The sequence below is a fragment of the Streptomyces sp. NPDC057099 genome (assembly GCF_042671245.1).
Lineage (GTDB): Bacteria > Actinomycetota > Actinomycetes > Streptomycetales > Streptomycetaceae > Streptomyces > Streptomyces purpurascens.
The window spans coordinates 1-110944 of the sequence record NZ_JBHUTX010000023.1 but is presented as its reverse complement, the minus strand read 5'-3'; the positions used below and the strand labels follow the sequence as shown (position 1 = coordinate 110944).

The window sequence follows — 110944 nt, the reverse complement described above, 5'->3', positions numbered from 1 at the left end:
CTGGCGTTGACTTTTGGCACGCTGTTGAGTTCTCAAGGAACGGTCGCTTCCTTTGTACTCACCCTCTCGGGCTTTCCTCCGGGCGCTTCCCTTCGGTCTTGCGTTTCCGACTCTATCAGATCTTTCCGATCCGATTTCCTCGGTGCTTTCCAGGTTCTCGCTTCCGCGTTTCCCTTTCCGGCGGTTCCGACTCTATCAGATCCTTTCGGGCCTGACTCCCAGTCAGAGGGGGTTGTCTTTGCGGCTGTTGGGCCGTTCCGACGTGTCCAACCTTAGCGCGGTCTCTCGCCGTTTCCCAAATCGAGCCGATGTCGAGTCGATCAGGCCGTCGAGTCCCAATTCGAATTGAATTCGGGCACACCGAAAACAACTCCGCTGGGAGCGATCTTGCTAGTGGTTGGGTGCCGCTTGAGCGGCGAAAGTGCCGCCGCAGAACCGTTACGGCTCCGCGGCAACCCGAAGAACTTTACGGATCAGGCAGAGGGGTGTCAAGCGGCCCTTGTCAAGATCTTTTGTCGGGTCGTCAGTCCAGGTCCGAGAGGCGGCCGCCGGCGTCCGGCTGGGCGTCTTCCACTCTGCGCAACAGGCGGGTGAGGACGCCGCCGAGCGCGTTGCGCTCCACGGGGGACAGGTCCTGGAGCAGGTCCTCCTCGAAGACCGTCGCCAGGCGCATTGCCTCCAGCCACTTCTCACGCCCCTCGGATGTCAGCTCCACGATGACTCGTACCCGGTTGCTCTCGTCTCGCTCCCGGGTAACCAGCCCTTCGCCGACCATGCGGTCGATGCGGTGGGTCATGGCGGCCGGGGTGAGGCCGAGGCGCTTGGCGAGGTCGCTGGGGCCCAGACGGTAGGGAGCGCCGGAGAGGACGAGGGCCTTGAGGACCTCCCACTCCGCGTTGCTGATGCCGAGGGCCGAGGTCTGACGGCCGTAGGCGACGTTCATGCGGCGGTTGAGGCGGGAGAGGGCCGAGACGATCTGCTCCACCTGGGGGTCGAGGTCCTGGAACTCGCGCTGGTACGCGGCGATCTGTTCTTCGAGGGTCGGCTCGCTGGGGCCGGGGGTGTCGCCCATGGCGGCAGTATGGCACGGACGTTCTTTGCATTGAAGTTCTTGGGTATGTACTCTTTAGCTTCGAACTTTAGTTTCGAAGTCTTCACTCCTAACTTGTGGAAGAGGTGAACGTGACCAGGGCGATGGGCGCAGCGATGCGCCGGATTCACGTGGGTAACGCACTCAGCGCGTTCGGGCTCGGCTTCACGGTCCCGTACCTGTACGTCTATGTGGCGCAGGTGCGAGGTCTCGGAGCCATGACGGCGGGGCTCGTGCTCGCCGTCTTCGCTGTGGCCGCGCTGGTCGTGCTGCCGTTCGCCGGGCGGGCCATCGTCCGGCGTGGCCCGCTGCCGGTGCTGCTCGCCGCCCTGATCACCGCCGCCATAGGGGCCCTGAGTCTGGGGGTCGCGAGCAGTGCGGCGGCCGTGCTGGTGTCGGCTGCCCTGCTGGGAGCGGGGCAGGCCGTGATGCAGCCGGCGCTGGCCACGATGATCGTGGACTGCTCGTCGGCGGAGACGCGGTCGCGGGCGTTCGCCATGCAGTTCTTCCTGCAGAACCTCGGGCTCGGTGTCGGCGGCCTCATCGGTGGTCATCTGGTCGACACGACCAGTGCCGCCTCCTTCACCCTTCTCTTCGCGATCGAGGCGGCGATGTTCCTGCTGCTGGTCGTGGTGATGGCGACCGTGCGGACGCCGCACGCTCCGAAGATCGAGGACGCGCCCGTGGCATCGGGGCGGGGCAGCTGGAAGCAGCTGCTGGGCAATCGGGCCATGGTGCAGCTGTGTGTGCTGGGCTTCGTGTTGTTCTTCGCCTGCTACGGCCAGTTCGAGTCGGGGCTGAGCGCGTACGGGGTCGAGGCCGCCGGGATATCGACGTCGGCGCTGGGGACCGCGCTGGCGGCCAACACGCTGGTGATCGTCATCGCGCAGTTCGCGGTGCTGCGGTTCGTGGAGCGGCGTCGGCGGTCGCGGGTGATCGCGGCCGTGGGGCTGATCTGGGCCGTGGCGTGGGCCGTCGCGGGGTACGCGGGGCTCGGGCACGGGAGCCAGGAGATGGCGACGGCCGCGTTCGTCTCGACGTACGCGTTGTTCGGGCTGGGCGAGGCGATGCTGTCGCCGACCGTGGCCCCGCTGGTCGCGGATCTCGCGCCGGAGGGGATGGCCGGGCAGTACAACTCGGCGTTCGCCCTGGTCAAGCAGCTCGCGCTGGCCGTCGGACCGGCGGTGGGCGGGCCGCTGGGGGCCTCGCTGCACGCGCCGTACATCGTGGCGTTCCTGGTGTTCTCCCTCGGGATCACCGTGCTCGCCGTGCGGTTGGGGAGGCAGCTGACCGAGGCGCAGGATCAGCCGTGGCTCGCGAAGAGCAGGGTCGTGGCGCGGGGTGGGGCGCCCGTTTCCGCGGACGTCTGATCCCGCCCGGCTACGACGGCCCGGTGCGCGGCAGGGCGAATTCGCACCAGACCGCCTTGCCGCCGCCCGGGGTGCGTCTGCAACCCCAGTTCGAGGCGATCGTGGCGACGATGGCGATGCCTCGGCCCGACTCGTCGCCGGGTTCCGCGCGGCGGCGCCGGGGGAGGTGGTCGTCGCCGTCGGTGACCTCGATGATCAGGCGGCGGTCGGTGCGGCGCAGGCGCAGGCGCATCGGCGGGGTGCCGTGCTGGAGGGAGTTGGCGACGAGTTCGCTGGTGGCCAGGACGCCCAGGTCGTGCAGGTCGGCGGGGAAGCGCCAGCTGGTCAGGACGCCGGAGGCGAAGGCACGCGCGCGGGGGGCCGCTTCCACGCCGCCGAGGAGTTCCAGGGCGGCGTTGCGGAAGAGCTCGCCCTCCGCGCCGGTGCGGGCGGGGTGCTGGAGGACCAGGACGGCGACGTCGTCGTCGTGGTCGGGTGTGACGCCGGCGGAGCGGACCAGGCGGTCGCAGACGACCTGGGGTGTGCCGGTGGCGCCGGCCAAGGCGCGTTCCAGGGCGGCGATGCCCTCGTCCAGGTCGGCGTCCCGGCGCTCCACCAGGCCGTCCGTGTAGAGGACGGCCGTGGAGCCGGGGCTGAGGGGGATCGAGCCGGAGGAGTGCATCCAGCCGCCGGTGCCGAGCGGGGGGCCGGTGGGTTCCTCGGCGCGCAGGACCGTGCCGGTCTCGTCGCGGACCAGGATGGGGAGGTGGCCGGCCGAGGCGTAGACCAGCTTGCCCTCGTTCGGGTCGTGGACCGCGTACGCGCAGGTGGCGATCTGGTTGGCGTCGATCTCCGCCGCCAGGCCGTCGAGGAGCTGCAGGACCTCGTGCGGGGGCAGGTCGAGGCGGGCGTAGGCGCGGACCGCCGTGCGGAGCTGGCCCATCACCGCGGCCGCCCGGACGCCGCGGCCCATGACGTCGCCGATGACCAGGGCCGTGCGGCCGCCGCCCAGGGTGATCACGTCGTACCAGTCGCCGCCGACCGCGGCCTCCGTGCCGCCGGGGTGGTAGGTGGCGGCGATGCGCAGGTCGTCGGGTTCTTCGAGTTCCTGGGGGAGCAGGGATCTCTGCAGGGTCACGGCTGTTTCGCGCTGGCGGCGTTCGCTGGCGCGCAGGCGTTCGGCGGCTTCGGCGTGGTCGGTGACGTCGGTGGCGAAGACCAGGACACCGCGGCCTTCGCTGCCGCCCTCGCCGTCGCCCTGGGCGACCGGGGTGCAGGTGAAGGTGTAGGAGCGGCCGTCGGGGGCCTTGCGGGACTTCACCGTGCGGGGCTTGCCGCTGCGCTGGACCTGGTCCAGGAGGGGGAACAGGCCGAGCGTGTCCAGCTCCGGGAGGACCTCGCGGGCGCGTTCGCCCAGGGGACGTGCGCCGAAGGCGGTCGTATAGGCGTCGTTGACGTAGGCGATGCGGTGGTCGGGGCCGTGGACCAGGGCGACGAGGGAGGGGACGCGGTCGAGGACCTCGCGCACCCGCAACTCGTCGACGGCGGGTACGGACGGTGGCTCGTCGGTCAGCTGTTCGGCGCGGGCGGCGGGTACGGAGCCGTCCCCCCGCCGGTCCGGGGAGGCCGTCTGCTCGGTCCGCGCTGCGGCGCGGCGCTGCGTTCCGGGGAGCCGGGCGCTCCAGCGCGTGAAGTTCACGAATCCTTGCCTCGTGTAGTCGTCGGCGGCCGGCACCGGAACCGGCCGGGGCCCCGGGGGGCCCGCACCGGGGCGAGCGGTGGCACGCCCGCGGTGGTGGACCAGTCTGGCAGTGTGCGGACCGGACCGGCATCCGTCAGACGCCGGGCCGGCCGGTGGAGTTCCTGGGTCCGGTCAGGACGACCCCTTCGGGTTGTGCGGGGGGTCTTGAGAAGGCTTTCCACCGGCCGCGAGTTCGAACTCCGCCCGGGGGTGTTCGAGTGAACCCAGCGAGACGATCTCCCGTTTGAACAAGCCGGACAGCATCCACTCGGCCAGCACGCGTGCCTTGCGGTTGAAGGTGGGGACGCGGCTGAGGTGGTAGGCGCGGTGCATGAACCAGGCGGGGTAGCCCTTGAGCTTGCGTCCGTAGACGTGGGCGACGCCCTTGTGCAGGCCCAGGGAGGCGACCGAGCCGACGTACTTGTGGGTGTAGGTGGTGAGGGGTTCGCCGCGCAGGGCGTGCACGATGTTGTCGCCGAGGACCCGGGCCTGGCGGACGGCGTGCTGGGCGTTGGGGGCGCACTCGCCGCCCGGTTTCTCCGCGGTGACGTCGGGGACGGCCGCGGCGTCTCCCGCCGCCCACGCGTGCGTGGTGCCCTCGATCGTCAGCTCCGGGGTGCAGGTGAGCCGTCCGCGGTCGTTGCGGGGCAGGTCGGTGGCGGCGAGGACCGGGTGGGGTTTCACGCCGGCCGTCCAGACGACCGTGCGGGTGGGGAAGCGGGCGCCGTCGCTGAGGGCCGCCACCCGGTCCGCGCAGGAGTCCAGGCGGGTCCGCAGGCGTACGTCGATGTTGCGGCGGCGCAGTTCGGTGACGGTGTAGCGGCCCATCTCCTCGCCGACCTCGGGCAGGATGCGGTCCGAGGCCTCGACGAGGATCCACTTCATGTCCTCGGGGCGGATGTTGTGGTAGTAGCGCGCGGCGTAGCGGGCCATGTCCTCCAGTTCGCCGAGTGCCTCCACACCGGCGAAGCCGCCGCCGACGAAGACGAAGGTGAGGGCCGCGTCGCGGATGGCGGGGTCGCGGGTGGAGGAGGCGATGTCCATCTGTTCGATGACGTGGTTGCGCAGGCCGATGGCCTCCTCGACGGTCTTGAAGCCGATGCCGTGGTCGGCGAGGCCGGGGACCGGCAGGGTGCGCGAGACGGAGCCGGGGGCGAGGACGAGTTGGTCGTAGGTCAGCCGCTCGCCGCCCGTGCCCTCCTCCGCGGTGGCGAGGGTGCTGATGGTGGCGGTGCGTCGCGCGTGGTCGACGGCGGTCGCCTCGCCGATGACGACGTGGCACCGGTCGAGGACGCGGCGCAGCGGTACGACGACGTGCCGCGGGGAGATGGCGCCGGCTGCGGCCTCGGGGAGGAACGGCTGGTATGTCATGTACGGGTCGGGGGTGACGACCGTGATCTCGGCCTCGCCCCGGTCCAGTTCCCGTTTCAGTCTGCGCTGGAGGCGCAGGGCCGTGTACATCCCGACGTAGCCACCACCGACAACGAGAATGCGCGCACGTTCCTTCACCCTCCCATGACGCACCCGTCGCTTGCGTTTGTCCACAGCCTCGACCAATTGTGTGACCGGAGCGAGAGAGCGCACGGAGTTGGCCGGATTATCGAGCTGTGATGAATAAGCGCAGGTCAGGTGGGGTGGCGCAGGGGGCGCGCAGGGGCACATTCAGGACGTATGCGGCCCGTACTCCGATCGGTGGGCGCTCCGTGCGGAACGTGCCCCTTCTGAATTGACTCCCTCTCAACTATGTTCGTGTGTCGACGGGGTGTAGGGGGATGCGCTCACCGGGTCCGCGACGGGCGGGCCCGCGGACCCGGGCCTGTTCCCTCCGCCCCGGCATCGAATGGCGGGGAGTGTCTCCGGGGGGAGACGTCATTACCGGGGGAATACGTATGCATGTTCAGGATTCTCATTGGTCGTCCGCATCCGCTCTGACGGCGGGTGGCGCGACATTGAGCGCGGCGGTGGGCGGCGGACGCGGGGACGGCCCGCGCACGACACCGCTGCGCGTGGACGCACAGCGCAATCTGGAGCACGTGCTGCGTGCGGCGCGTGAGGTCTTCGGCGAGCTGGGGTACGGCGCGCCGATGGAGGACGTGGCGCGGCGCGCGCGGGTCGGTGTGGGCACGGTGTACCGGCGGTTCCCGAGCAAGGACGTCCTGGTGCGGCGGATAGCCGAGGAGGAGACCTCCCGGCTGACCGACCAGGCGCGTGCGGCGCTCGGGCAGGAGGACGAGCCGTGGTCGGCTCTGTCGCGCTTCCTGCGCACATCGGTGGCCTCCGGCGCCGGGCGGCTGCTGCCGCCGCAGGTGCTGCGGGTCTCGGTCGAGGAGGACCGTGCCGGTCAGGCGCGGGTGCCGCAGCAGCGGACGCAGCCGGGCACGACGGAGCTGCGGCTGGTTCCGGAGGAGCCGGTGGCGGTCGCCGCGGTACCGGTGGTCGCCGCGGAGGACGACGCCGGGGCGTCGGCCCTGCTCGAGGTCGTGGGTCAGCTCGTGGAGCGGGCGCGCGCTGCGGGTGAGCTGCGGCCGGACGTGTCGGTGTCGGATGTACTGCTGGTGATCGCGACGGCCGCGCCCTCACTGCCGGACGCGGCGCAGCAGGCGGCCGCTTCGGCCCGGCTGCTGGACATCCTGCTGGAGGGACTGCGCTCGCGGCCGTGAGCGGAGGGACCCGGAGTAAAAGGGGAGTCTTCCCCGAAAGGGTGATGACTAGTACTGGCGTGCGGTGAATCCCCACGGATGAGTGATCGTCCGAACTCCGGGGTCCCGACGAAGAGCCCCTGTGGCACTCTGACCCGGTGGTCTGGACGGGTTGGGCGGCTGGCGGGGGCTTTCCGCGATGAACGTTGACGGGCGGGACGAACAAGTGCCGAGCCAGGGCGGGCGCGCCAGCGTCCCGCCGGGCGGGCACCCCGCCGACGGCTCGGTCCCGGCACAGCGCGACCGGCACGAGGACAGCGTCCTGCCGCCACCCCGCGATCTTCCGCCGGCCGACACCGAGCTCATCGACCGGATGCGCTCGGGCGACGACACGGCGTACGAGGAGCTGTACCGGCGCCATGCGCAGGCCGTGCGCCGGTACGCCCGGACCTGCTGCCATGACGCGTACACCGCGGACGACCTGACCGCCGAGGTCTTCGCCCGCATGCTCCAGGCGGTGCGCGGCGGCTCCGGCCCCCAGCACGCCGTCCGCGCGTACCTGCTCACCTCCGTACGGCGCGTCGCCGCCTCCTGGACGAGGTCGGCGCGGCGGGAGCAGCTCGTCGACGACTTCGCGGTCTTCGCCGCCCAGTCCGCGCGCGGACCCGACGGGTCCGACGGCGACACGCTCGAACTGGGCGCGGACGTGCGGGCGATGCACCAGGCCGAGCGGTCCATGGCCATGCAGGCGTTCCGGTCGCTGCCCGAGCGGTGGCAGGCCGTGCTGTGGCACACCGAGGTCGAGGACGAGTCGCCCAGCGAGGTCGCCACGCTCTTCGGCCTGGACGCCAACGGCACCCGGGTGCTCGCCAGCCGGGCCCGTGAGGGCCTCAAGCAGGCCTACCTCCAGGCCCACGTCAGCGCCACGCTCAGCGGCGACGAGGAGTGCGCCCGCTACGCCGACCAGCTCGGCACCTACGCCCGCGGCCGGCTGCGCACCCGTGCCGAGCGAGGGCTGCGCAAGCACCTGGACGAGTGCGCGAAGTGCCGGCTGGCCGCGAGCCAGATCGCGGAAGTGGCCGGTGGCATCCCCGCCGCCGTACCGGTCGCCGTCCTCGGCTGGTTCGGTGCCGCCGGGTACGCCAAGGTGGCCGGGCTCATCGCCGGAGGAGCGGGAGCGGCCGGTGCCGCGGGTGCGGCCGCGACGGCGGGCGGAGGCTCGTCCGGTGCGGCGGCGGGCGCGGGTGCCGGTTCGTCCGGTGGGGCCGGAAGCGGTGGCGGTGCGGCGGCTTCCGAGGCGGTCGGCGGGCCGGTGAAGGCCGGGATCGCGGCCGGTGTGGTCGCCGTGGGTGTGGTGGCCGCGGTGGTGATGGCCCTGGCCGGCAACGAGAAGCCGAAGGAGGAAGCGAGGACGGCTCCCCCTTCCCCGGCTTCCCCGACGTCGCCGGTGGTGCGGCCCGGCGAGCCCACGCCCGCACCCTCGTCCTCCGCCTCGAACCCATCGAGCCCATCGAACCCCTCGAACCCGTCCAAGCGGGAGCCGGGGCCGCGGCCCCCGGGCATCGTGCCCGCGCACGCCGAGACGCCGACCACGCCGGGGACCGGCCCGCGTCCCACACGGTCCTCGGCGGCGACACCGGCACCGCAGCCCACCTCGCCGCCCGCGTCCCCGCGGCCGACCCCGCCCCCGGCGTCCACGCCCACACCGCCCCCGACCGAGGCGCCGCCCGCTCCGACCGTCTACCAGTGGAGCGAACTGTCGTACGACATCAGCGGCGACGGCACCGAGCCCGAGATGCGGATCGGGGCGAGCAGCTGGGTCTGGAAGCGGTACGGCATGTCGGTCGGCGACCAGCGGTTCGCGCAGGGCGTCACCGTGCACGGCCGCTCCTCCGTCACCATCGACCTCAACCGGTCCTGCTCCTCGTACGACGCGCTCGTCGGGGTGGACGACCTGACGCTGAGGCTCGGCAAGGTGCGCTTCTCCGTCTACGCCGACGGGGTCCGGCTGTGGCGGTCCGGGCTGGTCGAGGGCGGGGACCCGGCCGTCCCCGTCCATGTGGATCTCGCCGGGCGCAGCACCGTACGGCTGGTGGTGGAGCCGCGCGGCGCCCTCGACAACGTGGCTCTCGCGGACTGGGCGGAGTCGAAGTTCACCTGCGCCTAGCGTGGTCCGGCGGCGTACGTACTCCGTGCCTCCTCCAGCTCGCGCAGGACGTCGTCGGCGGTGAGCCCCGCGCCCAGGGCGCGCTCGGACGCGCACCGGACGCTGCCCAGGGCGGCGCGCGCGGTGGCCGCGGTCCGTTCCGCGTGGGCGTGTTCCGGCATGGGGCGGGGGCGGCCGGCCCGCCAGTGGTCGCCGGCGCCGAGCAGCCGTGCCGCACGCGGGTAGTCGCCGAGGTCGGCCAGCACTCCTGCCGCGCTGTCCACGACCGCCGCCCGGATCATGTCGGAGCAGCGCCGGTCCACGGCGTCGCGCAGGGCCGCGGCCAGTTTGGCCAGGGCGGGCTCCGGAGCGGTCTCGCCCGCCGTGATCAGGGCGTCGATCAGGTCCAGCATCACTATGAACTGGGGCGGCGGGGTGCCACGCGCGGCCTCCACGTGCGCCGCACCGCACAGCTCCCGCGCCCGCGCGATGTGTCCCTCCTCGAGCGCCATCTGGGCGCGCAGCAGCAGGACGAACGCCTTGGAGTCCGCCACGGCGTACCGGTCGGCGGCGGCGCTCGCCTCGTCCAGCGCCGCCAGCGCGGCCGGGCGGTCTCCCGCGCGGTAGGCGATCTCGGCGAGCCGGGCGATGAGGAACGGTGACTCGGCGTACGCGCCCACCTCGTAGGCGAGCCGCAGAGCCTCCTCGTACTCCCCCTTGGCCTCCTCGAAGCGGCCGCGCGCCATGGCGGCCTCGCCGACCGCGCTGCACACCTGGGCCCGCAGCCAGCGGTCTCCGGCGCGGCGGCTGAGGGTGCGCAGTTCGGCGAGGTCGTCGTCGACGCCTTCCAGGTCGCCGGGGGCGTCGACCACCATGTGCGTACGGAACATCAGGGCGACGGCGGTCTCCCAGTCGCCGCCGTGGGCACGGCAGTTGGCGACGGCGGAGTCCATGGCGGCCCGGACGTCGTCCAGCTCGCCGACGAAGGAGGCGATCATCGGCCAGACGAGCCCCGGGACCCGGGCCGCCTGCGGTCCGCCGGCCTCGAAGTACGCCCACACCTGGGTCACGTACCGCCGTCGCTCACCCGCGAACGCGTCGATGGGGGTGTCCTCGGCCATGAAGAACAGATGCAGCATGCGCAGTTGCATCCGCAGGGCGTGCAGCGGATGTTCCGCTTCCCCGTCCGGTGTGGTGACGAAGTCGTCGGCGGACAGGCGCAGGGTCCGGTCGAGCCACTCCATGCCTTCGTGCCGGTAGGTGCGCAGCCACCAGAACCAGCCCATGGCCAGGCCGAGGGCACCGGCCTCCGCCTCCTCCCCGGCGGTGAGGGTCCGGTCGAGGGCGGCGCGGATGTTGTCCAGCTCGGTCTCCAGGCGGGAGATCCACGGCAGTTGCCCGGCGGAGCGCAGCAGCGGGTCGGCCCGCTCGACGAGCGCGCGCACCCACGCGAGGTGTCTGCGCTCGGCCGCTGCCCGCAGCCGCGGCACCTCGGCGGCACGCTCGACCGCGTACTCGTGGATGGTCTCCAGCATGCGGTACCGCATGCCCGCCGAGCCCTCGCCCTCGCCGGGTGCGGCCACGACGAGGGACTTGTCGACGAGCGCCCCGATCAGTTCGGCGGCCGGGCCGGTGCACACCGCCTCGGCCGCCGCGAGGTCCCAGCCGCCCGCGAACACGGACACCTCGCGCAGCGTCGTCCGCTCGGCGTCGTCGAGCAGGTCCCACGACCAGTCGACGACGGCACGCAGGGTCTGCTGGCGGGGCAGGACCGTACGGCTGCCGGAGGTGAGGAGGCGGAAGCGGTCGTCGAGCCGGTCGGCGATCTGCCTTGGGGTGAGCAGCCGGAGCCGGGCCGCCGCCAGCTCGATGGCGAGTGGCAGACCGTCCAGCCGCCGGCAGATCTCCGCCACCGCCCGCTCGTCACACAGCGCGGCGTCCGTGTCGGGACGGACGGCGGCGGCGCGCTCCGCGAACAGCCGGCGGGCCTGGTCCGGGCGCAGGGGCTCGACCGGACGGACCACCTCGCCCGGCACGCCCAGGGGTTCGCGGCTGGTGGCGAGGATCGTGAGGCCGGGGCAGCGGGTCAGCAGGGTTTCGGCGAGCTGGGCGGCGGCGTCGATGACATGCTCGCAGTTGTCAAGGATCAGGACGTGGCTGCGCGGGGCGCAGTACTCCACGAGCAGGGCGACCGGGTCGTCCTGCACCGCCGTCAGCTCGCTGGTCAGCAGCACGGTCTCGCGCAGACCGAGCGCACTGACCACCGCTCCGGGCACCGCCTCCGGCCGGTCGAGCGGGGCGAGCTCGGCCAGCCATGCCTGCGGAAGCCCGGCGGCGGCCTCCTCTGCGAGACGGGTCTTGCCGGAGCCGCCCGGTCCGGTGAGGGTGACGAGCCGGGCCCTGTGCACTTCCGAACGGATGGCGCTGATCTCGGGTTCCCGGCCCACGAAAGAGGTCAGACGGGGACGGATGTTGCCGGTGCGCTCGGGGCGTACGGGAGGCGTCGACGAGGGCCTACGGTCCTGCGCGGCCTGCACGCCGAGCAGTTCGGCGTGCAGGGCGCGCAACCGCGGGCCCGGGTCGGCGCCGAGGCCTTCGGCGAGGGCGCGGCGGGCCGACTCGTACGCGGCGAGGGCGTCGGCTTGCCGGCCGCTGTCGCGCAGGGCGCGGATGAGGAGCGCGTGCAGGGGCTCGTCGTACGGGTGTACGGCGGTCAGTTCCCGCAGTTCCGGTACGACGTCCGGCGCGCGGCCGAGCCGTAGGCGGGCCTCCGCCCGGGCCCGGGCCGCCTCCAGGTGCGTGGCCTCCGGGCGGGTGGCCGCGGAGCGGTCGGTCAGGTCGGCGAGGGCGGGGCCGCGCCAGAGGGCGAGGGCGTCGTCGAGGTGCCGTTCCGCGAGGGCGGGGGCGTCGGCGGCGAGGGCGTCGGTGCCCTGCCGGACGAGCCGTTCGAAGACGAACAGGTCGATGTCGTCCCGCGTGGCCGTGAGCCGGTAGCCGCCGGACTCTGAAGTCGTCACGGCGTCCTTGCCGAGGGTGCGGCGGAGGCGGCCGATGAGGGCCTGGAGGGCGGCGGGGGCGTCCTGGGGCGGGTCGTCCGCCCAGACCTCGTCGATCAGGGTCTGGAGTGGGGTGGTGTGGGAGGGGCGTAGAGCGAGGGCGGTGAGCAGGGCGCGGAGGCGGGGGCCGCCGAGGGGGACGGCTGTGCCGTGGGTGTCCTCTGCCGTGGTGGTGCCCAGGATTCTGTACCGCACGGGGGTCATTGTCGCTGGGGTGGGGGTGAGGGCTGCGGGGTTTTCGAACGCGGAGTGTTGGTACTGCCGTGCGTCTTGAGGTGCCCGGCGTTGCCGGTGAGGCCGGGGCGTTGCGCAGCTCGGCGCGACGAGGTGCCGCTGCGCCCGCCCGTGCCGCCCCAGCGGCACGCATGCCCCCAGTGGGGGGCGCTAGCCCCGGCGGCCCCCTGCCCCCGCCCCCAACGCCCCCCGCTGCGGTGCGATCCCCGCCGGTACTGCTCGCTGGCGCGCAGGCGTGCCCGTCCAGCAGGTGCCTCGGCGGGCCAGGAGGCGGCGGAGCCAGAGTTCGAGGGAGACCAGGTCGGCGAGGCCGTCCAGGGGGAGGGGGTCGCCGGCTGCCGCGGAGCGGAGGGCCTTGCGGACGACGCGGGCCTCGACCAGGCCCGCTTCCGCCAGGAGGGGTGTGTCGAACAGCGTGACCAGGGTGTCCGCGGCCACTCTCAGGCCCGTTCGGGCCGCGGCCGCCTCGGTCGCCTGGGTCGGGACGCCCCACCCGGGCGGCAGTTCTCGTACTCCGGCCCCCTCCAGCACCGTACGCAGGATCGCCGCCCGTGCCCCGGGGCGTACCCGCAGTGCCTCGGGCAGGGCCCGGGCCGCGCGTACGACCTGGTTGTCGAGGAAGGGCGCGTGCAGGCGCTGGAAGCGGATCTCCGCGGCCTGTTCCAGTACCCGCAGGTCCGCCGCGTGCCGTGCCAGCGCCGCACGCGCGCGGAAGTCGCCCGGCCGCTGTCCCGGTCCCACCAGCTCCGATCGGTGGGTGGACGCCTGAAGGCGAACCGATACTTCAGCGAGTGCCTCACCGGTCAGCCAGCGCGCGGCCGGCCCGGGTCTGCCCCAGGTCAGCGCGGCGAGCGAGGCCTCCACCGCGCCGCCGGGCGCGTCGAGGCCGTCGTCCGACCGGTGGTCGAGCAGGCGCTCGGCCAGGGACTCTATGCCCGACCGGTACGGCATGCGGGACAGCCGTCGGGCCGCCGCGTACACGCGCGCGGGGACCAGCACCGACCCGTCCGCCTTGGCCAGCGCGGCGACCGGCCGCACGAGATGACGTCGCCGGCGTTCCATCAGCAGGTCGGCCAGCCGGGCCGGATGGGCGTCCAGGACCTGACGGGCCCCGTAGCCCGTGAAGTGGTCCGCGCTGCCGGACGCCAGCCGTGCCCGGTGCCGGGCCGCCGACACCAGGCACGGCCCGGGTTCGTCGGTCAGCGGGCCGTCCAGGTCGGCGTAGGGAAGGGTCTCCTCGCCGCCCGCCACGACCACGTGGTGCAGCCGCGGGTTCGCCGCCAGTGCGCCCGCCCGCTCCAGCTCGGCCTCCTGCCCCGCGACGGCCAGGTCGTTGAACGTGACCGCCAGCAGCCGCTCCCCCGCGCCCGTGCCGTGTCCCAGCACCGTGCCCGGCATCCCGGGCAGGCCCGAGGCGAGCAGCGCCAGCGTCCCCGAGGCCGGTCCGCCGGACAGGTCCGCCCCGATCCCCGGAACGGGCATTCCGCGCGCGGCACGCCGCTCGGCGGGTCCCATACCGGGCACGGGGCCGGGGTCTATGTCCGCCCCTGGGACGTGCCGCGGCGCGGACAGCCGGGTCCGTACGGCCTCCACGAGCGCGTCGCGCACGGCGTCGACCGCGCTGTCGGGGTCGGCCGGAGGTGCCGCGACCGCCAGCGAGGCGACGGGCTCGTACCCGGCGATCTCCCGCGCACCGGCGCGCAGGATCAGCGCATGCCCCGGCGGAATGCGCTTCACGCCGTCGTACGGTGTGGAGTCGTGCAGCGCGGCGGGCACATCGGGGGCGGCCAGCAGCGCGGCGAGGTGCCCGAAGTCGAGGTTGGCCTCGATGAGGTCGGCCAGCGGCAGCGCGGCCGTCGCGTACGCCGTACCGCCGGCCCAGGGCGTGTGGAACACCGGCCGAGCGCCCGCGAGATCGCCGCAGACGGTGAGTCTCCTGCCGACCTGCACGATCGCGGTGTAGCTCCCGGGCCAGGCGGTCAGATGCCGAAGTGCCCCGCCGCGCGCGGCGAACAGCGCGACGCGCAGCTGTTCGTCGGTGGCACCGCAGATACCGAGGACGGCGATGCGGGTCCGGTCGTCGGCCTTCACCACCCGCACCTCGTCGGGGCGCCAGTCGCCGACCGCCCAGAGCGGATCGGGGTCGCCCCACAGGAGTTGGGAACCCACCGGGTGCACGGTCTCGCCGTCCTGCCCCGTGGCGCCCGCCGAACCGGCAGCGAGTGCTCCCGCGGCGGTGCTGCTCCATCCCACCAACCACCGCATCGCCGCCTCCACAGGCTGTGGACAACCAGTGCACCGTACGAACCGGTTCACCATGCTGCCATGAAGGAAGCACTCCGGAGGGTCCCGACGCCGCTTGCGCTCCGTCGAATGCGCCCCGGCGGCGACGCCCGCACCGCCCCGAACGCCCCTGACGCAGAAAAGACGGTCAGGACGCAAGGCACGTCAGCGACACGTCTCCTTCACGGCTGCGGCGCGAATGCGCCCCCGATACGCGCCCTGACTACGCCTGATGCGCCCTCAAGTGCCGTGGTCGGAGCCCTGATACCCCAAGACCGGCGGGGTCGATTTTCGGCCAAATCGCCGTGCCACGGACAGCGTCGAACACGCTCCGTGCAGGCTCGGCGTACCACCGCCCGATCGCGCAGTCCGGGAGACGGAGCACGCCTCCCGGACCGTTCCGCCGCCCGCGGGGATGTAGGCGGCGGTGTCCCCCAGCCCACTGGATCCAGTACAGCGGGCCGACCCACGCAATGACCATGGAAGCGCTCCCGCGATGGCCGGAGAAGAGCGCACGGGCGGGCGCACGGCCACACAGTGGGAGCACGCCGCAACAGCCCGTATCTGAACCGCACTTCAGTACGGACCACAATCCCGCCAACCGGAACAATGCCCCTTAACGCTTGGGATGCGGCGAACTACGCTGGGTTTACGAATGCCGCGTGGTTATGCCAGTGCCGGCAGCCGTCTGTGTCGAGGGGTGGCTCATGTCCAGGGAGCAACGCGGGCCGAACGAAAAACTCGGCGCCGTTCTCGCCCTCGCGGGAATCAGCAACGCAGGCCTCGCGCGGCGTGTCAACGACCTCGGCGCCCAGCGCGGTCTGACGCTTCGCTACGACAAGACGTCGGTGGCGCGCTGGGTGTCGAAGGGCATGGTGCCGCAGGGTGCGGCGCCGCACCTCATCGCCGCCGCCATCGGCCAGAAGCTCGGCCGCCCGGTGCCGCTCCACGAGATCGGCCTGGCGGACGCGGATCCCGCGCCCGAAGTCGGCCTCGCCTTCCCCCGGGACGTCGGCCAGGCGGTGCGCTCCGCGACGGAGCTGTACCGCCTCGACCTCGCGGGCCGCCGGGCCGGAACCGGCGGCATCTGGCAGTCCCTGGCCGGATCGTTCGCGGTGAGCGCGTACGCGACGCCCGCCTCCCGATGGCTGATAACCCCGGCCGACAGTTCGGTCGCGCGTGACGTGGGCCCCGGCGAGGGCTCGGGCGCACCGCTCAAAGTCGGCCACAGCGATGTGCAGAAGCTGCGGGAGGCCGCCGAGGACGCGCGGCGCTGGGACTCCAAGTACGGCGGCGGCGACTGGCGTTCGTCGATGGTCCCCGAGTGCTTAAGGGTGGAGGCGGCCCCTCTCCTGCTCGGCTCCTACTCCGACGAGGTCGGCCGGGCCCTCTTCGGCGCCTCCGCGGAACTGACCCGGCTCGCGGGCTGGATGGCCTTCGACACGGGCCAGCAGGAAGCGGCCCAGCGCTACTACATCCAGGCCCTGCGCCTGGCCCGGGCGGCGGCGGACGTCCCCCTCGGGGGCTACGTCCTGGCCTCCATGTCCCTCCAGGCCACCTACCGCGGCTTCGGTGACGAGGGCGTGGACCTCGCCCAGGCCGCCCTGGAACGCAACCGCGGTCTGGCGACGGCCCGCACCATGAGCTTCTTCCGTCTCGTCGAGGCACGCGCGCATGCCCGCGCGAGTGACGCCCCGGCGGCCGGCGGCGCCCTGAAGGCGGCCGAGAGCTGGCTGGAGCGCGCCCGCCCCGGCGACAACGACCCGAGCTGGCTCGGCTTCTACTCCTACGACCGTTTCGCCGCCGACGCGGCCGAGTGCTACCGCGACCTCAAGGCACCCCGCCAGGTCCGCCGCTTCACCGAGCAGGCGCTCTCCAAGCCGACGGAGGAGTTCGTCCGCTCGCACGGTCTGCGCCTCGTCGTCTCGGCGGTGGCCGAACTGGAGTCGGGGAATCTGGACGCGGCCTGCGAGCAGGGGGTGCGGGCCGTGGAGGTCGCCGGGCGTATCTCGTCCGCCCGGACCACGGAGTACGTGAAGGATCTTCTGCACCGGCTGGAGCCCTACGGGGACGAGCCCCGGGTGGTGGAGCTCCGCGAGCGGGCGCGGCCGTTGCTGGTGGCTCCCGCGTGAGAGCCGGACCTGCCGCCGTCCCGCGCGTTTGAAGGCGATGTCAGTGGCGCAGTGCACTATCGAGGTGGGAGGTGGTGCTCGTGCGGCTCGCATACGACTGTGACGTACTGGTGATCGGCGGCGGGATCGTCGGTCTGTCGACGGCGTACGCGATCACACGCGCCGCACCGGGCACACGTGTCACGGTGCTGGAGAAGGAACCGGGCCCGGCCCGGCATCAGACCGGCCGCAACAGCGGTGTCATCCACAGCGGCATCTATTACCGCCCCGGCTCGCTCAAGGCGCGCTACGCGGTGCGGGGCGCAGCCGAGATGGTCAAGTTCTGCGCCGAGTACGGCATCGCGCATTCCGTGACCGGCAAGCTGATCGTCGCGACCGACCGCTCCGAGCTGCCCCGCCTGCACGCCCTCGTGCAGCGCGGCCGGGAGAACGGCATCCCGGTGCGGGAGCTGTGCGCGTCCCAGATCATGGAGTACGAGCCGGAGGTGCGGGGCCTCGCCGCCATACACGTCGGCACGACCGGCATCTGCGACTTCGTCGCGGTCGCCCGCCAGCTGGCCCACGGCTCGGGCGCGGAGATCCGCTACGGCACCCGGGTCGTGCGCATCGACCGCCGCCCCGAGCTGGGCGTCGCCGCGCTCACCTCGGCCGGGGACGTGGTGCGCGGCCGGGTCCTGGTGAACTGCGCGGGCCTGTACAGCGACGAGATCGCCCGGCTGACCGGGGACGACCCGGACGTCCAGATCGTGCCGTTCCGGGGCGAGTACTACGAACTCGCCCGGCCGGAGCTCGTCCGGGGCCTGGTCTACCCCGTCCCCGACCCGGCGTTCCCGTTCCTCGGGGTGCATCTCACCCGCGGCATCGACGGCGGTGTCCATGTCGGGCCCAACGCGGTGCCGGCGCTGGCCCGCGAGGGCTACGGCTGGGGCACGGTCCGCTGGCGCGAGCTGGGGTCGACGCTGGCCTGGCCGGGATCCTGGCGGATCGCGCGCCGGCACTGGCGGTACGGGGCGGGCGAGCTGCGGCGGTCGCTGTCCAAGGCGGCGTTCACGGACGCGGTGGGGAGGCTGCTGCCCGGGGTGACCGAAGGGGACCTGGTGCCGACGGCTGCGGGCGTGCGGGCCCAGGCCGTGCTGCGGGACGGCACGCTGGTGGACGACTTCCTGATCCGCGAGGGCGCTCGCACGGTGCATGTGCTGAACGCGCCCTCACCTGCGGCTACGGCGTCCTTGCCGATCGGGCGGGAGGTGGCGCGGAGGGCGTTGAGCGGGCTGTGACGCCGGGTCCGGGCGGGTCCGCCGCGTGGGTCCGCGACCCGGCGGAGCGGACCGCCGTGGCCTCACCCCACCGCAGCCCCTTACCCGACGGCCGTAAAATCGGCCTCACTGTGTCTGACGTGAATACCCCCGAAAGCATCCAGCCGCCCACCACCCCCGACGGCGAGCACCCCGACCACGCCCCCGGTGTGTCCATCCGGCACACGCGGGCCAAGGGTGAGCCGCGTTTTCCCGACGGGCCGAAGGCCGATCCCGCCGGGTCGCACTTCGAGCGGCGGATCCGGAGTTTTCAGCCGCGGCGGAGCCGGGTGACCGCGGGGCAGGCGGACGCGCTGCAGCGGTTGTGGCCCAAGTGGGGCCTGGACATCGACGGGCACCAGGGGCTCGACCTCGCCGACCTGTTCGGCAACGACAATCCGGTCATCCTGGAGATCGGCTTCGGCATGGGCGAGGCGACCGCCCGGATGGCCGCCGCCGACCCCGGCACCAACATCCTCGCCGTCGACGTCCACACCCCCGGCCAGGGCAATCTGCTCAATCTCGCCGACCAGGACGGCATGTCCAACATCCGGGTGGCCAACGGCGACGCGATCATCCTGCTCCGCGAGATGCTCGCCCCGGACTCCCTTGACGGCCTCCGCGTCTACTTCCCCGACCCCTGGCCCAAGAAGCGGCACCACAAGCGCAGGCTCATCCAGCCCGAGTTCCTGACCCTCGCCGCGACCCGTATCAAGCCCGGCGGGACCGTGCACTGCGCCACCGACTGGGAACCGTACGCCGAGCAGATGCTCGAGGTCCTCACCGCGCACCCCGACTTCGAGAACACGCAGGCGGACGGCGGTTTCGCGCCCCGTCCCGACTTCCGTCCCCTGACCCGTTTCGAGGGCCAGGGACTGGACAAGGGTCATGTCGTGAACGACCTCCTCTTCCGTCGCGTACAGCACGTGGAGCACCCCCCCGCCGGCGCCTGACCGCCCCCGGATCTCTCCCGCCTGCGGACAGCGCCCATCCGTCGTTAGGGTCAATGCCGTGGCCACCTGCCCCCCACATCCGTCGTACCCCAGCGGTCCGCCCGACGGCGCGCCCTTCGCCGGCGCGTCCGTCGGCCCTCTGCGGCACGCCCACTGGTGGCAGCGCGCCTGGGTGCGCTACGGCGCGCTGTCCACGCTCCTCGTGATCTCCGGGCTCGTCATCCTCGCCCTGGTCCGCGAGGAGACCGGCACGGAGGGGTTCCTGGTGGGGCTCGGGCTGGCCGTCCTCCCGGTCCCCCTCCTCATAGCCGCCTTCCGCTGGCTGGACCGGGTCGCACCGGGCCCCTGGCGGAACCTGCTCTTCGCCTTCGCCTGGGGCGCCTGCGCGGCGGCGTTGATAGCGATCGTCGCCAACAGCTTCGCGACCCAGTGGATAGCGACGGCGACCGCGGACCCGACGAGAGCGGACACGCTCGGCGCGACCGTCATCGCGCCGGTGGTCGAGGAGTCGGCCAAGGCGGCGGCCGTTTTACTGGTCTTCCTCTTCCGGCGGCGTGACTTCACCGGCATCGTCGACGGAGTCGTCATAGCCGGCGTCACGGCCACCGGCTTCGCGTTCACGGAGAACATCCTCTATCTGGGCATCGCCTTCGGCACCGACCAGCTCGCCGGGCACAGCGGCATCGCCTCCGTCACAGCGGCGACCTTCTTCGTGCGGATCGTCATGTCGCCGTTCGCGCACCCGCTCTTCACGGTCCTCACGGGCATCGGCTTCGGCATCGCCGCGCTCGCGGCGGAAGGCCGGCGCCTCCGCCGCATCGCCTTCCCGCTCTCCGGGCTGCTGCTCGCGATGGGCATGCACGCGATGTGGAACGGCTCGTCGGCGTTCGGCGAGTACGGGTTCTTCGCCGTGTACGCGGCGTTCATGGTGCCCATCTTCGGGCTGCTGACGTGGCTGGTGATCTGGACCCGGCAGCGGGAGCTGAAGACCGTACGGGCGGAGCTGCCCCCGTACGCCGTCGCCGGCTGGCTGACCCCCGCCGAGCCGTACGCGCTCGGCTCGATGCGGGCCCGGCGCATCGCCCGCCAGTACGCCCGCCGCCACGCGGGGAAGCCCGCGGCTCGGGCGGTGGCCCAGTACGAGGCCTACGCGACCTCCCTGGCGTTCCTGCGGCACCGGGGCCGCCTCGGCCGCGCCGGGCCCGACTTCGTCGTACGAGAACGGGAGCTCCTGGAGGAACTGTGGCGCCGCCGCGATGCGGCCCGCCCCGCCCTGGACCACGCGGCCCGGATCACGGCCCCTCCCGTACCGGTGGCGGCACCGCCCTGGCCGGTCCACGGGGCATACGGCTACGGCCACCCGACAGGGTCGTACGGCTATGGCTACGGCTACCCGACGACGCCCTACCCTGCCTCGACGACGCCGTACCCGGCGTACAACCCGTACCGCTCGTAGCCGAGGCGCCGCCGACAGCCGCGGGCAAGGAGGCCGGTCGTGGACCGGTCCGGTGCGGTCGCCCTCCGGCCCGGTACGGTCGCCCTCTGCTCTGGTCCGGTACCGGGCGCCGAGGCCGTGGCGCCGCCGCACGGACCGGTCTCGGCGGCGCGTGCCCGGCGATCGGCCCGCAGCCGCGGGCAACGAAGGCCGGGTCGTCGGCCACCAGTCCGGTGTGTTCGTCAGCCGGTCAGCCGCCGGTCCGGGGCCGGGCGCCACCCACCGGCGGCGCGTGCGACGGCAGTCAAGCCGCAGCCGCAGGCAAACAACAGCCGGGCCGACCACCAGCCCCAGGCCAAGCACCCCAGCCGAAGCCCCACCGCACAGGCCCGGGCCCGTCCCGGCAGCGCGTGCCGAGGCGCTGCCCCCCTGGTCGTCCTGCTCGGCGAGCGTGCTCAGCGAGCAGGACGAAACCCCGCCTCACCCGCCGCAGCGGCCGCTCAGGCCGAAGCCTCCGTCAGGCGGTCGATCTCCGTCTCGGTCAGGGTGAGGTCCCCGACTCCGACCAGTGCCGGCAGTTGCTCCACCGTGCGGGCGGAGGCGATCGGCGCTGCCACCGTCGGCTGCGCGGCGAGCCAGGACAGGGCGACCGTGGCGACGGGGACGTCGTGGGCCGTGGCGATCTCGTCGAGGGCGGCGAGGACGCGGAGGCCACGGTCGGTCTCCAGGTGCTTGGCGGCGCCGCCGGCCCGCGCGCTGTCGACGGTCGTACCGGGCCGGTACTTGCCGGTGAGGAAGCCGGACGCGAGCGCGTAGTACGGGACGGCCGCCAGGCCGGAGCGCTCGGCGAGGTCCAGGAGCTCACCCTCGTAGGTGTCGCGGGAGACCAGGTTGTAGTGGGGCTGGAGGGCGACATACCGGGCGAGGCCCTCGCGGTCGGAGAACTCCAGGGAGGCCCGCAGCCGCTCCGCCGAGATGTTGGAGGCGGCTATGTGCCGCACCTTCCCGGCCTTCACCAGCTCGTCGAGCGCCCCGATGATCTCCTCCACCGGCACATCGGGCTGGTCGAAGTGGGTGTAGTAGAGGTCGATGTAGTCGGTGCGCAGCCGGCGCAGCGAGGCGTCGGCGGCGGCCTTGATGTTGGCGGCGGACAGGCCCTGGAACTCGGGGTGCTGGCTGACCTTGGTGGCGACGACGACATCGGCTCGATTGCCGCGCACCTCGAGCCACTTGCCGAGGACGGTCTCGGACTCGCCGCCCTGGTTGCCGTCGACCCACGCCGAGTACACGTCGGCGGTGTCGACGAAGTTGCCGCCGGCGGCGGTGTACGCGTCGAGCACGGCGAACGACTGCGCCTCGTCGGCGGTCCAGCCGAAGACGTTGCCACCGAGGGCGAGCGGGAAGATTTCGAGGTCGGAGGAGCCGAGCTTGCGAAGAGAAGTCATGCTCCTCGTCAACGGCCATGCCGGAGCGGCTCATTCCAGGACAGACGCAAAGGTCCTGTAAACGCCCCCGCACACACCGAAAACCGGCGGCCCTGACGTCGGGGGGTCGTCGTCAGGGCCGCCGGTGCTTCGACTGGCTTGCGCCGCTTACGGGTTCAGTCCCTTGCCCCGCAGCCACGCCATCGGGTCGATCCCGCTGCTGGAGCCACCGGAGTGCACCTCGAGGTGCAGGTGGGCGCCGGTGACGTTGCCGGTGGCGCCGACACGGCCGATGACATCGCCCGTGCTGACCTTCTGGCCGACGCTGACGCCGATGGAGGACTGGTGCGCGTACCAGATCTCCGTGCCGTCATCGAGGGTGAGGACCGTCTTGTAGCCGTACGAGCCGTTCCAGCCCGCCTCGGTGATGGTGCCGCTGTGCACCGCCTTGATCGGCGTGCCCGTGGGGGCGGCGAAGTCGAGACCCGTGTGGTAGCCGGAGGACCAGTAGGCGCCGGCCTGACCGAAGGTCGAGGTGAGGGTGTACGCGGAGGTCGGCAGCGTGAACTGCTTGGCGAGGGCGGCGAGACGCTCGGCCTCGGCCTTCTTCTTGGCCTCCTCCTCCGCCTTCCGCTTGGCCTCGGCGGCCTTGTCCTTGGCTTCCTTCTCCGCCTTGGCCACGGCTTCCGCGGCCGCCTTCTCGGCGGCGTCGGCGGCGTCCTGCGCGGCCTTGGTGTCGATCTGGTCCTGCTGGTACTCGACCTGGGCCATGATCCGGGCGCGCAGCGCCTCGCCGGCGCCGGAGGAGTTCTCCTCGGTGTCCGCCGTGGCCTTGCCGAGACCGCTGAGCGGAGTCGAGGAGCCCGCGGGGGTGTCGTCGTCCGAGATGAGGGAACCCACCGAGGGCAGGTCCGGCACGGAGATGGAGACCGGCGGCTTGCCGGTCTGGGCGCTGGCCATGCCGCCCGCGCCCACGGCGGCTATGACGCCGACGCCCAGGACGGTGGAGCTGCGGGCGAGACCTCCGCCGCGCTGCTTGGTGACGCGATGCCGGCCACGGACGGGACGGATGGATTCCTCGGTGGGGTTCCACTCCTGGAACGGGCCCTCGTCGGTGCGCTGACCGCCGTAGCCGAAAGTCTCGGTGTCGCGCTGGTTCCGCGCGAACGGGGCCGCGGGGGCAGGCCGGTTGGACGCCACGTGGGCGTACTCCTTTCCTTCCTTCTCGCCTACCGGGTTAGCTGACGGGTTCGGAGCAGGAAGGTCTCCTACGCGCGTATACCGGCCGTGCTTCCACGGTGGTTTACGCCCGATTCACCCCAAGTGGTGGTTCCCCGGTTCCCTTTCGGGATTCGGCGCGTGCGCACGGAGCCGCCTTCTGTGACGGCTGGGACGACCGCGCTGCGTTATCGAACGTTAATAGACCCGGGGAGTGGATTCCAGCGATTCCACTTGATCATTAACCTTTTTCGTGCGGACTTACCTGCCATGACCGGCGTAAATCGGGCGAGTTACCCGCTCCGTAAGTGACGACCGGGTATTGACGGCATGTCAGTTGCTATGCGGAGCGGCGCGCTTCACTCACTGGCAGTAACGGCGGCACGGAAACCGGAAAACACCGAGGGCCGGAACCCTTTCGGATTCCGGCCCTCGGCCTTCAGTAGCGGGGACAGGATTTGAACCTGCGACCTCTGGGTTATGAGCCCAGCGAGCTACCGAGCTGCTCCACCCCGCGTCGTTGTGATTCCAGTGTACGCCATCCGCGGGACCACTCTTGACCACCTCATGCTCAGCAGCGGAATCCGTCCCCTAGAGCAGGTGACGGTTCGGGGCTTTGGCCCGCTGCTCGTGTTCCGGGAGGGCGACGACCATCGCCCCGCCGGCCGCCAGGACTCCGCTGCCGTCGGCGTCCTGGACGAAGGTGTCCGGCTCGTGCCAGGCGGTGACCACTCGGCGGACGCCCGCGTCGAGGAGCAGCCGGGCGCAGGGTGCGGGGCGGGAGGCGCGGCGGGCGCAGGGCTCCAGGCTGCTGTAGACCGTGGCGGTGGCGAGTCGCGGGTCGGACGGGTCGAGCTTCGCCAGGGCCGCCTCCTCGGCGTGCGCGAGAGGGTCGCCGCCCTCGCGGGAGTGGCCGCGGGCCAGTTCCGTGCCGTCGGCCGCGACCACCACCGCGCCCACGCTGAACGCCGTGTCCGACGGCGGGCAGAGGTCCGCCAGTTCGCAGGCGAGGGCCAGCCAGTGGTGGTCGGCGGCGGTGGCGAGGGGGCCGCTGCCCGGGGCGGTGGGTTCGTAGCGCATGAGGACGACGTCCTCGATCCGCCGCGTCTCCAGCAGCCGGAGCCGGCCGCCCTGGTAGCCGCCGGGCCCGAAGAGGCGGGGGGCCTTCGGGTCGCCCACGAAGAGCGGGGCGAGGACCAGTTGGAGTTCGTCGGCCAGGCCCTGGGTGAGGAGCTGGGTGTGGATCAGGCCGCCGCCCTCGACCATGAGCCGTCGCACACCCCGTACGTCGTGCAGGTGGGTGAGGAGCCGACGCCAGTCGAGGTCGGTGCCGAGGGGGACCACGTCGGTGGCGAGACCGAGGGTCCGGGCACGCTCGGCGCCCTGGTCGGTCGTGTAGAGGACCTTCTCGCCGCCCGTGTGCCAGAACCGCGCCTCGGGGTCGAGGTCGCCGGTGCCGCTGACGGTGACCTTGAGGGGGTATTCGGGCCGGCCGGCAGCTGTGCGGGCGGCCCGCCGCTCTTCCGAGTTGACCAGCAGGCGCGGGTTGTCGGCGCGGATGGTGCCGGCGCCGACCAGGATCGCGTCGACGGACGCCCGGACCTCGTCGACCCGGTCGAAGTCGGCCGGGCCGGACAGCAGCAGGCGTTCGGGCCCGGTGTCGTCCAGGTAGCCGTCGAGGGAGACGGCGGCGGACAGCAGGACGTACGGGTGAGGCATCGACGCTCCCCGGTCGGGTGGGACGGCGGACCGGCGGGGCCTAGGGCCTGCCGGGTCTTGGTTCAAGTTTGAAACAAACCTACACTGGCGGCATGACGACTCGCTGGCTCACCCCCGAGGAGCAACGCGCCTGGCGCGCCTACATCGCCTCCTCGCTGCTCCTGGAGGACGCGATCGACCGGCAGCTCCAGCAGGACGCCGGCATGCCGCACCTTTACTACTCCATCCTGTCCGTCCTGTCGGAGTCCCCCGAACAGCGCCTGCGCATGACCGATCTCGCCGAGCGGCTGAAGATCACGCGCAGCCGCCTGACGTACGCGGTGACACGGCTGGAGAAGGACGGCATGCTGCGGCGCGAGGCCTGCCGGTACGACAAGCGGGGCAGCATCGCCGCACTGACCGAGGCGGGGTTCGCCGTACTGGAGCGCGCGGCGCCCGGGCATGTCGAGACCGTGCGGAGCTTCGTGTTCGACCGGCTCAGCGAGGAGCAGGTGGCGCAGCTGGAGGAGATCTCCGCGGCGATCGCGCAGGGGCTCCAGGAGGACGGGACACGGCCGACGTCGGACGACGTGCCGTGGCGGCGGAGGTCCTCCACGGCCTGCTCATGAGGTCCTCCGCGGCCTGTTCGTGGGTCCTCCACGACCCGTTCGTGAGGCCACCCGCGGCCCTCTGAGGCGCTTCAGTGAGGCACGTCACAAGAAACCGAACCTCGTTGCTTCAAATTTAAAGCAAGGGTAGTGTTCCGAACCGTGGATCTGCTTCAAATCTGAAGCAGACGGCTGTGCAGCCGAACAGGAACGGAACCCGGAGGCCCCGCATGCCCGACACCCCCGCCGCCCTCGCCACCCCGCGCTCCCGCGTCCGGGTACCGCTTCGCTTCCACGACGGCTACCAGGTCGACGCCGAGCTCGTCACCTTCCACGGACTGGCCGACCAGCAGGAACACGTGGCCGTCGTCCTGGGCGAGCCGGGCCCGGTCCCGCTGGTGCGGCTGCACTCCGAGTGCCTGACCGGGGACGTGTTCGGCTCGGCCCGCTGCGACTGCGGTCCGCAGCTGCGCGAGGCGGTCGAGCGCATAGCCGACCGCGGCGGCGTGCTCCTCTACCTCCGCCAGGAGGGCCGGGGCATCGGCCTCTACAACAAGCTCGACGCGTACGCCCTCCAGGACGAGGGCCTCGACACGTACGAGGCGAACGCGGCGCTCGGGCTGCCGGAGGACGCCCGCGACTACACGGCGGCGGCCCAGATGCTCCGGGCCCTGGGCATCGAGGAGCTGGACCTGCTCTCCAACAACCCCGACAAGGCGGACCAGTTGCGCACCCTGGGCGTCGACGTGCGCGACCGTGTCCCCACGGGCGTGTTCACCACCGCGCACAACGTCCGCTACCTGCGCGCCAAGGTCCTCCAGACCCAGCACACGCTGCCGCTGGCCGCGCTGACGGAACTCAGCGCCGGCTGAACGGGGTCCGGCCGGGCCGGGCTGAACCGGGGCTGCTTGCCCCTCGGCTCATCGGGTACAGCCTTTGAAAGAGGGTGATCTCCGCAGTACCCGAAGCTTATGGAAAGTGACGTTTCGTGACCGATCTCGGCGCCCCCGGCGCCCCCCGGGCGAGGGGACCGGGCGACGGCCCGGAAGCCGTCGCGTCACAGGTCGCCGATGCCGTGGACAGTCTGACGGCCCTGTGGTCGGTCGCCGCCCAGGAGGCGTCCCTGCGCCTGTCCCCGCACCAGCTGCGGGCGCTGCGCACCGTGGAGGCGGCGGCCGGCCTGAACGTCACGGCCCTGGCGGACGAGCTGGACATCGGCCTGCCCACGGCCAGCCGGCTCTGCGACCGGCTCGCGGCGGCCGGCCTGCTGGAACGGGCCCCGCACCCGGGCACCCGCCGAGAGGTACAGCTGTGGCTCACCGCGCACGGCCGGCACGTCCTGAAGGATGTCGCAGAACGCCGGACCGAGGCCCTGGCCACCGCGCTGGCGGCGATGGAACCGGCGGAACGGGTGGCGCTGAGCCGGGGGTTGCTGGGATTCCTGGCGGCACGGGACGCGGTCGTGCCGCACCCTGACGGCCCTGACGGAACGGAGTGAGTCAGGCCCCCGAGCCGTGCGAGCCGTGCCGGCCACCGGTATCAGCACCGGCACCGGCACCCAGTACGGCCACACACGTGTCGTCCCGCACCGGCAGGGCCGCGCTCCCGGCGTCCCGCAGCACCGCCACGGCCACCACCGCCGGGTCGCAGCCGAGGAGCACACCGTCGTCGGGCGGCGTCCAGCGACCGGGCAGACCGTCGCTGTGCAGGACGAGCAGGCTGTCCTCCTGCCACGGAACGCGCTGCACGGGCACGGACGCCGGGGCCTGCGCACCCACGATGCCGGGGTGGGACAGCAGCGGCTTCCAGGTACCGTCGGTGCGCAGCCGGCCCCCGACGTTGCCGACTCCGGCGAAGCTCAACTGCCCGGATGAGAGGTCGAGTTGGGCCACGGCGACGGCCGCGCCCCGGGTGGGCCGCAGGGTCCTGCCCAGGTTCCGCAGGATCTCGGCGGGCGGCAGGTGGGCCAGCCCGCGCAGTTCGGCCACGGCGGCGCCGGACGCCTCGGCGGCCTTGGGCCCGTGGCCGAGCCCGTCGGCGAGCAGGAGGGTCACGCGGTCGCCGTCGTAGACCCGGCTCCACGCGTCGCCGGAGTGCTCGGCCCGGCCGAGGGGGACGTTGACCCCGCCCACGCGCGGGCCGGGCAGGGGCTGCGACCTCTGCGATCCCTTGGCAGCCCGCTCGTGGCCGATGCGGGCCATGGCCACCGTGCCCCGCCCGGGGGCGCTGTGCAGGTCGAAGTCGTTCGCTATGCGCCGGCACGTGCCGAGGCCGGCGCCGAGGGAGGACGCGGTGGTGTAGCCGTCGCGCATCGCCGCCGCGATGTCCGGGATGCCGGGGCCGTGGTCGAGCGAGACGAGCTGAACGGACGTCTCCTGGGCGCCGTCCCGGCCGCGCTCGACGAGGTTGATGACGACGCGCCCGCCGTCGGCGTGCCGCAGCAGGTTGGTCGCCAGCTCCGTCGCCACCAGCGCGGCGGTCGCGGTGCGGGGCGCGGGAAGCCCGGCGCGGGCGCTGGCCTCCTCGGCCGCCACCCGGACGTCCCGCACCCGCGTCGAGTCGTCCACCGGCACGTCCCACACCCTGCTCATCAGGGCCCCGGCCGGGACGGGGGTACGGCGGTGGCCCAGGCGGTGACGGTGACGGTGGTCCCCTCGCCGGGCCGGCTGTCCACCTCGAACTCGTGGACCAGCCGCTTGGCCCCGCTCATGCCGAGACCGAGCCCGCCGCCGCTGGTGTAGCCGTCGGTCATCGCCTGGTCGAGGTCTCGGATGCCGGGCCCGGTGTCGACGAAGGCCAGCCGCAGCCCGCTCGACGCCGCGAGGCCCAGCGGAGTGATCTCCACATGGCCGCCCCCGCCGTGGACGAGGGTGTTGCGGGCCAGTTCGCTGGCCGCCGTGACGAGCTTGGTCTGCTGCACCAGCCCGAAACCGAGCTCGGCGGCGGCCTGCCGTACCTGCTGCCGCACCCAGGCCAGATCGGCATCCGAGCCGATCGGCAGGCTCGTCGGCGCGGCATGGCGGGAGGCCTGCATCAGGGACTCCCCTCACTGTGAGGCTCACCGGCGGCGAGCAGCTCCATCGCGCGTTCGACGTCCAGGGCCGTACGCAGCCCCGGCAGGGTGAGCCCCAGTTCGACCAGGGTGATCGCCACCGCCGGGCGCATCCCGGCCAGCACCGTACGGGCGGCCAGCAGTCCGGCTCCGGCGGCGATCTCGGCGAGGACCCGCCCCAGGAACGAGTCGACCATGTCGACGCCCGAGATGTCGATGACCACCCCGGTCACCCGCGAGTGCGCGATCCGGCCCGTGATGTCCTGCTGGAGCTGCTCGGCCATCCCGTCGTGCAGCTCTCCCTGGAGGGTGACCAGCAGGGTGTCGCCCAGCTGGAGGACCGGCACCGTGAAGGCGTGTCCCCCCGCGGGTCCGGGCACCGCCGGCCCGAACCCGCTCACCGCACGCCCGTGTCTGCCGCCGGGCCGGCCGACCGCAGCGGCGCGATCTCGACGCCCTGCCGGCTGAGCGCGTAGGCCAGCGCGTCCTCCAGGCTCGAGCGCGTGAGCACCGTGCCGAGGTCGATGCCCAGGTGGACGATGGTCTGCGCGATCGCGGGCCGGATCCCGGAGACGATGCACTCGGCGCCCATCAGCCGGGCCGCCGCCACCGTCTTCATCAGATGCTGGGCGACCAGCGAGTCGACCGTGGGCACGCCGGTGATGTCGAGGATGGCGAACCGGGCGCGCTCGGCGACGATCGCGTCCAGCAGACTCTCCATGACCACCTGGCTGCGCGCGCTGTCCAGCGTGCCGATCAGGGGCACGGCGACGGTGCTCTCCCAGAGTTTGATCACCGGGGTGGCCACTTCGAGCAGCTGCTCGCGCTGCCGTGCGATCAGTTCCTCGCCCGCGCTGACCATCGTCTCCATCACGACCAGGCGCAGCGTGCCCATGATCACGGTCAGGGCCAGCACGGCGTCCTGGGCCTCGGGGGCGTACGGGTCCGGGAACTCGGCGCGCAGCAGCTCGGTCACCGGCTCGCGCAGGGCGGCCACCTCGTCGGCGACCCCGTCCGGGTCGATGCCCGTGCGGGCGCGGGAGGCCGCCATCCGGCCCAACTGGTCGCGCACCGGCTCGAATCCGGGCGCCCGGATGTCCTCCATCCGCCCGGAGGCCGCCACCGCCGCCAGCGCGGCGGCCACGGACCTGCCCGCCTCCACGGCCTCGTCCCGTGAGACGGTGAAAACCGTGCGGAACAGGGCGGCGTCCGCCCATCGTTGGGCGACCTGCTCCCGGCGCCGTTCGAGGAAGGCACTCACCTGGTAATGGGCCGGCTCCTGTTCCGCGTTCCGTTCCGACTCCGACACTTGCATCGCTCCCTTGCACGGGCCGGACCGAGGCCCAGCCACGGCGCCTCAGCCGTTACTTGCCGTATGACAAACATTAGTGCCGACGCGGGGCAACACCAAACAACCGCCCACCGTCGCCCCCCGACCTGCACCTTCCCCGTGCCTCAGCGCCCACGCCAGTCCAGACACACCACCAGGGCGTCGTCGTCGGCGACGGGCCTGCCGCGATGACCCTTCAGTTCGCGCAGGACGGCCCGGGGCACATCGGGGGCCGGGAGCAGCCGGGTCGACTGGATCGCCCGCGCCAGGGCGGCGTCGCCGTACGCCTCTCCGCCCGGGGATGCGACGTCGTACACCCCGTCGCTGACGAAGACGAGCCGGTCGCCTGGCTCGGCCCGGAACTCCTGGGCCACGTAGTCGGTCTCCTCGAACATGCCGAGCGGCAACTGGGCGTCGAAGTCCACCCGCTCCACCGCGCCCCGGCGCAGCCGCAGCAGTCGCGGGGACCCGGCGTCCACCGCCCGGACCCGCCCGGTGGCCAGGTCGAAGTCGAGCATGAGCACGGACAGGTAGCAGCGGCCCCGGTAGTGCGCGTACACCGCCTGGTCGGCCAGGGCGGCCTGGTCGGCGAGGGGGAGACCGGCCCGGCGCGCGTTGCGCAGGGCGTTGATCGCCAGGTTCGTCAGCAGGGAGGCCTCGATGCCCTCGCCCATGCCGTTGGTGACGTAGAGGCTGAGCCGGTCGGCCGTGGCGGACCAGTCGAAGTTGTCGCCGAAGATCGCGTACGCCGGTTCCAGCTGCGCGCCGAGCTCGTACTCGGGGCGGGAGCAGGAGCGGCCGGGCAGCAGCTGCCACTGCATCTCGGCGGCCAGGGTGAGGCGGTCCCGGCGGCGTGCCTGGAGGTACAGGTCGGTGTCCCGCTCGGCCACGACGACCTCGTGCCCCAGCACCTCGGCGATCTCGGCCAGTTCGGCCAGGCAGCCGTCGGCGTGCTCGCCGCCCGGCAGGACGACGGTCAGCACACCGAGCCGGTCGCCGCGCACGGTGACGGGCAGATGCGCACGCACCCTCTCCGCCGGGTCACCCGGGAGTGCCTCCACGCAGGGCTCCTGCGCCCCGAAGGCCCGGCCCGCCGGGCTGTTGTGCACGGACACCGGCTGCAGGGTGTGCGGCAGCACGGACACCGGCTGAAGCACCGTCAGTCCGTAGTCGGCCAGGAAAAGCTCGACGGAGTCCGCCGCGTACTGATCGGTCAGTACGCGACGGACCGCGTCCAGCAGCTGATGGGGTGCCGCCGTGCGCAGGGCGCGCTCGGCGGCCACGAATCTGTTCACGATCGTCGTCACGAGGGTCGACACACCAATCCTTGGTCTGAATACGGTCCCGCAGGCGCGGCGGGCGGCTCTGCCCCCGACCGGGGTCACCGTCGGCTCCCCGCGCGCCTAGTACGCTGACGGCCATCCCGGTGCCTGCGAGAGTGTGACTGTGACTTCCCTCCGACCCCGCCCTGAGCCAGCAGAGGTCGCACGTGTGACCTCCACGGCCGCGGAGTTGCTGGAAGTCCTCTGGGGCCGGGCCTCGACGGCACCCGCCTCCGCCTCCCAGTTGCGCGTGCTGCTCATCCTCGAACACCACGAGGGCATCAACCTGCGCACGCTCGCCGACTCCCTGGCCTCCACCCCGCCGTCGACGAGCCGGCTGTGCGACCGGCTCCAGGCGACCGGGTTCGTGGAGCGCGTGGTGAGTCCGGTGGACCGGCGCGAGGTACGCCTGCGGCTCAGCAGCCGGGGCCGTACGTTCCTCGCCGATCTGCGGGTACGACGGGAGCAGGCGCTGCGCACGGTGCTCGACCAGATGCCCGCGGCCAAGCGGGTCGCGCTGCTGCAGGGTCTCGAGGCGTTCTGCGACGTGGCGGCGGCCCGGATACACGATGCCTCCGACAACGCCGACGCATCCGACGACTCCCACGCGCCCGGCACCCGGACTGCCTGAACTCCTCCCCGCCACGCCGCCCCACCCTCCTGTCCCGTGCCGTCACAGACTTGTGCGGGTACCCCGACACCGCCCCGACCTGCGCCGACTGTGGGCTACATCTCGATGGGGCATATGCGGGGCATGAGCCGGGCGACTGCGGGTAGCGGCGCTAGAGGTGGCCTGTCGGGGATGGGAGCGGGCCGGGACTACGAGGGAGGGACCGTGACGGCGACCACGCGCATCGGCACGACGACGGATTCCGGCATCGAGACCAGTGAGGTGCTGCCCCGGATCGCCGAGCCGCAGAAGCTCGCCCCGCAGGACGCGCGCGGGCTGACCGGACAGTTCCTGGAGCGGCTCGCCGTACTGGAGGAGGGCACGCCCGAATACCAGTACGCGCGCAACACGCTCATCGAGATGAACACGTCGCTCGTGCGGTTCGCGGCCCGCCGGTTCCGCGGCAGCGGCCAGGCGATGGAGGACGTCGTCCAGGTCGGCATCATCGGGCTGATCAAGGCGATCGACCGCTTCGAGGTCTCCCGCGAGGTGCAGTTCACCAGCTTCGCGGTGCCCTACATCGTGGGCGAGATCAAGCGGTTCTTCCGCGACACGTCCTGGGCCGTGCACGTGCCGCGCCGGCTGCAGGAGGCCCGTACGGAACTCGCCAAGGCCACCGAGGAACTGGCCTCCCGCCTCGGCCGCGCGCCCCGCGTCGCCGAACTCGCGGCCCTGATGAACATCACCGAGGAGCAGGTCGTCGAGGCCCAAGTCGCTTCGAACGGCTACCTTTCCTCGTCCCTCGACGCGACGGTCGGCGGCGACGCGGACGAAAGCGACGCGACGCTCTCGGAGTTCATCGGCGAGGAGGACCCGGCCCTCGAACTGGTCGAGGACTTCCACGCCCTCGCTCCCCTGCTCGCCGAACTCGACGAACGCCAGCGCCTCATCCTCCACCTGCGCTTCGTCGAAGAACTCACCCAGGCCGACATCGGCGCCCGCCTCGGCATCTCCCAGATGCACGTCTCCCGCCTCATCTCCCGGACGGTGGCACGGTTGCGGGCGGGGATGCTGACCACGGGCTGAGCTGCCCCGGAATCCACCTGAGCCCCGGTCCGGATGCTGTCCGGACCGGGGCTCTTCGGCGCTCCTGCCCCGAACCGCCGCATACGCCAACGCCCCGCTCCTGGGAGGCCCCTCGGGGCTGCCCTGCGTCGAGATGCGGCCTGGGATGCACCAGCGCACGCTGGAGACACGGGCACCTTGGAGGTGGTTGAGGATGCGACGAGCGCACGCGATCGCTGCGGCTGTTCTTCTTTCCGCAGGTCTTGCCGGAGGTCCCGCTGCCGCAGCGCCGCAGATCGTCCCGGAACGCTCGGACCGCCCCGAACGCGTCGTAGCCCAGGGACCGGACGACATCTGCGACTACACGAATCGCCGGCCCACCCTCCAACAGGGCTCATCCGGAGCGGTTGTCCAGCAAGCCCAGTGCTATCTCAATGAGGCTGTAGGCGCCGAGCTGGACGTGGACGGAGACTTCGGCGGGCAGACGCGAAGCGCGGTGACGTCCTTCCAGCAATGCGCCGAGATCGTCGTCGACGGACGTGTCGGAGCGCAGACCTGGTCCTTCCTCTCCTTCTGGGCCAACAACCCGGGCCGCCCCTTCTGCTGACGCCCTACGTGGTGGTCGGCCCAGCCTCACCCGGTGTGGACAGACGCATGCCACGGGACTCGGCGGCAGGCAAGGCATCGGTCAGACACTCGGCAAGCCGGAGACCGGCGTAGCGGACCTCGGTGTACGGCGACATCGGATCGTCCAGCACGGTGCGGGCGAGACCGAGGACATCGACACCGGTGGCGAGCTGGGCCGCCTCCAGGTCGTCGGCAAGACGGGACAGACGGCTGCCGCCATCGTCGGTCACCAGGTAGCAGGGCTTGCCCTCGGGGGACGTCCAGGGGAGAAGCCGGGGTGTGACGTGCTCCATCAGGCGGCCACCTCCTGCGTGCCGATCAGGTGCCGGTCGAGGCGGCGGCACTGCCGGAGGTCGACTTGCCGGTCGCGGGCGGCGAGATACCCGGGGGTACGGCGGGGTGCCGTACGACGACGAAGCGCAGACACAGGCAGGTGCGGTGGCGGGGACGGCGCCGTTTGCCCGTGCCCGGGCAGAAGAGAAGGCGCAGCCATTCGAGATGCGGCGGATAAGGTCGTGCATGTCGACGCTCCTAGTTCAGCGTTGGCCGTCGAGCAGGGCACTACCGCTCTACGTTGGGCGTATGAGCGATACAAAAGAGCCGCCGGAAGAATCGAAGGCCACCCTGGATCCGATGAGCGCGAGACCGCTCTACGTGCAGCTGGCCGACGTCATCGCCGGGAAGATCGCGTCCGGCGAACTGGCGCCGGACAGGCCCAGCCCCTCGGAGAACCACCTCGCCGACAAGTACGGCGTGGCCCGGCTCACCGCACGTCGCGCCGCCCAGGAACTGCGCGAGCGCGGGCTCATCGTCACCGTGCGCGGCAAGGGATCCTTCGTCGCCGAACAGCCACCCGGCCACTCACGCGAGCCGGGTGAACCGAACACCTGAAGGGCCGGTGGACCCGTACTGGGCATCCCGGGCCGACTGGCTCGACGTCCCTCGGCGGTCGTCGCCCAAGGCCGCGACGACGCCGAGGCTCTGCGCCTCACTCAGCCGAGTCCTGACCGCTGCGCCCAGGGCGTTCACTCCGGGCGCGCCCTCAGCCTGATTGCGCACAATCAGGCAGCAGGCAGACGTGTCCGCAATCCGCTGCAATGCTTGAGCGTCAGCGCGCCCTGGCGCGCATGCTGAACTCCCCACCAGCGGACACGGAGGGCGAGATGACGCTCAGGTTCCTCGGCACGACCAGCGACGACGGCGACTGCCCCACCCTGTACGAGATCCCGGAGACGGACGAGATCCTCGTGCAAGGAGACCGAGAGACTGACCCGCAGCATCTCGTACGGCTACGGGACGTCACACCGTCCGAGACGTTCGTCCGCGTCCCCCGCAGCCTCCTGACCCGATACACGCCCCGCAGCACTGCGCCCGAGCTCCAGCCGTTCGCCTCGATCTCACACATGTTCCGCGAGTTCCGGCACACCGCGTTCCGGCTGGAGACCCGCCGTGGCTACGCCTCCGACCGCCAGTCCCCGCTCTGGCCGAAGTGGCTCGCAGGTGAAGACGTCGCCGCCGAGCCGGCCAACGCCTGGCGGCAGAACGTTCGCGCCCAGGTCAGTCAGGGCAAGCGGTTCGAGCGGGTCCGTCTGGTCGACAAGCCCCTCACTCAGGGGCAGCAGTTTCTACTGGCCCGAGCCCCGAGCAACATCGAAGCCGGCGAGGACATCCGCCACCTCCCGCGCAGCGAAGCCCACACCCTGCGGCTCCCGGACCACGACTTCTGGCTGTTCGACTCCAAGATCGTGGCCCGGTTCGCATTCGACGATGACGACACCACTCTCGGTGTGTACGTCACCGAGGACCCCGCCGAGGTGCTGGCCGCCTGCCAGTCCCGGGACGCCGCCTGGCATCACGCGGTACCTGCGGCCGAGTTCGCGAAACGGGTAGCTTCGACTGCGTGACCACCGACTTCCAGACCGCGCGCGAGGCCCTCGGCGCGCGGCTGCGGGAGCTGCGCACCGAGGCCGGTCTGGAAGGCAAGGACATCGCCGGCAAGGCGGGCTGGCAGACATCGAAGGTCTCCCGGCTGCAGAACGGCAAGCAGACCCCGACCCGTGCCGATCTGACCGCCTGGGCGCACGCGGTCGGCCGCTTGGACGCCGAGCCCGAACTGCACGGCCTGCTCGCCGGTCTGGACATGAAGCAGCGGCACCGTTCGTGGCGCCGGCAACTCGCGGGCGGGCACCGCGGCCGACAGGAAATCGCCGTCCGGCAGACCGAGAACACGACGCTGATCCGGGGCCTTGAGGTCTCCCGCATCCCTGGCCTGTTCCAGACACCCGAGTACGCGCGGGTCATCTTCGACAGCAACGCAGAGTTCCGCGGCATCCCGCCCACCACCGAGGCGGCCGTCGAGACGCGCATGCGCCGTCAGGAAGCGCTGTACGACCCCGAGAAGACGTTCCGCTTCCTCGTCTGCGAAGCGGCCCTCTACCACCGATCGTGCCCTGCCGACGTGATGGCCGAGCAACTCGACCGGTTGTACAACCTCGTCGGCCAACGCCGCATCGAGCCCGGCATCCTGCCCTTCGGCACCCAGCTGCGCCGCACCGCACCGCACGCGTTCTGGATCTACGACCGGAGACTCGTCATCGTCGAGACCATCAGCGAGGAACTGTGGCTGACCGGTGACGACGACGTACAGCTGTACGAACGCGCCTGGGACTGGCTTGCCGAGGCCGCCGAGTACGGGGCGCCGGCTCGACGCCTGATCGGCCGCGCGAGGGCCTCTCTCGACCTCACCTGAGCAACCAGGCACAAGCCTCCTGCCTGTGTGCGCAACCGCGCGCAATCGCCACCCGGAGGCGCAATCGACCCACGTAGCGTCCCCGCCATGGCCCTACCGAAGTACACCGAGCGGTACCTGGCGGGGGACTCGTGGCTTGCCGGCTGCTCCCAGCACCCCGCCCTCGTGCGTGAGGCCTGGAGCCTTGAGGCGCTGGCGCCGATCCGGTCCGGAAGTGCGTGGCTGGCGGCCGAGGCCCCGCTCGTCGCGAGTATGCAGGCGCACCGTCTCATCCGCGAGGAGCTCCGCGGACCGATCCTCGCCGATCCGGACTTGGACACGGCCTGGTGGCTCGTGCCGCTCGACGCCGTAGAGGAGTTGGCCGACCTGCGGGCCGTAGCCGTACAACCGATCGGCCGGCCGCTGCACTGCCCGCCAACGGGCTGGCCGGCCTGCGGCCGCTTGTGGCTCACCCGCCCGGACGGGTCGGGCCAACTCACTGCCCCTGCGGTACTCGCCGCCGCATTCGGTCCTGGCGGGTTCCGACGCCCCGCGGAGGCAACGGCATGACGATCACCGAGTCCGAGTCCCTGATGCCGGACGCCGTCGACGCCGAGTTCCCGCGGCTCGGCCGGCAGTTGGTGCGCACGGCGAAGTCACCCCTCGCCCGGGCCGCCGTCCGGGCGCTCGTCCCTCCGAGCGATCCTGCGGCTCGCGGACAACGACACCATCGCCGTCGGAACCCGGCTGTGAAGTTCCGGCGCGTCCTTACGCTGCACGGTCGTTGAGACACCAGCAGCACCCAGCGATCGGAGACCTATGGCAGGCATTGAGTTCGAAGCGAAGGCCCTCGACATCGACCCCGCGAAGATCGCACGGCTCATCGCAGACGTGGGCGGTACTTGCACGGCTGGGGCCCGCCTCATGCGGCGGTACGTGTACGACACCATCCCGGCCGTTCCCGGCCGATGGGTGCGGCTGCGCGACACGGGGACCGAAGTCACCCTGTGCGTGAAGCACATCACCACGGACGCCGTCGACGGGACCCACGAGTCCGAGGTGACCGTCGACAGCTTCGAGGAAGCCGCCGCGCTGCTGCGGCTCACCGGCCTGACACCACGCGGCTACCAAGAGAACCGACGCACCTCGTACGCCCTCGGCGCCGCACGCCTGGAGGTCGACGAGTGGCCGCGTATCCCGCCGTACCTGGAGATCGAGGCCGACGACGAAGCACACGTGTGGACGGCTGCCGCCGAGCTCGGCATCGCCCAAGACCGGCTCACGTCGATCAACACCACGAAGGTCTACCGCCTCTACGGCATCGACCTGGACCTCATCGCCGACCTGCGCTTCGAGTAGGCCGGCGCCTGCTACTCCGGCCGGGGCACGGCGCCCCGGCCCGCCCGCAGAGGGGGCACCATGCACGACCTGAGCGACGTGCCGGTGGAAGTGAAACCGGACCGCACCCTGCGCGTGAAGATCATCGACGCGTGCGGCCTCGCCTGCTCGTTCTGCCACAACGAGGGAACACCCGTCGCCGCACCCGGCAACACCGGGCGGGTCTCCATCTACCTCCGCACCAACGGCGCCGACTTCCTGCCCGGCCGGATCGCCGCCGATGCCGACTTCGCCCTGGCCCTCGCCGCCGTCCGCGGCAGCCTGCCGACGAACGAAGTGCATTTCACGGGCGGTGAGCCGACCCTGCACCCCGACCTGCCCGGCCTGATCACCATCGCCCGGCGCCTCGGACTCACGGTCGGACTCACCTCGAACGGCGAGAACGGCGCCGCGGTCCTGCCCGCCGCCGCGGCAGCCGGCCTCGACCGCATCAACCTGTCCGTGTTCGGCACCACCCCGGCCGAGCTCGCCGCCGTACAGGCCCCGCGTCTCGCCTCGTCGAAGCTCGCCGAACGCAAGCTGGCCGCCCTCGACGCGACGATCGAGACCGCCGCCGCGCACGGCATCAAGGTCTCGGCCAACATCGTGATCCCCGACCGTGGCCACGTCGACCGCGTGCTACGCATCATCGAGCGACACGGCCGCTCCGTCGTGGTCCGGATGCTCGTGTCGCTGGAAGACGGGGGTGCCTCACTGGCCGCCATGCAGGATGTCGTCGGCCACCTGGGCGCCGTGCCGGTCCGCCGCATCATCACGGCAGGGGCGTCCGACCAGCGGGTGCGGTACCGCCTGCCGGACGGGCGCACGCTGTACGCGAAGAGCATCCGGCCCGTACGCCTGCCCGAGACGTGCGCCGACTGCCGGTTCAACAACCCGGACGACTGCCAGGAGGGGTATTACGGGGTCCGGTTGTACCGCGCTGCGGACGGCCCGTTCATGGTCGGTGTGTGCATCCAGCGCATGGACCTGTGCCTGTCGCTCGGCGAGTTCGTGATGAGCCGGCGCTGCCACGAGGTAGCGGCCTTCCGCGACGACGAGGCGGCACGGCTGACCCGACTGCACGCCACGACGGCTGCACAGTCAAACGGACAGGACCCCAGCCCAGTTGATGCCTGAGCTGGGGTCCTTCAGGTAGGCCCTGTGGGACTCGAACCCACAACCAATGGATTAAAAGTCCACTGCTCTGCCAATTGAGCTAAGGGCCCGGGTGATGTTGCCCCCACGAGCATAGCCGGACGACGGCGAGTCTCCGATCGGGTATCGGATCGTGCCGGTCACCCACCACCGTACGGGACGGACAGCAGAGCGCCGTGGTCCGCCCGTCGGGGCGGGGACCACGGCGCTCCACACGGCTAGGCGTCAGCCGTTGCGCTTCCAGCGCGGCTTGTCCTCGCGGCGGCCGAAGGAGCCGCCGCCGCGGTGGTCGTCACGACGGCCGTTCGGGCGGTCGTGGCCGCCGGCGCGGTAGCCCGGACGGTCGTCCCGGCGGTCACGGTTGAAGGGACGGTCGCTGCCGCGGTGCCCACCGCGCTCGTCGCGGCGGAAGCCGCCACGGTCCCGGTCGCGGTCGCGGTTGAAGCCGCCGCCACGCTCGTCACGCCGCTCGAACGAACGACCGCCACGGTCGCCACCGCGGTCACGGTCGAAGGAACGCCCGCCGCGGTCGTCACGCCGGAAGCCACCACGCTCGCCCCGGTCGGCACGGTCGTCCCGACGGAAGCCACGGTCACGGTCGAAGGAACGGCCGCCACGGTCGCCACCGCGGTCACCACCGCGGTCACGGTCGCGGTCACGGTTGAAACCGCCGCCACGCTCGTCACGCCGCTCGAAGGAACGGCCGCCACGGTCGCCGCCACGGTCACGGTCGAAGGAACGCCCGCCACGGTCGCCACCGCGGTCGCCGCCACGGTCACGGTCGGCGTACCGGTCCCGCCCGTAGCCGCCGCCACGCTCCTCGCGCCGCTCCCGACGCTCGTACGACGGGGTGGACGCGGACGACTCGGCGCGCTCCTCGCGCTCGACGTCCTTCGCGGTCGGCTGCTCCGGCACCGACACCTCGGCGACGGCGGCGACATCCCCGGACTCGCCGGCCACCACCGCGGCAGGCTCCTCGCCACGCTCACGCGCGACCCGCGCGAGCAGCCGGTCGGACTCCTCACGCAGCTCGTTCGCACGCCGCTGCGCCCGCTCCAGCTCCTTGGTGAGCTGGGCGACCTCACGCTCGGCCTGCTGCGCGGAGTTGCCCACGGACTCGGCCTGGACCTCGGTCATCGACCGGGCGCCGGTGATCTCGGCGACCTCCGGGTCGAAGGCCGCGCCGCCCTGGATGATGTGACGCCCGGCGTCGACGCCGGCGTCCTCCATCAGGCGGAAGATCTGACGCCGCTGGTGCGGCAGCGAGAGGGAGACGACGGTGCCGGTGCGGCCGGCACGCGCCGTACGGCCCGCGCGGTGCAGGTAGTCCTTGTGGTCCCCGGCCGGGTCCACGTTCAGCACCAGGTCGATGCCGTCGACGTGGATGCCACGCGCGGCGACGTCGGTGGCGACGAGGACGTTGACGTAGCCGTCCTTGAAGTCGGCCAGCGTCCGCGTCCGCGCGCCCTGGGTCATGCCGCCGTGCAGCGCGTCGGCCTTCGCACCGGCGTCGCGCAGCTGCTCGGCGACGCGGTCGGCGCCCAGCTGGGTGCGGACGAAGATGATCGTGCGGCCCTTGCGGGAGGCGATGGCCGCGGTGACCGGCGCCTTGTCCTTGGGCTTCACGATGAGGATGTGGTGCGACATCGTCGTGACGGCGCCCTGGGCGGCGTCGACCTCGTGGCTGACCGGGTTGTTCAGGTACCGGTCGACGAGGGTCTTGATCTCGTTCTCCATGGTCGCGGAGAACAGCATCCGCTGGCCGCCCGCCGGGACCTGGTCCAGCAGCTCGGTGACCTCGGGCATGAAGCCCAGGTCGGACATCTGGTCGGCCTCGTCGAGAACGGCGATCTGCACGTTCTCCAGCGAGCAGGCGCCGCGGTTGATGATGTCGCGCAGCCGGCCCGGGGTGGCGACCAGGATGTCGACGCCCCGCTCCAGGGCGTAGATCTGGTTGCCCATGGACGTACCGCCGCAGACGACCTTCATCTTCAGGCCCATGACGTCGCCGTAGGGCTGGAGCGCGTCGGCGACCTGCATGGCGAGCTCACGCGTCGGCGTGAGGATGACGGCACGCGGCTTGTGCTTCTCGGTGCGGCCGCCGGCGAGCGTCGCCAGGGTCGGCAGACCGAAGGAGAGGGTCTTGCCGGAGCCGGTGCGGCCACGGCCGAGGATGTCCTTGCCGGCCAGGGCGTCCGGAATGGTCGCGGCCTGGATGGGGAAGGGGGTGGTCACGCCGTTCTGTGCGAGCTTGCGCACGACGCCCTCGGGCAGGCCGAGGTCGGCGAAGGTCACTTCGGGGGTGGTGTCGGCTGCCTCGTTCTCGGGCACGACGACGTGATCAGTACTGGCGATGGACATGCGAATGCGAAACCTTCCGGAGTCTCGATCGGCACGCGCCCGTCAACTCCGTGATTCGCGATTCGCAATACGACCGCCTCAATGCGGTCCACCACGGCAAGGGAGAGTACGCGCCACACGGCGCGCTCTGCAGTGGCGCCGGGCAAGAATGGGATCAAACGATCTGCCACCATACGCACTCCGGGCCCCGCAAGGCAAACCGGACTCCGCAGGAGACAGCAGGGACGCTCTCTGAAGGCCAGCGGCCCGGAGAACCTCCCGTCGGCTTTCAACCGACCACCCCCAGAGTATGTTCCCACCGCGACGAGGCTCACAGCGGGGGGCTACGCCGGTGCCCCCGCCTCCGGAGCCGGCTCCCGCTGCGCCAGTTGCGGCCCCGGCGGCTCGTGCGCCGACGACGACGGCTCGGGCGTCGGCTCCGGTGACGCCGGCGGCTCGGGCGGTGTCGGCGTGGGCTCCGGTTCGGCCGTCCGGGTGGGAGTGGGCGGGGCCGGCGGCTTCGGCGTCGGCTTGGCCGGCTGCCCGGGGTTGCCGCCTCCCGGCACGGGCGCGCTCACCGCGGCGGACGGCGAGGCCTGGGGAGACGCCGACTTCCCGGGCTTGCCGCGCTCGCCCTTCGCGCCCTTCTTCCCCTTGCCGTGCCCGTGCTTGCCGTCGGCCGCGGCCGCACCGACGCCGGAGCCGCCGCCCGGCCCCGCCGGCCCGCCCTCGGGCGCCTCTCCCGCGCGCTGCCCCGCGGAGTGCGACGGCTTGGCACTCCCGCCCGCGCCGTCCTCGCCGACGCTCATGCAGCCGGCGGCAGCGGCGACGGCCACGACCGTGGCGGCCAGGCGGACGGGTACGTACAAGGGGCGCACGGGGCCACCTCCGGGAAGGGTGATGGAGTCAACACCTCCAACTCCCGCCGCCCGCAAGAGGACACGCGCCCCGCGTTCACATCACGCTCAGCCGTAGCCCAGGGCGTGAAGGCGCTCGTCGTCGATGCCGAAGTGGTGCGCGATCTCGTGCACCACGGTGACCTCCGTCTCCGCGACGACGTCCTCCCGCGACTCGCACATCCGCAGGGTCGGGTTCCGGTAGATCGTGATCCGGTCGGGCAGCACACCGGCGTACCACTCCCCCCGGTCGGTCAGCGGAGTCCCCTCGTAGAGCCCGAGCAGCTCGGGATCGTCCGCCGGCGGTTCGTCCTCGACGAACACCGCGACGTTGTCCATCAGTCGCGTCAGCTCCGGCGGGATCCGGTCGAGCGCCTCGGCGACCAGTTCCTCGAACTCCTCGCGCGTCATCTCCAGCACAGGCCCATTGTCGGCCACGACCCGGCCGTACGAGAGCCATCCGGCGTCGCATATCCGCCCCGGGACTTGGGCATACGGGATCAATGGCCCGCGTCCCCGCCGCAGTCCGGAGTGTCCTGAACCCGATCCGCAAGCCTCCGCGCGCCCTGGCCCGCCGCTATCGCTCCCGCCAGGCGCCCACCACGATCGAGCTCGTACGGCAGCCGCACCCATGGGCCCGCACAGTCGGACTCGTCGCCGTCGTCCTCCTCGGCGCCTGGCTGGGGCTGCTGGTGGTGGGCAACGTCCGGGTCCCGGTCGGCCCGATGAACACCACCATGACCCTGCGCCCCTCCTTCACCGGCGGCACCAAGATCAACGTCTCACCGCTGGGCGCCCTGGCGCTGGACAGCCACAACGCCCCCGTCCGCCTGGACGTGAACGTCGACCAGCTCGACCCGGATCGCTCCCAGGCCCTGGTCGACCACCCCGAACGGCTCTCCGGCCTCCAGGACGAGGTCACCGAAGACGTCGGCCGCGGCACCCTCGACCTGGCCGTCCGCTCCGGCGTGGCCGTCGTCGCCGGCGCCACCGCCCTCGGCCTCGCGGTCTACCGCCGCCCCCGCCGCGCCCTGGCCGCCGGCGGCCTCGCCCTCACCCTCCTCGCCGCCTCGGGCGGCACGGCCTACGCCACCTGGCGCCCCGACTCCGTCCTGGAACCCAAGTTCTCCGGCCTGCTCACCTCGGCGCCCTCCCTGGTCGGCAACGCGCGCAGCATCGTCACCGAATTCGACGTCTACCAGAAGGAATTGGCCCGCCTGGTCACCAACGTGACCAAGCTCTACGACGCCACCTCGACGCTCCCGGCCTACGCGCCCGACCCCTCCACCCTCCGGGTCCTGCACGTCTCCGACATCCATCTCAACCCGGCGAGCTGGAAGATCATCGCCTCGCTCGTGGAGCAGTACAAGGTGGACGTGATCGTCGACTCGGGCGACACGATGGACCACGGCACGGCAGCCGAGAACGGCTTCCTGGACCCCATCGAGGACCTCGGGGCCCCCTACGTCTGGGTCCGCGGCAACCACGACTCGATGCTCACCCAGGAGTATCTGGAGGACATGAAGAACGTCCATGTCCTGGACGACGGCCGGGCGAAGACGATCAAGGGCCTGCGTTTCGCGGGCATCGGCGATCCTCAGTACACGCCGGACCGCTCGAAGCAGATCGGCGCCGCCCAGTCCCAGGAACTGGCGGGCGCCCGGCTGGCCACGGCCCTGCGCGATCAGCGCGCGGCCGGCACCCCGGTGGACGTCGCCGTCGCCCACGAACCGGCGGCGGTCCGCGAGGTCGACGGCGAGGTCCCCTTGGCGCTGGCCGGCCATCTCCACCACGACGAGACGGAGGTCATGAAGTACGGCACCCGGCTCCGTATCGAGGGCTCCACCGGCGGCAGCGGTCTGCGCGCCATCGAGGGGAAGCACCCGGACCCCATCGAGGCGTCGATCCTGTACTTCGACCGGGACACCCGCCATCTCCAGGCCTGGGACGAGATCGAGCTGGGCGGCCTCGGCCTCACGACGGCCGAGGTCAGCCGCCACCTGCCGGAGGAGAACCAGCCCGGTGCGGAACCGTCCCCGAGTACCCCTACGGAGGGCACCCCGTCGGCCTCCCCCTAAACCGTTTTGGCGATAGGTCCCGGCATCCCATATGCTTCTCACGTCCCCGACGCGCTGAGAAGCGCGCAGGCGGGCCGATAGCCCTCATCGTCTAGCGGCCTAGGACGCCGCCCTTTCAAGGCGGTAGCACGGGTTCGAATCCCGTTGGGGGCACGCACCACCCTGTGCGACACTGTCGTACGACGCTTGGTCCTGTGGAGCAGTTTGGAGTGCTCGCCACCCTGTCAAGGTGGAGGCCGCGGGTTCAAATCCCGTCAGGACCGCTGAGGTTTCACGTGAAACCTCGTGGCTGGGTAGCTCAGTTGGTACGAGCGTCCGCCTGAAAAGCGGAAGGTCGCCGGTTCGACCCCGGCCCCAGCCACCGCAGCCCGTTCAGGGCATGAGCCCCTCTCCAGCATCGCCGGAGAGGGGCTCAGTCGTGTCGTGGCTCATGTCTTGGTTCACGTCGATGCCACGTCCTGCCGAGGGCCGACCCATGTGGTCAGGGCAGTCAGCAGCGCGGCGTGGTCGTGGTCGTCCGCGGCCCAGGCGATGTAGCCGTCCGGGCGGACCAGCAGCACCGCCGGGGCCTTCGCGCCGACGGCCGGGGTGACGGTGATCGTCCGGTCCTCCCAGCCCGTCACCTCGGGGAACCGGCTGACGAGCACGAAGCGGCAGGCGCGCAGGGCCTCGTACAGCCGCTTCGGGGAGCTGGTGCCGGGGCTCGGGGCGAGTTCGAGGTCGGGAGCGCGGCGGCCGGCGCTGGGGTGGGTGCCGGAGGGGGCCGGGTAGGAGATGGCGATACCCGTCGCCTTGGCCGCCAGGCGGTCGGCCACCGGGGGAATGGCGGCGGCAGCGCGTGAGAGCAGGTTCATGGCGGTGCTCAGTACGGGCGAGTGGATCAGCGCCAGCCGCATCATCCTGCCGCTGTCCCGGATCACTTCCCGCCCGATCGGGTGCCGCTCGGCCTGGTACCCGTCGAGCAGCCCCTCCGGCGCCCACCCGCGCACCACCGTCGCCAGCCGCCAGGCGAGATTGGCGGCGTCCTGCAGGCCGGTGTTCATGCCCTGACCGCCCGCCGGGGAGTGCACATGCGCGGCGTCGCCCGCGAGCAGCACCCGCCCGAGCCGGTACCGCGGCACCTGGCGCTCGTCCGTCTGGAAGCGGGACAGCCAGCGTGGGTCGTGCATGCCGAAGTCGGTCCCGAGGGCCTGGCGGGTGATCGTCCGCACCTCCTCCAGACCGAGAGGCGCCTCGACCGGCAACTGCTTGTCGCGGTCCCAGGCGACCACCCGGTGCCAGCCGTCGCCCAGCGGGGAGACGAAGGCGATCCCCTCCCGTACCGCGTTCGCCACCGGCATGGACTGCGGCACGGTCAGCCGGACATCGGCGAGCATCACCGAGCGCAGCGCGGCCCGGCCGGGGAAGGGGAACCCCAGCGCCCGGCGCACCACGCTGTTCATGCCGTCCGCGCCGACCAGGTAGGCAGCACGCCGTGTCCCCGATGTGCCGTCGGACCGGCGCACGGTCACGCTCACCCCCTCGGAGTCCTGCTCGACCCCGGTGACGTCCGCGCCGGCCACCACCTCGGCGCCGAGCGTCTCGGCACGTTTCGCCAGGACCGCCTCGGTCGCGTACTGAGGGGTCAGCAGCATGTAGGGGAAGCGGCTCGGCAGCCGCTTCAGATCGAGCTGAGCGTCCCCGATCATCTGGAGCTTGCCGATCCGGACACCGCCGGCGACGAGTTCGTCGGCGATGCCCCGGGCGTCCAGCAGTTCGAGCGTCCGGGCATGGACCGCGAAGGCGCGGGTCAGCTGCGACCTCTCGGTGCGGCGCTCGAGCACGGTGACGGAGACGCCCGCCGCGGCGAGGTCTCCGGCGAGCATCAGACCGGTGGGACCGGCACCCACGATCAGGACTTCGGTGGCTTCGGACATGGGACGGGAGGCCCTCCAATCGCGAGCGGCTGCCGTACGGCCTCACCGCCATGCAAGCGCCGCCCGAACGAGAAACGGTCAAACCTCACTCCGCACCCCTGGCGGTGGGACAAAACCGTTCGCCACGGATTTCCCGGGGATGAGATCCTGGGACCCGTATGTCTACGCACTCCGCCCCCGCCCTCGGCGCCCTCGCCCCCCGCCTGACCGAGCTGTCCCTGCGCGACGCGCACCGGCTCGGCCGCAGGCTCGAAGGTGCGCGCAAGATCCGTAAGCCGGAGGCCCAGGCCGCCGTGCTCGCCGAGATCGAGGCGGAGGTCGCCAAGGCCGAGGAGCGGATGGCCGGGCGGCGCGCCCGCGTGCCCGAGGTCACGTACCCCGAGCAGCTGCCGGTCAGCCAGAAGAAGGACACGATCGCCGACGCCATCCATGACCACCAGGTCGTGATCGTCGCCGGTGAGACCGGTTCCGGGAAGACCACGCAGATCCCGAAGATCTGCATGGAGCTCGGGCGGGGCGTCCGCGGCATGATCGGGCACACCCAGCCCCGTCGTATCGCCGCCCGCACCGTCGCCGAGCGGGTGGCGGAGGAGCTGAACACCCCGCTCGGCGAGACCGTCGGCTGGAAGGTCCGCTTCACCGACCAGGTCGACCCGGAGGCCACCTTCGTCAAGCTGATGACGGACGGCATCCTGCTCGCCGAGATCCAGACCGACCGCGAGCTGCGCGCCTACGACACGATCATCATCGACGAGGCCCACGAGCGGTCCCTCAACATCGACTTCCTGCTGGGCTACCTCGCCCAGCTGCTGCCGAAGCGGCCCGACCTCAAGGTCGTCATCACCTCGGCCACCATCGACCCCGAGCGCTTCTCCCGGCACTTCGGCGACGCCCCGATCATCGAGGTCAGCGGCCGTACGTACCCCGTGGAGGTGCGCTACCGGCCGCTCCTCGAAGAGGACTCCGACGACGCCGACCGCGACCAGATCACCGCGATCACCGACGCCGTGGAGGAACTCCAGAAGGAGGGCAAGGGCGACATCCTCGTCTTCCTCTCCGGCGAGCGGGAGATCCGGGACACGGCCGACGCGCTCACGAAGAAGCAGTACAGATTCACCGAGATCCTGCCCCTCTACGCCCGGCTGTCGCACGCCGAGCAGCACCGCGTCTTCCAGCCGCACACCGGACGCAGGATCGTTCTGGCCACCAACGTCGCCGAGACCTCCCTCACCGTCCCGGGCATCAAGTACGTCATCGACCCGGGCTTCGCGCGGATCTCCCGCTACAGCCACCGCACCAAGGTCCAGCGCCTGCCGATCGAGCCGGTCTCCCAGGCCAGCGCCAACCAGCGCAAGGGCCGCTGCGGCCGTACGTCCGACGGCATCTGCATCCGCCTCTACGCCGAGGACGACTTCGACGCCCGCCCGGAGTTCACGGACGCGGAGATCCTCCGTACGAACCTCGCCTCCGTCATCCTGCAGATGACCGCGGCCGGCCTCGGCGACATCGAGAAGTTCCCCTTCATCGACCCGCCGGACCACCGCAACATCCGCGACGGCGTGCAGCTCCTCCAGGAGCTGGGCGCCTTCGACCCGGCCCAGAAGGACATCCGCAAGCGGCTCACGCAGACCGGCCGCAAGCTCGCCCAGCTGCCGGTCGACCCGCGGCTGGCCCGCATGGTGCTGGAGGCCGACCGGAACGGCTGTGTCCGCGAGGTCATGGTCATAGCCGCCGCGCTGTCCATCCAGGATCCGCGCGAGCGGCCCGCCGACAAACAGGCGCAGGCCGACCAGCAGCACGCCCGCTTCAAGGACGAGACCAGCGACTTCCTGGCCTTCCTCAACCTCTGGCGCTATGTCCGCGAGCAGCAGAAGGAGCGGGGCTCGTCCTCCTTCCGCCGGATGTGCAAGCAGGAGTACCTCAACTTCCTTCGCATCCGCGAATGGCAGGACATCTACTCGCAGTTGCGCACGGTCGCCAAGCAGATGGGCATCCACCTCAACGAGGACGACGCCCCGGACGACCGCATCCACGTCTCCCTCCTCGCGGGCCTGCTCTCCCACGTCGGCATGAAGGACGTGAAGGAGACCGGAGGGGAGGGCGGGCGAAGCACGGGGAAGAACGAGTACCTGGGCGCCCGCAACGCCAAGTTCGCGGTCTTCCCGGGCTCGGCCCTCTTCAAGAAGCCCCCGCGCTTCGTGATGTCCGCCGAACTCGTCGAGACGTCCCGCCTCTGGGCCCGCGTCAACGCCAAGATCGAGCCCGAGTGGGTCGAACCCCTCGCCGCCCACCTCCTCAAGCGCACCTACAGCGAGCCGCACTGGGAGAAGGACCAGGCCGCGGTGATGGCGTACGAGAAGGTCACGCTGTACGGCGTGCCGATCGTGGCGCAGCGGAAGGTCAACTACGGCCGGATCGACCCGGAGGTCAGCCGCGAGCTGTTCATCCGGAACGCGCTCGTCGAGGGCGACTGGCGCACGCACCACAAGTTCTTCTCGGACAACCGCCGCCTCCTCACCGAGGTGGAGGAGCTGGAGCACCGGGCCCGGCGCCGGGACATCCTCGTCGACGACGAGACGCTGTTCGACTTCTACGACCAGAAGATCCCCGAACACGTCGTCTCCGGCGCCCACTTCGACTCCTGGTGGAAGCACAAGCGCCACGAGCAGCCCGACTTCCTCGACTTCGAGCGCGAGATGCTCATCAATGAGAAGGCGAGCGAGGTCAGCAAGGCCGACTACCCGGACTCCTGGCGCCAGGGGAACCTCAAGTTCCGTGTGACCTACCAGTTCGAGCCGGGCGCGGACGCCGACGGCGTGACCGTCCACATCCCGCTCCAGGTCCTCAACCAGGTCACGGACGAGGGCTTCGACTGGCAGATCCCGGGCCTGCGGGAGGAGGTGGTCACGGAGCTGATCCGGTCCCTGCCGAAGCCGATCCGCCGCCACTACGTCCCCGCGCCGAACCACGCGCAGGCGTTCCTGGACAGCGCGGTGCCGCTCCAGGAGCCCCTCACGACGACGATGGCCCGCGAGCTGCGGCGCAAGGTCGGCGTGCCCTTCGAGGCGGACGACTTCGACTGGTCCAAGGTCCCCGATCACCTCAAGATCACGTTCCGGATCGTCGACGAGCGGCGTCGCAAGCTCGCGGAGGACAAGGACCTGGAGGCGCTGCAGCTGCAGCTGCGGCCGAAGGCCCGCAAGGCCCTCTCCCAGGCCGCGGCGGCCACCGCGGAGCGCCAGGGCGGCGAGTCCCTGGAGCGCAAGGGCCTCACCGACTGGACGATCGGCACGCTCACCCGCGTCTTCGAGACCCGGCGGGCCGGCCAGCCGGTGAAGGCGTACCCGGCGCTGGTCGACGACGGCGACACGGTCTCCGTACGCCTCTTCGACACGGAGGCCGAGCAGGCGCAGGCCATGTGGAAGGGCACGCGCCGCCTGATCCTCCGCAACATTCCGGTGAACCCGGCGAAGTTCGCCTCCGAGAAGCTGACGAACGCGCAGAAGCTGGCGCTGTCCGCGAACCCGCACGGCTCCATCCAGGGCCTGTTCGACGACTGCGCGATGGCGGCCGCCGACAAGCTGATCGGGGACTTCGGCGGGCCGGCGTGGGACGAGGAGTCGTACCGGAAGCTGTACGACAAGGTCCGCGCGGAGATCGTCGACACCACGGTTCGTACGGTGGGCCAGGTGCAGCAGGTCCTGGCCGCCTGGCAGGCCTGTGAGCGCCGTCTGAAGGGCGTACGCAGCCCCGCACTGCTGCCGAACCTCCAGGACGTGCGCAAGCAGCTGGACGCCCTCGTGAAGCCGGGCTTCGTGACGGAGTCGGGGCTGCGGCGCCAGGCGGACCTGATGCGCTATCTGGTGGCGGCGGACCGGCGTCTGCAGCAGATGCCGGCGAACGTCCAGCGGGACACGACGCGGATGCAGAAGGTCCACGAGATGCAGGACGAGTACGCCTGGCTGCTGGAGCAGATGCCGCAGGGCCGGCCCGTCCCGTCGTCGGTCCTGGACATCCGCTGGATGATCGAGGAGCTCCGGGTCAGCTACTTCGCCCATGCGCTGGGCACGGCGTACCCCGTCTCCGACAAGCGGATCGTCAAGGCGATCGACGCCGCTGTCCCGTAATCGCCCGTGCACGTGGGGTGAGTTCGCGCGGGGCCCCACCCCTCCTGTACAGTCTCTTCTCGCAGCGCAACGCACGAATCGCGCCGCGAAACCTGGTCCTGTGGAGCAGTTTGGAGTGCTCGCCACCCTGTCAAGGTGGAGGCCGCGGGTTCAAATCCCGTCAGGACCGCAATACAAGAGCCCGGATCTTCGGATCCGGGCTCTTTTGCGTGCCCTGACTCCCCCACGCCGTCTTGACGGCCCCTCGTTCGCTCGGTACCCAGAAACCAGGGACGTTCCCCGTGCGGCCCTCTGGAGGTGGCGTATGGCGGCATCGGTCAGGCACGAGACGCGGGCGCTGCTCCGCGCGCATCTGTCGGCCGCGTCGTCGTACCGGCACCTCACGCGTCACTGCCCGATCTGCCACCGGCTGCTGCGGCTGGCGATGGAGTCCGCTCCGGGCCGGCCCCAACACCCGTCCGAGCGTGGGGTGCTGGAGCCGACGGCTCCACTACCGCACCGGCGTCAGGGCTAACAAGCCGATTGGTATGTGACGGGTGTCACCGCATGAGTTTTAGAAAGTGCGGTACTTACACCCCACCTACAACAGGTCAATTTAATATGTGCAATTGCACCCTGCCCGGGGCCCCGCGCACGGCAGATCCGACACCCCTCCTCAGACTCCGACAAGGCCGCTCACAGCAGGCCCGACAGACCGACGGTGGGCGCACAAAAAAGATCGCGCTGGACCCGGCGGAGTCCAACGCGATCTACGACGCACCCTGTTACATGCCTGCGAAGCTCTGACTGGCTTGGGCGTGGGGCCTGTTGGGGCAGGACCCGCGTCGCTTGGAGCTAGGGTTCCGGACGCCGCGGCCAGTGGGGGACCAGCCGGTTTGTCCGGTATTCAATTGTTCAGGCCTCGCTGCGCTGCTGCGGAATGCCCGCGAGCAGAGCGCGGACCTCAGCCTCGCGGTAGCGCCGATGCCCGCCGAGCGTGCGGATCGACGTGAGCTTGCCGGCCTTCGCCCACCGCGTGACCGTCTTCGGGTCCACACGGAACATGGTGGCGACCTCAGCCGGGGTCAGCAGCGGCTCGGCATCAGGGGTGCGAGCGGTCATGAGCGGCCTCCTCGGGAGAACCGAACCTTCTCGGTTCTTTCCTCTAAATTCTGCACCTTGACCCGCGTTGCCCGAAATGGCGGACGCGAGTCGAGTCGGTTATAGGACGAACGGCTTGTCCTCGGCACTACAACTACACCATCCGTCCAGCCTCGTCGGCCAAACCGATGGAATTGCCCCTCCAGGTGTTCATCAGCGACGGAAGCCGATGGACCATGCCATAGCGGACAGTCACGCCGCTGTGACGATCAGTCACAGCGGCGATCAGGAGTCACGAGACCCCCCAAAGCGTGTAATGCTGAGATTCCGCCCATAGTGCAGCACTACGGGACGGAAGGAGCCCCCCGGACTCCTTGTCCTATTTTGGCATGAGGAGGGGCAAGGGGCGCAAGAGCCACGTACGTGTAGTCCGTCACGCTTGGCCTACTTGAGAGGTACGCCCGGATCGGGCCCTACGTCCCTTGGTGACGAAGCCTCAGGTAACGCACAGTCCGCTTCAGGAACTCGATGCGAGAGGACAAAACCTCAAATCGGGCGGTTCGTCAAACGTCAGTTCGTGATCGACCGCAAGCCGTCCGTAGGGATCTCAAGGTCAGAGGTCAGTTGGCCGACCGCAGATCACGTACGGAACGCCACCGCTCCACCAGCCGCCCGTACGCCACCCCCGCGGCCGTCCCGTCGCCCCGGCGCAGCGCGGCGATGCCCTCGGCCACGTCCGCCGCCGAGTGGTCGTCCTCCAGCGCCCCGGCCGGCACGGCGTGCACCAGCCCGCCGTAGTCCAGCTCCACGAGCGAGCGCGGGTGGAACTCCTCTAGCCAGCGTCCGACGTCCACCAGGCCGTCGATCAGCGGCCCCTCGTCCATGGCCTCCTTCAGGGCCCGCAGGCCCCGGGCCACGCGCCGCCGGGCCTGGACCATCGGCGTGCGGTAGCGCAGCACCGGCGGACTGTCGACCGAGGCCCCCTTGTCGTACTCGCGCTCCTCGTCGGAGACCAGCACGAACCAGTTGATCGGCACCTGCCAGGTCGCCGTACGGATCCACGGCCGGGCGTCCGGGTTGATCGCGAGCCAGCGCTCGTAGTCCTGGGTGGCCTGGTCCCGCAGGAAGGGCGGCAGGACCACGTCCAGGACGGGCTGCGGGAGCTCCTCGGAGAGCTCGTCCAGGGCCTGCCAGCCTCGCAGCCGGGTGCGCCAGGGGCAGACGCAGACGACGCCGTCGACATCGAGCACGAAGGCGTCCTCGCTCTCGTGCACCGGCACCGGGACGGGCGGGGTGGGCGCCAAGTCGGCCAGGGCGCGTCGGAGTTCGTCCTGGTACGAGGGACGGTCCGTACGACATGCGTAGCGGGCCCAGTGGCTGCGCTCCGGCTCGGCGAAGGCGGCCAGCGGTTCGTACACGCGCAGGTAGGTCGCGTAGGGGACGATCACCGAGGACACCTTGGGCACGCCTGCTCCCTCCCCCGCGCTCCGTCGCGAAAACCTGCCGAACCCACTCACGAACGCACGGGAAGACTATGCAAATCGTCGCACGGCTGTACTCCGCACGGAGGGGATCCTGTGCACGGTGCCTCCGACGGGCGCACCAGGCTCTAATCTCATGCTCAACAGCTCCCGCCACCCACACGGGAGCCCAGCCCCACCCGCCGCAACTTACTCAGGAGTCACCACAGTGACCGACGTAGCCGGCGCGCCTGCTGATGTACTGCACACCCTGTTCCACTCGGACCAGGGGGGTCATGAGCAAGTCGTGCTCTGCCAGGACCGCGCGAGCGGCCTCAAGGCCGTCATCGCCCTCCACTCCACCGCCCTGGGCCCCGCGCTCGGCGGTACGCGCTTCTACCCGTACGCGACCGAGGCGGAGGCCGTCGCCGACGCGCTCAACCTCGCGCGCGGGATGTCGTACAAGAACGCCATGGCCGGTCTCGACCACGGCGGCGGCAAGGCCGTGATCATCGGCGACCCGGAGCGGATCAAGAGCGAGGAGCTGCTCCTCGCCTACGGCCGCTTCGTGGCCTCCCTCGGCGGCCGCTACGTCACCGCCTGCGACGTCGGTACGTATGTCGCCGACATGGACGTCGTGGCCCGCGAGTGCCGCTGGACCACCGGCCGCTCCCCCGAGAACGGCGGCGCGGGGGACTCCTCCGTCCTCACCGCCTACGGCGTCTACCAGGGCATGCGCGCCTCCGCCCAGCACCTGTGGGGCGACCCGACGCTGCGCGCGAAGCGGGTCGGCATCGCCGGTGTCGGCAAGGTCGGCCACCACCTGGTGGAGCACCTGGTGAAGGAGGGCGCCGAGGTGTTCGTCACGGACGTGCGCGAGGACGCCGTGCGGCGGATCACCGAGCGGCACCGGGACGTGATCGCCGTCAAGGACACCGACGAGCTGATCCGGGTCGACGGGCTGGGCATCTACGCCCCCTGCGCGCTGGGCGGCGCCCTGAACGACGACACCGTGCCCGTGCTCACCGCCGAGGTGGTCTGCGGCGCCGCCAACAACCAGCTCGCCCACCCGGGTGTGGAGAAGGACCTCGCCGACCGCGGAATCCTCTACGCGCCGGACTACGTGGTGAACGCCGGCGGTGTCATCCAGGTGGCCGACGAGCTGCACGGCTTCGACTTCGAGCGGTGCAAGGCGCAGGCGGCGAAGATCTACGACACGACGCTGGCCATATTCGCACGTGCGAAGGAGGACGGCATTCCGCCGGCCGCCGCGGCCGACCGGATCGCCGAGCAGCGGATGCACGACGCGGCCATGGCGCGCCGGGCGCGCTGAACCGGAGCGGATACGGGACTGACCCGGAGGCGTCTCGTACGTTTGACCGGTACCCGTCGGTGGGCAGTTAGAGAGAACTCTCACTTCTACCGGCGGGTCGACCGCCGATAAGTGGTTAAAATCGCGGTTGACCAGCGAGGACGGGGCGCCTCGAGGGTCCTGGGCGCGGGCACGTCATGCGGGCGACGTACCGTATGGGCGCGGGCTCAGGTACCGTGGAAGCCCTACGGACACGGTCTCTCTGCGGAGAGTCCGTGCCGGACCATGAACGCGTGTCAAGACTCTGGGGCCGTCGAGCCCCGTCGTTGAGGGGGTCGAGCCATGGGGCGCGGCCGGGCCAAGGCCAAGCAGACGAAGGTCGCCCGCCAGCTGAAGTACAACAGCGGTGGGACTGACCTCTCACGCCTGGCCGAGGAGCTGGGTGCATCGCCTTCACATCCGCAGCCGCCTAACGGCGAGCCGGTGGTCGAAGACGATGATCAGGATGAGGACCTGTACGCACGGTACGCCGACCTCTATGAGGACGACGACGAGGACGAGGACGACCAGTCCTCACAACACCGTCGCGGCGCTTGACCCTGCACTGAGCACTCACCCGGTCGGTGACTCCGGTCACCGACCGGGTTCTGTGCTGCCCGCAGGGTCATGACCCCCGTGCCTCAGCTCGCGTAGTCACCGATCAGGGCGGCGCCGGTGGTGTGCTCGCCCCGGTCCGTGATCTCCCCTGCCACCCAGGCGTCCACGCCGCGGTCGGCCAGGGTCGTCAGGGCCACGTCCGTGGACTCCTGCGGCACGATCGCGATCATGCCCACGCCCATGTTCAGGGTCTTCTCCAGCTCCAGGCGCTCGACCTGACCCGTCCGGCCGACGAGGTCGAAGATCGGGGCCGGGGCCCAGGTGGAGCGGTCCACGATCGCGTGCAGGCCGTCCGGGATCACCCGAGCGAGGTTGGCCGCGAGTCCGCCGCCGGTGATGTGGCTGAAGGCGTGCACCTCGGTGGTGCGCATCAGGGCCAGACAGTCCAGCGAGTAGATCTTCGTCGGCTCCAGCAGCTCCTCTCCGAGGGTGCGGCCGAGCTCGTCGATGTGGGCGTCCAGCGCGAGGCCCGCCTGGTTCAGCAGGACGTGGCGGACGAGGGAGTACCCGTTCGAGTGAAGACCGGAGGACGCCATGGCGATCACCGCGTCACCCGTACGGATACGATCCGCGCCGAGCAGCCGGTCGGCCTCCACGACACCCGTACCGGCGCCGGCGACGTCGAAGTCGTCCTCGCCGAGCAGGCCCGGGTGCTCGGCGGTCTCGCCGCCGACCAGGGCGCAGCCGGCGAGCACACAGCCCTCGGCGATGCCCTTGACGATGGCGGCGACGCGCTCGGGGTGGACCTTGCCGACGCAGATGTAGTCGGTCATGAACAGCGGCTCGGCGCCGCAGACCACGATGTCGTCCATGACCATGGCGACCAGGTCGTGGCCGATGCTGTCGTAGACGCCCAGCTGGCGGGCGATGTCGACCTTGGTGCCGACGCCGTCCGTGGCGGAGGCCAGCAGGGGACGCTCGTAGTTCTTCAGGGCGGAGGCGTCGAAGAGGCCGGCGAAGCCGCCGAGGCCGCCGAGGACCTCGGGGCGCTGCGCCTTCTTCACCCACTCCTTCATGAGGTCTACGGCGCGGTCGCCGGCTTCGATGTCGACACCTGCTGTTTTGTAAGAAGCAGATGCAGGGCTGGCGCCGCCCTCGGCACTGTGGGTCTCAGACATGGCTGTGAGAGCTTTCGTGTCGTACGGCAGGTGATACGGGCTGACTACGGGCGGCGGATCGCGTCGGCGGCGGCCGTGGCGGCCGGGCCGGCGGCCAGCTCGGTCTCGAGGAGCTGCTTGCCGAGCAGTTCGGGGTCCGGGAGCTCCATCGGGTACTCGCCGTCGAAGCAGGCGCGGCACAGGTTCGGCTTGGCGATGGTGGTCGCCTCGATCATGCCGTCGATGGAGATGTACGCCAGGGAGTCGGCGCCCATCGAGGTGCCGATCTCGTCGACGGTCATGCCGTTGGCGATGAGCTCGGCGCGGGTGGCGAAGTCGATGCCGAAGAAGCAGGGCCACTTCACGGGCGGCGAGGAGATCCGGATGTGGACCTCGGCGGCGCCCGCCTCGCGGAGCATGCGGACCAGGGCCCGCTGCGTGTTGCCGCGCACGATCGAGTCGTCGACGACGACCAGGCGCTTGCCCTTGATGACTTCCTTCAGCGGGTTCAGCTTCAGGCGGATGCCCAGCTGGCGGATGGTCTGCGAGGGCTGGATGAACGTACGCCCGACGTAGGCGTTCTTCACCAGGCCGGCGCCGAAGGGGATGCCGGACGCCTCCGCGTAGCCGATGGCGGCGGGGGTGCCGGACTCCGGGGTCGCTATGACGAGGTCGGCCTCGGCCGGGGCTTCCTCGGCGAGCTTGCGGCCCATCTCCACCCGGGAGAGGTAGACGTTCCGCCCGGCGATGTCGGTGTCCGGGCGGGCCAGGTACACATACTCGAAGACGCAGCCCTTGGGCTTCGCATCCGCGAATCGGGAGGACCGCAGGCCGTTCTCGTCGATGGCGACGAACTCGCCCGGCTCGATCTCGCGGACATAGCTGGCGCCGCAGATGTCGAGGGCCGCGGACTCGGAGGCCACGACCCAGCCGCGCTCCAGGCGGCCGAGGACCAGCGGGCGGATGCCCTGCGGGTCGCGGCCCGCGTACAGCGTGTGCTCGTCCATGAAGACGAGGGAGAAGGCGCCCTTGACCTGCGGGAGGACACGATGGGCCGCGTCCTCGATGGTCAGCGGCTTGCCGTCCTCGTCGACCTGGGCCGCGAGGAGCGCGGTGAGCAGGTCGGTGTCGTTGGTCGCCGCGACGCGCGGGGTGCGGCCGCCCTCCTGCTTGGGCAGGTCGGCGACCATCTCGGCGAGCTGGGCGGTGTTGACCAGGTTGCCGTTGTGGCCGAGCGCGATGGAGCCGTGCCCGGTGGCACGGAACGTCGGCTGGGCGTTCTCCCACACGGAGGCACCGGTGGTCGAGTAGCGGGCGTGTCCGACCGCGATGTGTCCCTGGAGCGAGCCGAGGGAGGTTTCGTCGAAGACCTGGGAGACCAGGCCCATGTCCTTGAAGACAAGGATCTGAGAGCCGTTGCTGACCGCGATTCCCGCGGATTCCTGGCCTCGATGCTGGAGGGCGTAGAGCCCGAAGTACGTGAGCTTGGCGACCTCTTCGCCCGGAGCCCAGACACCGAAGACGCCACAAGCGTCCTGGGGGCCCTTCTCACCGGGGAGCAGGTCGTGGTTGAGTCGTCCGTCACCACGTGGCACGCCACCGAGTGTAGGCGAGGTCGACCACTGGTCCGAATTGGGGATTCCGGACTTTTTGGTGGATCACCGTTCGGCGACGGCTCGCACACTCGTACCGTTTTCGCTGGTCAGCGTAAGAGTCTGGTGATCGACTCCGTACTTCAGCTTCCCGTCGAAAAGACGGAGCAGGGTCTTCTCGCCGGTCATGAGTGAGTCTTCGCACATCATTCGGGTCGTGGCCGGAGGGCCCAGGGTGATATGGCCGTCGCGCACGGTGGCCTTGGCGTTCACCTTGTTGCAGCCGAGGCTTCCGGAGACGGTGCCCTTCTTCTGGTCGAAGGTGAGATGGGCGCGGCCGTCGGCCGACTCCGGGGTGGTGACGGTCCACTTGGTGCCGCTCAGCTCGGCGTCCTCGGCCTTGGTGAGACGGACGGTGTCGCCCTTGTCGGTGGTGAGGGTGAGGCGGTCGCCGTCCACCTTCGCCTCGAACTCCTGGTCGGAGAGGGTGCGGGCGAGGGTCTCCTCGAAGGCCATGGGCTTGTTCTCGCAGGCCATCTCCGTGGCCATGGTCTTGCTGAGCCGGACGCGGTCGCCGTCGACGGTGGCGTCGGCGCCGAAGTTGTTGCAGCCGAAGCTGCCCTCGGCCCGGCCCTTGTCGATGGTCACGTGGGCGCCGGTGGGTGCCTTCTGGGTCTTGCCGTCGGCGGTGACGCTGTCCACGCTCCACCGCATGCCGGTCATCGCCGGCTTGTCGGCACCGACCGAACCGCTGCCGCTGTCCGCCTTCTCACTGCCGCAGGCCGCCATGAGCGGGACGAGCATGGCGGCGGCCGTCAGGGTCATGCGCTGCTTCTGCCTGTCCATGCCACTTCGACGGGGCAACCGGGGGGATCGGTTCCCCTCAGCTCATCACGGGCAGGTACGCGTCGAGGTCGGCCCGCTCGCCGCTCGCGCTGACGTGGGCGTCCTGGAGCGCCTGCTTCCAGGTCAGCCGCCCGGTCGCCAGCCGGATCCAGGTCAGCGGATCCGTCTCGACGACGTTGGGCGGGGTGCCCCGGGTGTGCCTGGGCCCCTCCACGCACTGCACGACCGCGTACGGCGGCACCCGCACCTCGGTCGAGCCGCCGGGCGCCTTCGCGGCGAGCGCGTCGGCGAGCAGCCGGGTGCAGGCGGCCAGGGCCTGACGGTCGTAGGGGATGTCCAGGCCGGGGACGGCGGCGTTGAGGTCGTCGGTGTGGACGACGAGTTCGACGGTGCGCGTGACGACGTAGTCGGCGAGGGGCAGGGCGCCCGCGCTGGTGGGGAGGAGCCGGCCGGCGGGGTGGGCGTCGAGGTTCGCCGTGAAGCGGTGCTCGGCGTCGGCGAGGTGGGTGTCGAGGTCCGGGTGCTCCTCGGCGACGCGGCGGGCGGTGTCGGCGATGGCGGGGGCGTCCTCGGCTATGGCGAACGGCCAGTCGAGCAGCCGCCCGTCCTGCCGCGCGGGCTCGGGCTCCGCGAGCAGCCGGTCCACGGCGTCAAGGGCCATGGCGCAGTGCGCGGCCAGTTCGCGCACGGTCCAGTCGCCGAGGCGCGTGGGCAGACCGAGCTGTTCGGGGCCGAGGGTACCCACGGCCCGGCGTATGTTCCCGAACTGGGCGAGCACGGCGGCTCGGGTCTTGGCGGGGTCGTACGCGCGGGGGCGCTTCTTGGCCGGGGGCATGGGGGTCAGACTAAGCGGGGGCTGTGACAGTCGGGGGTGCCTCGAAGGTCTGACCGTTGCCGGGCACGCCGAGGCCGGTCCAGGTGAAGGGGACGCCCCGGGCCGCGTCCGGGTCGGGGCCGTCCATCAGCTGGAAGTGCAGGTGCGGCTCGGAGGAGTTGCCGGAGTTGCCGCAGCGGGCGAGGGGTTGTCCGGCCTGGACGCGGTCGCCCTCGCGGACGGCGAGGGAGCCGCGCTGGAGGTGGGCGTAGGCGGCGTAGGTGCCGTTGCCGAGGTCGAGGACGATGTGGTTGCCGAGGATGCGGCGGACTCCGGACATCTCTCGTACCGAGCCTTCGATGAGCATCAGGTACACCAGCCCGAGCAGTGAGTTGCGGCTCAGGTGGTCGCGCTGCCCGTCGGCGGCCCGTACGACCGTGGCGTCGGCGACCGCGAGGATCTCGGCGCCGAAGGCCGGGAAGTCCTGCGGGCGGCGGGCGAGCGGCCACAGCCAGCGGAAGGCGGGGCGGGAGCCCGGCTCGGGCTCGGCGAGGATGTCGATGGCGTACGTCTGCCCGTGGGCGTGGATCCCGTGGCTCGGGGTGCGGTCGGCCGGGCTGTTCAGCGCGGACCAGCGGCCGGTCACGGGCGGGGCGACGTCGAGGGGCTCCCGGGCCCGGCGCGTGCTGTCCGGGGCGCCGCCCCACCGGTGGGCGACGTTGACGACGGCGTACGCGAGGAGCAGCAGCAGGCAGTTCCAGAGGATGGGATAGTCCCATCCGAAGCAGATGTGGGCGATCACCAGGCCGATGAAGGCCAACTGGAGGCCCTGGAAGGCCACCATGCCGAGCTTGTGTACGGACATCTCGTCCCCCGTTTCGTCTTCTTCGCCGCTATGGCCTGGCCGTCGCCACCGCCACCAGCAGCGGTACGACGCGCTGGGCCGGCACCTCGTAGCGGCCCCGGCCGGTGGTGTGCAGCCAGCCGGTGGCGGTGAGCTGGCGCAGGTGGTGGTAGATCTGGCCGGTCGTGCCGACCTCGTCCAGCTCGGCGAGTTCGGCCGCGGTGCGCGTGCCGCCGAGGATCTCGCGGAGCAGCCGGAGCCGGACCGGGTGGCCCAGCGCCGCGAACGACTCGGCGGCCGCCGTCCAGTCCCCTTCCAGCAGCCCCTCCGTCAGGGCCCCCATCTGCCACGCGTACGGCTCACCCGTCGGCAGGCGCACGGAGCCGGTGTAGAGAACACCTCCGTCATCCGCCCCCAGCTCGGCCAGCTGGTCCTTCAGTCCGTTCAGGGCCCAGAAGTCACTCTCGTCGAGTCGGGGTCCGGCGCGGTGGGCACCTTCCAGGGCCGCCAGGCGGCGCTCCAGGTCGGCTACGCGTGCTTCTAGTTCCACTCCCCAGATATTACGGAACTACGTAATTACGCGCAAGCATCTTTGAGACAACGCCGAAGCCCCCGCCCGGCGGACCGGGCGGGGGCTTCGTGACATCCAGCCGGCTTACGCCAGCAGCGCCGGAATCGTCGCCTCGTGTGTCTCGCGCAGTTCGGTCAGGGTGAGCGCGAACTCGCCCTGGACGTCCACCGTGTCGCCGTCGACGACACCGATGCGGGTGGCCGGGAGGCCCCGGGCCCCGCACATGTCGTTGAAGCGGAGCTCCTCCGAGCGGGGCACGGCCACGACCGCGCGGCCCGCCGACTCGGAGAAGAGGAAGGTGAAGGCGTCCAGACCGTCCGGGACGATCAGGCGGGCGCCCTTGCCGCCCAGTAGCGCGGACTCGACGATCGCCTGGATCAGACCGCCGTCGGACAGGTCGTGCGCCGAGTCGATCATGCCGTCGCGGGAGGCGGCGATCAGGATCTCGGCCAGAAGGCGCTCGCGCTCCAGGTCGACCTTCGGGGGCAGACCGCCGAGGTGGTCGTGGACGACCTGGGACCAGGCCGAGCCGCCGAACTCCTCACGCGTGTCGCCGAGGAGGTAGAGCAGCTGCCCCTCCTCCTGGAAGGCGACCGGCGTGCGGCGGGACACGTCGTCGATCACGCCGAGGACCGCGACCACCGGGGTCGGGTGGATGGCGGCCTCGCCCGTCTGGTTGTAGAGGGAGACGTTGCCACCGGTCACCGGGGTGCCGAGCTGCTGACAGGCGTCGGCCAGACCGCGCACGGCCTCCGCGAACTGCCACATCACCGCCGGGTCCTCGGGCGAACCGAAGTTCAGGCAGTCCGAGACGGCGAGCGGCTTCGCGCCGGTCGTGGCGACGTTGCGGTACGCCTCCGCCAGGGCCAGCTGGGCGCCGTGGTACGGGTCCAGCTTGGCGTAGCGGCCGTTGCCGTCGGTCGCGAGGGCCACGCCGAGGCCGGACTCCTCGTCGATCCGGATCATGCCGGAGTCCTCGGGCTGGGCGAGAACCGTGTTGCCCTGCACGAAGTGGTCGTACTGCGAGGTGATCCAGGACTTGGAGGCCTGGTTCGGGGAACCGACCAGCTTCAGGACCTGGTCCTTCAGTTCCTCCGAGGTCCCCGGGCGGGCCAGCTTGTTCGCGTCGTCCGCCTGGAGCGTGTCCTGCCAGGACGGGCGGGCGTAGGGGCGCTCGTAGACCGGGCCCTCGTGCGCGACCGTGCGCGGGTCGACGTCGACGATCTTGCCGCCGTGCCAGTAGATCTCCAGGCGGTCGCCGTCGGTCACCTCACCGATGACGGTGGCGATGACGTCCCACTTCTCGCAGATCTCCAGGAAGCGGTCGACCTTCTCGGGCTCGACGACCGCGCACATACGCTCCTGCGACTCGCTCATGAGGATTTCCTCGGGAGAGAGCGTGGAGTCGCGGAGCGGTACGTCGTCGAGGGTGACGCGCATGCCGCCCGAGCCGTTCGAGGCCAGCTCGCTCGTCGCGCAGGACAGGCCCGCCGCGCCGAGGTCCTGGATGCCGACGACCAGCTTCTCCTGGAAGGCCTCCAGGGTGCACTCGATGAGGAGCTTCTCCTGGAAGGGGTCGCCGACCTGGACGGCCGGGCGCTTGCTCGGCTTGGCGTCGTCGAAGGTCTCGGAGGCCAGGATCGAGGCGCCGCCGATGCCGTCACCGCCGGTCCGGGCCCCGTACAGGATGACCTTGTTGCCCGCGCCGGACGCCTTCGCGAGGTGGATGTCCTCGTGCCGCATGACACCGATGGCACCGGCGTTGACCAGCGGGTTTCCCTGGTAGCAGGAGTCGAAGACGACCTCGCCGCCGATGTTGGGCAGGCCCAGGCAGTTGCCGTAGCCGCCGATGCCAGCGACGACACCGGGGAGGACGCGCTTGGTGTCGGGGTGGTCGGCCGCGCCGAAGCGCAGCGGGTCGACGACCGCGACCGGGCGGGCGCCCATCGCGATGATGTCGCGCACGATGCCGCCGACACCCGTGGCCGCGCCCTGGTAGGGCTCGACGTAGGAGGGGTGGTTGTGCGACTCGACCTTGAAGGTGACCGCGTAGCCCTGGCCGACGTCCACGACGCCCGCGTTCTCGCCGATGCCGACGAGGAGGGCGTCCGACTGGGGCGCCTTCTCGCCGAACTGGCGCAGGTGCACCTTCGACGACTTGTACGAGCAGTGCTCGGACCACATGACGGAGTACATGGCGAGCTCGGCCCCGGTGGGCCGGCGGCCGAGGATCTCCACGACCCGCTCGTACTCGTCCTTCTTCAGACCGAGTTCGGCCCAGGGCAGCTCGACGTCGGGGGTCTCGGCCGCGTGCTCGACCGTGTCCAGAGGCGTCCGGCTCATGCGTTGACCAGCTTCTTGAGGATCGAGGTGAAGAACGGCAGACCGTCGGTACGACCGGTACCGATCAGCTGCTCGACGGCGTGCTCGGGGTGCGGCATGAGGCCGACCACGTTTCCGGCCGCGTTGGTGACGCCGGCGATGTCCCGCTGGGAGCCGTTGGGGTTGAAGTCCAGGTAGCGGAAGGCGACGCGGCCCTCGGCCTCGAGCTGGTCGAGCGTGTACGCGTCGGCGACGTACTGCCCGTCGTTGTTCTTCAGCGGGATGTGGATCTCCTGGCCGGCCGTGTAGTCGGTGGTCCAGGAGGTCTCGGCGTTCTCCACGCGCAGCTTCTGGTCACGGCAGATGAAGTGCAGGTGGTCGTTGCGCAGCATCGTGCCCGGCAGCAGATGGGCCTCGGTGAGGATCTGGAAGCCGTTGCAGATGCCGAGCACCGGCAGACCGGCCTTCGCCTGCTCCAGCAGGGGCTCCATCACCGGCGAGAAACGGGCGATGGCCCCGGCGCGCAGATAGTCGCCGTAGGAGAAACCACCGCACAACACCACGGCGTCGACCTGCTTGAGGTCCTTGTCCTTGTGCCAGAGGGCGACCGGCTCGGCGCCCGCGACCCGGATCGCGCGCTGCGTGTCCCGGTCGTCCAGACTGCCGGGAAAAGTGACCACGCCAATACGAGCGGTCACTTCACGGCCTCCGCGACTTCCTCGACCCGGACGGTGAAGTCCTCGATCACGGTGTTCGCGAGGAAGGACTCCGCAAGATCGTGAATGCGGGCGAGGGCGGCCTCGTCGACCGGCCCGTCAACTTCCAGTTCGAAACGCTTTCCCTGGCGGACGTCCGAGATCCCCTCGAAACCCAGCCGCGGCAGTGCGCGCTGCACCGCCTGGCCCTGGGGGTCGAGGATCTCCGGCTTGAGCATGACGTCGACTACGACGCGTGCCACTGGCACTCCCGGTGTGTGGTGCTGAGCAGGTCCCTTCAGACTACCCGCACAAAATTTCTACGCGCGTCGACTTGTAGGAAACTACGTGACGGTCATCACGATCCCGCATCGTCGGGTCCACACACGAAAATTTCCGGGAAAGATTCCGGGTCGTCACCCGAAACCTATTGCGTTCGGACACGCGGAAGGATTTAGTCGGGCTTCACAATGCATTGCACGGCACTGTACAAATAAATTAGGCAAGTGCCGCAGGAAGGGACCGATATTCGTGGCGCAGAAGGTCGTGGTCACTCTCTTTGACGACATCGACGGCTCGGAAGCGGCGGAAACGATCGCTTTCGGACTGGACGGCAAGTCGTACGAGATCGACCTGAACGAAGGCAATGCCGACGAACTGCGGAAGGCGCTCGCGCCTTACGTGGAAGCCGGCCGCAAGCGGTCCCGCTCGGGCAAGGCGTACCGGCAGACGGAGGTCGCCCCCGACCCGTCGGCCGTACGGGCCTGGGCCCAGGCCAACAAGATGGAGGTCCCCGCGCGCGGGCGCATCCCCAAGAAGGTCTACGAGGCGTTCACCGCCGCGCAGTGACGGCCCGGTGAGCCCCGCCCGACGGCCGGCCATTCGCCCCTCGCGCCAACCGACTTGCGCAGCACCCGGGCTGATCAGTTAGAGTCTGGAGCACGCCGAGGGGCGAGGCCGAAAGGCCCAGCTCACGGAAACATGCGGGTGTAGTTCAGTAGTAGAACATCCCCCTTCCAGGGGGAAGGCGCAGTGTGCGATTCCTGTCACCCGCTCTGCATCGCCGTACCGACCACTCCTGTGGATCAGGTAGGCTGGTGCCCGCACCGATCGGTGAGAGCCGATCGGGGGCAATTGCGGACGTAGCTCAGCTGGTAGAGCGCAACCTTGCCAAGGTTGAGGTCGCGAGTTCGAACCTCGTCGTCCGCTCGGGAATGAGACCCCGGTCCTGATGGACCGGGGTCTTTTCGTGCGCCCCGGCGGGCCCGTCTGACATTTGTCATGCCGAGTGATGACAGCGCGCACTGCTGAAGAGCCGCCCCGGGCGGAACGCTGAAGGCATGGAAAACAACGGACACGAACACGTGATTGAGGTCACTGACCTGCGGCGTGTGTACGGGGGCGGGTTCGAGGCGGTACGCGGAATCAGCTTTTCCGTACGACGCGGGGAGATCTTCGCGCTGCTGGGCACCAATGGCGCGGGCAAGACGTCGACCGTCGAACTGCTGGAGGGACTCGCGGCGCCGGCGGACGGCCGGGTGCGGGTCCTCGGGCACGATCCGTACACCGACCGGGCCCTCGTCCGGCCCCGCACCGGCGTGATGCTCCAGGAAGGCGGCTTCCCGTCCGAGCTGACCGTCGCGGAGACCGCGCGGATGTGGGCGGGGTGTGTGAGCGGGGCCCGCCCGCCGGCGGAGGCCCTGGCGCTGGTCGGACTGGAGTCGAAGGCCGGCGTCCGGGTCAAGCAGTTGTCCGGCGGACAGCGGCGCCGCCTGGATCTGGCGCTCGCCCTGCTCGGCCACCCCGAGGTGCTCTTCCTGGACGAGCCGACCACCGGACTGGACGTCGAAGGCCGCCGGGAAACGTGGGAGTTGGTGAGCGCGCTGCGCGACGGCGGCACGACGGTGCTGCTGACCACGCACTACCTGGAAGAGGCCGAGAACCTCGCCGACCGGCTGGCGATCATGCACGAGGGCCGCATCGCCACCACCGGCACCCCGGCCGAGGTGACCGCCGCCGAGCCGTCGCGGATCTCCTTCGAACTGCCCGACGGCTACTTCGTGGGCGATCTGCCGCCGCTCGGGGAACTGGGCGTGACCGGGCACGAGACCGACGGCCGGATCGTCCGGCTCCGCACCCATGAACTGCAGCGCGCGGCCACCGCACTGCTGCTGTGGGCCGAGCGGGCCCGGGTGGAACTGCGCCGCCTGGACGTGCGGTCGGCCTCCCTGGAGGAGGCGTTCCTCGGCATCGCCAAGGAGGCCTCCGCGGGGCGGGCCCCGGCAACGACGACGAAGGAGTACGCGGCATGAGCGCCACCCACACGACGCCCCGCCCGGCGCCCGGCACGAAATCCTCGGGCACCACGCCGATGAGCCGCATGACGGCACTCGCCCGCGCCGAGCTGACCCTGCTCGGGCGGAGCAGGGGCGCACTCGTCGCCGCGCTGTTCGTGCCGATCGTGATGCCGGTCAGCGTGCGGTCGGCGGCCCAGGAGATGGACCTCGCGGAGGCGGGGCTGGACGCCGGGACCCTGGTGCTGCCCGCCGCGGTCGGCTTCTCCCTGCTGTTCGCCGTCTACTCGGTGCTCGTCGGCGTCTTCGTCGTCCGGCGTGAGGAACTCGTCCTCAAGCGACTGCGCACCGGTGAGCTGCGGGACACCGAGATCCTGGCCGGCTCCGCCCTGCCCGCCGCCCTCACCGGACTCGTGCAGTGCCTGCTGCTGGCGGCGGGCTGCACCGTGCTGCTGGACATGTCCGCGCCGTCCGCGCCCCATCTGGCCGTCGTGGGCCTGCTGTTGGGGCTCGTACTGTGCGCCGCCCTCGCCGCCGTCACCGCCGGTTTCACCCGGACCGGCGAGAGCGCCCAGGTCACGCCCATGCCGCTGCTGGTCGTCTCGATGATGGGCTCGGGCATGTTCGTTCCGCTGGAGCTGCTGCCGGACCGGCTGGCCTCCCTGTGCGAACTGCTGCCGCTGACGCCCGTCGTCACCCTGGTGCGCGGCGGCTGGACCGGCGACCTGTCGGCGTACGAGGCGCTGGGCGCCTTGGCGACGGCGGTGGCCTGGATCCTCGTGTCGGTGCTTGCTGTACGGCGGTGGTTCCGCTGGGAACCGCGACGCTGACCGGAGGGGGAGGGACGGGCTGATGCGCGGGCCGGGTGGGTGGTGGCGGCGGAAGACCACGCCGGAGAAGGTCGAGACGTACACACGGTGGTCGTTCCACTTCTTCGCGATGGTCGAGTTGGTCACGGTCGGGCTCACGGTCGCACCGGTGGGCGCGCGGCTCGGCGGCCTGCTGCTGACGCTGGTCGCCGCGCACGCCGCGGTCTGCCTCGTCACCGTGTCGCGGGCGCTGGACTGGACGCGTGGCAGGCGGCCCCAGCCCGTCCGGCTGCTGTGGACGCTGGCCGCCGTCACCGTCGCGGTCACCGCCACCGCGATCGGCATCGCCGAGCACGGACCGGACGGCGAGAGCATCGACAGCGCCGCGGGCGGGACCGTCGGGGTCGTTCTGATCGTCGGCGTCGGCATCATCGCGCTCGGCGTCCGGCAGCGGCGGCGTGTGTTCGGGGTCGTCGGGGGCTTCGCGGCGGGCTGCTGGCTCGTGTCGGTCGCCTGGGGCGTCCCTGTGGACGCCGCGTTCTTCGCGGCGGCGCTGGTCTGGGTGGGCGGCGGGTTCATCGCCTTCACGGCCGTCATCTCCGTCTGGCTGCTCAACATCGTCTACGAACTCGACGAGGCCCGAGAGACCCGCGCCCGGCTCGCCGTCGCCGAGGAGCGGCTCAGGTTCGGGCGTGATCTGCACGACGTCATGGGGCGGAACCTCGCCGTGATCGCGCTCAAGAGCGAACTGGCCGTACAGCTGGCCCAGCGGGGGCGGCCGGAGGCGGTGGCTCAGATGGTCGAGGTGCAGCGGCTCGCGCACGAGTCGCAGCGGGAGGTGCGGGAGGTCGTCCGCGGCTACCGCGAGGCCGACCTCGCGGTGGAACTCGCCGGGGCGCAAGGGGTGCTGGCCGCGGCCGGCATCGACTGCACGGTGAGCGGGGCGACGGCGGCCGGGCTGCCGGTCGCGGTGCAGTCCGCCCTGGGGTGGGTGGTGCGGGAGGCCGCGACGAATGTCCTGCGGCACGGGGACGCGCGGCGGTGTGCGGTGCGGTTGCGGGTGCGGGAGGGGCGCGTGGTGTTGTCGGTGGAGAACGACGGGGTGGAGAGCGAGGCGGGGGCCGGGGCCGGGGCGGCCGGTTCTGTCGGCTCTTCTGGCTCTCTTGGCTCTTCCGGCTCTTCCGGTTCGGGGATTGCCGGGTTGCGGGAGCGGCTGGCGGAGATCGACGGGACGTTGGAGGCCGGGCCCGCGGGGCGAGGGCTGTTCCGGCTGACGGCGGAGATTCCGCTGCCGTCGACGGCCGGCCCTTCCGGCCCTGCCGCCCCCTCCGGCCCCGCGTCCGTCGCCACCGTGCGATCCGTGAGTGAGGTCACCCCATGACGGCCGTAAAGCCCGTACGGCTGCTGCTCGCCGACGACGAGCACCTCATCCGTGGGGCGCTCGCCGCGCTGCTGTCGTTGGAGGACGACCTCATGGTCGTCGCGGAGGCCGCCACCGGGCCGGAGGCGCTGGCGATGGCCCGGGCACATGAGCCCGATGTCGCGGTGCTGGATCTCCAGATGCCCGGCGCCGACGGTGTGAAGGTCGCCACATCCCTGCGCTCCGAACTGCCCGGCTGCAGGGTACTCATCGTCACCAGTCACGGGCGGCCCGGGCATCTGAAGCGGGCGCTGGAGGCCGGGGTGCGGGGGTTCGTGCCGAAGACCGTGAGTGCGCAGCGGCTCGCGGAGCTCATTCGTACCGTGCACGCCGGTAACCGTTACGTCGACCCGGAGTTGGCCGCCGACGCGATCGCCGCCGGGAATTCGCCGCTGACCGCGCGGGAGGCGGAGGTGCTGGAACTCGCGGCCGACGGAGCGCCCGTGGCGGAGATCGCCGAGCGGGCCGCGCTGTCGCAGGGGACCGTACGGAACTATCTGTCCTCGGCGGTGTCGAAGCTCGGGGCGGAGAACCGGCATGCGGCGGTGCGTCTCGCACGGGAGCGAGGTTGGGTATAGTGGTTCCCGCGCCACGGCGCATGCGAACGTAGCTCAGTTGGTAGAGCGCAACCTTGCCAAGGTTGAGGTCGCGAGTTCGAACCTCGTCGTTCGCTCCAGCGAGAAGCCCCCCGGTTCCGGCCGGGGGGCTTCTGTGTGTTCAGGACCAGGTCAGACCCGTCAGGCGCTCGTACGCCTCCACGTACTTGGCGCGGGTGGCGTCGACGACCTGCTGCGGCAGCGCCGGCGGGGGCTGCTCGCTCTTCCTGTCCCAGCCGGACTCCGCCGAGGTCAGCCAGTCGCGGACGAACTGCTTGTCGTACGACGGCTGCGCGCGGCCCGGCTCCCACTGGTCGGCCGGCCAGAAGCGGGAGGAGTCCGCGGTGAGGACCTCGTCCGCGAGGACCAGGTCGTCGCCGTCGAAGCCGAACTCGAACTTCGTGTCCGCGAGGATGATGCCCCGCTCCCGGGCGATGTCCCGGCCCCGGGCGTAGACGGCCAGGGTCGCCTGGCGCAGTCGGGCCGCGGTGTCCGCGCCGACCTGGCGGGCGACCTCCTCGTAGGAGACGTTCTCGTCGTGCTCGCCGACGGCGGCCTTGGTGGCCGGGGTGAAGATCGGCGCGGGCAGTTCACTGCCGTCGACCAGGCCCTCGGGGAGGGCGAGGCCGCAGACCGTGCGGGACTCCTTGTACTCGACCAGGCCCGAGCCGGTGAGGTACCCGCGGGCCACGCACTCCACGGGCACCATCTGCAGGGACTTGCAGACCAGCGTGCGGCCCGCCCAGTCGGCGGGGGCGCCGGCGGGCAGTTCGGTGCTCAGGACGTGGTTCGGGGCCAGGTCGGCGAGCTGGTCGAACCACCACAGGGAGAGCTGGGTGAGGACGCGGCCCTTGTCGGGGATCTCGGTCGGCAGCACCCAGTCGTAGGCGGAGATGCGGTCGCTGGCGACCATCACGAGGTCGCCCGCCTCGTTCTGGTACAGCTCGCGCACCTTGCCGGTGTGCAGATGCACCAGACCCGGAACCTGGATCGGCTCGGGCTTTTCTACGAATCCGGACACGGTTCCTCCCCGTGGTTCTGTCCTATGACTTGATTCTCCCGTATGCGCGGGTGATCACGGACAGTGGGTCAGTCGCGTTTGCAGATGCGGTCCAGAAGATTTGCGGTGGCGCGCTGGACGCGCGGGTCGACATGGTCCGGGCGGTCCAGGGCCGGGGTCCAGGCGAACGTTCCGGATGCGAAGACCAAGGCGCCGGAGGGAGCGCGGTAGAGGGACGTCTCCTGGTGGCGCCGGGCGCCTTCCTTGTCGGTGTACGGGGAGTGCGCGAGCAGGATCCGCTCCTCGTGCTCGGGCAGCGGGGTGCGCGGGAAGTAGCGGTCGGCCTCGCCCGCCACCAGGTCGGCGATCTCGTCGCCCTCGTGCGCGCCGGACGCCTCCCACAGCCAGTGATCGGCGTTGCGCACGATCAGGGGCCCCGGCTCGGGGACGTGCCCCGCGTACTGGATGCCGATGAGCTGCTGCTCGGCCCGGTCGATCTCCCGCCACAGCACCGGTTTTCCCGGGCCCCTGCGTTTGCGGCAGGTCAGCAGGCGGTCGGGGACGCCGGACGGGGAGGGTCCCAGTTCCACCTGCCAGTACATGGAGTTGGCGGAGAGGAAGACGAGCGAGGTGCCGGCGTCGCGGGCGAGTTCCACACTGCCGCGCATGGCGGCCGACCAGTACTCGTCGTGGCCCGGGAAGACCAGGCCGCGGTAGTTGGGGTCGACGCGGCCCGCGTGCAGGTCGCTCGCCGTGGCGTAGGCGATGTCGTAGCCGTAGCGCTCGGCCCAGCGGATGAAGTCGTAGGCGTGACCGACGTGGAGGGGGAGGCCCGCGCCCGCGTACGGGCGGTCGAAGGAGACCGTCGTGGCCGCCTCCGACTCCCCCAGCAGCCGGCCCCCCTCGTCCCAGGCGTGGTAGAGGCTGGCGCCGGTGCGGCCGTCCTCCGGGTAGAGGTTGTACGCCTGCCAGGTGATGTCGGGCAGGACCAGGAGCAGGTCGGCGGGCTGGTCGTGGCGGACCGTGAACGGGACGTGCGAGCGGTAGCCGCCGGCGGTGGTGAGGACGGCGACGTACGCGCCGATGTTCCAGTACGACGGGACCTGGAGCCGCCAGGACAGCCACCAGTGGTGGCAGGAGACCGTACGGTCCGCGGTGAGCGGCGCGGGCTGCACGATGCCGGACAGCCGCGGGCTGGTCGTGATCTTGGCGGCGCCGTCACCGCCGTAGTGGCCGATGCGGTAGATGTCGACGCCGAACTCCTGGGGCGGGTCGACGGTGATGTGGAAGTCGATGGCGTCGCCGGGCGCGACCGCGCCGGTCGAGGTGAAGCCCTTGATCTGGCGGTGGACGTCGTCGGCCGCGCGGGGACCGTTGGAGCGGGTGGACTTCCTCGGGGCGTGGGGCGCGTCCTGGTCCACGTACCAGGGGACGACCTGGCCGGTGTCGTCGAAGTACGTCACCGTGCCGCGCAGCCACGGAACGGGGCCCTGTCCGAAGGGATCCGTCACGGCGTGCGCCAGCGCTCCCGACTCCCAGCGGCGGATCTGCTCCGAAGCCATGGCTGCTTCCCCTCCCCATCGCCCCCGTGGTGGTGCGTACTGGTGTGGTGCGTGTGGTCCGTGCGGTGAGTGCGGTGAGTACGTCCCCGTGTGGTGCCGTCGCGCTTATGTGCTTGTCGTATGTCGTCAGCCCTTGCCATGTGCGCGAACGGTCCAAGCACATCACATAACGCGCGCACTTCGTCACTGTTCGTTTCGAATTGGCCAGAAGTGGAAGCGGGTGCTCCGGCGGTCAGACGAGCCGGACCGGCTTCTCCGGGCGTATCCCCAGCTCGGCCAGCCAGGCGCGCAGGGGGGTGGGGTCGCCCTCCTCGATCAAGGTGAGGATTTTGGGCGCGAGATCGGCGGTGCGCTCGCCGTTGTGGAGGAGCGTGGGGCCGTCCAGCCAGTCCAGGCCGGGCGTCGCGCCGGCGGTGTCCATCGCGGCACAGCAGATCATCGCCGTGAGGTGGTCGGCGAGCAGTTCGCGGGCCGTGCGCGGGGGCTGGAGGGGGAAGAGGGGGAGGGCTCGGTCGTCCCAGAGGGCGAGGGGGTCCGGGGTGGCCGGGGAGCCGGCGGCCGGTGAGGCGGCGGTCGACGGGCGGGGCGTCGCGGCGGCCTCTTCGCGGCCCAGTTCGGCGCTGAGGCGGGCGGCGAGGTTCGCGCTGCGGGGGGTGGTGCCGGAGAGGTCTTCGTCGTCGTCGAGGGGAGAGGGTGGTTCCGGGCTTCTGCCGTGGAGGGGAGCTTCGCCGGAAGGGTCCGTGCCTCTGTGGGCGGGAGACGCGTCGTCGATCGGGCCCGTGCTTCTGTGGGTGAGAGACGCGTCGTCGATCGGGCCCGTGCCTCTGTGCGGCAGGGATGCCTCGCCGGTCGGGGCCGTCAGGTGGTCCAGGACGCGGGACAGGGTCGGGCTGCCGGTGGCGGGGGCCGCGGGGCCGGTGGCGGGGCGGACGCCCATCGCGTCCAGGACGCGGTGGAGCCGGGCCGCGTCGATGCGCCACTTGCGGTCCACGACCTCCTCCGGATACTCGCTCCAGTCCACCGGCGACCAGTCGGGCCCGGGCTCGGCGGGACCACCGTGGAAGAGGCGGGCGGCGAGGAGGGAGGCGGACTCGTCGACCACGCCCGGCTCCTCGAGCAGATCGCAGGCCGGCCGCTCCCCGAGACGGGACGCGAAACCCTCGGCCAGGCGGTCGCGCCGGGACAGCTCCGTGAGCGCCGCCACCACACCGGCGTCCAGCCGGGACGGCCAGCGGCCCATCCGCCAGGCGGGCAGCGCGACACGGGTCAGCAGCCGGTCCCAGCCCGCGTACGCCAGGCCCACCTGCTCCTGGGCGACGATCCGCAGCCCGTAATCCACAGCCTGTGCACGCTCCGCGGCCGCGGCCGCCACGCCCCGCTCCAGCTCGGCGGCATGGAGGCGGCAACTGCGCAGCAGCAGCCGGGCCACCCAGCCGACGCCGGCCAGTACGGCGCGCGACACCGGGTCGCGGCGGGGCGCCGAGGTCACGGCCACCGCGGCGTCGAGGCCCCGGACGAAGCGCCGGGCCGCGGCTATGTCCGGGTGGGCGGAGGGGCCCGTACCGGCGACGACCGGGGCGAGGACCGCGCGCAGCTCGCCGACCCGCATCCACCACAGGAAAGGAGAGCCGATGACGAGGACCGGCGCGACGGGGTGCCGACGGTGCGCGTGCTTCCCCGCACCCGCTATGTCGTCGTGCTCCTCGGCCGGGGGCGGTCCGTGGGCCGGGTGGGTGCGGTCCTCCAGCCAGCTGTCGCAGTCCGGCGTGAGCGCTATCGCGGAGGGGGCGGGGACCTCGAGGCGGTCGGCCAGGTCGCGCACCATCCGGTACAGGTCGGGAGCCGCCTCCTCGGCGATCGGGACGGTCGGGCTCATGGCCGGACGGGCCCGGGCGACGACCAGGGCGATCCCGGCGGCGGCGAGCAGCACGAGGACGGCGACCGGTGTCACCACCCAGCGGGCGGCGTCCCAGCCGGGACCGACGAGACGGCCGGAGAAAGCCCCCGCGAGCAGGATCACGGCGACGGCCGCGGGCAGCAGGGCGACGGCCAGCGCGCGGCTGCGGATGCGCAGCACGACGAGTGCCCGTGCCCGCGCGACCTGCGCGCCTGCCTCCACACCCATTCCGGTCACGACCGACCTCACCCCCTCCCCGTTGACCTGACGCTTTCCTTGCTCACTCCCCCACTGTGGCACCCGCCACTGACATCGCAATGCCGGTGGGCCAAGTGCCGGAACGCTTGCGCCGCACCCTAGTTGGGGCTCAGCGCCCCGTCAGCCGGATACGGCATCGGTCACTCGATGGAATGGCTCAGGGGAGAGGTGGATGACGGAAAGCGAGGGTCAGGCCCTCACCTACCGAAAACTTCAGGCCCCGGATCCTGAGACGGATCCGGGGCCTGTGAGGTTCATCGGCGGTGCTACGCGCCTGCCGCCTTCGCGGCGATGTCGGTGCGGTGCTGGGAGCCGTCCAGGCGGACGCGGCCGACGGCCGTGTAGGCGCGTTCGCGGGCCTCGGCGAGGTCCTTGCCGGTGGCCGTGACGGACAGGACGCGGCCGCCCGCGCTGACGATCGCGTCCCCGTCGCTCTTGGTCCCGGCGTGCAGGACGTACGCGTGCGGGGCGTCCTGGGCGGCGACCTCGTCGAGGCCGGTGATCGGGTCGCCGGTGCGCGGGGTGCCGGGGTAGTTGTGCGAGGCGACGACCACGGTCACGGCCGCGTCGTCGCTCCAGCGCAGCGGCTCCAGGTGGGCGAGGTTGCCGGTGGCGGCGGCCATCAGGAGACCGGCCAGCGGCGTCTTCAGCCGGGCCAGGACGACCTGGGTCTCCGGGTCGCCGAAGCGGGCGTTGAACTCGATCACGCGGACACCGCGGGAGGTGATCGCGAGACCGGCGTAGAGCAGGCCGGAGAACGGCGTGCCGCGGCGCTGCATCTCGTCCACGGTCGGCTGCAGGACCGTCTGCAGCACCTCGTCGACCAGCTTCGGGTCGGCCCACGGCAGCGGGGAGTACGCCCCCATGCCGCCCGTGTTCGGGCCCTCGTCGCCGTCCAGCGCGCGCTTGAAGTCCTGGGCGGGCTGGAGCGGCACGACCGTCTCGCCGTCGGTGACGGCGAACAGGGAGACCTCGGGGCCGTCGAGGAACTCCTCGATGACCACGCGCTCGCAGGCGGCCGCGTGGGCCCGGGCGGCTTCGAGGTCGTCGGTGACGACGACGCCCTTGCCCGCGGCGAGCCCGTCGTCCTTGACGACGTACGGAGCACCGAAGGCGTCGAGGGCCGCGTCGACCTCGTCCGCGGTGGTGCAGACGTACGAGCGTGCCGTGGGCACCTCGGCCGCCGCCATGACGTCCTTCGCGAAGGCCTTGGAGCCCTCGAGCTGCGCGGCCGGGCCGGACGGGCCGAAGACCGGGATGCCCGCCTCGCGCACGGCGTCGGCGACACCGGCGACCAGCGGCGCCTCCGGGCCGACGACCACGAGCTCCGCGCCGAGCCGGGTGGCCAGCGCGGTGACGGCGGCACCGTCGAGGGCGTCGACCTGGTGCAGCTCGGCGACCTCGGCGATGCCGGCGTTGCCGGGGGCGCAGTGCAGCGCGGTGACGTCGGGGTCGAGGGACAGCGAGTGACACAGGGCGTGTTCGCGGGCGCCGGTGCCGATGACGAGGACCTTCACGGGGGTCAGCCTAACGGGAAGCGCCGGGTTTCCTTTGTGCGGGCTTCCGAAGGGGGTGGGGGTGTGGGGTTGGAGGTTCCTCCGAAGCGGGTGTCTCCAACAGGGTGGCTAGGGCTCGTTCGTGAACTCGTCCACCACTGTTGCCCCCAGCTCCCGGACGATCAGGTCCTGCCCGGAGAGGGCGGACTCGTCGAGGTCGGGGTCGTCGTCCTCGGGGATGTCGTCCTCGACGGACACGGACCGCGGCTTGGGGGCGGAGGGCTGGGGCGCGGGGGTGGACGACGCGGGGGCAGAGCCGGAGGTGGGGGCGGGTGTGCTCGACTGCTGGGCCTGGGTGGACGGGGCCGTCGACTGGGACGGGGCGGGGCGCTGGGCGGTTGCCGTACCGCCGCTGCCGCCGCTGCCGCCTCCGGCGTTGTAGCCGCCACCGCCGGAGCTGTAGCTGCCGCCGCCGTAGCCACCGGCGCTGCCGCCGGGGCCACCGCCGTGGCCGCTGTTGCCTCCTCCGAAGCCGGACGGGCCGCCCGGGGCCGGGGGCGCGGAGCCGCCGGAGGGGTCGACGATCGCCTCGATCTTCCACTGGACGTTGAACTGCTCGCCCAGCGCCTGCCGCAGCACGTCCTCGCTGCCGCTGCTCAGGAAGTTGTCCCGCGCACCGGCGTTGACGAAGCCGAGCTGGAGGGTCGTGCCGTCGAAGCCGGCCACCTGGGCGTTCTGGCTGAGCAGGATCCAGGTGAAGCGCCGACGGTTCTTGACGGCCTCCAGGATGTTCGGCCAGAGCATGCGGGGGTCGAGACCGCCGCCTGCAGAGGCAGGGGCGGGGGCGGCCGGAGCGGGGGCGGCCGGAGCGGGGGCCGAGGGCGAGGGTGCCGACGGGGTGCTGGGGGCGGGGGCGTTCGCCGCCGGGGCGTTCCCTGCCGCCGGGCCTGGTGCGCCCGGGGCGGACGTGGGCCAGCCGCCGGGGCGACGGCCGCCGCTGCCCGCGGAGGCGGCGGTGGGCCAGGCGCCGGGGGCCGGGGCCGCCGGGGCGGATGCGGGTCCGGGTGCGGGCGCCGGGGGTGCCGGGGGTGCCTGGGACGGCTCGGGAGGCTGGGGCGGCTCGGCATGCCCGCTGGTGGCGGGGCCGGAGGCGGCCGGGGGCTGCTCGGCGGGGGCACCGGGGGAGCCCGGGGCACCGGGAGCGTCGGGGGCGTACCCGGCCGCAGCCGCCGTATCACCGCTACCGCTACCGCCAGTGCTGCCGCTGCCGCCGCTGGTCCCGTTCCCCGGTGCTCCGGAAGCCCGTACGGCCGCGCGGGCGGCGGCCGGGCCGCCACCGGGCGGAACCGGAGGAGCGGCCGCGGCCGCTGGAGCCGCGGCTCCCCCATGCCCCTCGGGCCCGGGCACGTAGCCCATGGCGGGCATGCCGGCGGGTGCCGCGGAGAAGTTCACGCCGCGTTCGATGCGGTCCAGGCGGGCCATGACGGACCGCTCGTCGCCGTAGGCGGCGGGGAGCAGGACGCGGGCGCAGATCAGTTCGAGCTGAAGACGGGGCGAGTTGGCGCCGCGCATCTCCGTCAGCCCCTCGTTGACGAGGTCGGCGGCCCGGCTCAGCTCGGCGGGGCCGAAGGTGCCGGCCTGGGCCTGCATGCGCTCGACGACATCGGCGGGGGCGTCGATGAGCCCCTTCTCCGCCGCGTCCGGGACGGCGGCGAGGATCACCAGGTCACGCAGCCGCTCCAGCAGGTCGGTGACGAACCGACGGGGGTCGTTCCCGCCCTCGATGACGCGGTCGATGACCTCGAAGGCCGCGGCTCCGTCGCCGGTGGCGAAGGACTCGACGACGGAGTCCAGGAGGGAGCCCTCGGTGTACCCGAGCAGGGCGGTGGCCATGGCATACGTCACACCGTCCGCCGCGGCGCCGGCGAGCAGCTGGTCCATGACGGACATCGAGTCACGCACGGAACCGGCACCGGCCCGCACGACGAGCGGAAGCACACCGTCGTCGACCGGGATGGTCTCCTTCTGGCACACCTCGCCGAGGTAGTCCCGCAGGGTCCCGGGCGGGACGAGCCGGAAGGGGTAGTGATGGGTCCGGGACCGGATCGTCCCGATGACCTTCTCGGGCTCGGTGGTCGCGAAGATGAACTTGAGATGCTCCGGGGGCTCCTCGACGACCTTCAGCAGCGCGTTGAAGCCGGCCGACGTGACCATGTGGGCCTCGTCGATGATGTAGATCTTGTATCGGCTGCTCGCGGGGCCGAAGAAGGCCTTCTCGCGCAGGTCACGGGCGTCGTCCACACCACCGTGCGACGCGGCGTCGATCTCGATGACGTCGATGGAACCGGGGCCGTTGCGCGCGAGGTCCTGACACGACTGGCACTCACCGCACGGGGTGGGCGTCGGCCCCTGCTCGCAGTTCAGACACCGCGCCAGGATCCGCGCGCTGGTCGTCTTGCCACAGCCGCGCGGCCCGCTGAACAGGTACGCGTGGTTGACCCGGTTGTTGCGCAGCGCCTGCTGCAACGGGTCGGTGACGTGCTGCTGCCCGATGACCTCGGCGAAGGTCTCCGGGCGATAGCGGCGGTACAGAGCGAGAGACGACACGCATACGAGGTTATAGGCGCCCACTGACATCGAGCCCCGCCCCGGGAACGCAGACGCCCCCCACGCACCCGCCAGAGCCAACCTACCCTTGCTGCCTTCCGGCCCTGGGGGAGTTCAGTCAGATAGCGCCGCGTGAGGGGCTGCGCCAAGGCTACCTGATGTCAGGGGCTGGGAACGAGTTCGCGAGCACTCCTCCCAGTCATGTAATGTCTTCGACGGAGGATTCGCCTAGAGGCCTAGGGCGCACGCTTGGAAAGCGTGTTGGGGGCAACCCCTCACGAGTTCGAATCTCGTATCCTCCGCCAGTGCCTCACCGGGCACGATGTCGAAGGGCCCCACCGCGAGGTGGGGCCCTTCGACGTGTGTGGTCAGTCGCGGCCGTAGGCGTAGGCGCGCTCCACTCTCGCGACTTCCACGCTGTACGAGGAGTACCAGCGTTCACGTCCGAGCCGCTGGGCCTGGAGATGTTCGGGCTGTGCCTCACCGAGTTCGGCCATGCGTTCGCTCATCGCTGCGTAGCCTTCGAGGTCCGCGGACGGCCGGGTGGTGATGATCACTGCGTAGTACGGCGGTTCGGGGCGGACGAACGAGGTGGTCATGCGGGAAGCCCCCCCCCCCCGTCGGTAAGGAGCGTAGTCCGCGAAGGCTAATTACATTTCCCTTTGGTGGCCACCGCCTTTCCTCCGGGATCAAGGCGTCGTGCTCGGGATCACGCAGTTCTTCGGCTGGGGCTTGCCCGTCGGCCAGCCCAGGCCGACGAACTTCAGGGTGCCCGCGCCTTTTCGGCCCGGGTCGAGTTCGACGATGGCGGCCGGTTTGTCGTAGGCGTTGCCGCCGGTGGTGAGGCAGATCAGGCCGCTGGTGGCATGGACCCGGTGGCGGGACTGGAGGAGGGACCATTGGCGGCCGACGTCCTCGAGAGTGGGCGCGGTGGTCTCGGGGGCGCCTCGTTGGGCCTGGTGGAGGGCCTTGCCGATGGTGAGGAGGCCGTCGTGGACGAGCATCGTGCGGGAGTCGTCCAGGTTCGGGGTGGAGCCCAGAGCGATGCCTTCGCGCCGGGTGGCGGTGATCTGGTTTCTGAGGGTGTCCAGGGCCGCCTGGGGTTCGGTGAGGTACTGGGGGAGGTCCTGGGCGGACGGCTTCTTGTGGTGGGTCGCCGTGTAGTTCCTCGTCCACTTCGCCAGTTCCGTGGTCCAGGCGTCGGGGTGCGCGGGGGCCGCGTACTGCACCGTCACCTTCGCCCTGCCGTCGTCGCCGCGGAGCCGGTCCCAGTCCTTCTCCGTCATGGCCTGGCGCAGCGATGCCGCGTCGGAGCCGCTGACGATCGTGTAGTGGCGGTTCTCGCAGCCCACCTGGGCGAGTTTGAGGGCGAAGATGCGCAGGTGGAGCGTGCGGCCCGCGAAGTAGACCGTGTCGGCCTCGGAGTCGCAGATGTTGTTGGCCGTCTGGGTGAACTGGTTGCCGGTCGAGCCCGGCTCGTCGATGGACGGGGACTCGAAGGACATCGCGGCGGGGCCGGCCGGGCCCTGCTCCTTGATCCTGCTGAACGCCCTGGCCAGCGACTCGTTGTAGCCGTCGGGGCGTTTGTCGTAGACCAGGACCGTCCTGAGGTTCCGGCGGCCGCGTTCGCCGTTGAAGTTGGCCAGGGCCTGGGCCGCGTCGTTGTTGGTGGGGAGGATGCGGGCCAGGCCGGGGAACTTCAGGGCGGCCATGCCGTCCGGCCGGTCCTCGTTCGCGATTCTGTCGCCGCTGATCCTGGCCGCGAGGACCGGGATCCTGTTCTCCGTCAGGCGTTTCACCGCCGCCTCCGTGGCGGCGAGGCTCAGGTTGAAGCCGGTGACCGCGCGCAGCCGGTCCTCGGGGGAGGCGGCCATCCGGAGCAGGGCGTCGACGACCTTCGCCTGATGGCCGTAGGCCTGACCGGGGTTGGCGAGGACCAGGCGGATTCTCGGGGGTTCGCCCTCGCCCTCGTTGGCCTGGCGCTGGCCCAGGTACGCGCCCTGGAGGCCGCTGCGCATCTGCCGGCGCAGGGCCTCGCGGTCCGACTGGAGCGGCAGCATCATCGCCACCGTGACATGCGGCTGGTTCGCGATCCGCTGGTTCTCGCGGGCGATGGCCCGGGCCACGTCCGCGATCTCCGGGGTGTCGAAGTCGTAGCCCTCGCCGTTGACGCCGACGCACTCGCCCTCGATCCGCTCGACGCCGTCGGCGCAGGTGTCCGGCCTGCCGAGGACGGAGGTGGTGAGGGCCACGCCTGCCACGATCGCCCCTACGAGCAACACCGAGTAGAGGATCTTCCGCCATCTGGGCATGCCCGTTATCTCCTTCGCCGGAGCTGTTCGGTGCAGGTGCAGCGCAGCAGGGGCTGTTCGTTCTCCGCCAGGCCGCTCCAGTCCGTCGCCGTCCTGCTGAGGCGGCCCGCGCCCTCGAAGTCCATGATCGAGAGCAGGTCCAGCAGCTTGGCCAGCGTGCGAGCGGTCTCCTTGCCGGTCGGCCTGGTCCGCTCCTCGCACAGCCACACCGCGTGCAGCAGCTGGTCGACCGTGCGGCGCAGGGGCGGGCCGTCCGCCCCCACCAGGCCCTGGGCGCGCTCGCGTCGGGCGTCCGCCCCGCCCGGATAGGGGGCCTGGGCGATCTCCAGAAGGTCCGCGCACCACGCGCCGGGGCGGCCGGGGAGGGTGGCGGCGAGGTGGCTGACCACGTCGTCCGCGCCACCGGACACCAGGTGGTGGTTCATCCGGTGGGCGGTGAGGGAGCGGAAGGCCCCGTCGCCCTGGGTGCCCTGCGCCTCCTCCGCCGCGCGCTGCGCGTAGTGGTCGCGCAGCAGATGGTGGTCGGCGTACCAGGCGGCGCCGCCGGGGCGCAGTCCGTAGAGCCGGTGCACCAGCAGCTGGCGGAGGCCGAAGTCGCCGATGAAGTGGCGTTCGCAGGTGGGCCATCCGGTGTCGGTGAGGAGCCGGGACACGTGATGGGCGGTCAGGTGGTGGACGTGGCCCGACTGGTGGTGGCGGAGCAGGACGTCCGCGCATTCCGTGTCGTGGGCCACCGACAGGTGGGAGAGAAGGTCGAGCCACTGGGCCCGGTGCTCGGTGGGGAGCCGTACGGGTAACTGGTCCAGGATCAGTTCGCGGAGCAGGACGTCCGCGACCGGGCGTTCGGGGGTGTCGTCGCCGGGGAGCCGCAGCGGAGCGTCCAGGATGTCGCGGTCGTTGGCGTCCTCCGGCATCCGGAAGGCGGCCGCGGCGGCGGACAGCCGGATCACCGTGTGCGGGCGGCCGCCGCTCAGCCGGGCCACGGCGGCGTCGATCCGGCGGCGGTTCGTGCCGCCCTCCGGCTCGGCGCGCTGCTGTCTTCGTACGGTTTCGCGGCGGAGCTGGTCGCCGGTGAGCAGCGGCATCCGCAGCAGGACCACGCCGTCGGCCAGGGGTGCCCGGTCCGCGGCCCCGTCCGTACGGCGGGACCAGGCGGGCGGGGCGCCGTCGGCCGGCCGGTACTCCGCCGGGGCCGCCACCTCCTCGGGCGGCAGGCCGCCGTGCAGGAAGGCGCCGCCGTCCGACCGGCGTGCCGTGCCCACGATCACCACGCGGTCGCGCTGCCCGGCCCGGCGGTCGGTGAGGACGGCGCGCAGCAGCCGCTCGCCCAGGGGCGACTCGGAGTGGTCCAGCAGCATCGCCGGGCGGCCGACCCGGCGGAGCCAGCCGGAGGGCGAGGCGTACGCCGCCTCCAGGTCCTCGCGCAGGGCCCGGAAGAGGAAGCCCTCCGCGACCTCCCGTGCCTCGCCGCCGGCGCGGAAGTCGGCGGCGAGGATGCGCAGCCCGATCCTGGGCTGGCCGGCCGCGCCGGGGTAGGCGCCGTAGAGCCGCTCCAGTTCCGCCCTGCCCCGGGGGCCCAGTCGCTGGAAGAGGGCGTCCAGCAGGGCGTTGCTCACGGCCGCCGAGTACGGGTCGAGCGCCTGCCCGTACAGGGTCATCAGCAGGTTCCGGATGGCGCCGCGCAGCACGCCCCGCCAGAAGTCGCCGGTTCCCAGGCCCCGCAGGCGCTGCTTCTGGGCCAGGCCCTCGTAGCGCTCGGCCTCCGTGGCGACCGCCTCGGGCGTGCCCTCGGTGACGCCGGTCGCGATCATGGCGAGGCCCGGGAAGAGCCGCGGGAAGGCGAACGAGCCGCCCGTGCCCTGCCAGGTGCACAGCCGCCGGGCGACCTCGACCAGGGCCTCGGTCGTGGCCGAGCGGGCGCCGGGCTCCGGGTCCGCGCGGTCCGCGTACACCGGTGAGGCGCAGTCCAGGTGGATCACCGGCGCCTTGGCGGCGAAGCGGTCCCGTACGGCGCGCAGCAGACGGCCCTTGCCCATGCCCGGGCCGCCGGTGAGCAGGACGACGGGGAGGTCGGGGCCGTACAGCAGGTCGCGGCCGGTCCCGGACGGCGTCCGTCCGAGCAGCCGCGCGAAGAAGCCCTCGTCGCCGAGGAGTTTCTCGAAACCCAGTTCTTCACACACGGACCCCCCATGGAGTGCCTGCCCGCCCGGAGGCGCGCGACCCGTGACCGATGTGCCAGAAAAGATCCAGTGGAACACGGAACCTCTGGCCGGACAACGGGGGCCGCACGGGGAGGAGTTGGGGATCGGACCGGCTGCCGGCTCACGCCGGGCCGCGCGGTCGCCCGTACGCGGTCTAGGACACGACGCGCACCTTCTTCGACACCGTCACCTGGTCGACGTCCGACACCCGCACGGTCGTCTTCATCGTCCAGGTCCCGGGGAGGGGCAGGTTGACGGAGTTGGTGCTCCAGTAGCCGCCCGCGTTCTTCAGTTCGGCGTCGATGGGGCCGACCTTCCGGGAGGGCAGGGTGAAGGTGATGCGGACCTCGGGGATGACGATCAGGCCCTTGTCGGAGCCGTAGACCACGGCCTGGATGCCGTTCTCGCCGACGCGGGCCGGGTCCAGGGTGACCTGCACCGTGCCGCGGCCGGTCACGGAGTCCGTGCCCGTGTCGTAGGGCACCGTCGTCAGGGTCGTGGGCGGCAGTGAGCCCGCCGGGGCCTGCTGCGCGGCCTCGGCCTGGGCGCGGCCCGGCAGCGTGGTGGTGAGCAGGGTCGTGATCAGCAGCACGACGGCGGCGACGGCGACCTCGATGAGGACGGAGCGGCGCAGGCCGCGTCGGATCCCGTCCCGGTCTCCCGGCTCGGGGGCCGACGGCTCCGGCTGCTCCGGCTGCTCCGGTTCCTCGACTTCCGGAGTCTCGGGCTTGGCTGTCGTCTCCGGCGGCGGGGCGCCGACCGGCTGCGCGACCCGTTCGCGTACGGCCACCGCAGGGGCGGTCGTCGGCACGGTCGCCGTCGCCGTCGCCGTCGCCGCGATACGGGCCGTCCAGCGGCGTGAGTACCCGGCCGCCAGCACCAGCACGGTCACCGCGACCAGTTTCGCGAGCAGCAGCCTGCCGTACGACGTGCCGGTCAGCGCGGAGACGGAGCCGAGGCCGCGCCAGGACTGGTACACGCCGGTGACGACCAGGACCGTCACCGAGGCGAAGGCGATACGGGAGAAGCGGGGCACGACCTCCGTCAGGTACTCGCCGGACGAGCGGCGCAGGGTCAGGAGCAGGGCCACGAGGCCGCCCAGCCAGACCCCGGTCGCCAGCAGGTGCAGTACGGACGACGTCATCGCCAGCGGCACCTGGATCCCGGCGGAGGCGTGTTCGGCCGCCGCCCAGGTCAGGGCCAGTCCGACGGCGAGGACCGTGCCCGCAGCCAGCGCCATCGGCTCCCGGCGGTCCTGGCTGTCCTGACCGTCCCGGCTGTTCAGGCGCTTGGAGAGCCACACCAGGAACACGGCGGTCAGCAGGAGAACGGCCAGCCTGGCGAGCAGGGCCAGGCCCGGGCGGCTGGTCAGGGTGCGTTCGAGGACGGTGGCGTCGAAGGCCGCCGCCGGGCCGGAGCCCGCCTCGTACGGGGCGCGCAGCAGGAGCAGGACGACCGTCGAGCCCAGCAGTGTCCACCAGGCCGTCATCAGCGGCTTGCGCAGCGGGGACCTGTTCGCGGGACGGCACAGCAGCGCGAACGCCGCGGCGCCGACGAGCAGCGCGGCGGCGAGGTAGGCGAGGTAGCGGGCGGCGTCGTAGAGGCGGCCGGTCAGCGGGTCCTCGTCCGGGCCGGTGTCGATCTGCGTGGACGTGGCGGACCGTTTGCCGACGGAGAAGGAGAAGGCGCCGGAGACCGGGTGGCTGTCGGCGGACACCACCCGCCAGGCCACCGTGTAGGTGCCCTGGTCGAGCTTCCCGGGCAGGCCGACCCGGGCCGTTTCGGAGCGGCCGTCCGCGTGCGCTGCCTCGCCGGTGGGGACGCGGCGCTGGTCGGGGCCGAAGACCCGGAAGGAGTCGTCGAGCAGGCCTACGGATTCGGTGAAGGTCAGGGTGACACTGCGGGGAGCCTGTCCGACGACGGATCCATCGTCAGGGTCGGTGCTGCGGAGGGCTGCGTGGGCCGAGGCGGGGGCTCCGCTGAGGAAGAGCAGGACCAGCACGGTGCCGAGCAGCACCAGGGCTTGGATTCGCCGAGGGTGTCCGACATTGCGCTCCTCGTTCCGCCGTGGGTCCACGTGGTTCTCCGGGGTCGGGCTGTACGGCTTCCGGATACGTACGGATGAGAAGGGTGTAGCGCTCATCGGGGTGTGTGGCTGTGTTGTGTGGCGGCTGCGAGAGCGTTGTGGCTGGTCGCGCCCACGCGGCGGAGCCGCAAATCGATACAGCCCCGCGCCCCTAAGAGACAGGCCGCGACAGCCCTGCGATCCTGTGCGCCTCTGTCGGATAGCTCGCCGTCAGCTCCGCCTCATCCCCGTGTTCGTAGCCCTCGAACGTGAAGCCGGGCGCCATCGTGCAGCCGAACAGAGTCCACTCTCCCTGAGACCTCCCGCCCATCCACGTACCTGCCGGGACCGTGAATTGCACATGCTGGCCACCCAGGACCTCCGGGCCCAGCACCACCGTCCGCGTGCTGCCGTCCGGGGCGAGCAGGAGGAGCTCCAGGGGATCGCCGAGGTAGAAGTGCCAGACCTCGTCGGTCGGGAGGCGGTGGAGGGCGGAGAAGGCGGCCGCTGTCAGGAGCGCGACGATCGCCGTGCCCTCGGGGCGGCCGTCGGGGCGTTCAGGGCCGGCCCAGGTCTGGCGGAACAGGCCGCCTTCGCGGGGGATCGGTTCCAGGCCGTAGTGCGCGATGAGGTCCTCGGGCGTCACCCGGGGAAGAGTACTTCCCGGTCGAGGAAGGCGAGCTGCGCCTTCTTCTCAGGGAGGTACACGTCGGGCAGGTCGATCTCGGGCAGGACGACCACCGGCCCCGCCGTGAAGCCCAGTTCGAGGAAGCGGGCGACGGCCTTCTCGTTGCGTACGTCCGGGTCGACCACGACCCGCCGCCGGTCCAGGCCCAGCAGGACGTACCCGGCGATGGACGCCACCAGCCGGGCCGTCCAGCCGGAGCGGGTGCCGCCCGGGCCGGCGGGGGCGAGCAGCAGGTGGACGCCGATGTCGCCGGGGCGGACGTCGTAGCACTCGCTGACGCGGTCGGCCTCGGGCTCGTAGGTCTGGAGGAGGGCGACGGGCTCGCCGTCGCGGACGACGAGGTGGGCGTGGTGGGTGGTGAGGGTGTCCAGGTGGGCGTAGGTCTCGGCCACCTGACGCTCGGTGAGGTCGTTCATGCCCCAGAAGGCGGCCCGGTCCTCGTTCACCCAGCGGTGGATCACGGCGGCGTCGGATTCCGGGTCCAGCGGCACCACCAACGGGCCTACACGCTGGTCGACCCGGACCCGGAGGCCGGCACCTTCAGCCTGGAGTTCGCGCTGCACGAGGGGTGCGCCAGCGACTGGGCCAGGGCGGCGAAGCCCGGTGACACCGTCGAGGCGACCGTCCAGGGCACGGGCTTCGAACACCCGAGCCCCGCGCCTTCGCACTTCTTCGCCGTCGGCGACCCGGCCTCGCTGCCGGCCATCAACTCCCTGCTGGACGCGCTGGGCTCCGCCCCGGCCACCGTCTGGTTCGAGGGCGGCGGCGAGGACCTGCCGTTCCGCACCGACCCGGACCGGCACGAGCTGCGCCATGTGCCCCGCCGGGACTCCGGCGCCCAGCTCGTCGACCGGGTGAAGACGGACCTGCCCGGGCTGCTCCAGGGGGCCTCCGACCCGTACGTCTGGATCGCCTGCGACACGGCGACGACCCGGACCCTGGCGGCGTACGTACGCAAGGAACTGGGCCTGCCCAAGCAGCGGGTGCACGCGCTGGGGTACTGGCGCGCGTCCTAGGACCCGGCTGCGGACGCGGGCGGGCCCCGACCGGGGGATGATCGGGGCATGGACGTCACCCTTCACCTCGCCCAGGACCCCGAGGCCGACGCGCTGCTCGGCCGCAGTCCGCTCGCCGCACTGGTCGGGATGCTGCTGGACCAGCAAGTCCCGATGGAGTGGGCGTTCAAGGGTCCGGCGACGATCGCCCAGCGGCTCGGCACGGACGACCTGGACGCGCACGAGATCGCCGCGCACGAACCCGAGGCCTTCGCCGCGCTGCTCTCGCAGAAGCCGGCCGTGCACCGCTACCCGGGCTCCATGGCCAAGCGGATCCAGCAGCTCTGCCAGTACCTCGTCGAGCACTACGACGGTGACGCCGAGGCCGTCTGGAAGGACGCCGCCACCGGCAAGGAACTGCTGAAGCGGCTGGCCGGCCTGCCGGGCTTCGGCAAGCAGAAGGCCCAGATCTTCCTCGCCCTGCTCGGCAAGCAGCTCGGCGTGCGGCCGGAGGGGTGGCGGGAGGCCGCGGGCGCGTACGGCGAGCCGCAGTCCTTCCGTTCCGTCGCCGACATCACCGGGCCCGAGTCGCTGGTCAAGGTGCGCGCCCACAAGCAGGAGATGAAGGCAGCGGCCAAGGCGGCGAAGGCCGCGGGCGAGTAACAGCCCACCGGCCCCGGCCGAGCAGACGTCAGGGTCTCGGGCTGTCCTGGGTGGCTTGCGCTTGCCTCCAGGGCCGCCCTGGCGGGTCGGCGTCAGGCTCCCGGCCGCCCGGGGTGGCGGGCGTAAGCCTCTCGGGCCGCCCTGGGTGGCGGACGCCGGCCTCCAGAGCCGCCCTGGCGGGCAGGTGTCAGGCCCCCGGCCGCCCCGGGTGGCAGGCGTCAGCCTCTCGGCACGCCGGGTGTCGGGCGTCAGGCTCCGGGCCCGCGCCAACACCCAGGCCTCAGCCCCCGGTCTGCCCTGGCAATCAGGCATCAGCCTCCCGGGCCCACCCCGGGTGGCAGGCGCCAGGCCCGCCCGTACAGGCAGGTCTCAGCCTCCCGGCCCACCCCGCGTGGCAGGCCCCAGCCTCCCGGCCCACCCCGACACCCAGGCCTCACCCCCCGACCCACCCCAACACCCAGGCGTCAGTCTCCTGGACCGTCCCGGGTGGCGGGTCGGTTCGGGTCGGGCCGAGTATGGATCATGCCTCACGGTCACGCCCCAACCGCGACGGGGAACGACCTCCCGTGACCCCCGCCGCACCGCAGCCGGTCCCTCGCGGCGCCCGCCGGAAGGCGTGGCCGCGGGTGTTCGTCCTGCTGCTCGCCCTGCTTCTGCCGGGCGCGCACGCCGAGGCGTACACGGGGCCGATGGCCACCGTCTCCGGGGAGAGCGCGGCCGTCGAGTGCGATGTCCTCGACACGGCCCTGCGCCCATCGGCCCGGGGAGCCCGGCGCGCCGCCGTCCCGCTGCGTCCCGCCCCGCTCCCGGCCCCCGGGCCCGCGTACACCGCAACGCGCCCCGCGCCCGTGCCGTGGAGCCCGATTCACGACCCTCGCCCCCTCCGCTCCGAAGTCCTGCGCTGCTGAGGGACCGGCCACCGGTCCCTCAGCCCCGCACGGAACAGGAACGACGAGGAACGACGAGGAACAGCCATGCTTCAAGACCCGTACGCGGTCCTGCGCGCCCTGCTGCGCGCGGAGGCCGCCCGCAACGCCCCCAGGCCGCCCCAGCCCAAGCCGGACACCCGGGAGCCCCAGCGGCCCCCGAAGGAACACGAACGCGACTGACCGACCCGCGCGGCGGAGGCGATGCAGAGAAGAAGCACAGAACGAAGAAGAACTAGCGCCTCCGCCGCCCCGAACGCCGGGCCGTCCCGAACAGCGAGCGGGTGATCTCCCGCCCGATCTGCGTACCGACGGACCTGGCCAGGGACTTGAACACCCCGCTGCCGACCACCTGCTCCACAGCGGAGGGCCGATCCCCTTCCACCGGAGTGGCCGCGTCCCGCATCTCGTCCGGCCCCTTCGCCCCACGGCCCCGCCGGTCACCCTGGCCGCCCCGGTCGTCCGTCAGCCGCTCGTACGCCGACTCCCGGTCCACGGCCCGGGCGTACCGCTCGTACAGCGGCGACTCCTCCACCGCCCGGTCCAAGGCCTCCTGCCCGACCGGACCCATCAGGGACTCGGGGGCGCGCAGCCGGGTCGCGGCGACCGGCGTCGGGGCACCCTTCTCGCTCAGCACCGTCACCACCGCCTCGCCCGTCCCCAGGTTGGTCAGCACCTCTTCGAGGTCGTACGGCGACTTCGGGAAGGTCTTCACCGTGGCGTTCAGGGCCTTCTGGTCGTCGGGGGTGAAGGCGCGCAACGCGTGCTGGACGCGGTTGCCGAGCTGGGCGAGGACATCGGCGGGGACGTCCTTCGGGGTCTGTGTCACGAAGAAGACGCCGACCCCTTTCGAGCGAATCAGGCGCACGGTCTGCGTGATCGACTCCAGGAACGCCTCGGAGGCGTCGTCGAAGAGCAGATGCGCCTCGTCGAGGAAGAAGACCAGCCGGGGCTTGTCCACGTCGCCGAGCTCGGGCAGGTCGTGGAAGAGGTCGGCGAGCAGCCACATCAGGAACGTCGAGAACAGCTGCGGCCGGTCCTGTACGGCGTTCAGCTCCAGTACGGAGACGGTGCCGCGTCCGTCCTCACCCGTCCGGAGCAACTCGGCGGTGTCGAATTCCGGCTCCCCGAAGAAACCGGACGCGCCCTGCGCCTCGAAGGCCGTCAGGGACCGCAGGATCACCCCGGCCGTGGCGGCCGACAGACCGCCGATCGTCTTCAGCTCCTGGCGGCCCTCGTCCGAGGTCAGGAAGGTCACGACCGCCCTGAGGTCCTTGAGGTCGATCAGCTCCAGGCCCTTGCTGTCGGCGTAGTGGAAGATCAGGGCGAGGGACTGCTCCTGGGTCCGGTTCAGCCGCAGCACCTTGGACAGCAGCACCGGGCCGAAGCCGGTGACCGTGGCCCGGACGGGGATGCCGCGGCCGATGCCGCCGAGGGCGTAGTACTCGGCCGGGAAGCCCGTCGCCGTCCACTGCTGGTGGACGTCCTTGGCCCGGCCCTCGACCCGGGCGTCCGGGCGGCCCGGCACCGCGATCCCGGAGAGGTCGCCCTTGATGTCGGCGAGGAAGACGGGCACACCCTGGGCGGACAGCTGCTCGGCGATCAGCTGGAGCGTCTTGGTCTTGCCGGTGCCGGTGGCGCCCGCGACCAGGCCGTGGCGGTTGAGCATCGCCAGCGGCACCCGGATCTGCGCGTCCGGCAGGCACGTCCCGTCCCACAGCAGGGCGCCCAGATGCAGGGCCGGGCCGGAGAAGGCGTAGCCGGAGGCGATCTTCAGGGCCTCCTGAGGGAGGGCGGCAGCGCGCTCCGACACTTCCGGAGCCGGGGCCGACGGCATGGTCTCGCGGTCCGGCATATTCACGCCCCTGTTCCCGGTTCGTACCGCCTTGTGGGTTTTTTTTCAGCGTCGCACTACGGCGCCATGGCTGCGCCCGGAACGTCTTGCCCGGTAGGCTTTCCGTGTGATCTTCAAGCGCATCGGAAACGGCCGGCCGTACCCCGACCACGGCCGGGAAAGCACCCGGCAGTGGGCGGACGTCGCGCCGCGCCCGGTCCGCCTCGATCAGCTCGTGACGACCAAGGGGCAGCTGGACCTGGAGACCCTCCTCGCCGAGGACTCGACGTTCTACGGCGACCTCTTCGCGCACGTCGTGAAGTGGCAGGGCGATCTGTACCTGGAGGACGGCCTGCACCGCGCGGTGCGGGCGGCGCTCCAGCAGCGCCAGGTGCTGCACGCGCGCGTACTCGAGCTGGACTGACCGACCCCCGCCGGTAACGGTTGGCCCTTTCGGGTCCGGCTGGTCCGTCTCGTCCGGCTGGTCCGTGCGGTCTGTCTGGTCCGTCTGGCCGATGTCGAATGATCATCTAGTAGGCATCGTCGCCCAGGCGCACTACGCTGCGTACATGAGCATGCTGACTCCCCCCGGCATGGGCGGCAAGTACCGCATCACGGGCAACAAGCACCCCCGGATGCGGGGCCCCCGGCGGCATGGGCGGCTTGTCGTCGTGGTCGTCGCCTCCGTAGCCGTGCTCGGCGTGGGCGGCTGGGGCACGCTGCAGCTCATCGACGTCTTCACCGGCGGCGGCAGAAAGGCTTCGGCAGCCGGCAACGGCACGGACTGCGCGCCCAGGACCAAGGCGAGTGCCTCGCCCGTCGCCAAGGCGCTGCCCGAGCCGCGCACGATCACGGTCAACGTCTTCAACGCCACCACCCGCAGCGGCCTGGCGAAGAAGACCGCCGACGAGCTGAAGAAGCGCGGCTTCAAGATCGGCGACGTGGGCAACGCGACCAAGCAGTACGACAAGAAGGTCAAGGGCACCGGCGTGCTGCTCGGCCCCGCCGCCGCCCTCGACACCTCGCTGCCGGTGCTCGGCACGCAGCTCCCGGGCGCCGAACGGCGTACCGAGGCGGCCCGCAAGGGTGCCGCCGTCGATCTCGTCATCGGCGACGGCTTCAAGGAACTGGCGAAGAAGCCCGCCGCCGACCAGGCCCTGGCCAAGCTGACCAGGCCCGAGCCGGCGGTTACCCCGAAGAAGGGCTGCTGAGAGGGTCGGTGCGTGGGCCCCTCGTGGGCCCGGGGGTCTCTTACTCCGCCGCGCCGTACATCCGGTCGCCCGCGTCGCCGAGGCCCGGGACGATGTAGCCGTGCTCGTTCAGGCGCTCGTCGACCGAGGCGGTCACGACCGTCACCGGGGTGCCGGCCAGCTCGCGCTCCATGATCTCGACGCCCTCGGGGGCGGCCAGCAGCACCACGGCGGTCACATCGTCGGCGCCGCGCTTGATCAGCTCCTGGATCGCCGCGACCAGCGTGCCGCCGGTGGCGAGCATCGGGTCCAGCACGTACACCTGGCGTCCCGACAGGTCCTCCGGCATGCGCGTCGCGTACGTGGAGGCCTCGAGCGTCTCCTCGTTGCGGATCATGCCGAGGAAGCCGACCTCGGCGGTCGGCAGCAGCCGGACCATGCCGTCGAGCATGCCGAGCCCGGCCCGCAGGATCGGCACCACCAGGGGGCGCGGGTGGGAGAGCTTGACGCCCGTGGTCGTGGCCACCGGGGTCCGGATGTCGACCTGCTCGGTGCGCACGTCGCGCGTGGCCTCGTAGGCGAGCAGGGTGACCAGCTCGTCGGCGAGACGGCGGAAGGTCGCGGAGTCGGTGCGCTGGTCGCGCAGCGTGGTGAGCTTGTGGGCGACCAGTGGGTGGTCGACGACGTGGAGACGCATGTCCACAACAGTAGCCGGGCCGGGTGAGCCGGGTCGCACGGCGTTGTCGGCGTCAATCGCCCGTCCGGGGGAAGGCGGGGATGGACGAACTGGGGGTGATGAGCCAGATGCCCGACCGGGATTCCCGACAAGAGCTGTCCCCGCGCGCATGGCCCGGGGCGGACCCGGCGGCCGACCGGACGAACGATCCGGACGTGTCCTCCGCCGAGCGCCGCCGACGCCGCGCCCGCTTCCTGCGCGACCTCGCCGAGGCCCGCGAACTGCGCGACCGAGTCCAGCCCCGCCGCGCCAAGACAGCCCGCCTGCGACACGCCATGCGCATGCGCACGTTCCGCTGGTAACACCGGCCCGGTCCCACCGACGGCACCAGCACGCCCGCCATCGCTAGGCCTGCACTCGTCCGACAGTGGGCCCCGGACGGGTGCGTCGGTGACACCCGCACGGCTTCGCCGGTGACACCAGGACCGCACGGGCAGGTCCGTAGGAGCCAGACGGGTCCGCCCGCGTAACGCGCACGCGTTCCACCCGTGGGACCCGCGCGCCTCGGTCGGTGGGACCCGGACGGTTTCGCTGCGAGGACCGCGCACGTCCGACCGCCGTACGGGCATGCATGGGGCCCCGCACGGGTCTGCCCCTGGGCCCAGACACCTCCCCCGCACAGGACCCCGCACACCCACCCGCAGGACCCGGACGCCTTTCACCGGTAGGGCCGGCACACGTTCCGCCGGTGGGGCCCGGGCGCGTTCGTCGCCAGGGACCCGCGCGTCCGACCGTGGGACTTCTGCCGGTAGGAAACGGGTGAGGAAACCGTTGGAGAAGATCACGAACCGCGCGGATATTGTCGCGGTGACCGTGCGTGGAGCAGGGGAAAGCCGCGTACGATCCGCAGGTGGCGGCAACGAGCGTGCGATCAAAACTGCCGGACACAGGGTGCCGAAGACGTCCCCTGAACGCCTTGTTTCTGCCACGATTCCGAGTGGGCGGGGCTCGGACGAGCACTCCCCGCCCTCAACCTCCGCCGGGGGGATCCCCAACCGGCACGCCTATGACCAGTGGGAGAGTCACGGTGTACTTCGCCGCACTGCTCGCGCGCACCGAAGACGGGTGGAAAGCGAGCGACACAGAGCTCGACGATGTGGAAACCCTGTCGGATCTGGCCGACCTGGCCCGTGAATCCTCCCCCGACGAGGACACGGTGCTCGTGCTGATCGAGCAGGAGGACGCCTGGTTCGGCGTCGTCCGCGTGGACGGCGAGGACGACCCTCGCATCTACGTCTCGGACGCCGCCGCCGCTGCCCGCAGCAGCTACGGCGAGATCCTGCTCACCGACGAACTGCTCGGCCGAGAGCCGGGCGCCGACGGCTCCGCCGACCTCGACGCCCTCGACCTCGACGGCACCGAGGACGGTGAACCCGACGAGGACGAGGCCGACGGCGGCGACGGGGCCACCGGCTCCGCGGACGCCGTGCCGCACGGCCCGGTCGGCGACCCCCAGATCCTCGACGACCTCGGCGTCAGCGAGAAGGAGCTGCGCCTGATGTCGACGGAGGCCGTCACCGAGATCGCCGAGTCCCTGGGCGCCTCGGAGACCCTGGAGACCGTCCGCTGACCGGTCCCGTCGGCCCTGGACCGCCGGATCCCGTACGTGACCCCTGGCGGCCCGCGATGCGACTCGCCCTGGACGAGGCCGCCGAGGCCGTCCGGGGCGGGGACGTCCCCGTCGGCGCCGTCGTCCTGGCCCCGGACGGCACGACCGTGCTCGCGGCCGGGCACAACGAACGCGAGTTCGGCGGCGACCCGACGGCCCACGCCGAGGTCCTCGCCCTCCGCCGGGCCGCCGCCGAACTCGGCCGGTGGCGGCTCGACGGCTGCACCCTCGTGGTGACGCTGGAGCCCTGCACGATGTGCGCGGGCGCCATCCAGCAGTCCCGCGTCGACCGTCTCGTCTACGGCGCCCGTGACGAGAAGGCCGGCGCGGCCGGCTCCCTCTGGGATCTGGTCCGCGACCGGCGGCTCAACCACCGGCCCGAAGTGATCGAGGGCGTGCTCGCCGGGGAGTGCGCCGGGCTGCTCACCGAGTTCTTCCGCGGCCGCTGAATACCGATTTCAAAGCACGCCGCACCTTGCTGTAAGGTCTCCCTCGGTAGCGTGTCCGAGCGGCCGAAGGAGCTCGCCTCGAAAGCGAGTGTGGCGCAAGTCACCGAGGGTTCAAATCCCTCCGCTACCGCTTGAGAAGGGCCCCGTCCGAGGACGGGGCCCTTCGTGCGATCTGCCCCTTCGGGTGTTCGGACCTTCGTGCGATCATGTGCGCTGCATGGGACACCAGTGACAGGGGAGGCCGCGATGGCGGTGAACGCGAAGAAGGTCGCCGTCTATGTCGTCGTGGTCTTCGGGCTCTACGTGATCATCACGGATCCGCAGAAGGCCGCCGACTTCGTCCTGATAGGTTTCCAGGGCGTATCGGACGCCGCCAGTGCCCTCGGCGACTTCGCCACCTGGGTCGCCAACGGAGGAAAGTGATGATCCGCCACCTGGTCCTCTTCAAGCTCAACGAGGGCGTCGAGCGCGACGACCCGCGCGTCGTGAAGGGCGTCGAGGCCTTCCGCGCGCTCGACGGCGCGATCCCCGAGCTCCGCTTCTGGGAGCTCGGCTGGAACATCAGCGACCGCCCCATCGCCCACGACTTCGCCATCAACTCGGCCTTCGACGACGCGGACGCGCTGCGCCGGTACGTGGAGCATCCCGACCACCAGGCGGGTGTCGCGCTGTGGCGCGAGTTCGCCACGTGGGTGATCGCGGACTACGAGTTCTGACGCCCGCGACCCGAACGACTTCGAGCCCCCCGTCGCCGCGACGGGGGGCTCTTCCGTTGTTCGAGCGCATGTACGCGGTAATTCATCCCTCAACACGTAGTTATGGGGTGCTTGCACACAGTGCGCATGTGTTGTGATGCTATGACCGCTTTTGATGGAGCGGTTGACGGACGGGTTGACGGATGACGAGGTGGAGTTGACCGTGCTGGCCAGTACTGCGCCTCAGGCACCCTCCTCGGAAGCCTCCCCTGAAGCGACCCCCCAGCGGAGCCGCGGCGCCGACACCCGCGCCCTCACGCAGGTCCTCTTCGGCCAGCTCAAGGAGCTCCAGCCGGGCACGCCGGAGCACGACCGGGTGCGCGGGGCGCTCATCGAGGCCAACCTCCCGCTCGTGCGCTACGCGGCCGCCCGCTTCCGCTCCCGCAACGAGCCGATGGAGGATGTCGTCCAGGTCGGCACCATCGGGCTCATCAACGCCATCGACCGCTTCGACCCGGACCGGGGCGTGCAGTTCCCGACGTTCGCCATGCCGACGGTCGTCGGCGAGATCAAGCGGTACTTCCGCGACAACGTCCGTACGGTCCACGTACCGCGCCGGCTGCACGAGCTGTGGGTGCAGGTCAACAGCGCGACCGAGGACCTGACCACCTCCTTCGGGCGCACGCCGACCACCTCTGAGATCGCCGAGCGGCTGCGCATCACCGAGGACGAGGTGCTGTCCTGCATCGAGGCCGGGCGGTCGTATCACGCGACCTCCCTGGAGGCCGCGCAGGAGGGCGACGGGCTCCCGGGGCTCCTGGACCGGCTCGGCTACGAGGATCCCGCGCTGGACGGCGTGGAGCACCGGGACCTCGTACGGCATCTGCTCGTACAACTGCCCGAAAGAGAGCAGCGGATTCTGCTGCTGCGGTACTACAGCAATCTCACGCAGTCTCAGATCAGCGCGGAGCTCGGCGTCTCACAAATGCATGTCTCGCGGCTACTCGCGCGTAGCTTCCAAAGGTTGCGGTCTGCGAACAGGATCGACGCGTAACCGCAAACAGGAGCGAGAGGTCACCGAAGCGAGGGAATCGCTCATCAGGGCCGTTCCGGGCAGTTGAGGGCCGAAAGACCGTCAGACCCCTTGTTTGCAGGGCTTATTCGCGTCTCAGATGTCGACATGTCACTACAGCGTGTTGCCGACATGTGACATTCTGCGTGAAGCGCGTTTGCCGGGGCTTCGGCTCCGGTATTCAGGTGAAGGCTGCGTTCCTCAGACGGGAGCGTTCGCCGCGACCGTCCCGCGACCCAAAGGGGGTGGCATGTCCGCAGAACAGGGCAGCTCGAAGGTGCTCACGCTCGCGGAGAGCGAGACAGCTCCCCATGCTCTCGACTCACTCGGCCCCATCGATGATGCTCCGGCCGTCCTGGCGGCCGAGCCCGCCCCGGTTGTTCCGACCGCGGGCGCCATCGACACCCGCACCCTGTCCCGCTCCCTGTTCCTGCGGCTGGCCGCGCTCGACGAGGACAGCCCCGAGCGTGCGTACGTCCGTGACACTCTGATCGAGCTCAACCTGCCGCTGGTGCGGTACGCCGCGGCGCGGTTCCGGTCGCGGAACGAGCCGATGGAGGACATCGTCCAGGTCGGCACGATCGGGCTGATCAAGGCGATCGACCGGTTCGACTGCGAACGCGGGGTGGAGTTCCCGACGTTCGCGATGCCGACGGTGGTCGGGGAGATCAAGCGGTTCTTCCGCGATACGTCGTGGTCGGTGCGGGTGCCTCGGCGCCTGCAGGAGCTGCGGCTCGCGCTGACCAAGGCCAGTGACGAGCTCTCGCAGAAGCTGGACCGGTCTCCCACGGTCGCCGAACTCGCGGCCGTGCTCGGGGTGTCCGAGGAGGACGTCGTCGACGGGCTGGCGGTGGGGAACGCGTACACGGCGTCCTCGCTGGACTCGCCGGCGCCGGAGGACGACGGCGGCGAGGGGTCGCTGGCGGACCGGCTGGGGTACGAGGACACCGCGCTGGAGGGCGTGGAGTACCGCGAGTCCCTGAAGCCGCTGCTGGCGAAGCTGCCGCCTCGGGAGCGGCGGATCATCATGCTGCGGTTCTTCGCGAACATGACGCAGTCGCAGATCGGCGAGGAGGTCGGCATCTCGCAGATGCACGTCTCCCGCCTGCTGACGCGGACGCTGTCACAGCTGCGGGAAGGCCTGATCTCGGACTGACGCCGCGAGGCGGCCCCACGGCTCTGGCCGTGGCGCCGCCCACGGCTCGTCGTGAGACCCGCCTACGGCTCGTCATGGGCTGCCTGCGCCTCGTCGTGGGGCACCTGCGACTTCGCCGCGACCCCGGCCGCGGGCCTTCGTCCATGAGGGCGCTGCGACTTCATCGCGAGCCCGGCTGTGGCTTCGCCGTAGGGCGCCTGCCGCTTCGTCGTGGGGCACCTGCGGGTCGTCGTGGGGCACCTGCGACTTCGCCGCGACCCCGGCCGCGGGCCTTCGTCCATGAGGGCGCTGCGACTTCATCGCGAGCCCGGCTGTGGCTTCGCCGTAGGGCGCCTGCCGCTTCGTCGTGGGGCACCTGCCACTTCGTCGCCACCCCCGGCTGCGGTCCATCGTGTGGTGCTGCGGCTTTACCTCGCCCTGGCGCTGCGGCTTCATCGCGAGCCCGCCTGCGGCTTCGCCGTAGGGCGCCTGCCGCTTCGTCCTGCGTGCGCCTGCCGCTTCGTCGTGGGTCGGGGCCGCGTCGGGGGGTGTCCGTCCTCGGAACGGCGCGATGGGGTCGGGTACCGACTCGCTGTTCGTTGACGCGCCAACCGCTGCGGGCGGACACCCCCCGACACGTCCCCTTCCGTGCGTGCGCGGGTGCGGGCACGCCTCGGCTGAGCCCGCCTGTGGTCGCGGCGAGCCGCCGTAGCCGCCTCCGGTTGTCGCCCGGCGCCGCTGCGAGCCGCCGCAGGCTGACGCAGGCCGCCGCTGCGGGCATGCGTGCCGCTAAGGGCGGCACGGGTGGGCGCAGCGGCACCCCGTTCCGCCGGGTTGCGAACCCACCCGGCAGCGGTACCGACGCCGGGTACCTCGCGACGCCGAGTTGTGCACCCACCCGGCCCTGACCCAACGCCAGGGCGGACGTCGCGCGCTACGCCAGCGCCAGCCAAGCCACCGCCGCGACGATCGCTACGGCGACGACGACGCCGAGGATGAGGCCGATGCGCGGGCCGCCGCCGGCGGATGTCGCCGCGGCCTGCCGCCCCTGCGGCGCCTCGTCGACGAACGCGCGGAACATCTGGGTGTTGCCGGCAGGGTCGTGATTGCCCTGGGGGGCCTGGTTGTTAGCCATGGCCCGAGACCCTAGCGAAAACGCCGGGGCTCCCCAAGTGGGGGTTGCCCTTCCGTTTGCCCCGGGACGACCGGTACCACCACCCTCGCCACCAGCACATTTACTGACGCAATACTTGCCTTTGCCAAGTTTTGGCGTCGCATTCACCTCCTTTATTTGCCTTCAGCAACCAACAGCTCCTATGGTTGCCCTAAGCAACGAAAGCGGGAGGTGTCATGGCCGAGAGGGCGCAGTACGAAGAGCTGGTCCGCCAGTTCAGTGCCTTCGGTGCCGTGAAGCGGGAGCTCGGACGGATCATGCCGGCCGAATGCCCCGGCGGGTCGGCGGCCGTGCTGACCCTGCTGGGCCGCCACGGAGACATGCGCATGAGCAAGCTCGCCGAGCTGCTCGCCGTGGACATGTCGGTCACCAGTCGCCATGTCGCGCACGTCGTGGACCGGGGCTGGATCGAACGCTCCCCCGACCCCGCGGACAAGCGCTCACGCATCCTGCGCCTCACCCCCGCCGGCGACGCCCAGCTCGACGAGCTGTCCCGGCGGACCACCGAGGTGCTCGAAGAGCGTCTGAGCGACTGGTCCGACGAGGACGTCCGCCGGCTCACGCAGCTGATGGCACGGCTGCGGGAGAGCTTCGACTGCCGGCCCGCGCCCCGGGCGGCACCACCCGCCGTCGCACAGACCACCCGTACACCCGCAAGCACGTAAGAAAAGGAAGCCCATGGCAACGACCACACCAGCCGGTGTGCGGGCTCATGCCAAGCACGGGGGAGGCTCGCACAGTCCCTCCGGCGACGGCGCTCCGATGACGCACCGGCAGATCATGGAGGCCCTCACCGGCCTTCTGCTCGGCATGTTCGTCGCGATCCTGTCGTCGACGATCGTCTCCAACGCCCTGCCCCGGATCATCGGCGACCTCGGTGGCGGCCAGAGCGCCTACACCTGGGTCGTGACCGCGTCCCTGCTGACGATGACCGCGTCCACCCCGCTGTGGGGCAAGCTCGCCGACCTGTTCTCCAAGAAGCTGCTGATCCAGCTCGCGCTGGTCATCTTCGTGCTGGGGTCGGCGGCGGCCGGTATGTCGCAGAACCCCGGCATGCTCATCACGTTCCGCGCGGTCCAGGGCATCGGCATGGGCGGTCTGTCCGCGCTGGCCCAGATCATCATGGCGGCGATGATCTCCCCGCGTGAGCGCGGCCGCTACAACGGCTACCTGGGCGCCGTCTTCGCGACGGCCATGGTCGGCGGTCCGCTGGTCGGCGGTGTCATCACCGACACCGACTGGCTCGGCTGGCGCTGGTGCTTCTACGTCGGCGTGCCCTTCGCGGTGATCGCCCTGATCGTGCTGCAGAAGACCCTGCACCTGCCCGTGGTGAAGCGGAAGGTCAAGGTCGACTGGGCCGGGGCGTTCTTCATCAGCGCGGCCGTCTGCCTGCTGCTGGTCTGGGTGACCTTCGCCGGTGACAAGTACGACTGGGTGTCGTGGCAGACCTATGCGATGGTCGGTGGCTCGGTCGTGCTGCTGGCGGTGTTCGTCCTCGTCGAGGCGAAGGCGAGCGAGCCGATCATTCCGCTGCGGCTGTTCCGCAACCGCACCATCACGCTGGCCTCCGTCGCCTCCCTGTTCGTCGGTGTCGCGATGTTCTCGGGGACCGTGTTCTTCAGCCAGTACTTCCAGCTGGCGCGGGACAAGTCGCCGACGATGTCCGGGGTCATGACCATTCCGATGATCGCGGGGCTGTTCGTCTCCTCGACCGTCTCCGGCCAGGTCATCACCCGCACCGGGCGCTGGAAGGCGTGGCTGGTCGCCGGTGGTGTGCTGGTGACGGCGGGCCTCGGCCTGCTGAGCACGATCCGGTACGACACCGAGTACTGGCACATCGCGATCTTCATGGCGCTGCTGGGTCTCGGCATCGGCATGATGATGCAGAACCTGGTGCTCTGCACGCAGAACCAGGTGGAGCCGAGCGACCTGGGTGCCGCCAGCTCCACGGTGACCTTCTTCCGGTCCCTGGGCGGTGCCGTGGGAGTCTCGGCGCTCGGCGCGGTCCTCGGCAACAAGATCACCGACTACGTCAAGGACGGCCTCGCCGACCTCGGCCCCAAGGGCGCGGCCCTCGGCCACGCCGGCACGGGCGGGGGCGGCATCCCCGACCTCGACGCGATGCCCGCGCCGCTGCGCACCGTCGTGGAGAGCGCCTACGGCCATGGTGTCGCGGACGTGTTCCTCTACTCGGCCCCGATGGCGCTGCTCGCGCTGCTGGTGGCGCTGTTCATCAAGGAGGTCCCGTTGAAGACGAAGGGCGCGCTGGCGCAGGCCGCCGAGCCGGAGACCCGGACGCCTGCGGAGGCTGTGGCTCCCGCCGCGGAGAAGGCCGTGCCGAGCTGGGCCGTGGCGGAGAACGAGGCCGTCGACGGGAGCGGGACCGGAACCGAGGGCACGCAGCGGCTTGGCGCCGTCGCCACGGCGGTCCGTTCGGAGGAGGCCTCCGGTGGCGCTCCCGGCGTCCCCGTTCGCGGATTCGTCCGCGGCGCCGAGTCCGCGCCCGTGCCGCAGGCCGCCGTCACGCTGATCTCGCTGGCCGGGCGTCAGCTGGGCCGGTCCGTGGCGCAGGCCGACGGCTCGTACGCGGTGGACGCCCCGGGCTCCGGTTCGTACGTCCTGATCGCCTCCGCCGACGGCTTCCAGCCGCAGGCGTCCACGGTCGTGGTGAACGGCGAGCCGGTCGCCTACGACATCCTGCTCAGCGGCACCAGCGGGCTGACCGGTCTGGTGCGGGCCGCCGAGAACGGGCAGCCGGTCAAGGACGCGATGGTCATCGTGACCGATGTGCGCGGCGACCTGCTGGCCACCGGGACCACCGGTGAGCAGGGCGACTTCACCTTCGCCGAGCTGGTGCCGGGGGCGGTGACCGTCGCGGTGAACGCCGCCGGGTTCCGGCCGCGGGCCCTGCCCGTCGAGGTGGGCGGCACGGGCGTCACCAGGGTCGAGATAGACCTGGATTCGGGCGCCCGCGTCCAGGGTGTCGTGCGGGCTCCGCACGGCCCGCTGGCCGACGCCCGGGTGACGCTGGTCGACCAGGCGGGCAATGTCGTCGGCTCGGCCACGACCGGCACGGACGGGGCGTACGCCTTCACCGACCTGGACGGCGGCGAGTACACCGTCATCGCCACGGGCTACCCGCCGGTGGCCACCGCCCTGACGGTCACGGGCACCGGCGCCGACGGCCACGACATCGAACTCGCCCACCCCGGCGAGTAACAGGGACCCCGGCCCGTGGCGGTGGGGCGCGCTCTGAGCGGAGGTGCGCCCCCTGTCGCGGGCCGGTTTCTTTCTGAGGAGTAGTTGAGATGGGACTGACCGCGAGGATCCGTACCCGGGACGGTTGGGCCGTGTCGCACGCGGTCGTCACGGTGGCGGACATGAGGGGCGCGCAGGTGCTGCGTGCCGAGGCCGACGCCGAGGGCGCCGTAAGGGACACGACGCCGATGGAGGCGGGGGCGTACACCGTCATCGTCACGGCCGTCGGGTACGCGCCCGCGGCCTCCAGTGTGATCGTGACCGCGAGCGGGCGGGCCGAGGTCGGCACGGTGACGCTGGCGCGGCAGGGCGGCACCGAACTGCCGCCGCCCGGCCCGTGGACCGTCGACCCGGTGCACTCCAGCGTGGCCGCCGTGGCACAGCACCTGGGCATCTCCAGCGTGCACGGCCGGTTCACGGAGTTCTCCGGCTCGATCGAGATCGCCCCGGACGACGTCACCAAGTCCCGTGTGGAGGCGGTGATCCGGGCCGCGTCCGTCGACACCGGCAACGGCATGCGCGACGGGCATCTGAAGTCGCCGGACTTCCTGGATGTGGAGCGGTTCCCCGAGATCACCTACCGGTCGACCGGGCTGACGGCGGCCGGTTCCGACCGGTGGACGGTCCACGGCGAGCTGGGCATGCACGGGGTCGTACGGCCGGTCGACCTCGATCTGGCCTACCTCGGCACGGGCCCGGACCCGTGGGGCGGCACCCGCGCGGCGTTCCGCGCCACGACCGAACTGCACCGCGAGGACTTCGCGATGAACTACAACCAGGTGCTCCAGGCGGGCATCGCCGCCATCGGCACGACGCTCAAGGTCGAGCTGGACATCCAGGCCGTGCAGGGCGAGTCACTTCCGGCGGTCTGAGGCCGGTCCGGACGGCCGGGACACGCGCGCCACCAACTGGTCGCACAGGTCGCGGAGTTTGACGTTCCGGTCCTGCGAGACCCGGCGCAGCCGCTCCAGCGCGATGCGCGCGTCGATCCGCTCCCGGGCCATGAGGATGCCGATCGCCTGGTCGATGACGCTGCGGGAGAGCAGCGCGGTGCGTACGTCGGCGGCGGACTGGCGCCCGCGTTCGATGCGCAGGGCCACGTCGATCGCGTCCCCGGCCCGGCCGGCGAAGGCCCGGGCCGCCTCCCGGCTCGCGCACAGTGCCCCGGGCTCCTCGCCGTAGAAGTTGAGCGCCGCGCCCGTCTCGTCCTCGATGTCGATGGGCACGGCCAGCACGCATCCGACGCCTACGGAGAGCGCGTACCGCGTGTACGGCGGCCAGCGGGACTCGGTCGTCAGATCGGGCGCGTACTGTTCGTCGCCGGTCTCGGCGGCGTCGACGCAGGGGCCCGAACCGTTCTCGTACTGGCGCAGGTCCAGGCCGCTGGGCAGGCCGTCGCTGCCGGCCAGGGTGAGCAGCCGCCCGGCCCGGCGCACCGTGATGCTGCACGCGGCGGCGCCGGGCACCTCCCGCACCGCACGGTCGGTCAGATCGTGCAGCAGGGTGTCGAGACCACTGCTGCGCACCATCGCCTGGTCCAGCGTCTCGGACGTCTCGGAACTCATGACCGTACGTGTATCCCGTCGTCCCGCGCCCACGCCCCCGACGTAGCCGGGCGCAGTCAGGTGCTGTTGTGCGTGCCGACGACGCGGCGGGCGATGTCGCGCAGTTTCACGTTCTCCCGCTGGGAGGCCCGCACCAGGCTCTCGAAGGCCGCGGCCGCGTCGATGCCCTGGCGCTCCATGAGGATGCCGGTGGCCTGGCCTATCAGGTCCCGGGTGTGCATGGCCTCGGTGAGCTGCTCGCGCACGGTCGCGGAGTCCAGGGCGATGCTGACGTGCGCGGTGAACAGCCGGCCGATGCGCGTCGCGTCCTCGTCGAAGACGCCGGGCTTGCGCGCGTAGGCCGTGAGCACGGTCAGCCGGCGGCGGTCGGCGCGCAGCCGCAGCGACAGCGCCGAGCGCAGGCCCAGGGCGGACAGCACGTCCCAGCCGTCGTCCGCTTCGCTGTCCCCTGTCCGCGCCACCGGGCTGTTCCACAACCGCTCCCAGTGCCCGTGCTGTTCGCGGCCGGTGTGCCGGGCCTCGGCGGAGCGCACGACCTCGTCGGTCCAGGCGAGCGTACGGAGCCGGCTGCCGCGCTCGAGCTCGGAGACGCCGGCGTGCTCGGCCCCGGGCATGAGGTGCACGGCCAGCTGAACGGCTGTGCGCAGGGTGTTGTGGGGAGTGAGCGTCTCGTGCAGTTGCTGAGACGCCACCGTCAGGGCTTCGGCCAGCTCGGAGCCAACCGGAAAACGGGGCAAATCAGGAAACTCGGACGCAGCCACCACGAACCTCTTCGGCATGCACGGCCATGGCCGTGCGCAGGAGAGCTCCGCAGCACATTCCCGACTGCGAGCACAGGACGGACAGCACTCTAGCTGCTCGGTTGCGTCCAGGTGACGTCCGGCCGACGGCCGCGACAGGCGCTTCCGCAGCCGCGCCCCGGCGTGGTGGAATGGGCCCAAGGGTCAGGAAGCGGCCTTACCGGAATCCGGACGAACGTCTGCCAGGTGAGTGCTGTGACTTTCATCCCGAATCCCACCGAACCTCGGGACCTGCCCGGCCGTGTCTACCTCACGATGCCCGCGGAGATCGACTTCTGCAACGCCGCGGAGCTGCTGCCGCTGATCATGTCCGCGGCCCGGGACCGGGGCGACCGGCTGGAACTGCTCGTCCTCGACCTCTCCTGCACGTCCTTCATGGACTCCCAGGGCGTCCGCCTCATCAACGACATCCGCCACCGGCTGCGCCCCGAGGCCCGGGTGCGTCTGGTGGCCCGACCCGACGGCGTCACGAGCAGCGTCCTGGAGCTGACCGGACTGCGCCGGGACGTCCCCGTGTACGACAACCTCGCCGAGGCCCTGGCGTCGTAGGCTGCCGCCCATGGCACCGAACATCGCGACGAACACCCGTGTCTCCCTCGACGAGTTGCTCGACTTCGTACGGCCCCGGCACCACGCGATCCTGCTGACCCGGCGGGCCGACGAAGGCCCCCAGGGCTCGCCTCTGACCTGCGGTGTCGACGACTCCGGCCGGATCGTGGTCTCCACGTACCCGGAGCGGGCCAAGACCCGCAACGCCAAGCGGGACCCGCGCGTGAGCCTGATCGTCCTGAGCGACGACTGGAACGGCCCGTGGGTCCAGGTCGACGGCACCGCCGAGGTCGTCGACACCCCCGACTCCATCGAGCCGCTGGTGGAGTACTACCGGAACATCGCCGGTGAGCACCCTGACTGGGACGAGTACCGCGCGGCCATGGCCAAGCAGGGCAAGTCGATCATCCGGATCACGCCGGAGCGGTGGGGGCCGGTGGCGACCGGTGGGTTCCCGGCGCGGCTGGTGGAGGGCGACTAGACGATCGCCGAGCTCGAGATGATCGTCGGCTTCGACGACGACCTGGCCGGCGAGGCCACCCGGGTCGCCAACCGCCGCTCCCTCGCGCGCTGAGCCGGACGCCGGTCAGGGCCGGGTGCCAGGTAGCGACGTCCTTGTCGATGTACTCGACCAAGCGCAGGACCTCGGCGTGAGCCTCGGACAGGGTGAGCCGACGAGCCCGGCCGCGGCGGGGACAGTACGCGTACACACCAAGCGGCCGCTGTCTCGGGAAGGACCCAGCCCGCCTACAGAGGGTGACCCTCAGGCGGTGCCCTTTATCCAGTCATCGCAGTAACGGAGCTTTCCGTGATGGCCCTTCTCGCTGCACGCGCGGAAATAGACGACCTGGCCTTCCCGGTAGTTCTCGTCGGGAGCGACAGGCCAATCCTGGCCGCTCCAATGCACGGTCTCGACCTCACCGCCCTTCTTCTTGTACTGAAGCGCGACCCCTATCCCCTCCGGAACCAAGTCCTTGAGCTGATACCAGTCGCCGTAACTGTGGAAGGTCGCCTTGGCAGTGGTCGTCGTGTTGTACGAGGTGTACACCTTGTGACCAGCCGCGCTCGCGGGCGCGGACGCGAGCGCAGCGCCCGTGGCCCCTATGGCCACCGCCGCGACGACATTTCGCAGAGCTGTACGCACGTCAGAACCTCCAATGGTTATCGATCTTGAACCCTAGAGAGGCCGAGGAACGTACGTGGCGGCCTTCACGACTCATCCCGCACACGGTCAACCCGCCTACGCAAGGTGACTCCTTGATCGAGCGGAAGCACGGTTGACGCATACAGCGCCGTTGGTCAGAGCCTGCTGACCAACGGCGCTGCTTCCGTGGTGCTGCTGCCACGAAACGGTGGCCCGAAAGTGGCGGCGAACCGCTACTGGGAGTGTGCGTGTCGTCCCTCGCACAACCCCGTCTGAACGGCGGCTTTCATGTCGTCGTCCTGCGCGTCCGTTCCACCCGGGTCGACGTTCGTCATGACAGCCGTCTGCCTGCCGTCGGCTGTGGCGCCGCCCGCGGTCTGGTAGCCGAAGACGTCGCCGCCGTGGCCCCAGTAGAGGCCGCCGCAGGGCAGCGGCCTGCTCTCCAGGCCCAGGCCGTATGCACGACCGTCGTCACTGCCGGTCGACCGGGTCTTCATCATCGCCTTGAGCTGGGCCGGGCGCAGCAGCTTGCCGCGAACGAGGGCCCCCAGGAAGCGGTTGAGGTCGGTGCCGCTGGAGATCATTTCGCCGGACGCGCCCGCGAGGGAGGGGTTGAACGCGGTGATGTCCATGAGCGGCGCGTCCTCGCCTGGGCGTACGTACCCGCGCGGATGCGGTCCGGGGATCGACGTGGCATCGCCCGGCACGGACGTATCGTGCAGCCCGAGCGGCTCGATGATGCGCCGACGGATCTCGTCGCCGTACGAGTGTCCGGTCACCTTCTCGATGAGCATGCCCGCCAGCAGGTAGTTGGTGTTGGAGTAGTGCCACTCGGAGCCGGGCTTCGCACCGGGCTTCTCAAAGGTCGGCGGGTGGGCGAGCGCGAGGTTGACCAGGTCGCGGGTGTCGTGGTGGGCCAGCGGGTCCTTGAGGATGTCCTGCGGGTTGACGTAGTCGAGGTACTCGGGCAGGCCGCTGGTCTGCTGGAGGAGCATACGGACCGTGATCATCCGGCCGTCGTTTCCGTGGCCGCGCACGACGCCGGGCAGGTAGCGCTCCACCGGGGCGTCGAGATCGACGAGGTGCTCTCCCACCAGACGGAGCACGACTGTGGCCACGAAGGGCTTGGTCATGCTGCCGATCCGGAACCTGCTGTCGCCGCGCACCGGAGCCTGGCTGTCCACGTCCGCGACGCCGCTGGTCAGCACCGCGCTGCCGCCTCTGTCCCGCGTCGCGACGAGTGCTCCGGGCGCACCGTCTGCGGTGGTCAACCGGTGCATGAGTGCGCGCAGTTGCGTGCCGTCGGCAGTGTGGGTGGAATGTGCGTTGGTGGTATTGGCCGTGGTCGCCGCGGTGGCGGTGTTGCCCGGCAGGCTGCCTCCCAGCACACTGACTGCCACGGCCAGCGTGAGTGCCCCACCCAGTGCACGCTTGTGCTTGATCACGTGTCCATCCTCCGTCGTCGTGGCAAAGCCGCTGCTGCGGAGGGCTTTTCAAACCCCGCCCTCTCCTCGCCAGCTCACGATGCCCGAGCGGTGCCGGCCGATGCGATGGGGCGATCATCCGGAACGGCAGTGGGGATAACCCCCGGTGAGGATCGATGACCGAGCCTGCAGCACACCATTCCCGAACGCCGTGACCAGCAGGCCCACCGCCAACGCCGTGGCAGTATCGGCGGCAGGCCCCTGCCTCGGTCCGGACGCCGTGCCGGCGCGGGAGGCGGTTTTGCGGGGGGCCACGCCTTCCTCCCTTCCGCCGGGCTGGAGGCGTCCGCGTCAGTCCGCGAACTGCTACGGGAGAGGGGACGAACCTCCTGGCCACAAGGTTGAAGACTCACGGATGCCCAGAGCAACCCACGGGATGTCGCACAGCCCATGCGAGCGAACCGGTGTGCTGACGGCCGCCCGGCGGATCCGTACGAGCCTCAGGACATGCTGCCCCGACACACCGTTCCCGGAGCCGGGGTACGGCCCGTGCGTAGGTAGTGGTCGACCGTCTCCGTGACGCAGCGGTTCTGCGGGTACGTGCCGTGGCCCTCCTCCTCAGCCGTCAGGAGGACGCCGACGCCGTCGCCCAGGGCGCGGGCCATGTGGCGGGCACCGGGGTAGGGGGTGGTCGGGTCGCCGGTGCCGCCGACCACTAGGACGGGAGCCGCGCTGTCGGCGTTCACCTGGAGCGTGGTGCGCTCGCCGTCGAACGGCCAGTCGTAGCAGCGGTAGACGCCGGTGGACCAGGCCGCGCCGAAGACGGGTGAGGCGGCTTTGATGCGGGCCTCGTCCCGGTCGAGGCGTTCGAAGCCGGGGCGCAGGCTGGAGTCCGCGCAGGTGATCGCGGTCTGGGCGGCGCGGCTGTTGTCGCGCGGGGTCGCCGCGCGGTCGGCGGATCCGATGTGGTCCGCGCCTTCGCTCAGCGGACGGCCGTCGTTGTGGTCGATCAGCGCGGTGAGGGCCTTGGCGAGCGGCGCCCAGCCGTCCGTGCCGAGGTCGAGATGGCCGCTGACGGCGTACGCGAGGTGGTCCGCGTCGAGGTTCCTTCCGGCGCCGGCCGGGGCGGGCTTCTTCTCCAGGCGGTCGGCCAGGCGCGCCATGCGCCGCGCGGCCTCCTCGGGCCCGTCGCCGGTCGGGCAGTGGCGGATACGGGCCGCGCAGTGCGCGGCGAACCGGTCGAACGCTGCCTGGACCGCCTTGACCTGCGACACCTGCCCCTCGTCGAGGTCCTCGGTCGGATCGACGGACGCTTCGAGGACGAGCCGTCCGACGTGCGACGGGTGCAGGTGGGCGTAGACCGCGCCGAGCGCCGTTCCGTACGAGACGCCGAAGTAGTGCAGCCGCTCGTCGCCGAGGAGGTAGCGCATCAGGTCGAGGTCGCGCGCGGTGTGCGAGGTACCGATGTACGGGAGGAGCGCCCCGGAGTGCTCGGCGCAGGCGTCGGCCCCGTCGTAGCCGGTGTCGTCCGCGGTCTTCCCGCAGCGCACGGGGATGGTCGCGCCGACGCCGCGCGGGTCGAAGGAGACCAGGTCGTAGCGGTCGAGGAGCGGCTCGTACTGGTTGAGGTGTTCGGGCAGTCCGGACACGCCGGGGCCGCCGAAGTTGAGGACGAGCGAGCCGATGCGCCGGGCGTTCGGGCCGGTGGCCTTGCGGCGGATCAGGGCGACGTCGATCGTCCTGCCGTCCGGCTTCCGGTAGTCCAGGGGGGGGCCTTCATGGTGGCGCAGTCGTAGCCCGTGCGCGCGGTGGGCGGCGAGGTGCAGCGGGACCAGTGGAGGTGCTGGCCCGTGGTGAGCGCGGTGGGCAGACCGGCGGGCGGGTTGTTCGCGGTGAACTCCGTACGCGGCTCCGCACTCCGGCCGGGAGCGTCGTGCTGGAGCCAGGCGCCGACGGCCCCGATCGCGGCGAGGACGACCCCGGCGTTGATGCACGCGCCGGCCGAGAGGCCCGGTCTGCGGCTTCGTAACGGACGTGCGTCACTCATCGAATCCCCGCGCTCCCGCCCCTGGACGCCCGCCCCGTGCGCACATGCCCGTACGCGTGATCGTCCGATCATCGAATGCGTGCAGGATACAAGCCGCCTCCGACAGCACGGCCGGGCGCCCGGCATGCGATGTCCCACGGCCGGTCAGCCGGTGGCGGACGGGGACGCGGCTCGACCACCGGTGATCCAACGGGTCCAACCGGGGCTGACGTGTAGTTACCGGATCGCCGTCGAGGCCGCCGCTGACGAGGCGCACTGGGTGGAGCAGTACCGGGCGGGCACATTCGCCTCAGGGGCGGGAAACAGGGTGGCCCCGCATACGCAGAGGCCGCCGGCCAGCTTCTGGATATGGGCCGCGGCGGACCTGGCCCTCGTCTTCAGCAGAAGGTGCTCATTGTCGATCGCGTGCCGGACGGCCATGGGTTCTGCTTCGTTGAGGTAGATGTCGTCGATCAGATTCGGCTCCCCGTAGCAGCCCTCGACCAGTTGAGCGGCGACCCGGGAGAACGCTCCCTGGGAGACAGCGGCAGCGATCAGCGCGTAGCCCTGGTTCCCCACGTGCGCGGCGGCCGGTGTGCTCTCGAACTCCTGCCGCCGGTCGTTCCCCCACGCCCAAGCCATCTCGGCGAGTTCCTTCCCGGAGCGCTCGGCGAGATGCCGGCGCCCGCAGTACGGGATCAAGGCATCGGCCACCGGGAGGTGCCCACACCCCGGGACGCGGCACAGCTCGGCGACCCAGTTGTCCTGCGACAGCAGGAGCTCGAAGCGGCGATCGCCGCACGCCACCACCACGGCGCGGAAGCTGTCGCACGACTCCACCGTCATCTCGGCGGACAGCCCCTAGGGGTTCGCTAGGAGTTCGCTTCGCGGGCGACCATCGCTTCGATGCCCGCGATCAGCAGCTCCAGCGCGTACTCGAAGTCCCGTTCCAGCATCTCGGCGACCGTGTCGCCGCCGCGGGCCGCCATCATCTCCTGGGAGTCCCGGATGAGATCGGCGGCCTGGGAGGACTCGGTCGCCATGCTCATGGCTTCCTGGAAGTACTCGTCCAGGGTCATGCCCGCGGCCGCGGCCCGGGTGGAGAGATGGCCCTCGAGCGTGCCGTACCCGTAGACGAACTGGAAGACCGCCGAGATCGTGCTCGTCAGCCGGTTCGCGGGCAGCCCGGCCCTGCGGACCACGCGCTGCACGGCACTCGAGTACGCCACGTTGTTGGGACCGAGGTTGAGGTAGGTGCCGACGAGCTGCGACACCCAGGGGTGGCGCACCAGCAGGCCGCGGTACTCGCGGGCCAGCGCCCCCACCTGGTCGCGCCAGTCCTCGTCGGCTTCCGCCTCGGGCAGCCGCATCTCGCCCATGACCTCGTCCAGGGCGAGTTCGAGGAGGTCGTCCTTGGTGTCGACGTACCAGTAGACGGACATCGCGGTGACGTTCAGCTCGCCGGCCAGCCGCCGCATCGAGAACTTCGCCAGCCCCTCGGCATCCAGCAGCCGCACGGTGACCTCGATGATGCGCGCCCGGTCCAGCCCCGAGGGCTGTCCACCACCGCGTCGCCGCTGCGCCTTGCCGTCCAGCCAGACGCTGCTCCGCCCGGCTTTGTCGGCCGCTTTCGCCATGGCGCACCTTCTCTCACTTCCAACGCCGATCATGCTAATCGGCGCCGTCTTTCACCCATCGGCCCGTGCTCCTACGCGGACTCTGCCCGCTCTGCCCGCCGCAACAACGCCGCCGCGACCAAACCACCCAGCAGAACGGCCACCGCCCCCACCAGCTGACTGCTCTCCAGTCCGGAGGCGAACGCGTCGGAGATCCGCGCCTTCTCCTCCGCCGAGTCCGCCGACGCCAGCGCCGCGGGCAACGACGCCGCGGACACGGCGACCAGGGACGCGAACCTCGAGTTGAGCACGGCACCGAGGACGGCGACACCAAGACCGTTGCCGAACTCCGCGAGCGTCCCGTTGATCCCCGCTCCCACACCGGCCTTCTCGGGCGGAATCGCACTCATGATCGCGTTGGCCATGGCCGGCATGGACAGCGCCACACCCGCGCCCATGACGATCAGACCGAGCAGCATCCCGCCGTACCCGTGCCCGCCGAACAGCGCGATCGCCGCCAGCCCCGCGGACACCAGGGTCATGCCGAGCGCGATGGCCGCCGGCGTACCGGCCTTGAGCACCAGCTTCGCCCCGACCCCGGTGAAGTTGAGCGCGACGACGGTCAGCGCCAGCGGCGCGGTCCGCAGCCCGGCGTCCAGCGGCTCGTAGCCGAGGACGAACTGGAGGTGCTGGGTGAGCAGGAACAGCGACCCCGTCATGCCGAACGCCACGAGGATCGTGCCCGCGACCGCGCCCACGAACTTCTGGTTGCGGAAGAAGTGCATGTCGAGCATGGGGTTGTCGATGCGCAGCTCCCACATGGCGAAGAGACCGAGTACGGCCAGGCCGAGCAGCGCGGAGACCAGCACCTGGCCGGACGTCCAGCCGTGCTCGGGCCCGGTGATGATCGCGTACACGCACGCCGTCATGCCGATGGTCGACAGCACCGCGCCGACCAGGTCGGGCCGGTCGCCCGTCGTCTGCTTGGACTCCGGGACGAGCGCGGCGACCGCGACCAGGCCGAGCACGGCGACCGGGATGTTGATCAGGAAGATGGCGCCCCACCAGAAGTGGTTCAGCATCACACCGCCGATCAGCGGCCCGGCCGCGAACCCGAGCGAACTGACCGTCGACCAGAGCGCGATGGCCTTCACCCGCTCCTTGTCGTCGAAGATCTGCACGACGACGGCGAGGATCGTGGTCATCAGCAAGGCGCCGCCGACGCCCATGCCCGCACGGGCCGCGATCAACTGGGCCGGGCTCTGGGAGAGGCCGGCCGCAAGCGAGCCCACGCCGAATATCGCCAGGCCCGCCATCAGCAGCAGCTTGCGGCCGTAGCGGTCGGCAGCGTTGCCCGCGGTGAGCAGCAGGCCGGACTGGACCAGCGCGTACGCGTTCATCATCCACTGGACGTCGGCGGTCGTCGCGTCCATCTCGCGGGTGAGCGAGGGGATCGCCACGTTCAGGATCGTGTTGTCGAGCAGCACGGTGAGCTGCGCGAGGCAGACGACACCGAGGATCAGCCAGCGTTGGGGGTGGCCGCCGGAAGCCGTCTGAGGTGGGGCCTGTTCCTGTGGGGACGTCGTCATGCTGTACACCGTAGAACAGTTCCCATACGGCGTACAACAGAGATACGGCGAGGGGCGGTGGCACTCGGCCACCGCC

The 110944-nt window shown here is 71.3% G+C and carries 101 protein-coding genes, 11 tRNA genes, 1 other RNA gene and 1 riboswitch; of the genes, 57 read left to right on the top strand and 56 right to left on the bottom strand.

Features of this window, described 5'->3' with window-relative positions; all coding sequences use genetic code 11:
- Window positions 1-523: 523 nt before the first annotated feature.
- Window positions 524-1072, bottom strand: coding sequence for a MarR family winged helix-turn-helix transcriptional regulator (locus ACFT4A_RS25900; RefSeq protein ID WP_382834001.1), 549 nt, complete (start codon window positions 1070-1072; stop codon window positions 524-526).
- A 122-nt stretch (window positions 1073-1194) separates the two neighbouring features.
- On the opposite strand from ACFT4A_RS25900, the gene ACFT4A_RS25895 reads away from it, so the two are divergent.
- Window positions 1195-2460, top strand: coding sequence for an MFS transporter (locus ACFT4A_RS25895; RefSeq protein ID WP_382834026.1), 1266 nt, complete (start codon window positions 1195-1197; stop codon window positions 2458-2460).
- Window positions 2461-2470: 10 nt separating this feature from the next.
- Here ACFT4A_RS25895 and ACFT4A_RS25890 read toward each other — a convergent pair whose 3' ends face one another.
- On the bottom strand, window positions 2471-4138 hold the full coding sequence (locus tag ACFT4A_RS25890; protein ID WP_382833999.1) for a SpoIIE family protein phosphatase: 1668 nt from the start codon (window positions 4136-4138) through the stop codon (window positions 2471-2473).
- Between the two features lie 174 nt (window positions 4139-4312).
- Window positions 4313-5689, bottom strand: coding sequence for an NAD(P)/FAD-dependent oxidoreductase (locus ACFT4A_RS25885; RefSeq protein ID WP_382833996.1), 1377 nt, complete (start codon window positions 5687-5689; stop codon window positions 4313-4315).
- 380 nt (window positions 5690-6069) lie between these two features.
- On the opposite strand from ACFT4A_RS25885, the gene ACFT4A_RS25880 reads away from it, so the two are divergent.
- Window positions 6070-6840, top strand: coding sequence for a TetR/AcrR family transcriptional regulator (locus tag ACFT4A_RS25880; protein ID WP_382833994.1), 771 nt, complete (start codon window positions 6070-6072; stop codon window positions 6838-6840).
- 178 nt (window positions 6841-7018) lie between these two features.
- Window positions 7019-8986, top strand: a complete 1968-nt coding sequence (locus ACFT4A_RS25875) for a sigma-70 family RNA polymerase sigma factor (RefSeq protein ID WP_382833992.1) — start codon at window positions 7019-7021, stop codon at window positions 8984-8986.
- Here the strand turns inward: ACFT4A_RS25875 and ACFT4A_RS25870 are convergent.
- The gene (locus ACFT4A_RS25870) at window positions 8983-12216 is read right to left on the bottom strand and encodes a BTAD domain-containing putative transcriptional regulator (protein WP_382833990.1); all 3234 of its coding nucleotides are present in this window, start codon (window positions 12214-12216) and stop codon (window positions 8983-8985) included. The two genes, ACFT4A_RS25875 and ACFT4A_RS25870, sit on opposite strands and share 4 nt — an antisense overlap.
- Window positions 12217-12405: 189 nt before the next feature.
- Window positions 12406-14520 carry an asparagine synthase-related protein gene (locus ACFT4A_RS25865; RefSeq protein WP_382833987.1) on the bottom strand — a complete coding sequence of 705 codons (2115 nt, stop codon included), beginning with the start codon at window positions 14518-14520 and terminating at the stop codon, window positions 12406-12408.
- A 725-nt stretch (window positions 14521-15245) separates the two neighbouring features.
- On the opposite strand from ACFT4A_RS25865, the gene ACFT4A_RS25860 reads away from it, so the two are divergent.
- The 4 genes from ACFT4A_RS25860 to ACFT4A_RS25845 all read left to right on the top strand — a co-directional run bounded on the left by ACFT4A_RS25860 (window position 15246) and on the right by ACFT4A_RS25845 (window position 20374).
- Complete coding sequence (locus ACFT4A_RS25860; protein WP_215120504.1) at window positions 15246-16670, top strand: MFS transporter; 1425 nt, start codon at window positions 15246-15248, stop codon at window positions 16668-16670.
- Window positions 16671-16741: 71 nt separating this feature from the next.
- Complete coding sequence (lhgO, locus tag ACFT4A_RS25855; RefSeq protein ID WP_382833984.1) at window positions 16742-17947, top strand: L-2-hydroxyglutarate oxidase; 1206 nt, start codon at window positions 16742-16744, stop codon at window positions 17945-17947.
- Window positions 17948-18057: 110 nt separating this feature from the next.
- Window positions 18058-18918 carry a tRNA (guanosine(46)-N7)-methyltransferase TrmB gene (gene trmB / locus ACFT4A_RS25850; RefSeq protein WP_382833981.1) on the top strand — a complete coding sequence of 287 codons (861 nt, stop codon included), beginning with the start codon at window positions 18058-18060 and terminating at the stop codon, window positions 18916-18918.
- A gap of 58 nt (window positions 18919-18976) precedes the next feature.
- Window positions 18977-20374, top strand: coding sequence for a PrsW family intramembrane metalloprotease (locus ACFT4A_RS25845; protein ID WP_382833978.1), 1398 nt, complete (start codon window positions 18977-18979; stop codon window positions 20372-20374).
- Between the two features lie 479 nt (window positions 20375-20853).
- Here the strand turns inward: ACFT4A_RS25845 and ACFT4A_RS25840 are convergent, their stop codons facing one another.
- From ACFT4A_RS25840 to ACFT4A_RS25825, 4 genes are all read right to left on the bottom strand, one after another.
- On the bottom strand, window positions 20854-21798 hold the full coding sequence (locus ACFT4A_RS25840; RefSeq protein ID WP_382833975.1) for an aldo/keto reductase: 945 nt from the start codon (window positions 21796-21798) through the stop codon (window positions 20854-20856).
- Window positions 21799-21945: 147 nt separating this feature from the next.
- Window positions 21946-22977: a M23 family metallopeptidase gene (locus ACFT4A_RS25835; RefSeq protein ID WP_382833972.1), complete on the bottom strand. Its 1032-nt coding sequence runs from the start codon at window positions 22975-22977 to the stop codon at window positions 21946-21948.
- A gap of 11 nt (window positions 22978-22988) precedes the next feature.
- Window positions 22989-23145, bottom strand: a riboswitch (cyclic di-AMP (ydaO/yuaA leader).
- Between the two features lie 293 nt (window positions 23146-23438).
- A tRNA-Met gene (locus ACFT4A_RS25830) sits at window positions 23439-23512 on the bottom strand.
- A gap of 74 nt (window positions 23513-23586) precedes the next feature.
- Window positions 23587-24714, bottom strand: coding sequence for a dihydrofolate reductase family protein (locus ACFT4A_RS25825; RefSeq protein WP_382833969.1), 1128 nt, complete (start codon window positions 24712-24714; stop codon window positions 23587-23589).
- Window positions 24715-24806: 92 nt separating this feature from the next.
- Here ACFT4A_RS25825 and ACFT4A_RS25820 point away from each other — a divergent pair, with 92 nt between their 5' ends.
- The 3 genes from ACFT4A_RS25820 to ACFT4A_RS25810 all read left to right on the top strand — a co-directional run bounded on the left by ACFT4A_RS25820 (window position 24807) and on the right by ACFT4A_RS25810 (window position 26799).
- Complete coding sequence (locus ACFT4A_RS25820) at window positions 24807-25322, top strand: MarR family transcriptional regulator (protein WP_328340579.1); 516 nt, start codon at window positions 24807-24809, stop codon at window positions 25320-25322.
- A 209-nt stretch (window positions 25323-25531) separates the two neighbouring features.
- A complete protein-coding gene (gene ribA / locus ACFT4A_RS25815) occupies window positions 25532-26173 on the top strand; it encodes a GTP cyclohydrolase II (protein WP_382833966.1) in 642 nt (213 codons plus the stop codon).
- Between the two features lie 116 nt (window positions 26174-26289).
- The gene (locus ACFT4A_RS25810; protein ID WP_382833964.1) at window positions 26290-26799 is read left to right on the top strand and encodes a MarR family winged helix-turn-helix transcriptional regulator; all 510 of its coding nucleotides are present in this window, start codon (window positions 26290-26292) and stop codon (window positions 26797-26799) included.
- A gap of 1 nt (window position 26800) precedes the next feature.
- On the opposite strand, the gene ACFT4A_RS25805 is transcribed toward ACFT4A_RS25810, so the two are convergent.
- From ACFT4A_RS25805 to ACFT4A_RS25785, 5 genes are all read right to left on the bottom strand, one after another.
- Entirely contained in the window at window positions 26801-27892 is a 1092-nt protein-coding gene (locus tag ACFT4A_RS25805) for a SpoIIE family protein phosphatase (protein WP_382833961.1), read from the bottom strand.
- On the bottom strand, window positions 27892-28335 hold the full coding sequence (locus ACFT4A_RS25800; protein WP_382833958.1) for an anti-sigma regulatory factor: 444 nt from the start codon (window positions 28333-28335) through the stop codon (window positions 27892-27894). The genes ACFT4A_RS25805 and ACFT4A_RS25800 overlap by 1 nt, the downstream gene beginning before the upstream one ends.
- Complete coding sequence (locus ACFT4A_RS25795) at window positions 28335-28733, bottom strand: STAS domain-containing protein (protein WP_382833955.1); 399 nt, start codon at window positions 28731-28733, stop codon at window positions 28335-28337. The genes ACFT4A_RS25800 and ACFT4A_RS25795 overlap by 1 nt, the downstream gene beginning before the upstream one ends.
- Window positions 28734-28750: 17 nt before the next feature.
- Complete coding sequence (locus ACFT4A_RS25790) at window positions 28751-29668, bottom strand: STAS domain-containing protein (protein ID WP_382833952.1); 918 nt, start codon at window positions 29666-29668, stop codon at window positions 28751-28753.
- Between the two features lie 140 nt (window positions 29669-29808).
- The gene (locus ACFT4A_RS25785) at window positions 29809-30978 is read right to left on the bottom strand and encodes a PP2C family protein-serine/threonine phosphatase (protein ID WP_382834023.1); all 1170 of its coding nucleotides are present in this window, start codon (window positions 30976-30978) and stop codon (window positions 29809-29811) included.
- Window positions 30979-31123: 145 nt separating this feature from the next.
- On the opposite strand from ACFT4A_RS25785, the gene ACFT4A_RS25780 reads away from it, so the two are divergent.
- From ACFT4A_RS25780 to ACFT4A_RS25770, 3 genes are all read left to right on the top strand, one after another.
- Window positions 31124-31636 (top strand): MarR family transcriptional regulator, encoded by a 513-nt coding sequence (locus ACFT4A_RS25780; RefSeq protein WP_382833950.1) that lies wholly within the window; start codon window positions 31124-31126, stop codon window positions 31634-31636.
- A 204-nt stretch (window positions 31637-31840) separates the two neighbouring features.
- On the top strand, window positions 31841-32701 hold the full coding sequence (locus tag ACFT4A_RS25775) for an RNA polymerase sigma factor SigF (RefSeq protein WP_382833947.1): 861 nt from the start codon (window positions 31841-31843) through the stop codon (window positions 32699-32701).
- A 193-nt stretch (window positions 32702-32894) separates the two neighbouring features.
- Window positions 32895-33287: a peptidoglycan-binding protein gene (locus tag ACFT4A_RS25770; RefSeq protein WP_382833944.1), complete on the top strand. Its 393-nt coding sequence runs from the start codon at window positions 32895-32897 to the stop codon at window positions 33285-33287.
- 4 nt (window positions 33288-33291) lie between these two features.
- Here the strand turns inward: ACFT4A_RS25770 and ACFT4A_RS25765 are convergent, their stop codons facing one another.
- Together ACFT4A_RS25765 and ACFT4A_RS25760 are read right to left on the bottom strand one after the other, a co-directional pair.
- Window positions 33292-33600, bottom strand: coding sequence for a hypothetical protein (locus tag ACFT4A_RS25765; RefSeq protein WP_382833941.1), 309 nt, complete (start codon window positions 33598-33600; stop codon window positions 33292-33294).
- Complete coding sequence (locus ACFT4A_RS25760) at window positions 33600-33734, bottom strand: hypothetical protein (RefSeq protein ID WP_382833938.1); 135 nt, start codon at window positions 33732-33734, stop codon at window positions 33600-33602. Before ACFT4A_RS25760 ends, ACFT4A_RS25765 begins: the two co-directional genes overlap by 1 nt.
- A gap of 206 nt (window positions 33735-33940) precedes the next feature.
- Here ACFT4A_RS25760 and ACFT4A_RS25755 point away from each other — a divergent pair, with 206 nt between their 5' ends.
- From ACFT4A_RS25755 to ACFT4A_RS25725, 7 genes are all read left to right on the top strand, one after another.
- Window positions 33941-34198: a GntR family transcriptional regulator gene (locus ACFT4A_RS25755; RefSeq protein ID WP_382833935.1), complete on the top strand. Its 258-nt coding sequence runs from the start codon at window positions 33941-33943 to the stop codon at window positions 34196-34198.
- Between the two features lie 272 nt (window positions 34199-34470).
- Entirely contained in the window at window positions 34471-35211 is a 741-nt protein-coding gene (locus ACFT4A_RS25750) for a DUF6879 family protein (protein ID WP_382834020.1), read from the top strand.
- Window positions 35208-36056 (top strand): helix-turn-helix domain-containing protein, encoded by an 849-nt coding sequence (locus ACFT4A_RS25745; protein WP_382833933.1) that lies wholly within the window; start codon window positions 35208-35210, stop codon window positions 36054-36056. Before ACFT4A_RS25750 ends, ACFT4A_RS25745 begins: the two co-directional genes overlap by 4 nt.
- Before the next feature lie 87 nt (window positions 36057-36143).
- Window positions 36144-36605: a hypothetical protein gene (locus tag ACFT4A_RS25740; protein ID WP_382833930.1), complete on the top strand. Its 462-nt coding sequence runs from the start codon at window positions 36144-36146 to the stop codon at window positions 36603-36605.
- Window positions 36602-36823, top strand: coding sequence for a hypothetical protein (locus ACFT4A_RS25735; RefSeq protein ID WP_382833927.1), 222 nt, complete (start codon window positions 36602-36604; stop codon window positions 36821-36823). Before ACFT4A_RS25740 ends, ACFT4A_RS25735 begins: the two co-directional genes overlap by 4 nt.
- 31 nt (window positions 36824-36854) lie before the next feature.
- Window positions 36855-37394 carry a CYTH domain-containing protein gene (locus ACFT4A_RS25730; RefSeq protein WP_382833924.1) on the top strand — a complete coding sequence of 180 codons (540 nt, stop codon included), beginning with the start codon at window positions 36855-36857 and terminating at the stop codon, window positions 37392-37394.
- Window positions 37395-37454: 60 nt separating this feature from the next.
- Window positions 37455-38549: a radical SAM protein gene (locus ACFT4A_RS25725; RefSeq protein WP_382833921.1), complete on the top strand. Its 1095-nt coding sequence runs from the start codon at window positions 37455-37457 to the stop codon at window positions 38547-38549.
- Window positions 38550-38565: 16 nt separating this feature from the next.
- Here ACFT4A_RS25725 and ACFT4A_RS25720 read toward each other — a convergent pair.
- From ACFT4A_RS25720 to ACFT4A_RS25705, 4 genes are all read right to left on the bottom strand, one after another.
- Window positions 38566-38638: transfer RNA gene (locus ACFT4A_RS25720), tRNA-Lys, on the bottom strand.
- A 154-nt stretch (window positions 38639-38792) separates the two neighbouring features.
- Window positions 38793-40928 carry a DEAD/DEAH box helicase gene (locus tag ACFT4A_RS25715; protein WP_382833918.1) on the bottom strand — a complete coding sequence of 712 codons (2136 nt, stop codon included), beginning with the start codon at window positions 40926-40928 and terminating at the stop codon, window positions 38793-38795.
- A gap of 323 nt (window positions 40929-41251) precedes the next feature.
- On the bottom strand, window positions 41252-41785 hold the full coding sequence (locus ACFT4A_RS25710) for a hypothetical protein (RefSeq protein ID WP_382833916.1): 534 nt from the start codon (window positions 41783-41785) through the stop codon (window positions 41252-41254).
- A gap of 87 nt (window positions 41786-41872) precedes the next feature.
- Entirely contained in the window at window positions 41873-42223 is a 351-nt protein-coding gene (locus ACFT4A_RS25705; RefSeq protein WP_184593542.1) for a metallopeptidase family protein, read from the bottom strand.
- Window positions 42224-42306: 83 nt separating this feature from the next.
- Between ACFT4A_RS25705 and ACFT4A_RS25700 the strand changes: the two genes are divergently transcribed.
- The 4 genes from ACFT4A_RS25700 to ACFT4A_RS25685 all read left to right on the top strand — a co-directional run bounded on the left by ACFT4A_RS25700 (window position 42307) and on the right by ACFT4A_RS25685 (window position 44242).
- Window positions 42307-43881, top strand: a complete 1575-nt coding sequence (locus tag ACFT4A_RS25700; protein ID WP_382833912.1) for a metallophosphoesterase — start codon at window positions 42307-42309, stop codon at window positions 43879-43881.
- An 80-nt stretch (window positions 43882-43961) separates the two neighbouring features.
- Window positions 43962-44034 (top strand) — tRNA-Glu (locus tag ACFT4A_RS25695).
- Between the two features lie 35 nt (window positions 44035-44069).
- Window positions 44070-44144 (top strand) — tRNA-Asp (locus tag ACFT4A_RS25690).
- 24 nt (window positions 44145-44168) lie between these two features.
- Window positions 44169-44242: transfer RNA gene (locus ACFT4A_RS25685), tRNA-Phe, on the top strand.
- Window positions 44243-44321: 79 nt separating this feature from the next.
- Here ACFT4A_RS25685 and ACFT4A_RS25680 read toward each other — a convergent pair.
- Entirely contained in the window at window positions 44322-45797 is a 1476-nt protein-coding gene (locus ACFT4A_RS25680) for an FAD-dependent monooxygenase (protein ID WP_382833909.1), read from the bottom strand.
- Window positions 45798-45955: 158 nt separating this feature from the next.
- On the opposite strand from ACFT4A_RS25680, the gene hrpA reads away from it, so the two are divergent.
- The 3 genes from hrpA (at window position 45956) to ACFT4A_RS25665 (ending at window position 50438) form a co-directional block, all read left to right on the top strand.
- The gene (gene hrpA / locus ACFT4A_RS25675) at window positions 45956-49924 is read left to right on the top strand and encodes an ATP-dependent RNA helicase HrpA (protein WP_382833906.1); all 3969 of its coding nucleotides are present in this window, start codon (window positions 45956-45958) and stop codon (window positions 49922-49924) included.
- 94 nt (window positions 49925-50018) lie between these two features.
- Window positions 50019-50093, top strand: a tRNA-Asp gene (locus ACFT4A_RS25670).
- A 135-nt stretch (window positions 50094-50228) separates the two neighbouring features.
- Window positions 50229-50438 (top strand): DUF6274 family protein, encoded by a 210-nt coding sequence (locus ACFT4A_RS25665; RefSeq protein ID WP_382833903.1) that lies wholly within the window; start codon window positions 50229-50231, stop codon window positions 50436-50438.
- Window positions 50439-50818: 380 nt separating this feature from the next.
- Here ACFT4A_RS25665 and bldC read toward each other — a convergent pair whose 3' ends face one another.
- Together bldC and ACFT4A_RS25655 are read right to left on the bottom strand one after the other, a co-directional pair.
- Window positions 50819-51025: a developmental transcriptional regulator BldC gene (bldC, locus tag ACFT4A_RS25660; RefSeq protein ID WP_003949541.1), complete on the bottom strand. Its 207-nt coding sequence runs from the start codon at window positions 51023-51025 to the stop codon at window positions 50819-50821.
- Window positions 51026-51624: 599 nt separating this feature from the next.
- Window positions 51625-52470, bottom strand: coding sequence for a hypothetical protein (locus ACFT4A_RS25655; protein WP_382833900.1), 846 nt, complete (start codon window positions 52468-52470; stop codon window positions 51625-51627).
- A gap of 223 nt (window positions 52471-52693) precedes the next feature.
- Here ACFT4A_RS25655 and ACFT4A_RS25650 point away from each other — a divergent pair, with 223 nt between their 5' ends.
- Window positions 52694-53797: a Leu/Phe/Val dehydrogenase gene (locus tag ACFT4A_RS25650; protein ID WP_382833897.1), complete on the top strand. Its 1104-nt coding sequence runs from the start codon at window positions 52694-52696 to the stop codon at window positions 53795-53797.
- Window positions 53798-54118: 321 nt separating this feature from the next.
- Window positions 54119-54373 (top strand): DUF3073 domain-containing protein, encoded by a 255-nt coding sequence (locus tag ACFT4A_RS25645; RefSeq protein ID WP_184593562.1) that lies wholly within the window; start codon window positions 54119-54121, stop codon window positions 54371-54373.
- Window positions 54374-54456: 83 nt separating this feature from the next.
- On the opposite strand, the gene purM is transcribed toward ACFT4A_RS25645, so the two are convergent.
- From purM to purS, 9 genes are all read right to left on the bottom strand, one after another.
- Window positions 54457-55551, bottom strand: a complete 1095-nt coding sequence (purM, locus tag ACFT4A_RS25640) for a phosphoribosylformylglycinamidine cyclo-ligase (protein WP_382833894.1) — start codon at window positions 55549-55551, stop codon at window positions 54457-54459.
- A 44-nt stretch (window positions 55552-55595) separates the two neighbouring features.
- Complete coding sequence (gene purF / locus ACFT4A_RS25635) at window positions 55596-57125, bottom strand: amidophosphoribosyltransferase (protein ID WP_382833891.1); 1530 nt, start codon at window positions 57123-57125, stop codon at window positions 55596-55598.
- Between the two features lie 63 nt (window positions 57126-57188).
- The gene (locus ACFT4A_RS25630) at window positions 57189-57968 is read right to left on the bottom strand and encodes an META domain-containing protein (RefSeq protein ID WP_382833888.1); all 780 of its coding nucleotides are present in this window, start codon (window positions 57966-57968) and stop codon (window positions 57189-57191) included.
- Window positions 57969-58005: 37 nt separating this feature from the next.
- Window positions 58006-58803, bottom strand: coding sequence for a sterol carrier family protein (locus ACFT4A_RS25625; protein WP_382833886.1), 798 nt, complete (start codon window positions 58801-58803; stop codon window positions 58006-58008).
- Window positions 58804-58813: 10 nt separating this feature from the next.
- Window positions 58814-59647: a M23 family metallopeptidase gene (locus tag ACFT4A_RS25620; RefSeq protein ID WP_382833883.1), complete on the bottom strand. Its 834-nt coding sequence runs from the start codon at window positions 59645-59647 to the stop codon at window positions 58814-58816.
- 28 nt (window positions 59648-59675) lie between these two features.
- Complete coding sequence (locus ACFT4A_RS25615) at window positions 59676-60176, bottom strand: ArsR/SmtB family transcription factor (protein WP_382833880.1); 501 nt, start codon at window positions 60174-60176, stop codon at window positions 59676-59678.
- A 105-nt stretch (window positions 60177-60281) separates the two neighbouring features.
- The gene (gene purL, locus ACFT4A_RS25610; RefSeq protein ID WP_382833878.1) at window positions 60282-62540 is read right to left on the bottom strand and encodes a phosphoribosylformylglycinamidine synthase subunit PurL; all 2259 of its coding nucleotides are present in this window, start codon (window positions 62538-62540) and stop codon (window positions 60282-60284) included.
- On the bottom strand, window positions 62537-63217 hold the full coding sequence (gene purQ, locus ACFT4A_RS25605) for a phosphoribosylformylglycinamidine synthase subunit PurQ (RefSeq protein WP_193483504.1): 681 nt from the start codon (window positions 63215-63217) through the stop codon (window positions 62537-62539). The genes purL and purQ overlap by 4 nt, the downstream gene beginning before the upstream one ends.
- On the bottom strand, window positions 63214-63477 hold the full coding sequence (gene purS, locus ACFT4A_RS25600; RefSeq protein WP_010045045.1) for a phosphoribosylformylglycinamidine synthase subunit PurS: 264 nt from the start codon (window positions 63475-63477) through the stop codon (window positions 63214-63216). Before purS ends, purQ begins: the two co-directional genes overlap by 4 nt.
- 268 nt (window positions 63478-63745) lie before the next feature.
- On the opposite strand from purS, the gene ACFT4A_RS25595 reads away from it, so the two are divergent.
- The 8 genes from ACFT4A_RS25595 (at window position 63746) to ACFT4A_RS25560 (ending at window position 68413) form a co-directional block, all read left to right on the top strand.
- Window positions 63746-64063 (top strand): Lsr2 family protein, encoded by a 318-nt coding sequence (locus ACFT4A_RS25595; protein ID WP_193483505.1) that lies wholly within the window; start codon window positions 63746-63748, stop codon window positions 64061-64063.
- A 134-nt stretch (window positions 64064-64197) separates the two neighbouring features.
- Window positions 64198-64269 (top strand) — tRNA-Gly (locus ACFT4A_RS25590).
- Window positions 64270-64350: 81 nt separating this feature from the next.
- Window positions 64351-64423, top strand: a tRNA-Gly gene (locus ACFT4A_RS25585).
- A gap of 131 nt (window positions 64424-64554) precedes the next feature.
- The gene (locus ACFT4A_RS25580) at window positions 64555-65526 is read left to right on the top strand and encodes an ABC transporter ATP-binding protein (RefSeq protein ID WP_382833874.1); all 972 of its coding nucleotides are present in this window, start codon (window positions 64555-64557) and stop codon (window positions 65524-65526) included.
- Window positions 65523-66338 (top strand): ABC transporter permease, encoded by an 816-nt coding sequence (locus tag ACFT4A_RS25575; RefSeq protein WP_382833871.1) that lies wholly within the window; start codon window positions 65523-65525, stop codon window positions 66336-66338. Before ACFT4A_RS25580 ends, ACFT4A_RS25575 begins: the two co-directional genes overlap by 4 nt.
- 22 nt (window positions 66339-66360) lie before the next feature.
- Window positions 66361-67698: a sensor histidine kinase gene (locus ACFT4A_RS25570; protein ID WP_382833868.1), complete on the top strand. Its 1338-nt coding sequence runs from the start codon at window positions 66361-66363 to the stop codon at window positions 67696-67698.
- Window positions 67695-68315, top strand: a complete 621-nt coding sequence (locus ACFT4A_RS25565) for a response regulator (RefSeq protein ID WP_382833866.1) — start codon at window positions 67695-67697, stop codon at window positions 68313-68315. The genes ACFT4A_RS25570 and ACFT4A_RS25565 overlap by 4 nt, the downstream gene beginning before the upstream one ends.
- A 22-nt stretch (window positions 68316-68337) precedes the next feature.
- Window positions 68338-68413 (top strand) — tRNA-Gly (locus ACFT4A_RS25560).
- Window positions 68414-68454: 41 nt separating this feature from the next.
- On the opposite strand, the gene ACFT4A_RS25555 is transcribed toward ACFT4A_RS25560, so the two are convergent.
- The 6 genes from ACFT4A_RS25555 to ffs all read right to left on the bottom strand — a co-directional run bounded on the left by ACFT4A_RS25555 (window position 68455) and on the right by ffs (window position 77298).
- Entirely contained in the window at window positions 68455-69354 is a 900-nt protein-coding gene (locus ACFT4A_RS25555; protein WP_382833863.1) for a phosphoribosylaminoimidazolesuccinocarboxamide synthase, read from the bottom strand.
- 68 nt (window positions 69355-69422) lie between these two features.
- Window positions 69423-70895 carry a N,N-dimethylformamidase beta subunit family domain-containing protein gene (locus ACFT4A_RS25550; protein ID WP_382833860.1) on the bottom strand — a complete coding sequence of 491 codons (1473 nt, stop codon included), beginning with the start codon at window positions 70893-70895 and terminating at the stop codon, window positions 69423-69425.
- Window positions 70896-71127: 232 nt separating this feature from the next.
- Window positions 71128-73020, bottom strand: a complete 1893-nt coding sequence (locus tag ACFT4A_RS25545) for a hypothetical protein (RefSeq protein ID WP_382834017.1) — start codon at window positions 73018-73020, stop codon at window positions 71128-71130.
- Between the two features lie 296 nt (window positions 73021-73316).
- Window positions 73317-74567: a phosphoribosylamine--glycine ligase gene (gene purD, locus ACFT4A_RS25540; protein ID WP_382833857.1), complete on the bottom strand. Its 1251-nt coding sequence runs from the start codon at window positions 74565-74567 to the stop codon at window positions 73317-73319.
- 108 nt (window positions 74568-74675) lie between these two features.
- Window positions 74676-77153 (bottom strand): DNA polymerase III subunit gamma and tau, encoded by a 2478-nt coding sequence (locus ACFT4A_RS25535; protein WP_382833854.1) that lies wholly within the window; start codon window positions 77151-77153, stop codon window positions 74676-74678.
- 48 nt (window positions 77154-77201) lie between these two features.
- An RNA gene (gene ffs, locus ACFT4A_RS25530) (signal recognition particle sRNA small type) lies at window positions 77202-77298 on the bottom strand.
- A 72-nt stretch (window positions 77299-77370) separates the two neighbouring features.
- Here ffs and ACFT4A_RS25525 point away from each other — a divergent pair.
- A tRNA-Ser gene (locus ACFT4A_RS25525) sits at window positions 77371-77458 on the top strand.
- Between the two features lie 63 nt (window positions 77459-77521).
- On the opposite strand, the gene ACFT4A_RS25520 is transcribed toward ACFT4A_RS25525, so the two are convergent.
- From ACFT4A_RS25520 to ACFT4A_RS25495, 6 genes are all read right to left on the bottom strand, one after another.
- The gene (locus ACFT4A_RS25520) at window positions 77522-77752 is read right to left on the bottom strand and encodes a hypothetical protein (RefSeq protein WP_382833851.1); all 231 of its coding nucleotides are present in this window, start codon (window positions 77750-77752) and stop codon (window positions 77522-77524) included.
- Window positions 77753-77842: 90 nt separating this feature from the next.
- Entirely contained in the window at window positions 77843-79465 is a 1623-nt protein-coding gene (locus tag ACFT4A_RS25515) for an amino acid ABC transporter substrate-binding protein (protein ID WP_382833848.1), read from the bottom strand.
- A gap of 5 nt (window positions 79466-79470) precedes the next feature.
- Window positions 79471-81645: a hypothetical protein gene (locus ACFT4A_RS25510; RefSeq protein ID WP_382833845.1), complete on the bottom strand. Its 2175-nt coding sequence runs from the start codon at window positions 81643-81645 to the stop codon at window positions 79471-79473.
- Window positions 81646-81820: 175 nt separating this feature from the next.
- The gene (locus ACFT4A_RS25505) at window positions 81821-83683 is read right to left on the bottom strand and encodes a copper resistance protein CopC (protein WP_382834014.1); all 1863 of its coding nucleotides are present in this window, start codon (window positions 83681-83683) and stop codon (window positions 81821-81823) included.
- Between the two features lie 220 nt (window positions 83684-83903).
- Entirely contained in the window at window positions 83904-84377 is a 474-nt protein-coding gene (locus ACFT4A_RS25500; RefSeq protein ID WP_382833842.1) for a cupin domain-containing protein, read from the bottom strand.
- Window positions 84374-84880, bottom strand: coding sequence for a GNAT family N-acetyltransferase (locus tag ACFT4A_RS25495; protein ID WP_382833839.1), 507 nt, complete (start codon window positions 84878-84880; stop codon window positions 84374-84376). Before ACFT4A_RS25495 ends, ACFT4A_RS25500 begins: the two co-directional genes overlap by 4 nt.
- On the opposite strand from ACFT4A_RS25495, the gene ACFT4A_RS25490 reads away from it, so the two are divergent.
- From ACFT4A_RS25490 to ACFT4A_RS25475, 4 genes are all read left to right on the top strand, one after another.
- Window positions 84770-85435: a siderophore-interacting protein gene (locus ACFT4A_RS25490; RefSeq protein WP_382833836.1), complete on the top strand. Its 666-nt coding sequence runs from the start codon at window positions 84770-84772 to the stop codon at window positions 85433-85435. The two genes, ACFT4A_RS25495 and ACFT4A_RS25490, sit on opposite strands and share 111 nt — an antisense overlap.
- A gap of 48 nt (window positions 85436-85483) precedes the next feature.
- A complete protein-coding gene (locus tag ACFT4A_RS25485) occupies window positions 85484-86077 on the top strand; it encodes an HhH-GPD-type base excision DNA repair protein (RefSeq protein WP_382833833.1) in 594 nt (197 codons plus the stop codon).
- A 566-nt stretch (window positions 86078-86643) separates the two neighbouring features.
- Window positions 86644-86985, top strand: coding sequence for a hypothetical protein (locus ACFT4A_RS25480; protein WP_382833830.1), 342 nt, complete (start codon window positions 86644-86646; stop codon window positions 86983-86985).
- A 66-nt stretch (window positions 86986-87051) separates the two neighbouring features.
- A complete protein-coding gene (locus ACFT4A_RS25475; RefSeq protein ID WP_382833827.1) occupies window positions 87052-87186 on the top strand; it encodes a hypothetical protein in 135 nt (44 codons plus the stop codon).
- 52 nt (window positions 87187-87238) lie between these two features.
- Here ACFT4A_RS25475 and ACFT4A_RS25470 read toward each other — a convergent pair whose 3' ends face one another.
- Window positions 87239-88858 carry a helicase HerA-like domain-containing protein gene (locus ACFT4A_RS25470; protein ID WP_382833824.1) on the bottom strand — a complete coding sequence of 540 codons (1620 nt, stop codon included), beginning with the start codon at window positions 88856-88858 and terminating at the stop codon, window positions 87239-87241.
- 106 nt (window positions 88859-88964) lie between these two features.
- Here ACFT4A_RS25470 and ACFT4A_RS25465 point away from each other — a divergent pair, with 106 nt between their 5' ends.
- Window positions 88965-89261: a type II toxin-antitoxin system VapB family antitoxin gene (locus ACFT4A_RS25465; protein WP_003999914.1), complete on the top strand. Its 297-nt coding sequence runs from the start codon at window positions 88965-88967 to the stop codon at window positions 89259-89261.
- Window positions 89262-89430: 169 nt separating this feature from the next.
- The gene (locus ACFT4A_RS25460) at window positions 89431-90048 is read left to right on the top strand and encodes a LytR C-terminal domain-containing protein (RefSeq protein WP_382834012.1); all 618 of its coding nucleotides are present in this window, start codon (window positions 89431-89433) and stop codon (window positions 90046-90048) included.
- A 40-nt stretch (window positions 90049-90088) separates the two neighbouring features.
- On the opposite strand, the gene upp is transcribed toward ACFT4A_RS25460, so the two are convergent.
- On the bottom strand, window positions 90089-90724 hold the full coding sequence (gene upp / locus ACFT4A_RS25455; protein ID WP_189727300.1) for a uracil phosphoribosyltransferase: 636 nt from the start codon (window positions 90722-90724) through the stop codon (window positions 90089-90091).
- 107 nt (window positions 90725-90831) lie between these two features.
- Between upp and ACFT4A_RS25450 the strand changes: the two genes are divergently transcribed.
- From ACFT4A_RS25450 to ACFT4A_RS25415, 8 genes are all read left to right on the top strand, one after another.
- A complete protein-coding gene (locus tag ACFT4A_RS25450; protein WP_382834009.1) occupies window positions 90832-91065 on the top strand; it encodes a hypothetical protein in 234 nt (77 codons plus the stop codon).
- A gap of 725 nt (window positions 91066-91790) precedes the next feature.
- Entirely contained in the window at window positions 91791-92333 is a 543-nt protein-coding gene (locus ACFT4A_RS25445; protein WP_382834006.1) for a hypothetical protein, read from the top strand.
- A 56-nt stretch (window positions 92334-92389) separates the two neighbouring features.
- Window positions 92390-92821 carry a tRNA adenosine(34) deaminase TadA gene (gene tadA, locus ACFT4A_RS25440; protein WP_382833821.1) on the top strand — a complete coding sequence of 144 codons (432 nt, stop codon included), beginning with the start codon at window positions 92390-92392 and terminating at the stop codon, window positions 92819-92821.
- A 45-nt stretch (window positions 92822-92866) separates the two neighbouring features.
- A tRNA-Ser gene (locus ACFT4A_RS25435) sits at window positions 92867-92951 on the top strand.
- A gap of 116 nt (window positions 92952-93067) precedes the next feature.
- Window positions 93068-93244 carry a hypothetical protein gene (locus ACFT4A_RS25430; protein WP_382833818.1) on the top strand — a complete coding sequence of 59 codons (177 nt, stop codon included), beginning with the start codon at window positions 93068-93070 and terminating at the stop codon, window positions 93242-93244.
- Entirely contained in the window at window positions 93244-93537 is a 294-nt protein-coding gene (locus ACFT4A_RS25425) for a Dabb family protein (protein WP_382833816.1), read from the top strand. Before ACFT4A_RS25430 ends, ACFT4A_RS25425 begins: the two co-directional genes overlap by 1 nt.
- Window positions 93538-93691: 154 nt before the next feature.
- Window positions 93692-94570 (top strand): RNA polymerase sigma factor SigF, encoded by an 879-nt coding sequence (locus tag ACFT4A_RS25420; RefSeq protein WP_382833814.1) that lies wholly within the window; start codon window positions 93692-93694, stop codon window positions 94568-94570.
- Between the two features lie 268 nt (window positions 94571-94838).
- Complete coding sequence (locus tag ACFT4A_RS25415; RefSeq protein WP_382833811.1) at window positions 94839-95744, top strand: RNA polymerase sigma factor SigF; 906 nt, start codon at window positions 94839-94841, stop codon at window positions 95742-95744.
- A gap of 913 nt (window positions 95745-96657) precedes the next feature.
- Here the strand turns inward: ACFT4A_RS25415 and ACFT4A_RS25410 are convergent.
- Entirely contained in the window at window positions 96658-96858 is a 201-nt protein-coding gene (locus ACFT4A_RS25410) for a hypothetical protein (protein WP_382833808.1), read from the bottom strand.
- Between the two features lie 215 nt (window positions 96859-97073).
- Here ACFT4A_RS25410 and ACFT4A_RS25405 point away from each other — a divergent pair, with 215 nt between their 5' ends.
- From ACFT4A_RS25405 to ACFT4A_RS25395, 3 genes are all read left to right on the top strand, one after another.
- Window positions 97074-97562 (top strand): MarR family winged helix-turn-helix transcriptional regulator, encoded by a 489-nt coding sequence (locus tag ACFT4A_RS25405; RefSeq protein WP_382833805.1) that lies wholly within the window; start codon window positions 97074-97076, stop codon window positions 97560-97562.
- 13 nt (window positions 97563-97575) lie between these two features.
- Window positions 97576-100116 carry an MFS transporter gene (locus ACFT4A_RS25400; RefSeq protein ID WP_382833802.1) on the top strand — a complete coding sequence of 847 codons (2541 nt, stop codon included), beginning with the start codon at window positions 97576-97578 and terminating at the stop codon, window positions 100114-100116.
- Between the two features lie 89 nt (window positions 100117-100205).
- Window positions 100206-101027, top strand: a complete 822-nt coding sequence (locus tag ACFT4A_RS25395; protein ID WP_382833800.1) for a YceI family protein — start codon at window positions 100206-100208, stop codon at window positions 101025-101027.
- Here ACFT4A_RS25395 and ACFT4A_RS25390 read toward each other — a convergent pair.
- Both ACFT4A_RS25390 and ACFT4A_RS25385 read right to left on the bottom strand, forming a co-directional pair.
- Window positions 101010-101720: an ANTAR domain-containing protein gene (locus ACFT4A_RS25390; protein WP_382833797.1), complete on the bottom strand. Its 711-nt coding sequence runs from the start codon at window positions 101718-101720 to the stop codon at window positions 101010-101012. The two genes, ACFT4A_RS25395 and ACFT4A_RS25390, sit on opposite strands and share 18 nt — an antisense overlap.
- Window positions 101721-101776: 56 nt before the next feature.
- Window positions 101777-102499, bottom strand: a complete 723-nt coding sequence (locus ACFT4A_RS25385; RefSeq protein ID WP_382833794.1) for an ANTAR domain-containing protein — start codon at window positions 102497-102499, stop codon at window positions 101777-101779.
- A gap of 216 nt (window positions 102500-102715) precedes the next feature.
- Between ACFT4A_RS25385 and ACFT4A_RS25380 the strand changes: the two genes are divergently transcribed.
- Both ACFT4A_RS25380 and ACFT4A_RS25375 read left to right on the top strand, forming a co-directional pair.
- Entirely contained in the window at window positions 102716-103069 is a 354-nt protein-coding gene (locus tag ACFT4A_RS25380; RefSeq protein WP_382834004.1) for an STAS domain-containing protein, read from the top strand.
- Between the two features lie 10 nt (window positions 103070-103079).
- Complete coding sequence (locus ACFT4A_RS25375) at window positions 103080-103550, top strand: PPOX class F420-dependent oxidoreductase (RefSeq protein WP_215120417.1); 471 nt, start codon at window positions 103080-103082, stop codon at window positions 103548-103550.
- A gap of 282 nt (window positions 103551-103832) precedes the next feature.
- Here the strand turns inward: ACFT4A_RS25375 and ACFT4A_RS25370 are convergent, their stop codons facing one another.
- From ACFT4A_RS25370 to ACFT4A_RS25340, 7 genes are all read right to left on the bottom strand, one after another.
- A complete protein-coding gene (locus ACFT4A_RS25370) occupies window positions 103833-104213 on the bottom strand; it encodes a hypothetical protein (RefSeq protein ID WP_382833791.1) in 381 nt (126 codons plus the stop codon).
- A gap of 233 nt (window positions 104214-104446) precedes the next feature.
- Entirely contained in the window at window positions 104447-105658 is a 1212-nt protein-coding gene (locus tag ACFT4A_RS25365; protein ID WP_382833788.1) for a serine hydrolase domain-containing protein, read from the bottom strand.
- 479 nt (window positions 105659-106137) lie between these two features.
- Window positions 106138-107286: an alpha/beta hydrolase gene (locus tag ACFT4A_RS25360; protein WP_382833785.1), complete on the bottom strand. Its 1149-nt coding sequence runs from the start codon at window positions 107284-107286 to the stop codon at window positions 106138-106140.
- Between the two features lie 71 nt (window positions 107287-107357).
- Window positions 107358-107684 carry a hypothetical protein gene (locus ACFT4A_RS25355; protein WP_382833782.1) on the bottom strand — a complete coding sequence of 109 codons (327 nt, stop codon included), beginning with the start codon at window positions 107682-107684 and terminating at the stop codon, window positions 107358-107360.
- Window positions 107685-107900: 216 nt separating this feature from the next.
- The gene (locus ACFT4A_RS25350) at window positions 107901-108509 is read right to left on the bottom strand and encodes a hypothetical protein (RefSeq protein WP_382833781.1); all 609 of its coding nucleotides are present in this window, start codon (window positions 108507-108509) and stop codon (window positions 107901-107903) included.
- A gap of 26 nt (window positions 108510-108535) precedes the next feature.
- The gene (locus ACFT4A_RS25345; RefSeq protein ID WP_382833779.1) at window positions 108536-109300 is read right to left on the bottom strand and encodes a TetR/AcrR family transcriptional regulator; all 765 of its coding nucleotides are present in this window, start codon (window positions 109298-109300) and stop codon (window positions 108536-108538) included.
- Window positions 109301-109371: 71 nt separating this feature from the next.
- The gene (locus ACFT4A_RS25340; RefSeq protein WP_382833775.1) at window positions 109372-110868 is read right to left on the bottom strand and encodes an MFS transporter; all 1497 of its coding nucleotides are present in this window, start codon (window positions 110866-110868) and stop codon (window positions 109372-109374) included.
- Window positions 110869-110944: the final 76 nt, after the last annotated feature.

Coding starts and splice junctions, on each gene's coding strand:
- ACFT4A_RS25410 (WP_382833808.1), bottom strand. CDS start 96,858: ATGGCTAACAACCAGGCCCCCCAGGGCAATCACGACCCTGCCGGCAAC.
- ACFT4A_RS25430 (WP_382833818.1), top strand. CDS start 93,068: ATGGCGGTGAACGCGAAGAAGGTCGCCGTCTATGTCGTCGTGGTCTTC.
- ribA (WP_382833966.1), top strand. CDS start 25,532: ATGCCCGACACCCCCGCCGCCCTCGCCACCCCGCGCTCCCGCGTCCGG.
- ACFT4A_RS25820 (WP_328340579.1), top strand. CDS start 24,807: ATGACGACTCGCTGGCTCACCCCCGAGGAGCAACGCGCCTGGCGCGCC.
- hrpA (WP_382833906.1), top strand. CDS start 45,956: ATGTCTACGCACTCCGCCCCCGCCCTCGGCGCCCTCGCCCCCCGCCTG.
- ACFT4A_RS25425 (WP_382833816.1), top strand. CDS start 93,244: ATGATCCGCCACCTGGTCCTCTTCAAGCTCAACGAGGGCGTCGAGCGC.
- ACFT4A_RS25865 (WP_382833987.1), bottom strand. CDS start 14,520: ATGCGGTGGTTGGTGGGATGGAGCAGCACCGCCGCGGGAGCACTCGCT.
- purM (WP_382833894.1), bottom strand. CDS start 55,551: ATGTCTGAGACCCACAGTGCCGAGGGCGGCGCCAGCCCTGCATCTGCT.
- ACFT4A_RS25385 (WP_382833794.1), bottom strand. CDS start 102,499: ATGCCGAAGAGGTTCGTGGTGGCTGCGTCCGAGTTTCCTGATTTGCCC.
- ACFT4A_RS25355 (WP_382833782.1), bottom strand. CDS start 107,684: ATGAGTGACGCACGTCCGTTACGAAGCCGCAGACCGGGCCTCTCGGCC.
- ACFT4A_RS25800 (WP_382833958.1), bottom strand. CDS start 28,335: ATGCAGGCCTCCCGCCATGCCGCGCCGACGAGCCTGCCGATCGGCTCG.
- ACFT4A_RS25680 (WP_382833909.1), bottom strand. CDS start 45,797: ATGTCCGAAGCCACCGAAGTCCTGATCGTGGGTGCCGGTCCCACCGGT.
- ACFT4A_RS25375 (WP_215120417.1), top strand. CDS start 103,080: ATGGCACCGAACATCGCGACGAACACCCGTGTCTCCCTCGACGAGTTG.
- ACFT4A_RS25400 (WP_382833802.1), top strand. CDS start 97,576: ATGGCAACGACCACACCAGCCGGTGTGCGGGCTCATGCCAAGCACGGG.
- ACFT4A_RS25860 (WP_215120504.1), top strand. CDS start 15,246: ATGTCCAGGGAGCAACGCGGGCCGAACGAAAAACTCGGCGCCGTTCTC.
- ACFT4A_RS25470 (WP_382833824.1), bottom strand. CDS start 88,858: ATGCCGGACCGCGAGACCATGCCGTCGGCCCCGGCTCCGGAAGTGTCG.
- ACFT4A_RS25725 (WP_382833921.1), top strand. CDS start 37,455: ATGCACGACCTGAGCGACGTGCCGGTGGAAGTGAAACCGGACCGCACC.
- ACFT4A_RS25790 (WP_382833952.1), bottom strand. CDS start 29,668: ATGCAAGTGTCGGAGTCGGAACGGAACGCGGAACAGGAGCCGGCCCAT.
- ACFT4A_RS25415 (WP_382833811.1), top strand. CDS start 94,839: ATGTCCGCAGAACAGGGCAGCTCGAAGGTGCTCACGCTCGCGGAGAGC.
- ACFT4A_RS25700 (WP_382833912.1), top strand. CDS start 42,307: ATGGCCCGCGTCCCCGCCGCAGTCCGGAGTGTCCTGAACCCGATCCGC.
- ACFT4A_RS25805 (WP_382833961.1), bottom strand. CDS start 27,892: ATGAGCAGGGTGTGGGACGTGCCGGTGGACGACTCGACGCGGGTGCGG.
- ACFT4A_RS25520 (WP_382833851.1), bottom strand. CDS start 77,752: ATGACCACCTCGTTCGTCCGCCCCGAACCGCCGTACTACGCAGTGATC.
- ACFT4A_RS25550 (WP_382833860.1), bottom strand. CDS start 70,895: ATGGCTTCGGAGCAGATCCGCCGCTGGGAGTCGGGAGCGCTGGCGCAC.
- ACFT4A_RS25545 (WP_382834017.1), bottom strand. CDS start 73,020: ATGGGTGTGGAGGCAGGCGCGCAGGTCGCGCGGGCACGGGCACTCGTC.
- ACFT4A_RS25750 (WP_382834020.1), top strand. CDS start 34,471: ATGACGCTCAGGTTCCTCGGCACGACCAGCGACGACGGCGACTGCCCC.
- purL (WP_382833878.1), bottom strand. CDS start 62,540: ATGAGCCGGACGCCTCTGGACACGGTCGAGCACGCGGCCGAGACCCCC.
- ACFT4A_RS25715 (WP_382833918.1), bottom strand. CDS start 40,928: ATGTCCATCGCCAGTACTGATCACGTCGTCGTGCCCGAGAACGAGGCA.
- ACFT4A_RS25575 (WP_382833871.1), top strand. CDS start 65,523: ATGAGCGCCACCCACACGACGCCCCGCCCGGCGCCCGGCACGAAATCC.
- ACFT4A_RS25405 (WP_382833805.1), top strand. CDS start 97,074: ATGGCCGAGAGGGCGCAGTACGAAGAGCTGGTCCGCCAGTTCAGTGCC.
- ACFT4A_RS25515 (WP_382833848.1), bottom strand. CDS start 79,465: ATGCCCAGATGGCGGAAGATCCTCTACTCGGTGTTGCTCGTAGGGGCG.
- ACFT4A_RS25460 (WP_382834012.1), top strand. CDS start 89,431: ATGGGCGGCAAGTACCGCATCACGGGCAACAAGCACCCCCGGATGCGG.
- ACFT4A_RS25740 (WP_382833930.1), top strand. CDS start 36,144: ATGGCCCTACCGAAGTACACCGAGCGGTACCTGGCGGGGGACTCGTGG.
- ACFT4A_RS25900 (WP_382834001.1), bottom strand. CDS start 1,072: ATGGGCGACACCCCCGGCCCCAGCGAGCCGACCCTCGAAGAACAGATC.
- ACFT4A_RS25770 (WP_382833944.1), top strand. CDS start 32,895: ATGCGACGAGCGCACGCGATCGCTGCGGCTGTTCTTCTTTCCGCAGGT.
- ACFT4A_RS25620 (WP_382833883.1), bottom strand. CDS start 59,647: ATGTCCGTACACAAGCTCGGCATGGTGGCCTTCCAGGGCCTCCAGTTG.
- ACFT4A_RS25420 (WP_382833814.1), top strand. CDS start 93,692: ATGGAGCGGTTGACGGACGGGTTGACGGATGACGAGGTGGAGTTGACC.
- upp (WP_189727300.1), bottom strand. CDS start 90,724: ATGCGTCTCCACGTCGTCGACCACCCACTGGTCGCCCACAAGCTCACC.
- ACFT4A_RS25765 (WP_382833941.1), bottom strand. CDS start 33,600: ATGGAGCACGTCACACCCCGGCTTCTCCCCTGGACGTCCCCCGAGGGC.
- ACFT4A_RS25570 (WP_382833868.1), top strand. CDS start 66,361: ATGCGCGGGCCGGGTGGGTGGTGGCGGCGGAAGACCACGCCGGAGAAG.
- ACFT4A_RS25730 (WP_382833924.1), top strand. CDS start 36,855: ATGGCAGGCATTGAGTTCGAAGCGAAGGCCCTCGACATCGACCCCGCG.
- ACFT4A_RS25625 (WP_382833886.1), bottom strand. CDS start 58,803: ATGCCCCCGGCCAAGAAGCGCCCCCGCGCGTACGACCCCGCCAAGACC.
- ACFT4A_RS25395 (WP_382833800.1), top strand. CDS start 100,206: ATGGGACTGACCGCGAGGATCCGTACCCGGGACGGTTGGGCCGTGTCG.
- ACFT4A_RS25565 (WP_382833866.1), top strand. CDS start 67,695: ATGACGGCCGTAAAGCCCGTACGGCTGCTGCTCGCCGACGACGAGCAC.
- ACFT4A_RS25580 (WP_382833874.1), top strand. CDS start 64,555: ATGGAAAACAACGGACACGAACACGTGATTGAGGTCACTGACCTGCGG.
- ACFT4A_RS25485 (WP_382833833.1), top strand. CDS start 85,484: ATGGACGTCACCCTTCACCTCGCCCAGGACCCCGAGGCCGACGCGCTG.
- ACFT4A_RS25875 (WP_382833992.1), top strand. CDS start 7,019: ATGAACGTTGACGGGCGGGACGAACAAGTGCCGAGCCAGGGCGGGCGC.
- ACFT4A_RS25345 (WP_382833779.1), bottom strand. CDS start 109,300: ATGGCGAAAGCGGCCGACAAAGCCGGGCGGAGCAGCGTCTGGCTGGAC.
- ACFT4A_RS25630 (WP_382833888.1), bottom strand. CDS start 57,968: ATGGACAGGCAGAAGCAGCGCATGACCCTGACGGCCGCCGCCATGCTC.
- ACFT4A_RS25825 (WP_382833969.1), bottom strand. CDS start 24,714: ATGCCTCACCCGTACGTCCTGCTGTCCGCCGCCGTCTCCCTCGACGGC.
- ACFT4A_RS25840 (WP_382833975.1), bottom strand. CDS start 21,798: ATGACTTCTCTTCGCAAGCTCGGCTCCTCCGACCTCGAAATCTTCCCG.
- ACFT4A_RS25895 (WP_382834026.1), top strand. CDS start 1,195: ATGGGCGCAGCGATGCGCCGGATTCACGTGGGTAACGCACTCAGCGCG.
- ACFT4A_RS25350 (WP_382833781.1), bottom strand. CDS start 108,509: ATGACGGTGGAGTCGTGCGACAGCTTCCGCGCCGTGGTGGTGGCGTGC.
- ACFT4A_RS25475 (WP_382833827.1), top strand. CDS start 87,052: ATGCTTCAAGACCCGTACGCGGTCCTGCGCGCCCTGCTGCGCGCGGAG.
- ACFT4A_RS25450 (WP_382834009.1), top strand. CDS start 90,832: ATGCCCGACCGGGATTCCCGACAAGAGCTGTCCCCGCGCGCATGGCCC.
- ACFT4A_RS25390 (WP_382833797.1), bottom strand. CDS start 101,720: ATGAGTTCCGAGACGTCCGAGACGCTGGACCAGGCGATGGTGCGCAGC.
- tadA (WP_382833821.1), top strand. CDS start 92,390: ATGCGACTCGCCCTGGACGAGGCCGCCGAGGCCGTCCGGGGCGGGGAC.
- bldC (WP_003949541.1), bottom strand. CDS start 51,025: ATGACCGCTCGCACCCCTGATGCCGAGCCGCTGCTGACCCCGGCTGAG.
- ACFT4A_RS25880 (WP_382833994.1), top strand. CDS start 6,070: ATGCATGTTCAGGATTCTCATTGGTCGTCCGCATCCGCTCTGACGGCG.
- ACFT4A_RS25340 (WP_382833775.1), bottom strand. CDS start 110,868: ATGACGACGTCCCCACAGGAACAGGCCCCACCTCAGACGGCTTCCGGC.
- ACFT4A_RS25755 (WP_382833935.1), top strand. CDS start 33,941: ATGAGCGCGAGACCGCTCTACGTGCAGCTGGCCGACGTCATCGCCGGG.
- ACFT4A_RS25665 (WP_382833903.1), top strand. CDS start 50,229: ATGGCGGCATCGGTCAGGCACGAGACGCGGGCGCTGCTCCGCGCGCAT.
- ACFT4A_RS25735 (WP_382833927.1), top strand. CDS start 36,602: ATGACGATCACCGAGTCCGAGTCCCTGATGCCGGACGCCGTCGACGCC.
- ACFT4A_RS25645 (WP_184593562.1), top strand. CDS start 54,119: ATGGGGCGCGGCCGGGCCAAGGCCAAGCAGACGAAGGTCGCCCGCCAG.